The organism is Streptomyces marianii, from assembly GCF_005795905.1.
Classification (GTDB): domain Bacteria; phylum Actinomycetota; class Actinomycetes; order Streptomycetales; family Streptomycetaceae; genus Streptomyces; species Streptomyces marianii.
Map to the genome: position 1 here is coordinate 1,202,354 of NZ_VAWE01000001.1, position 115,343 is coordinate 1,317,696.

Sequence of the window (115,343 nt, forward strand, 5' to 3'; positions counted from 1 at the left end):
TGACCGCGGCAGTGCGGACGCGCCCCGCGACACCGTCCAGCCACCCGTCTCGGTGTGACCCACAGCCCGGTACCCGCGCTCCCAGGAGGCCCCATGACCAGCGCAGTCCACCCCCCGAGCACCACCGCCGACGACGTCCCGCTGACGGTCACCGCCTGGCGCGACTACGACCCGGACGCCTGTGCCCTGCCCGGTATGGCGCTCGGCAGCCACCGTCTCTCGGGCCCGATGAACGAGGAGACCGACCGACTGTGGGGCCTCGGGGCCCGGCGGGTCGTGGTGCCCCGCACCATCGACCTGACCCCCGCGGCCAACGCCGCGGCCACCGCCGCACGCCGCACGGTGCGGTCGCTGTGCCTGGTCCGGGACCTGACCGCACGCGCCGTGCTCGTCGAATGGCGGCTGCGGGCCGGGCCCGGCGACGAGGAGACGTGGAAGCTGCTCAGCCATCTCCAGCCGCCGCAGCGGCTGGAGGGCCCGGACCGGGCGGAGGAACAGCTGCTCGCCTGGCGGAGCAGCCACTACCTGTGCAAGTGCCTGTGGCGGCAGGGCCCCGGTTTCCTCCAGATCCGCGACCGCCGCTGGGGCGACCTGCGCCGCTTCACCTGCGACGAACAGCACTACCACGACGCCATCGCCCGGCTGGACCACGGCGCCCCGGCGGCCGACGTGCCCCCGGACGCGCTGGCCGACTTCACCGAGGAGCATCTCGTGCTGCGCGTCGGCGAGCTGGCCTGGTGGCTGCCGTACCGGGTGAAACGCTGGATCCAGGAGGCGATGGCGATCTGAGCCGGCGGCCGGGGGCACGGCGCGGCCGGGGTCGGCGGCGAGGTCGCGCCGTTTCGGACGTCGGCGTTCCCGCTCGCGCAGTGCGGGTACCGCCCGCTCGGTGAGGTCGCCCGGTACGAGGCGACTCTGGTGGGCGGCGGATCCGTTCCGTCGGCGGCAAGCAGCCCGACGTCCGGTGCTGTGCGACTTGCTGGGCGGTGTGTGGGACTGGCGCTGCTACGTCTGCGGCACGAGGTGCACGGCGCCCGTCGGGTGCTCCGTGGTGGTGGATGGGCCGACGAGCGCCGGAGCCACCGGGCGTGGGTGCGGCGGCGCAGCCATCCGGCCTTCCGGATCGCCGACGTGGGATTCCGCGTCGCGCGCTCCGTACCGCTGCCTCGGCCGCAGCAGCCGCACCTCGTGTATGCCCTAGCGGACGCGGGCGACGCCCGCGTAGCCCGGGATGGGGTCGTCGCCCGTGACGGCGACGGCCTCACCGAGCTCCGGGTGCCATTCGGCGGTCAGCGACACTCCGGGCTCGACGAGGTCGAGACCGTCGAAGAACCGGGTGAACTCCTCACGGGAGCGGGGGCGCAGGGTGAGTCCCCGCTCCTTGTACATCGCCCGGGCCAGGGCGGCCTTCTCGGGGTCGAAGTCGCCGGTGGTCTGGGACAGCACGAGGTAGCTGCCGGGGGCGAGCCGGCTCACGAGCCGGTTCACCAGTTCGTAGGCGCCGTCCTCGTCGTCCACGAAGTGCAGCAGGGCGAGCAGCGACAGGGCGATGGGGCGGTCGAAGTCGAGGACCTTGCCGGCCGCCTCCAGGATGGCCTCCGGCCGGCGGGCGTCGGCCTGGATGTACTCGGTCGCGCCTTCGGGGGTGCTGCGCAGCAGTGCCTCGGCGTGGGCGAGGACGATCGGGTCGTTGTCGCAGTAGACGACGCGGGACTCGGGGGCGACGTCCTGGGCTATCTGGTGGAGGTTGGGCTCGGTGGGGATACCGGTGCCGACGTCGAGGTACTGGCGGATGCCGTTGCCGCCGAGCCAGCGCGTGGCGCGGTGCATGAAGGCCCGGTTGACCCGGGCCATGTCGCGGCCGCGCGCGTCGAGCTTGAGGAGCTGCTTGGCCATCTCCTCGTCGACCGGGTAGTTGTCCTTGCCGCCGAGGAACCAGTCGTACATCCGGGCCGGGTGCGGCTTGCTGGTGTCGATGCGTACGGCGGCGGGGTCTTGCCCGGTCATCTGGCGCCTCCAGGTGGTCGAGGGTGTGGCGGTGGACGGACGAACTGCATGTACTGCGAACGCTGCTGACGCTGAGTCAGGTACCTGCCGGGGCGGGCCCGGGGTCCTCAGCCGATCATGTCAGGAGGAAGTCCGCCTGACCGGACTTGGCGCCCTGGATGAAGGCGGCGATCTCGCCGTGGGTGTAGATGAGCGCGGGGCCGTCGGGATCGGCGGACTGGCGTACCGCGACCCTGCCGTCGGCCAGTTTCATGGCCTCGATGCAGTTGCCGCCGTTGCCACCGCTCCACGGCTTGTACCAGCCCTCCGAGCCGAGTTCCCGGGCGGGCATGCCGTTGTATATGCGGTCCATTCACAGCTCCTTGCGGACGCTCCGGAGGAGGCCCTTCGTGCGTTGTGCGGTGGCGGCCTGGGCCGCCATGCGGTCCATGACCTCCAGGTGCGAGGCCACCTCGGGGCGAGCGTCGAGGTAGACCGCGCCGGTGAGGTACTCGCTGTAGACCATGTCGGGCAGTTCGGGCACGGCGAAGCGGAAGAGCACGAACGGCCCGTAGGTGCCGGCGTGGGGTCCGGTCGCGAACTCCGCGACCTGGAGGGTGATGTTGGGCCGCTCGGCCGCTTCGAGCAGCCGGTCGATCTGGGCCCGCATCACCTTCGGTCCGCCCACCGGGCGGCGCAGCGCCGTCTCGTCCATGATCACCCAGAATCTGGGTGCGTCGGACCTGCCGAGCAGCCCCTGACGCTCCATGCGCAGGGCGACGTGCCGCTCGATGTCCTCGGCACTGGTGGCGCCGAGGGCTCCGCTGTGCATGACACCGCGGGCGTAGTCCTCGGTCTGGAGGAGCCCGGGGACGAAGTGCGGTTCGTACGCGCGGATGAGGCTCGCCGCCCCCTCCAGGCTCACGTACATGCTGAACCAGCCGGGGAGCACATCGTGGAAACGCTGCCACCAGCCGGGCTTGTTGGCGTCCTCGGCGAGCTGGACGAAGCCCTCGGCCTCGTCCTCGGGGACGCCGTACGCCCCCAGGAGGAGCTGGACGTAGGGGATTTTGAGAGCGACTTCCGCCGTCTCCATCCGGCGGATGGTGGCGGGGGCCACGCGGAGGACCTTGGCGGCCTCCTCGCGTCTCAGGCCGGCTCGCTCCCGCAGATCCTGCAGTCGCTTGCCCAGTACGACCTGCCCCACCGTGGGGGCGGACCGCGGCTCGCTCACTACAGACCTCCCCAGCGCCCTGTTCTCGAATGTGCACGACCCGACGCCACGACTCGGTGTCACGACGAGTGTGCCATGCCACCCTGTCCCAGGACCCGGCACTCTGCAATTTTCAGAGTGCCTCTTGCCAAGTGTCGGCTTCGGAGGGAGAGTGACTCGGTGAACCAGTTCACGAGGCTGCCGCGCCTTGCCCGGGGAGAGGCATGTACGGCACTGCTTCCCCACCGTTAAGGATTGGTCGTGGCTCCTGGTAACACGCTCAGGCCCGTACTCGCGGTGCCGCGCCAGCCGGCTTCCTCAGTGCCGGCGGTCCGCCGCTTCGGGTTCGAGCTCCCCGGCCGGGCCGACTCGGTCGCACGCGCCAGGCACCTGATCCAGGAGCGCATGATGCGCTGGGGGGTCGACAGCAGCCACTTCGACACGGTCGTGCTGGTCGCCTCCGAACTGTTCACCAACGCCGTCGTGCACACCGCGAGCCAGCGCGTCCTGTGCGAACTGCACGACGTGCCGGGCCAGTTGCGCATAGCGGTGCAGGACGAGGGCTGCCCGCCGGGCGAGCCGCGACTGCGCCGGGTCTCCGCCGAGGAGGGCGGGCGCGGACTGCTGCTGGTGGACGCGGTCAGCAGCGCCTGGGGAGCGCACGACGCGCACCCCGGTCCGGGCCGGGTCGTCTGGGCCGAGCTCGCGCTGGGACGGCCGTGCTGAGGTCGATGGCCGGCCTGCTCTCCCGGGGGCGCGACGACACCCGGGGGCAGCTGCGCCTCGACGTGCCGCCGGGACTGCCGGCCACGCTCGGTCACGATGCGGTGGGCCTGCCCGTACGGCACGGCCGCCGACTGCTGTCCCGCCTCCCCCGCACGGGCTGTGTCTACTCGGACACGGACTGGATGTGGTGGATCGTTCCGGCCGGCTCCGACCAGGACCTGGCGTGGCCGCTGCCCGCGTACTACTCGCCCGGTGCGTACGTACCGGCCGAGGGGCCCCGGCTGATCCACTGGCCCGAGGACGCGAGCCCCTACACCCCGCCCATTCCGCTGTACCTCATGGTCTGCCAGATCACGGGCGTGGCGCCCGCATGGGCACGCTGCGGATCCAGGAGCACACAGGGGGTGTGAACGGCCCGGCCGGACCGCCGACCCGGCCGGCCACGACTCCCCGCCCCTTTCCGCCGCCCCGGCCTGCGGCGCCCCCGTGCGGCTCACGGGAGGGGCCGCAAACGGCACCGGGCCCGAGGCGTCACACCCGTCACACCCGTCACACCCGGGCCGAGTCCGTCACGGGCGGGATTCGAAACCTCGTACGATCCCCGCATGGCGACCCACTCCCCCGGCCCCGCTCCCGAGGAGCGGCCCGCACGCGCGTTCCCCGCACCCAACGGCCTGACCGGCGTCGGCATGATCGTCGTCGAGCCCGGCGGACGGATCCTGCTCGGCCTGGACCGCGGCGGCCGCTGGGAGCTTCCCGGCGGCAAGGTCGACCCCGGGGAGAGCTTCGAGCGCGCGGGCGCCAGGGAGCTCGTCGAGGAGACGGGGCTGCGGGTCCGCGAGGAGGACGTGGCCGTCGTCGCCGTGGTGGTGGACGGAAACCGCGGTTTGACCCGGATCTCGGCGGCCGGTCTCGTCACGGGAGTGGAGGGCGAGCCGGAGGTCACCGAACCCGACAAGATCGTGCGCTGGCAGTGGCACGATCCGGCTCACATTCCGGGCGAACTGTTCGAACCCTCCGCCGCGGTCCTGCGCGCCTGGCGTGCGGATCTAACACTCCCGGCTGTTTCTGCGTACTCCTATCCGATTTCTGTTATCGGGACGGAGGCAGGGCGTCTCCCAGGTGTCGGAGGAGACATGTCCCAGCCCAGGAAGAGAGTGGACACAGCGTGAGCAGCGAAAGCGAAGCCGCGGTGATCATGGCGGCGCAGGCCGGTGACCAGCACGCCCAGGACCGGCTCGTCGCCGGGTACCTCCCGCTGGTCTACAACATCGTGGGCCGTGCCATGAACGGCCACGCGGACGTGGACGACGTGGTGCAGGAGACCATGCTCCGCGTCCTGGGCGGCCTGGACGGACTGCACAGCCCGGACAGCTTCCGCAGCTGGCTGGTCGCCATCACCATGAACCAGATACGCGGCCACTGGCGGGAGCGCCGTGCGGGCGCGATACCCGGCGGCGGAGGGCTCGACGACGCGTACGACGTCGTCGACCCCGGCGCGGACTTCGTGGACCTGACCATCACCCGCCTCGGCCTCTCCGGTCAGCGGCGGGAGACGGCCGAGGCGACCCGCTGGCTGGACGAGGACGACCGCGCCCTGCTGTCGCTGTGGTGGCTGGAGGCCGCCGGGGAGTTGTCCCGGGAGGAGGTCGCCGCCGCGCTGGAGCTGTCCCCGCAGCACACGGCGGTACGGGTGCAGCGCATGAAGGCCCAGTTGGAGACGGCCCGCGTGGTGGTCCGCGCCCTGTCCGCCGAACCCGGCTGCGTGCTGCTGGAGCCGATCATCGCGAGCTGGGACGGTCTGCCCTCCGCCCTGTGGCGCAAGCGGATCGCCCGTCATGCCCGGGGCTGCACGCTCTGCTCGGGCCACTGGTCCGGGCTGGTGCCCGCCGAAGGACTGCTCGTCGGGCTGGCCTTGGTGCCGGTGGCCGCGTCGCTGGCGGCCTTCGCCCCGCAGGCCCCGGACATGGCGGCCACGGCGTCGTTCGGCGCACCGCCGCACGCGTCGCACGCCCCCGGCTCCGCCCGTACAGCAGGGGAGGATGACCCGTCCGGCTCCGGCGAGTCGGCCGCCGGGGGGGCGCGAACCCAGGCCCGTCTGGAGCGCGCAAGGCGGCGGCGCCGCACCACGGCCGTGGCAGCCGCAGTGGCCGCTCTGGTCGCCGCGGGCGGTGCGGCCCATCTCCTGCTCGGCCCGGAGGAGCCCGAGGAGCCCACCTCCACCGTGGCCGCCCCGGCCTCCCCCGAGCCGTCCTCCCCCTCGCAGTCCGCGTCCCCCTCTCCTTCGCTCTCCGCCTCCCCCTCCCCCTCTCCCAGTCCGAGCGTGAGCGCCAGCCCCAGCAAGACGGCGAAGCCGAAGCCCAAGCCGAGCACGGCCAGGCCGAAGCCCAAGCCGACGCCGACCCCCGAGGCGCCGGACCCGGAGCCCCCGCTGCCGAGCGGGGACGTCGCGCAGGTCGTCGCCCTGGTCAACACCGAGCGCGCCAAGGCGGGATGCGGTCCGGTGCGCAGCAACGACAAGCTCGAGACGGCCGCACGGCGCCACTCCGAGGACATGGCGGCCCGCGGCTACTTCGACCACACCAGCCCGGACGGCACCGACCCCGGAGACCGCATCACCGCAGCCGGCTACCGGTGGAGCACGTACGGGGAGAACATCGCGCGGGGCCAGCAGAGCCCGTCGTCGGTGATGGACTCGTGGATGAACAGCCCGGGCCACCGCGCCAACATCCTCAACTGCTCGTTCAAGGAGCTCGGTGTCGGCATCCACGACGCCTCCGGCGGGCCGTGGTGGACGCAGGCGTTCGGCACGTCTCTCTGACCTTCGTGGGCCGCCTCCTCCGCCTCCGGGGCGGCCCACCCCTCGCCGGCGCCGACGTCCCACGCACGCCCGTGCCGGCGCCCGGCGGCAGTGCCCCCGGCGGCCCGCACACCCCTCGCACCGACGGCCGGCACCCTTCCCCGCCGGCGGCCCGCGTCCCTTCACGCTGACCGGAACAGAGTCTTCCGCAAACCTGCACACCGAACACGCTACGGGCGCACGGCGATTGGCCTCCGCCCGGTGCGCCCCGCGAGGTTGACGGTGCACTGATCCATTGGGACCGGAGTGTCCGATTCCGCGACAGGCCGCCCTTTCACCCGGACGGAATCGGGCCGGTGAAACTTGTGAAGAAGTGGCCACCGCCGCGTGGACACGCCTGCACGTGAAACTGATTCCCAGACGGATCGGGCGCCTACCGGGCGCCCCGGGATTGGATGTCGGGTCCGTCTACGTGCTTTGATCCTGCGCACTGCGGGAGTTGCGCTCGGGTTCCCGGTTTCATGGACCCGCACGCCCGCCGTGACGCGGCCGGTACGTAATCCGGCGGGGCCGGCCGTGACCTTTAGGAATATCCACATGAAGGGAAGCTTCATCATGAACTTCACCCCCCAGGTCGAGACCGCTGAGATCTCCGACGCCGACCTCGACAACGTCTCCGGCGGTCTGCACAGCGCCGTTGCCGCCGGTGCGGTTTCCGGTCTGACCTCCACCGTTGACGGCATCGTCCCGGCTTCCGCTCTGGTGGGCTCCGTCGTCGGCACCGTCGAGGGTGCGACCGGCCTGAACACCGGTGCCGCCACCGGTCTCGTCGCCGGCCTCTGAGAGCACGCCCCGAGTGAGCCCCGGAACCTTCCCCGTTCCGGGGCTCACCCGCGCTTTTCACCCCCGGACCCGGACATACGCAGTCGAGGGAAGAGTTACGTGCAGTTCCGCCAAAAGGCCCTTTCCAAGCTGCAGTCGCCGGAAGAAATCGATCTGCCGGTCCGATTCGCCCGCCCGCAGGGCTGGCTCGTCCTCACCGTCACGGTGATCGTGATGGTGGCGGCCGCATTCTGGGCGATAAACGGTTCCATTTCGTCCACGGTGCGCGGACCGGGAATTCTCACGCACGCGCGGGGCAGTTACGTGCTGCAGAGTCCGGTCGCGGGTCAGGTGACCGAAGTGCTCGCCGCGGAGGGCGAGAACCTCCCTGCCGGCGCACCGCTGCTGCGGGTGAGCACCTCCGGTACCCGGGGCGAGGGCGACGGGGAGCCCACCGACGGCGACCGCTCGGACGGCACCGGATCGGGCTCCGGTGCGGACTCCGGCACCGGCGACGCGGTCGGAGACGGTGACAGCCGGGACGGCACCAGGAAGAAGGAAGGCGCCCTCGTCCGCGCCCTCGCAGCGGGCCGCGTCACGTCTCTCGTGGCCACCCTCGGCGCCGTCGTCGCCACCGGCGCCGATGTCGCCGTCCTGGAACGCGTGGACGGCCCCCGGTCCCCCCTGAGGGCGATGCTCTACCTCCCCGCCGACAACGGCTCGACCGTCCCCGTCGGCGCACGGGTCGACCTCACCGTCCAGTCGGTGCCCTCCCCGCGGTACGGAGTGCTGCGCGGCCGGGTGAAGGCCGTCGGCCGGAACTCGCAGAGCAGGCAGCAGATCGCGGGATTCCTCGGCGACGGCCAGCTCGCCGAGCAGTTCTCCCGGCAGGGCCGGCCCGTCGCCGTCCTGGTGGAACTCGACCGATCCTCCCGCACCGAGTCCGGGTACGTCTGGTCGTCCTCCGACGGACCGCCGTACGCCGTCGAGTCCATGACCCCGGCCGACGGCGCGATCCGCCTGGCCGACCAGCGTCCGATCGATTGGCTGCTCCCGTGACGGCTCCCTCCCCCACCACCGCCCGCACCGGCGGCCGCCGCGGCGGCGGTCCGCGGCGCGTGAACCCGCGACGGGCTGCCCGCAAGCCCGCCGCACCGGTCAGGCAGAGGAGCGTCCGCACCCCCACCGTGCTCCAGATGGAAGCCGTGGAGTGCGGTGCCGCGGCGCTCGCCATGGTGCTCGCCCACTACGGCCGGCACGTGCCCCTGGAGGAGCTGCGGATCGCCTGCGGTGTCTCCCGCGACGGCTCCCGCGCCAGCAACATCCTCAAGGCGGCCCGCAGTTACGGCCTCGAGGCCAAGGGCATGCAGATGGAGCCGGCCGCGCTCGCCGGGGTCCGGGCCCCGGCCGTCCTGTTCTGGGAGTTCAACCACTACGTCGTCTACGACGGCATGGGGCGCCGGCTCGGCCGCCGCGGCGTGCACATCAACGACCCGGACAAGGGACGCCGGTTCGTATCCACGGAGGACTTCGACACCAGTTTCACCGGCGTGGTGCTGGTCCTCGAGCCCGGTGACGGATTCCGCCGCGGCGGCCGCAAGCCCGGCGTGCTGCGCTCCGTGCCCGCCCGGCTGCGCGGCACCACCGGCACCATGGCCGCCGCGCTGCTCGCCAGCCTGCTGCTCGTCGCGGTCGGCGCGGCGCTGCCCGCGCTGAGCCGGACGTACATCGACAGGTACCTGGTAGGCCGTCAGACCTCGCTGCTGGGGGTCCTCTTCGCCTCGATGGCGGCGATGGTCGCGCTGACCGCCGTGCTGACCGGTCTCCAGCAGGCCAATCTGCTGCGCGGCCGCGTCATCTCGTCCACGCTGAGCAGCGCCCGGTTCCTCCGGCATCTGCTCAGACTGCCCGTGACGTTCTTCGGCCAGCGCAGTCCCGCCGACCTCGTCCAGCGTCTGCAGTCGAACGACGCGGTCGCCGAGACACTGGCCCGCGACCTGACCGCGTTCGGCGTCGACGGCATCGTCGTCGTCCTGTACGCGCTGCTGCTGTGGACCTACGATCCCCAGCTGACCGTCGTCGGCGTGCTCATCGCCCTGCTGAACGTGGTCGCGATGCGGGTCGTGGTGCGCCTGCGGGCGACGCGTCCCCAGAAGCTGCGCGCCGACAGCGCCCGGCTGACGAACACCTCGTACACCGGCATCCAGCTCATCGAGACGATGAAGGCGACCGGTGGCGAGAGCGGCTACTTCCGCCGCTGGGCCGGGCAGCACGCCATCACGCTGGAGGAACAGCAGCGGCTCGGTGTGCCGAGCGCCGTGCTCGCCGTCGTGGCACCGACCCTGGCCACGCTCAACAGCGCGCTGATCCTGTGGATCGGCGGTCTGCGGGCGGTCGAGGGCCATATCTCGATCGGTCTGCTCGTGGCCTTCCAGGCGCTCGTGACCCGGTTCACCGCGCCGATCACCCGGCTCAACGGCATGGCCTCCCGCATCCAGGACTTCGCCGCCGACGTGGCCCGGCTGAAGGACGTGGAGAACTTCCCGGCCGACGGGCTCTACACGCGGCCCGAGCCCCTCGCGGACACCCGCAGGCTGCGCGGCCACGTCACCGTGGAGAACGTCACCTTCGGCTACAGCCCGCTGGACAAGCCTCTGCTCACCGGCTTCTCGCTGTCGGTGGGCCCGGGCAGCCAGGTCGCGCTCGTCGGCGGCTCCGGCAGCGGCAAGTCCACCGTGTCCCGGCTGATCGCGGGCCTCTACGGCCCGTGGGAGGGCGTCATCCGCATCGACGGGCGGCGGCTGGACGAGATCCCGCGCGGCGCGCTCGCCGCCTCCGTCTCCTTCGTCGACCAGGACGTGTTCCTGTTCGAGGGCACGGTCCGCGACAACGTGGCCCTGTGGGACCCGTCGATCACCGACGAGGCCGTCGTCGACGCGCTGAAGGACGCGGAGCTGTACGACGTGGTCGCCCGGCGGCCCGGCGGCGTCCACGGCCGGGTCGAGCAGGACGGCCGCAACTTCTCCGGCGGGCAGCGGCAGCGGCTGGAGATCGCCCGGGCGCTGGTGCGCCGGCCCAGTGTGCTGGTGCTGGACGAGGTGACCAGCGCGCTGGACGCGGAGACCGAGCAGCTGATCATCGACAATCTGCGCCGCCGCGGCTGTGCGTGCGTGGTGATCGCCCACCGGCTGAGCACCGTGCGCGACAGCGACGAGATCGTGGTGCTCGACCACGGCACGGTCGTGGAGCGCGGACGGCACGAGGAACTGGTCGCGCGCGGGGGCGCGTACGCCGAACTGGTCAAGGAGCACTGAGGTGATCCCCGTACAGCCCGGTCACCACGCCGGGTCCGAGCACTCCGACGACGCGGTGCTCGCCGCGTTCGGCGGGCTCGGGCAGCATGTCGACTGCGCCGGGCTGCGCAGTGTGCCGCTGGAGGGCCCGCAGGTGCTGTGGCTGCTGGTCGACGGCGCGCTCGACCTGTTCGCGGTCGACGAAGCCCGGCAGGGGCACTGGCACTTCCTCGGACGGCTGGAGAAGGGCACGCTGCTGCTCGGCCCGGTGGAGGGTCCCCAGCACACGCTGGTCGGCAGGCCGTTGCAGGGGTGCGTGCTGCGCCGCATCCCGCTGCTGGAGCTCCACCGGCAGCAGCAGTCCGGTTACGGCGACGCCTGGTCGTACCAGAGCCCCTACCAGAGCGAGTACGACAGCCGGGACGGCACCCTGAGTCTGCTGGAGCACGCCTTCGCGCTCGGCGTGGGACGCGGCCAGCGGGTGCTGTTCGAGGCGCCTTTGGACGGACGGACGACGGACGACGCAGCGGTGGCGGACGACGACGTCCTGTGGCTGCCGGTCTTCCCCGGCTGCGTGCAGTACGGCGCCGCGTTCAGCGCCGAGACCGCCGCCGACCTGCTCGTCGACGGCGCGCTCTGGCAGCAGATGGTCAACCAGCAGTACCGGCTGCTGTCGGGACTCGACCGCTGGATCGAGCGGACGGAGCAGGCCCACGAGGACCGGGCGGCCGCCGGGATCAGGGCCGGAGAGGCGGTGCGCGCGGGTGCCGACCAGGCGCTGCTGGCGTCCATCGGCCACTCCCGCAGGGCCTCTTCGGCCCGCTCCCGGGGTGCCGTCTCCGACGACGCGGCGTACGCGGTGTGCCGGCTCGTCGCCTCGGCGGCCGGTATCGCGCTCGGCGAACTCGCGCAGGGCGGGCCGGTCGACGAACGGACCGGGCCGGTGGAGCGCATCGCCCGCGCCTCCCGGGTGCGCACCCGTGCCGTACGGCTCGACGGCCGCTGGTGGCGGGAGGACTGCGGTCCGCTGGTGGGTCAACGGGCCAGGTCCGGGGCTCCGGTGGCACTGCTGTGGCGGCGCGGCGGCTACCGGGCGGTGAACCCGGCCACGGGCAGCCGCATCCGCGTCGACGAGGAGAACGCCGAGGAGTTCGAGCAGCGGGCCGTGATGTTCTACCGGCCGCTGCCCGAGCGGCCGTTGGGCCTGTGGCGGCTGATGCGCTTCAGCCTCCGCGGCTCGCGCACGGACGTGCGGAACCTGGCCGTCGCGGGACTGGTCGCGGTCGTCCTGGGCGCACTCGTGCCGATCGCCACCGGCAAGGTGCTCGGGGTGTACGTACCGAACGCCCGGACGGACCTGATCGTCCAGGTGTCGGTGGCGGTGATGGTCGCGGGTGCCGTCTCGGCCGTGTTCATGCTGATGCAGAACCTCACCGTGCTCCGTATGGAGGGCCGGATCGAGAGCACGCTGCAGCCCGCGGTGTGGGACCGGCTGCTGCGTCTGCCGACGAGGTTCTTCGCGGAGCGCTCCACCGGCGAGCTGGCGAGCGCGGCGATGGGCGTCAGCGCCATCCGGCGGCTGCTGTCGGGCGTGGGGCCGGTCCTCGTCCAGGCGAGCACGGTCGGCGCGATGAACATGGTGCTGCTGCTGGTGTACAGCGTTCCGCTGGCGCTCGCGGCGATCGGCATCCTGATGGTGATCGCGGCGGTGTTCCTCGGCATGGGGCTGTGGCAGCTGCGCTGGCAGCGCCGGCTGGTGGAGCTGAACAACAAGCTGAACAACCAGGCGTTCCAGACCCTGCGGGGACTGCCCAAGCTGCGGGTGGCGGCGGCGGAGAGCTTCGCGTACGCGGCATGGGCGAAGCAGTTCGCGCGCAGCCGGGAGCTGCACCGGAGCGCGGGCCGGATCCGCAATCTGACGACGGTCCTCGACGCGGTCTATCTGCCGCTGAGCGCGCTGATCATGTTCATGCTGCTGGCCGGTCCGGCGAGCGGAAGTCTGACGGCGGGCGAGTTCCTGACGTTCCACACGGCCGTGACGATGATGCTGACGTCCGTGACCCAGCTGACCGGTGCGCTGGTCTCGGCCGCCGCCGTGCTACCCATGCTCGAACAGGTCAAGCCGGTCCTCGACGAGCCCCCGGAGGTACGGGGGACCAGCACCCGGCCGGGCGAGCTGTCAGGGGCGATCGAGGCCCGCAAGCTGTCCTTCCGCTACACCGATGACGGACCGCTCGTCCTCGACGCCGTGTCCCTGAACGTCCGGCCCGGGGAGTTCGTCGCGGTCGTCGGGCCCAGCGGCTGCGGCAAGTCGACGCTGCTGCGGATGCTCATCGGCTTCGACCGTCCCGCCTCCGGCAGCGTGCTGTACGACGGCCAGGACCTCGCGGCCCTGGACCAGGCTGCCGTACGCCGCCAGTGCGGTGTCGTCCTGCAGAACTCCCAGCCGTTCACCGGATCGATCCTGGACTGCATCCGGGGCGCGGAACCGTTCACGGAGGACGAGGCATGGGCGGCCGCCGAGATGGCGGGCCTCGCGGAGGACATCCGCCGGATGCCCATGGGCATGCAGACCGTGGTCTCCGGGGGCGGCGCCGTATCCGGGGGGCAGCGGCAGCGGCTGATGATCGCCCAGGCGCTGGTCCGCCGCCCGCGCGTACTGTTCTTCGACGAGGCGACGAGCGCCCTCGACAACGCGACCCAGCGGATCGTCACCGAGAGCACGCGCGCGCTGCACGCCACCCGGGTCGTCATCGCCCACCGGCTGTCGACGGTGATGGACGCCGACCGTGTGATCGTCATGTCCGAGGGCCGGGTGGTGCAGCAGGGTCCGCCGGCCCGGCTACTGGCGGACGTGGACGGCCGGCTGCACGAGCTGGTGCGGCGGCAGATGTTGTGACGGTGCGGCGGCGACCGGGTCGGACGGCGACGACGGTGCCCCCGGCCGGCGGGCACCGTGGACGCCTCGCGGCACTCGGAGCCGCCCCGGCCGAAGGCCGGGTCACCGGGACCGGAGCATGCCGCCGCAGAAGCCCGTGGCCGATGCGCGCCCCGGCCGGGTGCCCGATTGGGAGCCCGTCCGGGACGGCGTGCTCGACCGTACCCCTCCTGATCCCTCGTGTGCACGCGGAGTTGGGCCGGACCGCTCGGGCTCACTATGATCCGCCGATGATCATACGAAAGCGACTGGCGGCCGTCCTCTGCGGCGCGCTTCTGGTCACCGTCACCGGTGGGCTCCTCCCCTCCGCGGCCTTCGCCGACTCCGGCGGCACGGCCGAACGGGCGACCGGGAAGGAACCGCCCAAGGTCGAACTCGTCCTTGACGTCAGCGGTTCGATGCGGGCCCGCGACATCGACGGGCAGTCGCGGATGTCCGCGGCCAAGCAGGCGTTCAACGAGGTGCTGGAGGCGGTCCCGGAGGACGTAAGGCTCGGTATCCGCACCCTCGGCGCCGACTACCCCGGCAAGGACCGCAAGGAGGGCTGCAAGGACACCAAGCAGCTCTACCCGGTGGGCGAACTCGACCGGACCGAGGCGAAGACGGCGGTGGCGACGCTCGTCCCGACCGGCTGGACCCCGATCGGCCCCGCGCTGCTCGGCGCGGCCGACGACCTGGAGGGCGGGAACGCCACCCGGCGGATCGTGCTCATCACGGACGGCGAGGACACCTGCGCCCCGCTCGACCCGTGCGAGGTGGCGCGCGAGATCGCGGCCAAGGGCGTCGACATCACCATCGACACCCTCGGCCTCGTACCCAACGCCAGGATGCGCGCCCAGCTGATGTGCATCGCCGAGGCAACCGGCGGCACGTACACCTCCGTGCAGCACAAGGAGGAACTGTCCGACCGGGTGAGCCAGTTGGTCGACCGCGCCGCCGAGCCGGTCGTCACTCCGGTGGCCACCCAGGGCGGCGTACGCTGTGCCGACGCGCCGCGGCTGAAGGCCGGTCTCTACGCCGACCGCGAGACCTTCGGACAGCACCGCTGGTACCGCGTGGACCTGCTGCCCGGACAGGAGCTGCGCGCCTCGGTCAGCATCGCGGCCGACCGACCGGTCAACCGTGACCACGGTGTGCTGCTGCGCGCTTCGACCCTGGCCGGCCGAGAGATCGTTCGCGGCGAGTCGGCGGGCGACGGGCGGACCGACGTCGTCTCCACGGGCCTGCGCTACCCCAGGCCCGAGACCGACGACAGCGCCACGGACACCGGCACCGCAGACGACACCGATGGCGCGGGGACCGGCGACGGTGGTCCCGCCGCCGAGACCGTCTGCCTGCGGGTGAGCAACTCCTTCTCCGCCCCTGCCTCCGTCAAGACGGCCCCCGGCCTGCCCCTGGAGCTGACGATCGACATCACGGGCGGCCCCCGTGACGCCGGCGACGCGGCGTTCTTCGGCCTCGGCCACGGCTGGTGGCTGCTCGGCCTGCTGACCCTCGCCGGCTTCGCCGCGGGTGTGCTGTGGGGCTGGATCTCTCGCTGGCGCATCGCCGTCTGGAGGAGCAACTGATGCGTACCGTACGCATGTTCACGGCCGCTCTGCTGTCCGCCGCCGCACTGTTCACACTGCCGTTCCCGGGCGTCGCCGCAGCCGACTCGCCGTCGTCTGGCGTAAGCACGGATGACGAAGCCGCCGCGCCGACCGAGGCAGGCACGTCCTTCCGTACCGCCACCGTCGTACGCCCAGGACAGCGGGCCACGGCGCAGGGGTCGACCGGCGACTACCTGTACTGGCAGTTCCCGGCCGATGCCGGGCAGCGGGCCACCGTAAGGGCCAGGGTCGACCTGCCCCGCTCCGAAGCACGCCACGGCACCCACGTTTGGCGGCTCGACGTGTACGACGGGCTGAGGCGCCGCCAGGCGTGCCGCTACGGCAGCGACGCCCGGCCGGCCCCCGCCGAGGCCCGGTCGGTCGAGCTGAGTTGCGCGCTGCGCACGGTACGAGCCTGGTCCGAGCCATGGGCCGACGACCCGCTGCCCGGGACGTACTACGTACGCCTGACCGTCGTCGGAGCACCCGCCGAGGACTTGGGCGAGCCGGTCGACGCGTCCCTGGAGATCACGGCGGAGGACTCCGGCGGCGCCACGGCCGTCGACGGGCGGCTCGCCGCCCCGCTGGTCCCCGCTTCCGGCCGTGAGGTCGCACCGGACGGCGGCTGGTCGTCGGGCCGGTGGTCGTCCCGCATCCTCTGGACTGCCGGCGGCGCGGTCCTCGCCGCACTGGCCGGCATCTGCGGCTACCGCCTCACCCGCGGCAACGGCCGCCCCGCGCACCTACCGCCGGGAGCCTGACGGCGCGGGGAGCGTCGCCCGGCCGGGGTCTGCCGGCCCGGGCGCGGCGGCGCTCCCCGTCGCCGGGCAGTCCCTCGGCCCGTGCGCGCGACCGTCCCAGGTGTGGGAGCGGTGCCCGTCGTACGACTGCGCCGGCGCGCCGGGCAGTGTCCGCAGTCACGGCAAGAAGGCGCACGGCGCGCAAGGGTGAGGGTGAGAGGGGCACCGGCGTGAACGAGCAACCACCGAGTCGGCGACGGAGCCTGGAAACGGCCGTCCGGACCTACCGCGGCTGTGGGACACGCGACGCGCCCTGACCCCGCCCAGGGGCGACTGGACCGTCACACCCGCGTCGCCGTCCCCGCGTTGGCGATCAGCATGTCGAGAAGCGCGAGCAGCGCCGAGCGCACGTCCGTGCGGGTGCGGGCGTCGAGCATCAGGACGGGCGTGTCCGGGTCCCGGAGGTGCAGGGCCGACCTGATCTCCTCGGGAGTGTAGAGCTGTTCACCGTGGAAGCAGTTCGCGCCGACCACGAACGGGAGCCCGCGGCTCTCGAAGAAGTCGACCGCGGCGAAGCTGCGGTCGAGGCGCCGGGTGTCGACCAGCACGACCGCTCCGAGGGCGCCGTTGAGCAGGTCGTCCCACATGAACCAGAAGCGCTCCTGGCCTGGTGTCCCGAACAGGTAGAGGACGACGCCCGCGTCGGTGAGGGTGATGCGGCCGAAGTCCATCGCCACGGTGGTGACCGTCTTGGACTCGATCCCGTCCAGGTCGTCGACGCCGACGCCGGCGGCCGTCAGCCGCTCCTCCGTGCGCAGCGGCTCGATCTCGGAGATCGTCTCGACCAGAGTCGTCTTGCCGACGCCGAATCCTCCGGCCACGAGGATCTTGACGGGCGCGACTTCCTGGGCAGAGGTGTCATATGCGGGCAAGGTTGTCCCTGATTCTCCTGAGCAGGTGGACATTGCTGGTCTCGGCCTCCTCAAGGGGCGACCGGTGCCGTACCAGCCCGCGGTCCTCCAGTTCGCCGAGGAGGAGGATCACGGGCGTCAGACGCATGCGCATACGGGCTGCGATCTCCGCGACCGCCCGGCCGTTCGGAGGCATGCACAGGGACAGGACGGCCTGCCACTCGCTGGGCAGGCCGTCGTAGGCGTCCGGGGAGACCGCCGCCGTGACCGTGGTGTCCATGGTCAGCGAGGCCTGCGGAGCGGTCGTGCGCCCGTCGGTCAGGGCGTACAACCGCGTCCGGCGGCCGCCTCCTCGGCGCGGCGCGTCGGTCATTACGACGTCGGCGCCTGGGTGCGCTCGGGTGTGCTCAGCCACTCCCCGAGCGCCTGCGCGGTGCGTACGGCCTCGCCGCCCAGCTCGCCGAGCCGGGCCTTGCGGGACGTCACGACGATGAGGGTGCTGCCCTCACCGCATCCGACGATGCAGAGGTACCGGTCGTCCATCTCGACCAGCTGGCGGATGACCCGCCCGCCGTCGACCTCCCGGGAGATGGCCTTCATCGTGGACGCGATGCCGGAGGACGCCGCGGCCACACGCTCGCCCTGGGGGCGGTCCAGCAAGTAGGAGCTGAGCATGATCCCGTCGTTGGACAGCAGCACGGCGCCCTTGATGCCGGCGATCCTGCTCAGGTTGTTGTCCAGGACGCTGAAGATCATGTCGTTGGATGTCGTCGTCATCGCCGATCCTGTCGGAGCTCTTCTTCCACCATCTGGGTTCCCTGCTGGTAGTCGGCCCAGGCGTCGGCCACCTCCTCGGGGGTGTCCTGATCCCGCACGGCCGCCGCTTCCGTCGGTCGGCACGGCCCCAGGAGCTGTTCGGCCATGTGCGTCTGCGGGACCCGCTCGGGCAGCGCCGGGCGTCTGTCACGGGCCGGCTCGGCGGGGCGGGCGGGACGTGCAGACGCCTCCGGCGACTGCTGGTGCGAAGGCCGTTCGTGCGAGGCCCGGTCACGGGACGACCGGTCGAGCGGCGCCTGGTCACGCGGGGGCTCGTGGGACGGAGGCCGGTCGCGGGAGGGCTGGTCGCGGGACGTCTCCTCGTGCGGGCGCAGGTCCGACCACTGCTGCGCCCTGCGAACCGGCAGCCCGGCGCCCGTGTGCGGGCCCGTCTCCGGCTTGCCGCCGCCCGGGCCGCGCGGCGCGGGGACGGCGATCCCAAGGGGTGCGGCGTCCGTCCGCTCCGGTTCCACGGAGGCCGGTTCCATGTGCTCCGGCACCACGGGCGCCGACTCCACATGCTCCTGCTCCAGGGGGGCCGACTCCAGATGCTCCCGCACCACGGGCGCCGGCACCCTATGCGCGGTCTCCGGACCCCCCTGCGCCTCCCGGGCAGGCTCGACACGGCCGGTCTCGCCGTCGGCCCGGGCCGAACATGCCGACTGCTCCCACTCCTCACGAGCGGTCTCGACCAGGGAAGCCGCGACCGTGTGGGCCTCGCCCCGGGAGGGTCCGGTCCGCGCGGACTCGCTGTGCCTCGACGCCACCGGCGGCGCACCTCCCGTCTCGCCCTTCGTCGGTACGAGCAGCGCCTTGGGAAGGATCACCACGGCCGACGTCCCGCCGTACACCGACCTGCGCAGAACGACCGTGGCCCCGAGCCCGTCGGCGAGGTGGCCGACCACGAAGAGTCCCAGCCGATGGGCGTTCTCCGCCAGCACGGCGTACGGCGGTGCCGAGTGCAGGCGCCCGTTCATCTCCTCGTAGGTCGCGGGTGCCACCCGTGGTCCACGGTCCTCGATCTCCACCGAGATCCCGTCGGCGACGAGTTCGGCCCGGATGACGACCTTCGACCTCGGTGGGGAGAACCGCGTCGCGTTGTCCAGCAGCTCGGCCAGGAGATGGCTGACCTGGCTGATCACGGCTGCTTCGACACTGATCTCGTCCAGCGCCTGCCGCTCGATGCGGCGGAAGTCCTCGACCTCGGCCGCCGCTTCGCGCAGCAGGTCGGCGATGCGCATGGGTCCGGTGTGGGGGTCGGGGATCTCCCCGCCGGCCAGGATGAGCAGGTTCTCGATCTGCCGGCGCATTCCGACCGTCAGCTGGTCGGCGCGCATCAGCTCGGCGAGGAGCGCCTCGTCGTGCCCGAAGGTGTCCTGAAGTTCCTCCGTGAGGCTCAGCTGGCGGCTGACCAGGTTTCCGGTGCGGGAGGCGATGCCCGCGGCGAACTTCCCGAAGCCCAGGCGCTCGGCGGCGAGTTGCCGGTGGCCGCTCACGGAGACGGCGACCACCCGCGCGAACGAGTCGCTGATGCGACCCACTTCGTCCTGCTCTCCGCGGACCGCGGGCAGTGCGTCGGAGTCGACGGGCCGGCCGCTCTGCAACCGGTCCACGACGTCCGGCAGCGTGCTCTCGGCGACGGTCACCGTCCGGTCGTGCAGACGGCTCAGCCTGCGCAGCACCGACCGCGTCGTGAGGGCGACGACGGTCGCGACGGCCAGCAGTGCGGCCGCGCTGCCCGCGATCAGCCAGGCGACCTCGGTCTCGAGGTCCGTCGCCCGGGCGTCGGCGCGCGCCAGCAGGGCCCGGGACCGGTCGGCGTTCAGCGTGCTGAGCTGCGGCCCCCACTGTTCCTGCGCGGCCTTCCACCCCTTGACGTCACGGGGCAGCTTCACACCGTCGTCGGTGATCGACTGCTCGGCCAGGACGGCGCTCTCGATGCGGGTCTTGGTCTGCCACGCTCCCGAGCGGACCATCTGCGCGTAGAGGTCGTTCTGCGCGTCCGGCAGGTACGGCACGATCCACGCGTCGTACAGGTACCGCTGGGCACCGACGGCGTTCACGAAGTCGGCGAACCTGGAGGTGGTCAGCGTCCTCGACGGCCCTGCCTGCGCGAGGATCATGTCCTCCTGGGCCACCATCTCGGACGCCGCGAACATGGCGGTGACGACGCGGGTGTCCTCGCTGAGCCCGCCGTCCTCCGTGTGGGTCAGCTGGTCCTGGTAGAAGCGGATCATCTGGCCGATCACGCCGCTGTAGTAGACGAGTGTGCTGTCGGCGCTTCCGATGCCGCTGTCGGTGCGCTCGCGGTAGGACTTCAGGTCGTCCAGTTCCTGCGAGACCTCCAGCAGGCGGCGGTCCGCCACCTCGGACACCGCGCTGCCGGGCGCCCACGACCGGCGGAACCCAGTCGCGGCCTGGTCGGTGGCCGCGCGCCGCTCCCGCATGTCGTCCTCGGGCACCGTGGTGCCGGCCCAGCGCGCGGCGGTCAGCGTCCGCTCGGACTGCATCGCGACCATGAGCCGGTACAGGGGTACGCCCAGCCGTTCACCGGAGTCCACGTCGGCGCGCAGGTGTTCCGACTGCTCCAGCAACCGGTGCGCGGCCAGCGCCGATTGGACGCCCAGGGCCACGATGGGGACGACCGCGAGCCAGGTGAGCAGCGTACGCAGGCGCAGGGTGCGCCGCCGGCGCCTCGCCGACGGACCTCGTGATCCGATGGGTTGTATCGGTGACATCAGTCCTCGGGAACGGGGGACAGCGTGACGGACCGTCGACGGGTCGGGGTGCTGCCCCGGGACTGGGGAAACACCTTTCCGGCCCAGGTCGGGACCAGGATGAGGAGCCCGATCATAACCAGCCACACCCAGAAAAAAGAGAGGTTGCGTCAGAAATCAGTTCGATGTTAAAGGGCGGTCGCGAGGAGCCGAGGAGAGGGGTCGGGGGACGCGAGTCCGTGCCGGAGGGCACGCCGGGTGCCGCTCGTACACCGCCGGCTCCCATGGCGACCCGTTCGGCCGTGCCCAGTCCGCGGACGGCCCCACGCTCGTCGCGCACAACGCCGAAGTCGTCGCGGTCGAGCCCTCCGCCGACCGCCGACCACCGACCACCGACCACCGACCACCGACCACCGACCACCGACCGTAAGATCATCCTTCATGCCCTCCTTCCGTCTCCTCCCGGGCGCCGGCGACTCGCCCGTCGTGCTGCACGTCCCGCACTCCTCGCGTGAGATCCCGGAGTGGGTGCGTCGCGGCATCGAGTTGGACGACACCGCGCTGGCACTCGAACTCGACCACATCACCGACTCCCACACGGCCGCCATCGCCGCCGCCGGGGCGGACGCCGCCGCGGTCAGGCCGTGGCAGTTCGTCAACGGGCTCTCCCGGCTGGTGATCGACCCCGAGCGGTTCCCCGACGAGCGCGAGGAGATGCTCGCCGTCGGCATGGGCGCGGTCTACACCCGGACCACGCACCGCGAGCGCCTGCGACCGGCGGACAGGGACCCACGGCCGCTCGTCGAGCGCTACTTCCACCCGTACGCGCAGGGCATGACCGCTGCCGTGGCCGACCGTCTCGGAACCGTCGGACGTGCGGTGGTCATCGACGTCCACTCGTATCCCACCGAGCCGCTGCCCTACGAACTGCACGGCGACGGACCCCGGCCGCCGATCTGCCTGGGCACGGACCCCTTCCACACCCCGCCCGCCCTCCTCGCCGCCGCGGAGCGGGCGTTCGCGGGCTTCGGCGGCACCGGGTTCGACAGCCCCTTCGCTGGTGCGTACGTGCCCCTCGAGTTCCACGGCAAGGACCCCCGCGTCAGCGCCCTGATGATCGAGATCCGACGCGACGTCTACATGACCGAACCCGGAGGCCCGGCCGGTCCCGGTCTGGAGCTCCTGGGCGCGGCGCTGGCAGAGCTGACCGATTCGATCTGAGGGACGTCTACGGGGCCGTCGGCGGCTCCTCCGGCTGCCGGACCCGGAGCTCCGGGAACAGCGCGACGGGGTGCCCCGGGATGAGCGGGCGACGGCCGGCTGTCCCGGGCTCGGCATCCCGGCGTGAGTGGCCCTCCACAGTGGAACCGGACCGCCTGATGGCCACGTTCCCCGTCACGGCACGTCGGGGCGGTACGCGTGCGGTGGCGAAGGGCTCGCCGCTGCGTCGGACGTGCGCCATCCGCTCGCGCACCTCCCACAGGGTGCGCGGACGGAACCCGGGCCCGCTGCGGCAGCTCTGCGTAGGTCCCCCCTCAGCCGCCTGGGACTCGCAGTCACGCGCGCACGGACGGGCCTCGCGTGCGGCACGGGTGGGGCAGTTCTGGTTGCCGGACTCTGCCTCACGTGCCGCGGACGTCCGGCTCCAGTGACACGGCGACGAGCCGGTCGCTGAAGAGCTCCGGAGCTTCGGAAGGCACTCCGTCCGCTGCGTGGGTGCCCGCCCGAGCTGTGCGGTAGGCACGAACGGCCGGGTCTGACAAGGTCACGGCGACGACAGGGCAGTCCGCGGCGTCGTTCGTCGTCTCAGGGCTGCACTTGACCACATCGAGCATGCTGCGCCCCGGGCAGACCGCCCCCGCCGGCACGGCCACGTCGAGGAGCAGGTCCTTGCCGGGGGCCACCCGGAAGCGTCCCGACGGCGGCGCGGCGACGGGCCTGCCCTCGAAGCCGCCGTGGACGACGGTAGCCGTCAGCCCGCGGGCGCTGGCACGGCGGCCCTCCCCGTGCGGACCGAAGAGGTCGACCGTGACACTGCCCTGCGTCAACGGCGCTTCCAGGAGGAGGGGTTCGTCGTCGACATGGATCGCGAGGTGAATCGTGAAGGTGGGGTGGCCGGGTCCCTTCGGGCCCGGGTCCCGAACGTCCAAGGCGGTGAGGACCAATGTGGGGTCGTCGCCACGCTCACCCTCTCCTCGCGGCCGGGGCCGGGGGCCGTCGTCCACCGCGCACTTCGTCAACTGGGCTGTGCCCCCGCCGGGCAGAGGCGCGTCGTGCAAGGTCGCAACTGGCGCGAGGCGCTGCACCAGGGGACTCAGCGACATGTCCAAGGGAAGCATCAGCGACGCCGCGAGCAGCAGCAGCGTGGTCACGGGAGCGGCGAGAAGCAGCCAGGAGCGGAAGGATACTCGGGTCACGGTTATCCCAGCGGAGGGAAGGCCGAGATCGTCACTCGTGCGAGCGATCCCGTGTTTCGCGGCCGGCTGGAACAGGGCGCCGGGGAGGTGTTCGCGCCGCCCGCCCGGGTTGATCAGCGAGTGAACGGCGGACTGCACTGAGGGAGTTCACCGCTGTTCAGATCAACACCAGTCGCGCTGACACGCCCGGGATCCGGTGAATTGCCCGTCATATGCCGTCGGAATGCGGTGGGATCGGGGCCGTTGTTCCACCCCTCCCCAACGAGAGAGATCGAGCATGAGCAAGCGAACCGCGTCCGTCCTGACCGCCCTCACCCTGGCCGGCGCCGTCGCCGGCGTCGGCAGCGCCGTCGCGGACTCCGGCGCCCAGGGCGCGGCAGCGGGCAGCCCGGGCGTCCTGTCCGGCAACGCCCTGCAGGCCCCGGTGCACGTGCCGGCAGACGTCTGCGGCAACACGCTCGGGGTCGTCAGCCTGCTCAACCCGGCCGGCGGCAACGGCTGCGCCGCCGGCACGGCCGGCTGACGCCCCACCCAGCCCGCCCCGGCCCGCGCCACGCGACGCGCGGGCCGGGGCGCTTCGACGTCCCCGGCGGCGCGACGGTGCGACATGCGGTGTCCCCGCGCGGTGTCCCTCCGGCGTGCCGGAGGTCGACCGCCCCGGTGTACGAGACCGAAGGCCGGACGTCCGCCCTCGTCGTCGGACTCGGAACGCACATCGGTGGCTTCAGACCGGCATCAGCGCGACGCCCAGCGCCGGCAGGGTCATCGCCTTGACCGACTCGCAGGCGACGTAGACGAGGTGGGCGCGGGAGCGTGGGACGTCCTCCCCCGCCAGCACCCGGTCCGAGCGGCGGTTCAGCACGGGCCGGACAGCGGCGAGCTGCACGGCCAGCAGCGTCACGGCCGCGACCGTCAGGGCCACGACGGGTGCGGCGGGGCCTCCGGCGGCGACCGCCACGACCAGCACACCGGCCAGGACAGCTTCGGCGCGGTTGAGCGCGCGGAAGACCAGCCGGCCGATACCGAGACCGATCCGCAGGGTCACTCCGGGCGCCCGGAACTTCAGCGGTGCCTCCAGGAACGAGATGGCCAGCACCATTCCGAACCAGACGAAGGCGGCCGCGGCGGCCACTGCCGCCCAGGTGGGGTTCATACGCGGTGTACCTCTTCCTTCCACTCTCGCGCCCGGCTCCTTCTGCTCTCACGCCCGACGCGGACGATGCGACTCCTCGGACGCCGAGGCATCCCGGCGGCCGGCGACGGCTGCGGGGGCTTGCCGACGCCTCGTGACGCACGGCGCCTTCGGCGCCGGGCGGCCGTTCCCGATGGGGCACGGTCCTCACGCCGTCCTCGAGCCGGCCGGAGTACGCATCTCCGTGCGCGGTACGGCGAGGACGGCGCGGTACGGCAAGGCACGTGCGCAGTACGGCGAGTACCGTGCCGCCGACGTAGCGCGGTCCCGGAACACGGGCTCCACCGCTCGGCCTCTACCGGCCGAGCCAGAGGTCCGGACCGAAGACCTCGTAGTGGATCCTCTCGGCGGGAACTCCCCGGCGCAGCAACTCGCCGCGCACCGCGCGCATGAAGGGCAGCGGACCGCACAGATACGCGGTCAGGTCCTCCGGGAGTTCCAGGCCGGCCAGATCGGCCCGGCCGGCCGCGGCCTCCGGGGCTTCGTCGCCGGGCGACTCGTACCACAGGTGGAGCCGGCCGTCCGGCAGCGCTCGCGCCAGGGCGAGTTGCTCCTCGCGGTGCGCGTGGTCGGCGGGTGTGCGATCGGCGTGGACCGTGACGACCGGGCGGCCCGCCCTGGTGGACACCAGACGGTCGAGCACGGCCAGGACGGGGGTGTTCCCGATCCCGGCGGACGCCAGCAGCAGCGGCCCGTCGCCCTCCGGCAGCACGAGGTCGCCGAACGGCACCGACACGGTCAGGACGTCACCCGGCCGCGCGTGCTCGTGGAGCCAGGACGACACTTCCCCGTCCGGTCCGGCCTCGTCGCGGACCCGCTTGACGCTGATCCTCCAGTCACGCCGGCCCGGGGCGGAGGAGAGGCTGTACTGGCGGATCTGGTGGGCGCCGTCGGCGAGTTCGACCTGGACACTCACGTACTGGCCGGGCCGGAACGGCCCCGCGGGGCGGCCGTCGCGGGGACGGATGAGGAAGGAGACGACGTCGGGCGTCTCCTGGTGGCGCTCGGTGATCTCCATGCACCGCCAGACCTCGCCCTCGGCGACGCCCGCCTCCTGGTAGAGCCGCGCCTCCAGGGCGATCAGGGCGTTGGCCATCAGCCAGTACACCTCGTCCCAGGCGGCGGCGACCTCGTCCGTGAGCGCCTCCCCGAGCACGTCGGTCATCGCGGCGAAGAGGTGTCGATGGACGATCTTGTACTGGTCGGAGGTGATCCCGAGCGAGGCGTGCTTGTTCGCGATCCGCGCCAGCATCGCGTCGGGTCGGGCGTCCGGCTTCTCCAGCAGCATTCCGGCGAAGGCGGCGATCGAACCCGCCAGCGCCTTCCGCTGCTCCCCGTTGGCCTGGTTGCCGCGGTTGAACACGTCCCGCAGCAACTCGGGACGGGCGTCGAACAGCCTGCGGTAGAAGAGCTCGGCGATGTCGCCGATGGCGGCCCCGACCACCGGCAGCGTGGCGCGGACGACGGGCGTGGCCTGTTCCGAGAGCACAGATGACTCCTAAATAGGTAAACGATCTTCGTGTTTTAGAAGGCCCGCACCTCAGCCCGCGAGGTCGTGACGGGAGCCGGACCGGCGGAAGCGGCTACCGCGCCGGCGGTCCGGCAAGGGCGACGAGCACGGGCCCGGTCGGCGAGGTGACGAGATCCGCCACGGTCAGCGGGTCCAGCGTGGCGTAGAACGCCTCCTGTGCGTCACGCAGCGCCCGCCGCAGCCGACAGGCCCCCCGCAGCGGACAGGGCGGGTCTTCGCAGCTGACGACCTCCCCCTCCCCTTCGAGCTCCCGCACCAGCCAGCCCACCGAAGCCCGCCGGCCGAAGTCGGTCACGACGAGTCCGCCCCCACGACCCCGACGGGCCTCGATCACCCCCAGGCGCTGGAGGCGCGTGATCGCCTTCGCGGCATGCGCGTGCCGCACGTCCATCGCCTCGGCCACCTCTCGGGTGGTGAGCACCTCGTCGTCGGTGCACACCGCGAGGCGCATGACGGACCGGAGAGCCAGGTCGGTGAACTTGGTGAGTCGCACATCAAGGACGCTATCAAATACGCATTCAGGATTCGCATTAAAGAGGTCACTCGATCCCTGTGGTCTGCGTCACAGACCGCAGACCGCGAACTCGGCAGGGGTCTCGGACCGGGCAGCGGCGAGGGCGGCGGAAACGGCTCCGAGGAGGACTTCCCGAAGGACTCGGGACAGCGGCCCGGGCGGGCACCGTGACGGCCCGCTCGGACGCGGGCCGACCGGAGGGGTTACTACACCACGGCGGCAGCGCCGGTCTGCGGCTCGCCGGTTCCCGGTGCCGTCTCCGGTCCGGGTGCGGCCGCAGGTACCGGTTCCCGCTCCGGGGCCGGCTCCGGCTCGCTCAACTGCTCGCGGAGATAGTTCCAGACCACCGCGATCAGCGCGGCCACCGGTACGGCGAGCAGACTGCCCACGATGCCCGCCAGGCTGCCGCCCAGTGTCACCGCAAGCAGGATCACCGCGGCATGAAGGCCCAGGCCCCGGCTCTGGATCATCGGCTGGAACACGTTGCCCTCGAGCTGCTGCACCACGACGATGATCGCCAGCACGATCAGCGCGTCCGTCGGTCCGTTCGACACCAGCGCGATGAGCACCGCGACCAGACCGGCGAACAGGGCGCCCACGATCGGCACGAACGCGGACACGAAGGTCAGCACGGCGAGCGGGAGGACCAGTGGTACTCCCAGGATCCACAGACCGATACCGATGAAGACGGCGTCGATCAGGCCGACGAACGCCTGGGACCGCACGAACGCGCCCAGGGTGTTCCAACCGCGCGCGGCCACGACCGGGACGTGGGTGGCCAGTGAGCCGGGGAGTTGACGAGTGAGCCACGGCAGGAACCGGGGGCCGTCCTTGAGGAAGAAGAACATCAGGAAGAGTGCGAGGACCGCCGTGACGACACCGTTGACCACGGTGCCCACACCGGCCACGACGGCGGTGGCCATGCTGCCCGCGCTGTCCTGTATGCGTTGCACCGCGGAGTCGAAGGCGCCGGTGATCTGGTCGTCGCCGATGTTCAGCGGCGGTCCGGCGGCCCACTCACGCACCCTCTGTATGCCCTGGACGACGCCTTCCGACAGTTCGCCGGACTGGGCTGCCACCGGCACCGCGATCAGGGCCACGACGCCTGCGGCGACCAGAAGGAACAGCACGGTCACGGCCGACGCGGCGAGGGCCGGGGACCACCCGTACCTGCGCAGCAGCCGGGCCGAGGGCCAGGTGAGCGTGGTGAGGAGGAGGCCCACGACGAGAGGCCACACGATCGACCACATCCGGCCCAGCAGCCACAGGGCCACCGCCGACATCACGGAAACGAGCAGCAGCTCGACCGACACCCGTGCCGAAGTTCCGAGCGCGGCACGGGCCCTCGTGGGACTCAACCTGGCAGACATGGGAGCACCCTATGGGTACCGCGGCCGTGGGTATCCGGCCACAGGCCGTCCGGCCGCCGTGTCTCGGAGTGTCGTTCCTCCCGGCCGTCGTCCCCCGGCCGCGGTGAGCGGTGCCACGGGGAGGCCGGCCCCCGCCGGACGGCGGGACCGGGGCACGGAGGAGCCGGAGGCCGGGCGCCGGGGTACGAAGGTCGAACGCACGCCCGAAAGTCGCGGCCCGCCCCGGACTACCGTCGGGCGGCGTACACGGTCGTGCCGGCGAAGGCGGTGTCGTCGGCGGACGCCCGCTGTCGTGGGACCTCCGGGTCGCCGAGGCCCGCGTGCCACAGGCCGTCGCGCCTCGTCAGAGTGACCGCCGACCGATGCGGCAGGTCCAGATGCAGGAAGGCGCGGGCGGGTGCCGACAGCGCGTGGACCAGCGCCGCTCGGACGACGGACGCCTCGGTGATCGCCAGCACGCGCCCCACGTCGTCCGGTAGGGCCTCCAGCCAGGACGCGGTCCGGCGGCACAGCCTGCCGACGGACTCGCCGCCGTGCGGTGCGGCATCGGGGTCCGTCAGCCAGGTGGAGAGGCCGTGCGGGTCCTCCGCCCGGATGTCCGCGTGTGTGCGCCCGTTCCAGGTGCCGCGGTCGAGGTCCCGCAGGGCGTCCTCGGGCGCCGCCGCCACACCGAGGGCCTCGGCGGTCTGCGCGCAGCGGGCCGACGGTGCCCGGAGAGCCAGGGAGTAGGGCGGAAGGGCCGTCTTCGCGTTCGCGGCCGCACGCCGGGCACGCCCGTCCAGGGGGACGTCCCCGAACGCCGGGCCACGGGTTCCCTCCACGGAGGGCGCGCACAGGAACGTCAGGCGCAGACTCATGACTCCGGCCTCCTTCTCCGATCGGCACGGCACACGGCCGGCCCGGTCAGCCGATCCATCGGGCGGGCTTGGTGGCGTTGTACAGCAGGTACTCCAGCGGGCCCCGCCGGAAGACGCGGGTCCACAGGAAGGCCGTCGCTATGGCCACGACCGCGAACCCGACGAGCACCGGCAGGGCCGGCCAGTCGTCACCGTCGACCGTACCCAGCAGACGGATCGCGAAAATATGACCGACATAGGCCGTCAGGGAGATCGAGCCGACCGCGGCGAGCGGTGCGAGCAGCCGGACGCGGGGACCCGCGAACCGCACGGCGATGAAACAGCCGGCCAGGACGGCCAGCGCGACGCCGGTGTTGCCGACGACGGACCAGGTGGTCTGGCTGTGCGGGGAGGCCACCAGCAGCCAGGCCGGGTGCCCGGAGGCGAACTCCTCGCCGACGGCGTCGGACCACCACGCCGAGGCGGCGGGGCCTCCGTCCGTGGCCGCGCTCACAGCTGCCTGGGTGCCCGGAACCGCATGGAGGGCCAGCCACGACCCCCCGTAACCGATCACGGCCAGTGCCCCGCCGGTGCAGGCAAGGTTCGTGAGCACGTCGCGGCGCGAGAGGTCGAGCCTGGCCACCGCCATTCCGGCCACGATGAAGGGGAACCACGTCAGGGCCGGGTACTCGCCGGTGACGAAGAGTTCCAGGAAGCCGTCCGAGCCGGTGATCCGTGCGAGGGGGTCCAGACCGACGACTGCGTCGGACCAGTCCCCACCGTCGACCGCGGCTCTCAGCAGGTACAGCACCTGCGGCAGGACGAGGGCGGTCGAGGCCGCGATGAGCGCGAGCGCCCTCGCGCTCAGCCGGTACAGCGGCAGGGCGAGGACGAGGAGCAGACCGTAGAAGGACAGGATGACGTCGACGTCGGTGTCCAGCAGGACCAGTGCGTACCCCAGGGCCATCAGGAGGGCGGCACGGATCAGGACCCGGCCGATCGCCTGGCGGCCGCCGCGTCCCGCGCGCGGCCGGGGGCGGCCCGTCAGGAGGACCAGGGTGAAGCCGGCCAGCAGCGCGAACAGTGCGGACGACCGGCCCCGTGCCACCTCCATGACCCACCCCAGGGGACCGCCCACCGACGGATCGGGACCGACGTGCGCGGCGAACATGCCCAGGATCGCCAGTCCGCGCGCGAGATCGAGGCCGATCATCCGGCCCGTCGGCGGCGCGCGGAAAGGCGAGTCGTCCGCGGTCGTCGCGGACGGCACGGCCGGAGCGAATACGTGTCCCATTGGTCACCACAATTCGAGGAACATGCCGGTTCAACCATCCGGCAGTCGGCCGGAAATCCCCCGCCGACCGGGGGGTCCCCGGTACGGCCGCGGGAAATCCGCGGGAGCCGGGCGGCTCGGAATGCCACCAGTGAACGGAACGGGGATCCCCGCGTCATGCCACCGCAATTCGGGACTTGCCAGAGCCGTGCGCGGCCGGTAAGGGCTGTCCCGCAATCCCCGGGGGGACCGGCGCGCGGCGTCAGACGCGGTGCATCGCAAGCCGGAGAGTCGTTCCCATACTGGGTGCATTCGGGCGATGCGACAGCGTCGCGAGGCGCCGTGGCTGTCGTCGTGCGCCCGCCGGGGGCTGCGGGACAGCCCTTGGGGCAGCACGTCGTACAGGCCGGCGGTTCCGCAGCCCGGCAGACGGGGCCGCATATTCCGTCACTCCTGTCAAGCCACGAGCTCCAGTAGCAGGACAGAAATCGTTCGATCGTGCCTACTGGAATAAGAAGGCGATTGAAACCCGAAACGTGGCGCCTGCCACCACCGCCTCCGACAGGAATCCGACATGCGAGCCCCGAAGAAGGCAGAACGAGGGTCGCGCGACCGCAGGTGAACGACTCATGAATTCATGGATACACGACCGCCCGGCGACCGATGACCTTGGAACGTCCGGTTCGCAGGCATCCGCTCCCGTGCACGGCACGGACCGCCGCGCGGCGACGGCGCTCCTGGCCGGCGGCAGCCGCCGCATCCGGGAGGAACTGTCGTGACCTGCAACAGCTTCGAACGACCCGCCACCGCCGCCGGGATCGGCTCGACATCCCGGGCGGATGCACCGGCCGGCAACGGAGGCGGCGCGGAGAAGCCCGTCGAGGCACTGCTCGCCGAGGTGCTGGCAGGCGTCCTGCGCACCGAGCAGGTCCCCGCCGACGGCAACTTCTTCACCGACCTCGGCGCAGACTCCCTCGTCATGGCCCAGTTCTGCGCCCGCCTCCGCAAACGAAACGACCTCCCCACCGTGTCGATGAAGGACGTCTACCAACACCCCACGCTGGCGAGTCTGGCGGCCTCGCTGCCCCCCGCGGCACCGGCGGATGCACCGGCCGGCAACGGAGGCGGCGCGGAGAAGCCCGTCGAGGCACTGCTCGCCGAGGTGCTGGCAGGCGTCCTGCGCACCGAGCAGGTCCCCGCCGACGGCAACTTCTTCACCGACCTCGGCGCAGACTCCCTCGTCATGGCCCAGTTCTGCGCCCGCCTCCGCAAACGAAACGACCTCCCCACCGTGTCGATGAAGGACGTCTACCGCCACCCGACCGTCCGCGCCCTGGCCGCGGAACTCGACCTTCCGGAGGCCGGGCCCGGCGCCGCGGCCGGTCCCGGCAAGTCCGGTACCACCTCCGCCGGGGCGATGTCCGTGACGACGGCGGGAACGACGACCGGAACGGCGGCCGGAACGGCGGCCGGGACCGGCCCTGCGGAGGCACCCGCCAGGGCGCGCACGTGGCAGTACGTGCTGTGCGGCGCGCTGCAGCTCCTGTTCTTCCTCGGCATGTCCTTCGTCGTGGCGCTCGTCCTGGCGAGCGGATACGAGTGGATCCGGGACGGCTCGGGGGCCGTCGGCGTGTACCTGCGGTCGGCCGTCTTCGCGGGCGTGGGCTTCACCGCCCTGTGCGCACTCTCCGTCGTCGGCAAGTGGCTGCTGGTCGGGCGCTTCCGGCCCGGGCGGTTCCCCGTGTGGAGCCTCGGCTATCTGCGCTTCTGGTGCGTGAAAGCCCTGATCCGTACCAGCCCGATGCGCCTGTTCGTCGGCACCCCGCTGTACGTGCTGTACCTGCGGGCCCTGGGCGCGAGGATCGGGCGCAATGTGGCGATCTTCTCCCGCAACGTGCCGGTGTGCACCGACCTGCTCACGGTCGAGGAGGGTTCCGTCATCCGCAAGGACGTGTTCTTCTCCTGCTACCGGGCGCACGACGGCGTGATCGAGACCGGCCCCGTCACCCTCGGCCGCGACGCGACGGTCAGCGAGCAGACGGTCCTCGACATCGGTACGTCGATGGGCGACTCCGCCCAGCTGGGCCATGCCTCCTCGCTGCACAGCGGACAGCACGTGCCCGCGGGCGAGTCCTGGCACGGCTCCCCGGCCCAGCCCACCACCACGGACTTCCGCGCCGTCGGGGCCGCGCCGTGCGGCGGCCTGCGCAAGGTGCTCTACACGGCGGCGCAGCTCCTGCTGCTGCTGGGTGTGTACCTGCCTCTGGCGCTGGGCGGTCTCGGCCTGCTGTTCGCCGTACTGCCGCAGCTGGACGCCCTGCTGACTCCCGAGCCGACCTTCACCAGCCCCGGGTTCTACCTCGATGCGCTGATCGCCTCGTTCGTGGCCTTCTTCGGCGGGCTTCTGGTGGGCCTGGTCATCGTGAACGCCGTGCCCCGGCTGCTGCGCCTGGTGATCGAGCCGGGCAGGGTCTACCCCCTGTTCGGGGTCCACCACGGCCTCCAGCGGTCCCTCACGCGGATGACCAACGCCAGGTTCTTCGTCCTGCTGTTCGGCGACAGCTCGGCCATCGTCCACTACCTGCGCTGCCTCGGATACGACCTGGGCCGGGTCGAGCAGACGGGGTCCAACTTCGGCTCGCTGGTCAAGCACGACAGCCCGTACCTGAGCCGGGTCGGCACCGGCACGATGGTCGCCGACGGCCTCTCGGTCATCAACGCCGACTTCTCCAGCACGTCCTTCCGCTTCTCCCCCGCCTCCATCGGATCGAGCAGCTTCCTCGGCAACAACATCGTCTATCCCGCGCGCAGCCGCGCCGGGGACAACTGCCTGCTGGCGACCAAGGTCATGGTGCCCATCGACGGACCGGTCCGCGAGAACGTGGGCCTGCTGGGCTCGCCGAGCTTCGAGATCCCGCGCACGGTCATGCGGGACCGGCGGTTCGACCACCTCGCCGCCGGCGACGAACTGCGCCGCCGCCTGGGCGCGAAGAACAGGCACAACGCCTTCACGGCGACCCTGTACCTGCTGATGCGCTGGATCCACTTCTACGTCGTCGCCCTCATCGCGATGGCCGCGGTGGACCTCTACCACAGCCACGGTCTGCCGCCGATAGCGCTGGCGAGCCTGGTCACCCTGCTGTTCACCGTCGTCTACTACGCGCTGGTGGAACGGATCGTCACCCGCGTCCAGCCGCTGAAGCCGCTGTACTGCTCGATCTACGACCAGTCCTTCTGGCGTCACGAACGCTTCTGGAAACTGACGACCCACCGCTACATGCAGCTCTTCAACGGCACTCCGTTCAAGAACCTCGTCTGGCGGCTGCTGGGGGTCCGCATCGGCCGACGGGTCTTCGACGACGGCTGCTCGCTGATCGAACGGTCCCTCGTCACCATCGGCGACGAATGCACCCTCAACGCCGGCACCGTCATCCAGTGCCACTCCCAGGAGGACGGCGCCTTCAAGTCCGACCGGGCCACACTGGGCGCGGGCGTGACCCTCGGTGTCGGCGCCTTCGTCCACTACGGCACCACGGTCGGCGACCACGCCCGTCTCGCCGCCGACTCCTTCCTGATGAAGGGTGAGGAAGTGCCCGCGCGGGAGGGCTGGGGCGGCAACCCGGCCCGGGAGGGCGTTGCCGTGGCGACGGTGCCCGTCTGCCGCGAGCCGGCGGACGGCCGGCGAGGGGCGCTGCGGTGACGCGCGGGACACCCGCTTCGCTGGGGCACCACCCGTCACGGCCGGCGGCCGGACGACGGCCCGACCGCCGTACCGCGCACCGCGGTCCGTGCCTTCCTGACCCGTTCACGGAGACCCACGGCGTCCGGTCCCGGACGCCGTGGAGGCGGTCTCACGGAGAGCGGAGACCGGTGGGTCGGATGTCCGGCCGGGACTTGGCCGTACGCCCGTCGGGGATCCGGGAAGCCGGCCCGGACGCGCCGCCCACCTGCACGCTGCGGGACCTCGTGGCCGAGGGGGCCGGAGCGGTGATCGAGGCCGACCCGGCCGTGGCCCGGCTGAAGTCGTCCGTCGACATGGTCGGGGCCCAGGAGCTGACCGACGCGGAGTGGCAGATGCTGCTGCTCCGCTGCCCGTCCCGGCGCTTCACCATCGTCGGGGACCGCGCCCAGGCCCGGCACGGGTTCACGGAGTCGTGGCGGGAGCGCCTGGCGCGGATCGGGCTCGACCGGATCGAGGGGGCCTCCCTGACCATCAACTACCGGACGCCGGAGGAGGTCATGGCGGAGGCCGAGCCGGCCGTCCGGGCGGTGCTCCCGGACGCCAACGTCCCGACGGCCGTCCGCAGCGGTGGCGTCCCCCTACTCCACGGATCCGTCGCGGACCTGGACTCCGTGCTCGACGTCTGGCTCGCCGCCCACACCGACGGGATCGCCTGCGTCATCGGCGATCCCACGTTCCGCCCGACGTCCCGCGTACGGGCGCTGGACCCGGAGTTGCCGAAGGGGCTCGAGTTCGACCTCGTCGTCCTCGTCGACCCGGAGGCGTTCGGCACGGGTGTCGAAGGGGCGGTCGACCGCCATGTCGCGATGACACGGGCGACCCGGCAACTCGTCGTCCTCACGGCGTTCCTGACGCCCGCCGGAGTGGCGTGAGAACCGCCCACAGGGCGCCGCCGGCAGGGCCGGGCCCGTCAGCGCGACGGCAGCCCGGCCCGCTCGGCACCGGCCGCCCCGGGACGCCGGCCGTCCGGCAGCAAAGAGGCACCCGGGTGCGGCGCCTCGGTGTCCCCGGTCCGGCTCACGGGCCGTCGGCCGGCTGCTCGGGCCGGCGGCCGCCGGACGGAGTCAGGGCAGAACGCGGTCGAAGGCGACGGGCAGGTGCCGGGGCCCGCGCAGTACGGCACTGCTCCGGTAGGGCGGGGGGTCGGCGAGGAGGCGGGGGTTGTCAAGCCGCCGGACGAGTTGAGTGAGGGCGATCTGCGCCTCCAGACGGGCCAGCGGTGCGCCGAAGCAGCTGTGGACACCGCTGCCGAAGCCGAGGTGCTCGATGTCGGGGCGGTCGGGATCGAACTCGTCCGGGTCGGTGAAACGCTTCGGGTCCCGATTGCCCGACGCCAGGACCATGGCGACCACCGACCCCTCCGGGATCGTCACACCTCCGATCTCGATGTCCGCCAGAGCGCCTCGCTGCAGAATGATCTGCGCCGGCGGCTCGAACCGGAGCAGTTCCTCGACCAGCCGGGGCGCGATCTCCGGCTCCCGGCGCAGCCGCTCCCACTGGTCCGGCCGGCGCAGCAGGGTCAGCACGCCGTTGGCGATCAGGTTGACCGTGGTCTCGTGACCGGCGATGAGCAGCAGGATCGCGGTGACCACGAGTTCCACGCGGCTGAGCGGTCCGCCCTCCGCGTCGTGGTCCGCCGCGAGCCGGAAGAGCATGCCGCCGTCGGACCTGCCGGCGCCGTTCTCGATGAGGTCGTTGATGTAGAGGGCGAGTTCCCGTCGGGTCTCGGCGCCCTCGCGCAGCCGGACGGACGGGTCCTCGCCCGGCCGCGGGTCGATCGAGGCGACCAGTTCGTCGGCCCAGGTGCGGAATTTCGGCTCGTCCTCGTGCGGCACCCCCAGGAGCCGGCAGATGACGGTCACGGGGAACGGATAGGCGAACGCGTCCACCACATCGATCTCTCCCCCCGCGGGGAAGGCGTCGATCAGCTCCCTGATGGTGGCCTCCATCTCCCCGCGCATGTCGTGGATCCGGTGCGGCGAGTGCGGCGGGCCGAACTGACGCATCGCCAGACCGCGGACCCGGTCGTGCTCAGGGGGATCCATGCCGATGAAACTGGGCGGGAACTGTCCTCCGAACGCCTCCTCCCGGTCCTTGTGCGTGGAGGTGATGCGCGGATCGTGGAGCAGAGCCAGCAACTCGTGATACGTACTGACGGCGTAGCTGCCGTCCTCCTGCCGGGACACCGGCGTCCTGCGGAGCTCCGCGTACAGGGGATACGGATCAGCCCGGCTCCCGTAGTCGAGAATCTTCCGCATCAGGGTTTCGCCACCCATGCCGGTCTCTCCTCCCACTCACCACGCCCGACGTCGGACCATCCGGCATTCTGACCATGATCGCGAAACGTCCGGTCGTCCCTGGGCGAAACCCGCGCGGCACGTCCCCTGACCGGCTCACACGGAGTGCGGTCGCGTCCGGCGCCGCGGGCGCGCCGCCGTCGGCGCACCCGCGCCCGCACCGCCGTACGGGACGAGCGGCCGCGAACGGCGGGGACCGGGTCGCAGCACGGACGGCCCAGGCAGGTCGCTGCCGCAGGATCCACCGGACCGTGTGTCATCCTCGGGGGCAGGTCCGTGTCCCCCCGGCCTCCCGGCCGCGGACGGGCCGTCACACCCGCGCGGACAGTCGGCTGTTCGTGCGCCCGCGTAGGACGATGGCGGCGGAAGGCGGTGCCTGTGGCGTTCGGTGAGGTCGTGTTCTTCGCGGTGGTGATCGCCCTGTCGCCGTTCACCCTCATCCCCGCCCTCTTCATGCAGTTCACCCCGCAGCCCCGCGCCACCAGCAGCGCCTTCCTGACCGGCTGGGTCATCGGCATCGTCGTACCCGCGGTGGCGTGCGCCGCGCTGGCCTCCGTGGTCCAGCGTCCGGCGGAGGGGCACGGCTGGGTCGCCTGGGCCAGAGTCGCACTCGGCTCGCTCCTGATCCTCTTCGGCCTCCGCCAGTGGCTGACCAGACACGGCAGGCCCGCACCGGGCTGGATGCGGCTCCTCGCCGACGCGAGCCCGTCCAGGGCGTTCCGGCTCGGACTGCTGTTGTCGCTGGCCAACCCGAAGATCCTGCTGCTGTCCGCCGCCGCCGGTCTCACGGTCGGGGCAGCCGGGGCGGCCACCACGAGCGGCGTGACGGCCCTCGCGGTGTTCACCGTGTGCGCCGCCAGCACCGTGGCGCTGCCGGTGGTGCTCCATCTGCTCATGGGCGAACGGGTCCTCATCCCGTTGCTGAGGGTCAGACAGTGGCTGGAGAGCCAGGCGGCCGGAGTGATGGCGGTGGTGATCGCCGCCATCGGTGTTCTCGTCCTCTTCGAGGGAGTCGTCAGGCTCTGAACTCCGACGGGGCGTCAGGCTCCGGGCTCCGCCCGGCCGGCCGGCGGGTGGTCCGCGTCTCCCGTCCGGCACCAGCACGCCCCGCCGCCTCGTCGTCGATCGCCTCCGTCGACAACGGCGACTCGCCGTCGGCGGACCGCCGCCTCCCGGTAATGTCCCTTGCCGGCACCGACACCCGTATCCACGCGCGGCCGTACTGCTCCCGGACCGGCCCACGTTCCGAGGGAAGGCACTCATGACGACTGTGGCCGGCCGGTCCGCCGTGGGATCCATAGCGGCACGCCTCGAACGTCTGCCGCACTCCCGCTGGCACGTCAAGGTCCGTTTTCTGATCGGCGCCGTCACCTTCTTCGAGGCGTTCGACCAGCTGCTCGCCGCCTCCGCGCTCCCCGTCCTCATGGAGGAATGGCACCTGACGACCGGGCAGGCCACCCTGGCCGTGACGGCCGGCTCCGTCGGCATGCTGTTCGGCGCTCTGGTCGCCGGATGGACGGGGGACGCCATCGGCCGGGTCCGGACGGTCGCGGTGGGGGTCGCCGTCACGGCGCTCGCCGGGCTCGCCGTCGCCCTGTCCACGGGAATCGAGCTCTTCGCGCTCTTCCGCTTCGCCCAGGGCCTGGGCATCGGCGGTGTCGTCCCGGTCGCCGCCACCTACATCAACGAGATCGCGCGGTCGGACAAGCGGGGCCGGTTCGTGCTGCTCTACGAGATGATCTTCCCTGCCGGGCTCGCGGTCGCGACCCTGGTCGCCGTGTGGGTCGTGCCCAACCTCGGCTGGCGGGCGATGTTCCTGATCGGCGCTCTGCCCGTGCTGATCGCCGCCGTGCTGCCCCGCCACGTCGCCGAGTCACCGCGCTGGCTGCTGGCGCGCGGACGGACGGAGGAGGCCGAGCGGGTCATCGCGTCGATCGAGGCGGAGGTCGTCCGCTCCACCGGGGCGCCGCTGCCCGAACCCGCCACCGTGGAGAAGGGCGAGGAGAGCGCCCGGGGAAGGCTGAGAGAGCTGTTCACCGGGCGGTACCTGAGGCGCACGACGGTCGTGTCGGCCCTGTGGTTCGTCGCGTACTACGTCAACCACGGAATCTCCGTCTGGCTGCCGTCCCTCTACACCGGGAACTTCGGGCTCGGCCTGGCCACGGCCCTCGGCTACACCCTGCTCAGCAATGTGACCGGGCTGCTCGGCACCCTGCTCGTCGCCCTGCTGATCGACCGGGTCGGCCGCCGGCCGGCGCTGGTGACCGCACTCGGCGGCAGCGCGCTCGCGCTGACCACGCTCGCGGTGACCGGAGCGGCCTCCGGCGGACGGGTGGCACTCTTCGCGTCCTGTACGACGCTTTTCGTGTACGCCGTCAACTGCGGGCTCTACCTCTACTCCCCCGAGCTCTATCCGACGCGGAACCGCGCGAAGGGAGCGGCCTTCGGCGGGTTGTGGAACCGGCTGGGCGTCATCCTCGGCCCGATCGTCGTCGGCGCGATCCTGGGTGCCGGGGGCAGCCTGACACTCGTCTTCGCCCAGTTCGCGGCCGTGGCGGTGGTGGGCACGGTCATCGCCTGCTTCGCGGTCGAGACGAAGGGCATGACGCTGGAGGAGCTCAACACCTGACCGGGCACTCCCGGTCCACGCACCTGCTCCGGCGTGCGTCGCGGGTCACGCGTTCCCGAAAGCGATTCACATGCGCGCAAACACTTGCCGCAGAACAACAATGCATGAGCGGCAACCGACAGGGAAGGCGCCCGGAACCAGCCCAGTGCCTTCGGGGAGGAGTGCCAGCTCATGACGACGCCCGCCACCCACCTGGATCCCGCTTCTCCTGCCGGAGCGCCGGGCCCCGGTCCGAGGGGCAACGGCTTCGCCGGACTGCCCCGCATCGGCCGTGCCACCGAGGTCTCGCCCGAGGACGCTCGGCCACTGACCCTCCTGTTCCTCGAACGGCTGGGCGAGTTGGAGGAGGGCACGCGGGAGCACCAGTACGTCCGCAACACCCTGATCGAGATGAACCTCTCCCTGGTCAGGTTCGTGGCCAACCGCTTCCGCAACCGCGGCGAGGGGGAGATGGAGGACATCGTGCAGGTCGGGACGGTCGGGCTGATCAAGGCCATCGACCGGTTCGACCTCGGCCGGGAGGTCGCCTTCACCTCCTTCGCGGTCCCGTACGTCCAGGGCGAGATCATGAGGTACTTCCGCGACACCTCCTGGGCCGTGCACGTGCCGCGCCGCCTCCAGGAACTGCGCGTCGAACTCGCCAGGGCCAGGGAGCGGCTCGTCGGCGAACTGGACCGCGATCCCAGCGTGGAGGACCTCGCCGAACACCTCGGGCGCACGAAGGACGAGGTCGTCGAAGGCATGGTGGCCGCCGCCGGATACCGGGCCGGCTCGCTGGACACCCCGAACACCGACAGCGACGACGAGCACGCGGCCCTGGCCAGCGGCCGATCCCTGCCGGACCGGATCGGCATCGACGACCCCGGCATGCAACTCGTGGAGAACATCCGCGCCCTGGTGCCCCACATGGCCGAACTCGACGAGCGCGAGCGCACCATCCTCGAGCTCCGGTTCGGCAGTGAGATGACGCAGGCCCGGATAGGCACCGAGCTCGGCATCTCCCAGATGCACGTCTCACGGCTGCTGGCCGGCACCCTGGCCAAGCTGCGTGGGCACATGCTCGCCGACGGATGACCCGGGCTGCCGGGGCCCGCTTCGTTCCGCTCCGGCCCGTCCGGCCGGTCCGCCTCGGCCGGCGATCACTCCGCCGGTGTGCCCACCCGCAACCGGTTGCCGTCGGGATCGCGGAGCTCCACCTCGCGCGCCCATGGAGCGGTGGTCACCGGCACGCCGAACTCGTCCGCGACGGCGTCGACGTCGCATACCCGCAGATACACCAGCGTGCCGGGGCGGGCGTCGCCGGCGTGCTCGGAGAGGAACAGCTTCACCGGGCCCCTCGCGATCTCGACGAAGGCCGGGAGCCCCGGTTCGAACCGGTGCCCCCAGCGCTTCACGAACCCGAGCCGCCGGTACCAGGCGACCGCCGCGTCGGCATCGGCCACCCGAAGCACGGGGACCGCCTCTTCCTCCCCCTCCCCCGCCCTCCGCGCCGGGTCGGGCAAGGACGGCGTCCGGGCCGAGGACCGAGCCGCAGCCGCAGCCGCAGCCGCAGGACCGGGCGGACCGGAGCCGTCGTCCACCGCCCCGTCGACCGTGCGCAGGAGGTACGTGTCCATGATCCAGCCGTGCCGCGCACGAGCTTCGGCACGAAGCCGCTGGATGCGTCCGGCGACGTCCGGCAGACGGCCGGACACGAGGAGTTCGTCGGGCGTTCCGAGGTAGGCGCCCCAGTAGATCCACACGTCGTCGCCCTCGACCGCGGTGAACGCCTCCTGGGCGTCGAGCATCACGACGACGTCGCCGTCGTCGTCGAGACCCACCTCGGGCAGTCTGCGCGCGGGAGTGATGTGGACAGGTCGGCCGACCCGGTTGAGCGTGGTGCGGTGCCGCGCCGCCAGGGCGGACACGCTGCTGACCCCCGGGACGACCTCGGTGTCGAAGGCGACCGTGCCCCGCGCCTCGATCTCCGACAGGACGCCCAGGGTGCTGTCGTACAGGGCGGGATCGCCCCACACCAGGAAGGCCCCGGTCCGTCCCGGCGCCAACTCGTCCCGGATCAGGCGCTCATAGACGTCGGCGCGCCGGCCGCGCCAGTCGTGGACCGCCGCCGTGTACTCGCTCCGGCCTCCCGGCGTGCGGTCACGCCACGGGTCGTCCGCTTCGACGACGCGGTACGGCGCGCGGGCGTGCTCGTCGAGCATCCGACGCCGCAGATCGGTGAGCGAGGACTTCTCCGGCCCCTTCCCGAGGAGGAAGAACACATCGGCACGGCGCATGGCCTTCAGCGCCGCGAGCGTCAGATGGTCCGGGTCACCGGCGCCGATGCCGATGACGAGGAGGTGGCGGTGGTCCGTGCTCATGCGTACCGGCCTTCTGGGCGAGCTGGGGAGTGGACGGGCGGAGCGCGCGTCCGGGGCCGGCGCGCCGGTCGGCGGTGGGTGGACTCCGGTGGCCGCTGCTCCGTGCACGCGGTGACGCCTCCCGGGCTGCGGCGAACACCGCGTGGACCGGACGGTGTTGGAAGAGTACGCCTTCGGCGGTTGCCCGCAGCCGCGGCGCGCTCCGCCGTCGTCGCCCGTGCCGCACGGCCTCTCTCCCGCTTACGGTCGAAAGGGGCCAGGGGCAGTCAGGGCCGTGAGGTGGCGCCGTCCGCCTGGACCGCGTCGGCGACGGCCTCCGCCGCAGCCTCCGCCGCCCGCGCCGCATCGTCGGCGGCCCTCCGGTCAGCCGCCCCGTCGGGGGACTCCTCCCGGGTCGCCGGGGATCGGGGAAGCACCTCGCCGAACGCGCGGGACACCCCCTGGAGCGCGGAGGTGACCTCACCGGGGATGACCCAGAACGTGCTGCCGGGGCCCTGGGCGAGCTGGGGCAGCACCTGGAGGTACTGGTACGCGAGCAGTTTGGGGTCCGGGTCGTTGCGGTGCACGGCCTGGAAGACCTCGTCGATGGCCCGGGACTGGCCCTCGGCCTTCAGGATCTCGGCGGTCCGGTTGCCCTCCGCCCGGAGGACGGCGGACTGCTTCTCGCCCTCCGCGGTGAGGATCTGGGCCTGGCGCTGTCCTTCGGCCCCGAGGATCGCGGCCCGCTTGTCCCGCTCGGCCCGCATCTGCTTCTCCATCGCGTCCTTGATGGACTGCGGGGGATCGATGGCCTTGATCTCCACGCGATTGACCCTCAGCCCCCACTTCCCGGTTGCCTCGTCCAGCACACCGCGCAGCTGGTCGTTGATGGTGTCCCGCGACGTGAGGGTCTTCTCCAGGTCCATCGACCCCACGACGTTGCGCAGCGTGGTGACGGTGAGCTGCTCGACGGCCTGCAGATAGTTCGCGATCTCATAGGCGGCGGCACGCGGGTCGGTCACCTGGAAGTACACGACGGTGTCGATCTCCACGACCAGATTGTCCTCCGTGATGACGGGCTGCGGCTGGAAGGAGACGACCTGTTCGCGGAGGTCGATCACCGGGTAGACCCGGTCGACGTACGGAATGACGACATTGAGTCCCGGCTGCAGCGTGCGGTGGTAGCGGCCGAGCCGCTCGACGTTGCGCGCACGCGCCTGGGGGACGACGCGCACCGCGCGGACGACGGTGAAGACCGCCAGGAGCGCGACGATCACGCCGACGAGGAGGAGTGCCGTGCCTTCCATGATTCACTCCCGGGGGTAGACGACTGCGGTGGCGCCGCTGATCTCCATGACGTCCACGGCCGTTCCCGGAGGGATGACCAGCGACTCGTCGTACGCGCGGGCCGTCCACTCCTCGCCGCCGATGCGGACCCTGCCGCCCGTGCCCGTCACCTCGGAGACGACCTGGGCGGTGCTGCCGACCAGAGCGTCCACGCCGAACCGCTCGCGCCGCGGTGTGAGCGCGCGCCGCACACGGGGGCGCACGAACACCACACTGATCACGGAGACGACGGTGAAGACCAGGAACTGGAGGGGCAGCGGCAGTCCCGCCGCGGCGCATGCCGCGGTGATCAGCGCGGCTCCGCCCAGCATGCCCAGCGCGACGGTCAGCGTGACGATCTCCGCGGCGATCAGCACCGCAGCGATGATCAACCAGATCGCCCAGAGGTCCATCTCGCCCCTCCTGACTGACGCAGGTGCTCGGAGATCCCGGGCGATGTCCCGTCCTCCTCCCGCGAGGGCCCGGAGTGCACACCGGGCCGGGAGGTGACCGTTACCGGGTCACCCCTTACATCTCATATCTACCCATCCTAAAAACGTAGAAATCACCTATATTCCACCTTTCGTCGCGATCTGCCCGATCCCGGTGTCACGGCGCGCCCGGACCTCCGGCACCGGGCGCCGGACCTGGTGTGTGCCGGGTGGGACGTGCACCCGATGGCCCTGCATCCGGAAGGGTGCCGCCTCGGCGACCGGCTCCTCGAAGCCCGGCGCGAGGAGTCGCGTACGACGCCTCCCATCCGGCGGGGCGTCGGCCCGGAGTACGTCTCCGCTCTCGCGCGCACATCGCGTGCCGCACCGCCCCGGTACGCGAACCGCCCCATCCCCCCGGCCGGCGGCCGTCGTGCTCCCGGCCCGCGAACCGTCCCGTCGGCGCACGAGCCGCCGTCGGGGCCCTTCGGGCCGTCGGGGTGCGCAGTGCCGTGCGGGTCCGCGCAGTGCCCCGCCGTGCCCGGCACGCTCCGGCAGGGGCGCCGACCTGGGGCAGGACCTGCGGACGGTGGTCCATCTGGAGGGTGGTGTGGGTGGTGCCGAAGACGCGGCCCAGCAGGTCCTCGAGGTCCCGGCGTACGGCGTGACAGTCCCCGCCGGCCTCGACGAGCACGTGCGCGGACAGGGCCGCCTCCCGGGACGTGATCTCCTGCCGACCGGGACCGGAGGGGCCGGGCGACTGCCGACGGGGACCCGACGCGCCGTGCGCCTGCCGACCGGCCACACGATGGTTCATGATGGGCGGGCCATGCACTTGCCGCACGCGGACCCGCGTCCCCCACTGCCCGTCGTGCGGGCGACCGTGTTCGCCCTCGTGCGCGGCGTACTCGGGCTCACCGCCCGCCCTCTCGCGGCCCGAGAGCCCGCGGAGCGGGCGGCGGGCGCCGCGTCGGTGACCGCGCTCCTCGCCGTGGGGCTGGTGCACGGCCGCTGCGGCCGCGAACTCTTGGGCAGGCCATGGCCGTCAACTGCGCGGCCCCCCAGGCGGCGCTCATCCACCACGATCCGGAGACGCCATGACCCCCACCTCCACGAGCATCCGCCGGGCGTGCCTCTGCCTCGCCGCCGCTGCCGGTGCCGTACTGCTGGGCGCAAGCCCGGCGGCGGCGCACGTCGAGGTCGAGGCCGACAAGGCCCAGGCTCTCGCCGAGAACGTCACGCTCACCTTCAACGCCGAATCGGAGTCCGACAAGGCCGGGATCACATCCCTGCGCGTCGTCCTCCCCGAGGGGATCACCCCCTCCGACGTCACGTACGAGGACGGCCCCGAGGGCTGGACGTTCGGCACCGCGGCCGACGGCTACACGGTCAAGGGGCCCGCCGTCGCCGTCGGGGCCGACGCCGAGTACTCGGTGCGCGTCCGGCAGTTGCCCGACGTCGAGGAACTCGCCTTCAAGACGCTTCAGGGCTACGGCGACGGACGCGTCGACCGCTGGATCGAACTCGGCGCCACCAGCGGCCACGGCCACGGCAACTCCGCACCCGTGCTGAAGCTCGGGGCGGCCGCGCCCGGCGCCACCGTGAAGAGCCCCACGCCCGCCGCCTCGCCGACGCCCACTCCCAGCGCTCCGGCGCGCCCCGCCCCCGAGGCGTCCCCGGCGAGCACTCCGGCCGCGAGTGCGGCGGTGGAGAGCGGCGGTCTGTCGGCCGGCGGCTGGACAGCGATCGCCGGGGCCGTCGCGGCCGCGGTCGCCTCGCTGGTGTTCCTGCTCCGGCGGCGCTCCCGCGCGAACTGACGGACGGGGATCGCGGGTGTGGTCCGGGCCGGCCGGAGGCACCAGGCCGGAGGGGCCGGCTCCGGATCACCGGCCCGAAGGCACGCCTGCCGCAGCCGTGTCCTTCCCTCCCCGGACTGCACGCCCCTCACTCGCCCGAGCCCGCTCCCGGCCGCAGTTCGGGATGTTCCTCCGCCAACCGGTCCGGCGCCGCCTGCCTCCAGGAGTCGACGAGAATGTCACGTAGTTCGGCCAGGTCCTCCAGCGCGCAGAGCCGCACCCGGACCCAGGACGAACTCGCCTCGTGCGGTGGCACCCAGAACTTCTGCGGCTCCGCGGCGATCAGTTCGGTCCGCTCGTGCTTCGGGCAGCGCACGGCGAACGACGTCTGATCGTCGGGGATCGTGATGTACATCTTCCCGGCCACGCGGAACGTGGGCATGCTCCATGCTTCCTTCTCCACCGTTTCGGGGAGCGACAGAGCGATACGGCGGATGTCCTCGGCCTCGATCATGCGCCCCACCGTAGCCAGCGCCGCTGACACACCTCCGCGCGCGGACCGCGCCGGCGGCGTCACGGCACGCCGGGCGGCGAGAAGTCGGTGCCGCGGCGTTCGCCCCCGTCATACGCTCCACGACATGGATCCGCTCACCCCCGCCGCTGTGGCGCTGTCCGTCACCGTACCGCTGTACGGGCGTCTCGCTCTGCGCACACGGCAGTAGCTCGGGCGTTCGACGTGCGGACGCCGAATTCCCAGGGGAACGGGGATCGGGGGTGGCGACGGCCACCCCCGATCCCCATGCCGGGTGATCCCTCCTCCGCGGAATCACTCAGAATTCGAAGACGGCCGCGCCTTCGGCGTTCTTGACGCAGTCGTTGGCGAAGGTGTGCTCATAGCTCACCCGCGTGCCCTGCCAGACGCCCTGAGCCGTCACCGTGACGGGGTTGTACTCCCTGGTGCAGAAACGCGGCTGCCCGCGGCTGATCTCGGCGAGGCTGCCGAACTCGCCCTTCACCTGTGCGAGGGCGGCGCACGCGCCTTCCGAGTCCGGATGCGTACCGGTGGCGCCGGGCCCGCAGGTGAGGACGACCGCACGCTCCGGGCTCGTTGTGGTGCTCTCCCCGTGTGCCGTGGTCAGGACCAGCGCCGAGGGCGCGTACAGCGAGGCGGGCGCGCTGTACGCGACGCCGGCCGTCGACCCGAGCAGCGCAACGGCGAGGGTGGCACCGCCTGCTGTCCATCGAGCGGTCTTCCGCATGGTTCTCGTCCTTTCCTGGGTGGATTCTCCTGGGTGAACGATGAGTGCTGCAGCACCGGGTTGGCGTTCCCGAGTCTGCCGGTCCCCCGTGTGAACGGCACAACCACCCCGTTCGTTTCGGTAACTTCCCCTCTTCAGCCACTGGCCGGAAGCCCACGGAGAAGATGAGAAAGTACCCAGGCGGTCGCGACGACCCGCGTTCCGGCACCGTCGCCCGGGGCCGGATGGGACCGGTCGGCAAACGGCCGGATGGCTGTGTCACCCGGACCGGACCGCGCACCCGGCGTCGGCGCGCAGCGGCATGCGGCCGGGCCCTGCACCGACCCACCACCAGCGGCCGCGCCGAAGGGGGTCGAAGGGTCGGAGATCGGTACGGCGGCGCAACACTGTTGAGCGAGCCGTCAACCGCCTGAAACAGCCCCGGGCTGTTGCCATTGGCAACCAAGCCCCGCTGAGAGCTGTCCCGCAATCCCCGGCGGGCGTGCTTCGAAAGTCCCGTCTGGGCGGGGGCGGACGACGCTACTTCCGAAACACGCCCTGGAGGAGGCCGTTGCCTTCGGCCGTCTGCGAAACCGCGCTCGGCAGACCGGCTTCGTGGGCCGCTGCAGAGCCCTTCCCGGATCGCGGGTGCCACCGCTGGCTCGCGTCCGTATCGAGCGGGACCGTCAGACGCCCTGGCGGCGGCGGACGACCATGGGCACGCGAATGGGGTGTGCCATGGACGCGGTGGCCTCGGCCGGTGGCTTGCTGCCGGGAACGGAGCGGAGCCTCCAGCGGGGCAGGACGGTGGCCAGGATGATGGTTGCTTCGAGCCAGGCGAACTTGTCGCCGATGCACTTGCGGTTGCCGGCGCCGAAGGGAGCAACGTGGTGGCGCGGGCGGTCGGCTGACTGTTCGGGAAGCCAGCGGTCGGGGTCGAAGCGGTCGGGGTCCGGATACAGGTCCGGGTCGCGGTGCATGGCGTAGGGGCTGAAGAGGACCTCGGTGTCGGCGGGAAGGTCGTAGCCGCCGATGGTGACGGGCTCGATGGTGCGTCGCATGAGTGTGGTGACTCCGTGGAGCCGGATCACTTCGTTCAGGACGCGCGTGATGGCGGGCAGGTTCTGTACGTCGGCGAAGGTGACGGGCCGGTCGCCGACGGCGTTCTTGATCTCTGTGAGGAGTTCCTCTTCCACGTCGAGTCGCTGGCCGATGTGGTACATGGCCCAGGCGAGTGTGGAGGCGGTTGTCTCGCTCCCAGCGAAGAGCATGGTGGCGAGTTCGTCGCGGACTTCTTCGTCGGTCATGCCGGTGCCGGTCTCGTCGCGTGCGGAGAGCAGCAGGGAGAGCAGGTCCGTGCGGCTTTCGGGGTTGGAGGCGCGGGTGGTGGCGATGACCTCCTCGATCACGGCGCGCATCCGGGAGGCCGAGCGGTCGAAGGACCTCCAGATCGGGAGCCCGTCCAGGGCTTTGGGGGCGAGGGCCCGGCGCAGCATGACGCGGAGGATGACGGGCAGGTCTTCGCGGACGGATTCGACGGCGGGACGGCCGATGTCGGCGCTGAAGATGGTCGCGGCGAGGGTCTCGATGGTGAAGCTGCCCGCGACCTTGGCTGCGTCGATGGTCTGGCCGTCGCTCCAGGAGTCCGCCAGCATCTGGGAACGCTCGGCCATGACGTGGGCGTAGCCCTCGAGGCGCTCCTTGTAGAACATCGGCTGGATGAGGCGTCGGTTGCGGATGTGGGTCGCGCCTTCGGAGTTGCCGATGCCGTTGCCGACCAGCGGCTTCAGCCGGTCGAAGAGTCGGCCCTTCCTGAAGTGCTTGCCCTTCTTGACGAGGACTTCGGTGATCGTGTCGGGGGTGGTGACGACGACGACGGGCATGGTGCCGATGTCCAGGCGCAGGACGGGCCCTTCGGCGTGGAGGGCTCTGAGGACTCCGAGCGGGTCACGCAGCACGCGGGGTACGTGGCCGAGGCCGGGCACGCGGCCCTTCGCCCGGGGTATGGAATCCAGTGACACGTCTGGGTCCTCTCGCGACAGTCTCGCGCCGGTGCTGGGCTGCCCCGGCGTGACGGTGTGGGGGGATGGTCGGTTGCGCGCGATCAATCGGCCAGCCGGAACGATCCAGTCCGGCGCATACTATTCGCGCTTGATCGTTTTCAACAGGGCCTCCGAGGCAGCCGGTTCGCCTCAGAGCCGCACCCGGCCAGTTGCGCCCGGCCCCTCGTCCGGCGGTGCCCGCGGCCGGATGGGCGGACACGGGAACGCACAGGAAGAGAGAAACGGACCTCCCCTTTTGCGGGTCATGACCCTGTGACCTGCGCAAACCGGACGGTAGGGTGTTCGGGACGCCTCCGGCCCCGGTCCGTCGCGACGTCCCGGTACCGAGCGGAAGAGCTCGCCGCTGGCCCCGACGTCCCGGCCCGTTGCAGGAGTTGCTCCTCGCTCCGCGGAGCCGTACGCGCGGAACGGCCACGTCGTCGAACCGATCAGGCGGCTACCGAAGGCAGAGGGGGCCCCTGGACCGGAGTCCCACCCCCGCGGGCCGTTTTCATCTGCGCGACCCCAGGGAACGGGACGCTGAGCCGCCTTCCACCAGCAGGCTCTGCCCGGCTTGGACACCGACGATCGGTTGACGGCTTAACTATGTTGTCCTGAAAGGGCTTTGATGGCTTGTCGGGTGTTCTTGTGCGGAAGATATGCTGCCTCTGCGCTGCCGATCTTGCTCATCGGGGACCGGCGGCCGGGACCGCTGCCCGCGGTCCGCAAGGACGCTCATGAGTGCCCCGGCCGGCCTTCGTGACAGGGGTGCTCTCAATCACCGGAGGCCCCGTGACCACCCCATCCCCGATATCTGCCGACGGGCTCATGCCGCCGCCCGGGTGCCCCGCGCATGGCATGGCCAGGAACGGCCTCGTGCGGCTGCCGGAGGTCACCGACCCGGCCGCGACGTACGAGGGGCTCCGCAAGCAGCACGGTCCGGTCGCCCCGGTCCTCCTGCACGGCGACATCCCGGCCTGGATGGTCCTGGGGTACCGGGAGAACCTGGAGGTCATGCGCACGCCGAAGCTGTTCAGCCGGGACTCCCGGCTCTGGAACGCCTTCATCGAGAACCGTGTTCCGGCGGACTCGCCCCTCATGCCCATGGTGGCCTGGCAGCCTCTGTGCGTCTTCGCCGACGGCGACGAGCATGCCCGACTGCGCGGCGCCGTCGTGGACGGTCTCGCCCAGTTCAACCGCCGCGGTATGCGCAAGTACGTGACGCACTACACCCGCCAGCTCGTCGCCGGCTTCCGCAGGGACGGCACCGCCGACCTCGTGCGCGACTACGCCGAGCCGCTGCCCATGCTGGTCGTCAGCCGCCTGCTCGGCATGACGCCGGACAAGGGCCCCCTCCTGGTCGAGCCGACGCTGGACCTGGTGCGCGGCAGTGAGACCGCGGCCGCCAGCAATGCGGTGGTCACCCAGGTGCTGACGGACCTGGTCGCCTACAAGAAGACCACCCCGGGCGATGACCTGGCCTCGCGCCTCATCCTGCACGAGTCCCAGCTCACGGACACGGAGGTGGTCGAGCACCTGCGCATGATCCTCGTGGCCGCGCATCAGGGCACGGTCAATCTGATCGCCCACACCCTGCGGCTGATCCTCACGGACCGGCGGTTCCGCGGGAGCCTCTCCGGCGGACAGATGACCCTGCCCGACGCTCTGGAGCAGGTCATGTGGGACAACCCCAGCATTGCCACCATTCCCGGCCGGTGGGCGACGTCCGACACGATGATCGGCGGTCAGCACATCAGGAAGGGCGACCTGCTCATGCTGTGCATCGCCGCGGCCAACGTGGACCCCGAACAGCGCCCCGACCTGAGCGTGCCGATGCACGGCAACCGCTCACACCTCGCGCTCAGCGCCGGCCCGCACGAGTGCCCCGGCGGCGACATCGGCCGCGCCATCGCCGACACCGGCATCGACGAGCTCATGTCCCTCCTCCCCGACATGGCCCTGGCGATCCCGGAGACCGAGATCGGTGTCACCTCCAACTGGCTCACCAAGCGACCGGACGCGCTTCCCGTTCGGTTCACCTCGCCGCGCTCCCTGGGCGACCTCCATCCCGCACAGGGGGCCCCGGTCGCCGCTCAGCCGCTACCGGCGGCGTCGAACCCGCAGCAGCACTCCCGTCCTCCCGCAGCGGTGTCAAGCCAGCAGGGGTCCTGGTGGCGCTCGCTGCTCTCTCGGTAGCAGCCGTGCCCGGCACGCCTGAAACGTGATCACTTAATGTGGTCCGGGAAGGGAATGCCGAGCGGCACGGCCGCTGTTCTCGTCTCCAGCACCGTCTGCGCCGGCCTTGCTGCGCTCGGGCGTCCCCTGATGGAAGAGGCGATCGTGCCGCTCGTCGAGTTGCGGCTGATCACGCCACGCGTCACCCGCCGCAGGCAGGAGTGGAAGAGCAAGGGCCGCGAGCCCCGTCCAGGTCACCGAGCTGGACGGGGCGCTCGCTGTCGTCACCAGGCGCCCGGGACTTGTCCGGCCGGTCATGTGACTGCGCCGAGCCCGAGTCGTTCGATGTGGACACGGGGCGGGGTGATCTGAGTGATGCCGGGTGGGAACGGCTGCGGCCGTTCCTGCCGGTCGGAAACGGTCGTTGCGGCCGGTGGCGCGTTCTTGTCGAAGGCCTCGGCGCCATGACCGCGTTCCCCACGCCGTGATGCCCTGGTCACGCACGACCACGTTGAACGGCGCCTGCTCCGGCTCCGGCCCGGTCACCACCGTGAACTCCTCACCCGGACGCATCCAGTGATCAGTTCCCACGGCTCGACCCACGGGCGGACCATGCCGCTGGCCTCGTCGGCCCGGTCGTGCGATCCCGTGGCCGCGAAGGCAGTTGTGACAGGGTCCCGAGACCGATGGGGAAGGGCCCGGCCGTACGCGCTCAGCGCCGTACGCCCGGGCCCTCCGGTCTGCTCAGCCGCCCTATGCGGCGGCGTCATTCAACGGTGCGGTCCGGGAAGCGGGCACCAGGTCCCACCACCAGGAGATCGAAGGGATGTCGAGGGGTTCCCGGCTGGTGTCGGTCGGGCGGTCGGAGAACGACGGCGAAAGGGCGGCGGGGTCGTCCGGGGTGGTGTAGCGCAGCGAACTGACGCTCCAGTCCTGGGTCGCCCGGATGAAGGAGGCCAGGTTGCCGAGGTACTGCCGTACCTGGGGGCTGCCCTCGTCTTCGAGCTTCGCGCGCAGGCTCAGGAAGAGGCACATCACCCGGTCGCGCTGGGCTATCGCCCGGGTCAGGGCCTGGTTCGGGCTCAGCCCGTACTCGTGCTCGAGGACCCGGATGACGTTGAGGTAGTAATTGGCGCCCCGGCTCTCCTTGTGATGGGAGTAGATGTCGTTGTCCCACGTGGTGATGAAGGACGTCATCTCGCCGGCTGCCCGCACCGCCTTGCTCTCCCGCTCGTACGGCTGGAGTTCGTACCCGTGGCCCATCTCCAGGAACGGTGGCACGACGGAAGTCGCGCCGACGTAGAGACGCATCAGCGCGTAGTCGTTGAGGCCGGGGATCCGGCCCGCTGCCCGGTGCTCGGCCTCCCACACCACGGCGAAGAAGTACTCCCGCAGGGTGTCCACCCACCGTGCGGTCTGGAGGGCCGTTCCCCATCGCGACACCCGCAGCGTCAGGTCCCGCAGTCCTTCGGCGAGTGGATCCCCGGAGAGCATGGTCACTTCCGGGTTCTGCGCCACGCGCAGCAGCTGGCTGAGCGTGGCGGCGAGCTCGCCCGGCTTGATGCCGAGCTCGCCTTCCTCGCAGTAGCCGTCGTCCACCCCGAAGAGCCAGATGACGAAGTCGGACAGGACCGAGACGACCTCCTCCCGCCCTTCCGGGAGGATACGCGCGGCGAAGACGCCGATGTCCTGGGTGACAAGACGCCGTCGCCACTCGGGTGAACCGATGTTGAACCGGTCTGCCCAAGCGGCCGTCCGGGCGTCGATCGCCTTGTGGCTCGGGTGGACGGCGGGAGGGATAGGAGCGTAAATGGGGGGAACTGCCAGCGCAGGCCTCACTCTTGAGTCCCTTTCAGTCATAGTGCGCGAGGTCACTCCGGGGGGGATGCACAGACCATGGCCGGAACTGCACACAGAGTGATCACATACTACGCGGCATCGTAGTGACCGAAAGTCGTTGGTCCAAGAGGTTCCGGACGTTGAGGCGCGTCGGCCCGGTCAGGTGCTGATCGTCCAGGAGCGGAGTCGGGGGGCGATCCCCTGCGCGCCGGCGCCCCGCTCGGCGACCGCCGCGGCCGGGTGATCACGAACGACGCGGTGAGCGGCACGATTCGAGCGCGGCCTGACGGCCCGGCGGGTGCAGATAGCAGCGGCCGCCGATGCGTCGCAAGATGGACGGTGCCCCTGACAGGCCGGCCGAAGACGCCGGCGGGCCGATGCCCGCTGCCGTGGGCCCCGGACCGGCTGGGCCGCGACAGGACCGCGTGGCGCGATTCAGGGACGGACCGGCTCGCGAGTACGGGGACGGGGAGGAAGAGAGGTCTTCCTCGGCCCGGACGACCTTGCCGCCCGGAGTCGGGCGAACCCCGTCTGCGGGACGTCCGGGAGGCCAGGAAGAGACCGCGGTCGTTCCCGTCGACGGCAGGAGCGCTGCGCGGATGCGGGGCGCAGGCTGCCTCGTCCTCGAACACGATCCTCAGAGAGTGCTCCCCGGGCGGCCAGAAGCCCCTCCTCCCGCCAGGGGCGCGCGGCTGACCCGGATCTTCGACTGGCCGTGGGGGCGCTTCTCCCAGTCCTCCATGAAGCGTGCCTGCAGGCCGTGTCCGCGTGCCAGGGCGAGGAGCGTCTCGGTCCGGTAGTAGAAGTCCTCGCGCAGCACCTGGTGTTCGGCTCCCTCGGTGCGGTCGAAGGTGAAGTCGAAGAACCCGGTGTCCGTCAGCACTCGGCCGACGTGTGCGAGGCATTCCTCGATGACCTCCAGCGGCGAGTGGGAGAAGACGCTGTGCGCATGGACGACGTCGAAGTGGTCGCTGGGCAGGAAGTCCAGGGTGAGGTCGCCGACGAGGGTCAGATGGGGAAGCTTGTCCTGGAGCCGCCGCTCGGTCAGGGTCTTCTTGGCGGCGATCAGGATGTGGGGCGAGATGTCGATGCCGTAGTAGTTGCCGGTGCCGAGATGGTCGATGAAACGCCAGCCGGCGCGCAGATTGCCGCAGCCGATGTCGAGCATCCGGTGTTCGGGGCGCAGCCCGTGCTCGAGGAGGTAGTCGAACTGCATCTGCCCGAGCGCGAGCCAGCGCTCGTGGGTCTGGCTGCCGACCGCGGCCTCGGGGTTGCGGCGGGTGTCCGAGGCCATCACGGCCCGGTAGTAGCCGATGTGGTCGGGGTGCTTCAGGCGCAGCCGGAAGTCCCGGACGGCGCGGCGGAGGTACGGGATGACGCGGCCGGGGTGGCGCAGGGCGTACCCGACCTTGTGGGCGAGGGCGGCCCGGTTGTTGCGCAGCTTCTTCGGTGACGTGGCGTCGGCGGGCATGGTGGAGCGACCTCCGTGCAAAGGCGCCGTTCGGGGGTGCGGTTCGGGATGGCGGATGCCCTGCGCACCGGCACAACAGTACGCCGGTCGGACGCCACCGGGTGGGACCGGCGCCGTGTACGGCGAGGTCGGCGCCGCGGCCGACGCCCTCAGCGCAACGGGGCACTCCATGCCGCAGCACCGCGATGAGCGTGGATCAGCACGGTCACCGTGTCGGCGGTGCGGTCGGGATGGCTGCGGCCGTCGGGCTGATGTAGCTGCGCGGCCCGACGCGGGTGGCGGGTGCCGACGCCTCCGGGACCGCGAACGTTCCCGGCACTCTCCTCGAACGCGGCTCGGGGACGCCTGCTCAGTGAGTCCGTCGTCGGCCTGCCGTGGTACGGCGGGCGTCCGCCCTGCGGCGGGCACGGAAATCGCGGCGCGCATTCCGCTCCGCCAGGGCGACGGCAGCGGACCGGCACGCAGCGGGACGGCCCCTGTATCCGGCCGTACCGGAACCGCTCCCCGGAGGCACGGTGCCTACCGGGGAGCGTCGGGCGGGACTGCGCCGGACACCCCTGCACGGCGGCTCGCGGCCCTCGCACTGGTCGCCCTCAGGCGCCTGCCACGCGGTGGAGCACCGCCACGGCCGAGTCGCACACGCACACCGCACCGGCGCAACCACGGTCGCGGTTGCTGGTGATCATGGCGTGTCAGGGCCGACGGAGTCCGGGTTCGTGCCACGGTGACGGCATCGGCAACGCGAGGCTCACCCGCCCTGCGCGAATCGGAGGATTCATCGTGAAGACCCTGGTCCCGGCTGTGTCAGCCGCTCTGTCGGCCGCCCTCCTGTGGGGACCCGCCGTCCCCGCGCAGGCGGCTGACGCCCCGTCGCCCTCCCCGGCGGCGGAGAAGGAGGACACCGGGCAGTCGTACCACCCGAACGTCGACTGGATCGTGTGTGAGATCAACAAGGAACGCGCGGCCCAGGGCCTGCCCGGCCTGCGCGTCTCCGACCGGGCGAGCGAGGTGGGGCGTTCGCACGCCAAGGACATGGCGGCCATGGGGCGGCTCACCTCCGTGGGCAGCGACGGCCGCGACCTGCGGACCCGGATGTCCGACGCGGGCCTGTACTCCGGTCTGATCTCCGAGTCCATGGCCTACGGCTACACCCACGACGGGTACTTCGCGGACCGGGCGACGGACCCGGGCCCCGGGAACGCGCTGTACAAGGTCCTGATGAACCGCGGCATCGTGGCCGTCGGCATCGGATACGACCGCCGCTACTGGGACGTGAACCTTCTCGGCGCACACCGCAAGCTGGTGGCCAGGGCTCCAGCCGGCTGCGGGGTCGACCCGACGGCGCCGAGGTCACTGCCGGTGCCGGCCGCCTCCGAGGCAGCCGGATCGTGGAGCGGCCCGGTGCTCGCGCGGGGCGCTCGGTAACGCGTCCAAGGGCCCCCGTCCCAGCGCGGTCATCCGGGCTTCTCCCGTGCCGCACCCCGGGCGGCCGTCTGCAGAGCCCTGAGTGCGAGCACCAGGACACCGATGTCGTCGACGTACACGGGGTCGGGCAGCAGGTCGACGGGCGACACGGTGTAGAGCACGGCCGCCCAGAACAGGGCCTTGTCCCTGACCGGCATCCCGGCGTCGACGAGCGTTCTGCGGGCCCTGACCACACGGAGCAGCAGCCACCCCGCGCCGATGGCCGTGGCGAGGGTGATCGCACCGAGGACCCACCAGAGGGCGCTGCCGTCCATGACCTTCCTTCTACCCCGGTAGGCGGCGGTGAGTCGGCCCGGGTCCGAACGGCCTCCGGACGGACGGCTGCGGGTCCTGAGCACCGGCCCCGACCGGGGCGGACGCGTACCCGGCGAGCGGTCGGCCACTGCGGGGCGCGCAGCACAGCCGGTGCGCGGAACATCGTGCGGCAGCGCCCGTGGAGGGGCATCATGCCCAGGCCCGGCAGCCTCCTCGGGACGGCACCAAGGTTCTCGCACTGTGACTCCCGCCGACGTTGCCGCTCACCGGCAATCTTTACGTACCCTTGACACCCGGGGCCCGCTCCGTGCCGGCATCGCGCCGTCCGGCACCCGGACCTCCGCGGCGCACGACAGCGCCGGGAAACGCCGGAAGCCGGGGGGAACGGGAGAGCGCATGGCGGATCGGACAGCCCCCGAGCGCTACGTGGCGGGGTACGACGGGATCCTGATCGCGGCCTGCACCACGGGACGCAGGCTCACCCGCGACGAGCTCGAATCGCTCCGGCTCCAGGGCGAGCGAGCAGCCGAGGCGGGCGTCGGCCTGCGGGCACTGGTACGGGTCCTGCTCGGCGCCGCCCGAGCGGTCCGCTCGACGCTCGCGCCCGACGCCGCCGACCACCTCCTCGCCGCCGTCGAGCAGGCGGTCGACGCCTTCGGGGAGGGCCACGAGCGCGCGCAGCGGCTCGCCGTGCGCCAGGAGGAGGCGGCGCGGCGCGAGTTCATCGACGACCTGCTCTACGGGCGCAGCGACCTGGGGCGTCTGGCCGAGCGTGCGGAGCGCTTCGGGCTGCTCCTCTCCCATGCGCACGCCGTCGCCGCCGCGCAGGGCGCGGAACCGTTCGGCGACGGCTCGCCCGCGACCCGGCGGATCGAGGCCGCGCTGCTGGCCCGCTTCGGCGACCGCCGGATCCTGCTCACCACCAAGGACGGCCGGCTGATCTGCATCGCCCCGGGGGACCAGTCGGACGTCCTCGCCTTCTTCGCCAAACAGGCGTACGCGGCCGCGGAGGGCGGCCGCGTGGCCATCGGGCGCGCCCATCCGGGCGCGGGCGGAGTCGTCCACTCGTACGAGGAGGCGCTGAACGCCCTGGACCTGGCGGAGCGCATGAGCCTGGAGGATCCCGTACTCCGGGCCACGGACCTGCTGGTGTATCCCGTGCTCACTCGCGACCGGCAGGCCATGACCGACCTCGTGGAGAGCGTCCTCGGTCCGCTGCGGGAGGCCCGTGGCGGCGCCAGGCCGCTGATCGGGACGCTCGCTGCCTACTTCGACAGCGGCTGTGTCGCGGCCGAGGCGGCGCGCCGGCTGTCGCTCAGCGTTCGGGCCATGACGTACCGGCTCGACCGCATCCACAAACTCACGGGCGCCGATCCGGCGGACCCCGTGCACCGATACACGCTCCAGACGGCCGTCATCGGTGCGCGTTTCCTCGACTGGCCCGAGCAGGAGGCGTGAGCTGCCGCGGAACGCGGCGTCGCCGGCCGGGGCAAGGGTTCCGGTTCCGGGCCGGCGGTCCGGCCGGGAAGGACCGGTCCGCCGGGCGGGCCGGACCGCCGTATACGGCATGGGAACTCAGCGCGGGACACCCGGCGCGCGGATTTTGCCGCCCCTTTCCCCGTCCGTCACTGCTTGGAACCGGCAACCTCCACGGCGGAACACTGCCGGGAGCAGGCATCGAATGCACTCCGGGGCGGCATCCGGCGTGCTCAGGGCCTCCCCGCAACGGGCCGGCGGCCGCACAGCGCACACTTTCCGCAGGTCAACGCCTCAGCACCAGGACCCGGCGAGCACACACAGCCAGCCTTCGTGGACGTTCGGTGAACGGGGACACGCTTCCGGATAACGGTCTCGTCACGCTCGCAGGCAATTCCCTTGGTTACTCGCCGTTATGTGATTCCGATCACCCAGTGATGCACAAAAACCGTGTTAGAACTGCGCAACTCCGCAGATGGCCTCGTGCCGTGACGCGGAGCGCGCCGGTTCCCCGCCGGCGCGGCACGACCAGGGCGATCAGGTTCGAGTCCGCGGACCGACGCGCCCCGGGTCGCCGAACGGACAACGGCGTTCGCTCCAAGACCGCACACCCTCCGGCGCAGCCTTCCCTGCGCCGGTCCTGCGCCATGAGGTAGCCACTGTGTCACTCGACTCCATGACCGAATCCGTCGACAAGGCAGTCAGCGGATTCTTCGAACCCATCGCCAGCTGGCTCGGAGAAGTCGTCTTCTACTCCGTCCCCGTCGCCGGGACGGAACTCCCCCTCATCGTCGCCTGGCTCGTCGTCGCCGGCCTCGTCTTCTCCACCTGGTTCGGGCTGGTCCAGATCCGGAAGTTCCGCCTCGCCGTCGACGTGGTGCGCGGAAAGTACGACGAGAAGGGGTCGGCCGGTGAGGTCAACCACTTCCAGGCCCTGACCGCGGCCGTCTCCGGCACCGTCGGCCTCGGCAACATCGCGGGTGTCGCGGTCGCCGTCTCCATCGGTGGCCCCGGTGCGACCTTCTGGATGATCCTCTGCGGTCTGCTGGGCATGGCCACGAAGTTCGTCGAGGTCACCCTCGGCGTGAAGTACCGCGAGGTCCACGCGGACGGCACCGTCTCCGGCGGCCCGATGCACTACCTCCCCAAGGGCATGGCCGACCGCTTCGGCAAGAACGGCAAGACCTTCGGCAAGGTGCTCGCCGTCCTGGCCTCCTTCATGGTCCTGTTCTTCGGCCTCTTCGGCGGCAACCTCTTCCAGGTCAACCAGAGCTACGCGCAGCTCGTCTCCGTCGCCGGCGGCGAGAACGGTGCTCTCGGCTCCTCCGCGGGCGCCCTGTTCTTCGGCATCCTCATCGCCGCGCTCGTCGGCATCGTGCTGCTCGGCGGCATCCGCTCCATCGCCAACGTCACCAGCAAGCTGGTGCCGTCGATGGCGGCCATCTACATCGCCGCCTGTCTGATCGTCATCCTCGTGAACGTCACGGCCGTGCCCGACGCGGTCGTCACGATCGTCGAGGGCGCCTTCAACCCCGAGGGCGTCGCCGGTGGTGTCCTCGGCGCGCTGATCATCGGCTTCAAGCGCGCGGCGTTCTCCAACGAGGCCGGTCTCGGCTCCGCCCCGATCGCGCACTCCGCGGTGAAGACCAAGCACCCCGCGAGCGAGGGCCTGGTCGCTCTGCTGGAGCCGTTCATCGACACGGTCATCATCTGCACCATGACGGCCCTCACCATCGTGATCGCCAACCCGGCGAGCTGGGCCGAGGCGCGTGCGGGCGAGTCGATCGGCGGCGTCACCATCACCTCGGACGCCTTCGGCACGGTGCTGCCCTGGTTCCCGTACATCCTCACCATCGCGGTGCTGCTCTTCGCCATCTCGACGGTGCTGACGTGGGGCTACTACTGCCTCAAGGCCTGGACGCACCTCTTCGGCCGCAGCAAGGCCAGCGAGATCACCTTCAAGGTGCTCTACACGCTGTTCGCCGTCGCGGGCTCGCTGCTCACCCTGCAGACCCTGATCGACATGGCCGACGCCGTCCTCTTCATGCTGGCGGTCATCAACATCATCGGTCTCTACCTGCTCGCCCCGGTCGTCAAGCGGGAGCTGAACACCTTCCTGGAGTACGTCCGGGCCCGCAAGGCGGGCGAGAAGGACGACTCCGACGACGACCAGGAGCCGGTGAAGACCACCGCCTGACCGCCCTCGCGGTCCGGCTCCCGAAGGGGCCGCATGCGCCCGCGCCTTGCGCATGCGGCCCCTTCCTGCACGTTCCCGCAGGTGGGGTGCTGTCTGGTGACAGCACCCGCCTTCTGGTTAGGGTGTTAAGAACGCGTCAACGCGACGCGAGGTGTGCCGGGAAGTCTGGTCGGCGGCAATGGGCGCAGTGTGCCCGCAACATCGACGGCCCGGAGGCCCCCCTCATGTCAGACGCTCCGCGTCAGCGCACCACCTTCCTCGGCCTGCTGCCGCTGCCCGAGCGCAACGCCGTGGCCCAGGCGCTGCGTACGGAGACCGTCGGCGGACTCGTCCTGCTCGCCGCGGCGGTGGTCGCGCTCGTATGGGCGAACAGCCCGTGGAGCGGCGTCTACGAGCGGATACGCGACTTCCACTTCGGTGTCCCCGCCCTCGGCCTCGACCTCTCCGTCGGCCACTGGACCGCCGACGGTCTCCTCGCCGTCTTCTTCCTGGTCGCCGGAATCGAGCTCAAGCGAGAGCTCGTCGTCGGCGAACTCCGCAACCCCGCCACCGCCGCCCTGCCGGTCATCGCGGCGGTCTGCGGCATGGTCGTGCCCGCCGCGCTCTACATCGCCGTCGCCATGCCCGCGGGCGGCTCACCGAGTGGCTGGGCCGTACCGATGGCCACCGACATCGCCTTCGCGCTCGCGGTCCTCGCCGTCCTCAGCACCCATCTGCCCGCCGCTCTCCGCGCGTTCCTGCTCACGCTCGCAGTCGTCGACGACCTCGGCGCGATCCTGATCATCGCGGTGTTCTTCACCAGCGACCTGAACTTCGCGGCACTCGGCGGGGCCTTCGCCGGACTGGTCCTCTTCTACGTCCTCCAGCGCCTGCGGGTCAGGGGCTGGTGGTGGTACGTGCCGCTCGGCCTCGCCATCTGGGCACTGATGTACAACGGCGGGGTCCACGCCACGGTCGCGGGCGTCGCCATGGGCCTGATCCTGCGCACCACCCGCGACAAGGGCGAGGACGCGTCCCCCGCCGAGCGCACCTCGCACCTGCTGCACCCGGTCTCGGCCGGCGTGGCGGTGCCGCTGTTCGCCCTGTTCGCCGCAGGTGTCGGCGTCTCCGGAGCCGCCCTGTCCGAGGTCTTCACCCGTCCCGAACCGCTCGGGGTCGTCCTCGGCCTCGTCGTCGGCAAGACGGTCGGCATCTTCGCCGGCACCTATCTCGCCGCTCGCTACACCCGTGCCCGGCTCAACCCGGATCTCGAGTGGGCGGACGTCTTCTCCCTCGCGGTCCTGGCGGGCATCGGCTTCACCGTCGCCCTCCTCATCGGGGAGCTCGCCTTCCGCGACCCGTCCCAGACCGAGCAGATCAAGGCGGCGGTCCTGGTCGGATCGCTGATCGCGGCGGGCCTCGCCGCCCTGCTGATCAAACGCCGCAACGCCGTCTACCGCCGCCTCTACGAGGAGGAGACGCGCGACGACAACGCGGACGGGATCCCCGACATCTACCAGCGGGCGGACTCGGCCCCCGCGGCACCCGACACCGCCCGGTGACGGAGCCCGACCCGATCTCGTACGGAGGGACCGCCCCGTGCTCCCGTCCCCCGGCGGCCGACCCGTCCCCGGGGTGAGGTGAGGCCCGGGTGACGGGCACCCTCCGGCGGGAGCGGAGGTCGCCGCGGCTCCGCGACGCCCCGGCACCCGGCACCCGACCCCGGCACCGGCACCGGCACCGCTGATGATCGGCGCCGGCTCTGCGCCGCGTGGACGTGCCCCGTGGCGGCCGGCACCCGGAGGGCCGAACTTCGTTCCTACCGCGTTCCCGGGGCGAGCCGCTTTTCGAACCAGTGGTGGGCGTAGGGTTCGTCGTTGAAGGCGGGGACCTCGGTGTAACCGCTGTCGCGGTAGAGACGCGTGGCCGCCTCCAGGGCCTTGTTGGTGTCGAGCCGCACCAGTTCGCAGCCGTGCCGGGCCGCGCGTTCCTCGAGTTCGGACAGGAGGCGCCGGGCGAGGCCGAGGCCTCGGGCATCGGGACGGACCCACAGCCGCTTGATCTCGGCGGGTGCTCCGGCCGCCAGCTTGAGCCCGGCGCAGCCCACCGGCTCCCCGTGCAGCCGGGCCACGAGGAACAGTCCGCGCGGTGCGCGCAGTTCGCCCGGGTCGGGCAGCAGACTGTTCGCGGGGTCGAAGCCGCCGTCGAAGAGCTCCCCCAGTTCTGCGGCGTAGGACCGCAGGCAGTGCGCGGCGTCCGGGTGGTCGGGGTCGAGCGCGGCCAGGGTGACCGTCGAAGCGGTCAGCAGTCGCTCGACCTCCGCCATGGCCGAAGTCAGCCGGTCCCGTTGCCGGGCGTTGAGCGGGGCGAGGAGCGATGCGGCGAGTGCGTCACTGCGGCCGTCGAGAAGAGCGCGCTCCTGCCGCCCGGCCTCGGTCAGCCGTACGGTGCGGACCCGCCGGTCGCGGGGGTGGGGCCCGACGGCGACGAGGCCGTCCCGCTCGAGCGCGCGCAGCAGCCGGCTCACATAGCCGGAGTCGAGGCCGAGCCGGTCCCGTACGCCGCGGACGTCGTGCGTGTCGCCGTCGCCGATCTGCCAGAGCAGCCGAGCCTGCCCGTACGGGCGTGCGCCGCCCAGATAGTGGTCGTGCAGCACTCCCACTCGCTCGGCGACCGTCCGGTTGAAGCGCCGTACCCGGTCCACCTGTTCCTCGATCATCCTCTGACCTTAGTCAGAGGAAAACGGCCCGGCAAGCCGGCCGGGGAGCCCGGCGTGGTGGTACCCGGCGAGAGCGGCGCCGGTCCCGCTCCCCGGCCGGTACACCGGACGGGGGCGTGCGGGGAACCGCACCACGAGGACATGAATCGCGGTTGGCGGGCATGTGCGAGACGCTGGACTGCAGAGCGCGCCCCGCAAGGGCGACGAGCCGCGGGGAGGCGCGCCGACAGCGGCGACGCACGTCGGGCTTGACACCCGCACCCGAGCGAGGAAGGCGGGCTGTGATGAGCTATCCGGGGACGGGCCCCGCCGGGCCGAGCGACGGCGAGACGGCCCCACTCTCGGCGATACGGCTGAACGTCAACGATCACATGTGGCGGCTCGAGGTGGATCCGCGGACCTCGCTGCTCGACGCGCTGCGCGAGCACCTTCGCCTGAGCGGGACGAAGAAAGGGTGCGACCACGGTCAGTGCGGCGCCTGCACGGTGCTGGTCAACGGCCGGCGCGTCAACTCCTGTCTGTCGCTGGCCGTCATGCACGAGGACGACGAGATCGTCACGATCGAGGGCCTCGGCGATCCCGACCACCTGCACCCCGTGCAGCGCGCCTTCGTCGAGAAGGACGGCTTCCAGTGCGGTTACTGCACACCGGGGCAGATCTGTTCGGCCGTCGGCATGCTCGCCGAGGTGGAGGCGGGCTGGCCCAGTCACGCCACCGCCGACGTGGCCTCGCCGCACATCGCCCTGACGGACGCGGAGATCCGCGAGCGGATGAGCGGCAACATCTGCCGGTGCGCCGCCTATCCGAACATCGTCGCGGCCATCCGCGGCACGGCGGAAGGCGGCACGGCATGAGGTCCTTCACCTACGAGCGGGCAACGGACCCTCAGGCCGCCGTCGCCGCGGTGTCCAGGAACGGTGCCAAGTTCATCAGCGGCGGCACCAACCTGCTGGACCTGATGAAGCTGGACATCGAGAAGCCGAGCCATCTGGTCGACATCAGCCGGCTCCCGCTGCGCGCCATCGAGGAACTCCCGGACGGCGGGCTGCGTGTGGGCGCCCAGGCGCCGAACTCCGACGTGGCCGCCGACGCCCTGGTCCGCACCCGTTATCCGGTGCTGTCGGAGGCGCTGCTGTCCGGCGCCTCGGGCCAGCTGCGCAACAAGGCGTCCACGGGGGGAAACCTGCTGCAGCGCACCCGGTGCCCCTACTTCTACGACACCGCCGCGGGCTGCAACAAGCGCGAGCCCGGAAGCGGGTGTTCGGCCATCGGCGGGTTCAACCGCATACACGCGATCCTCGGCGCGAGTGGATCCTGCATCGCCACCCACCCCTCGGACATGGCGGTGGCCCTGACGGTGCTGGACGCGGAGATCGAACTACTCGACGCCGAAGGGGCGGTGCGCCGCGTCGCCATCACCGACTTCTACCGGCTGCCCGGCGACACACCGCACATCGAGACCGTGCTGCGGCCCGGCGAGATGATCACGAGCGTCGTCCTGCCGCCGCCCCCGCCCGGCCGGCAGAGGTACCGCAAGGTACGCGACCGGGCGTCGTACGAGTTCGCGCTGGTCTCCGTGGCGGCCGTCGTGTCGACGACCGACGCGGGAAGCGTCCGTGAGGCCCGGGTGGCGTTCGGCGGTGTGGCGCACAAGCCGTGGCGGTCCGCCGAGGCGGAGGCCGCGCTGACCGGCCGCCCCGCCGAGATGGCCACGTATCGCGCCGCGGCCGAGGCGGCCATGCGCGACGCCGCCGGACAGGGGCACAACGACTTCAAGATCGAGCTGGCCGGGCGCACCCTGTGCCGCACGCTGGCACAGGTGGCCGGGACCGGCTGAGTCCCGCCAGGAGGCCGGGACCGACCGGGACCGGGAGCCGACCGGGACCGGGAGCCGACCGGGACCGGGAGCCGACCGGGACCGGGAGCCGACCGGCGGGCAAGCCGGCTCCGCAGGAGGAGGCGAGATGATCGGGCACGCTGTGGACCGCGTCGACGGGCCGCTCAAGGCGACCGGGCGAGCAGCCTACGCGTACGAGCACTGGGAGGCCGGCCCGCCGCTCTACGGTTTCATCGTCGGGGCGACGATCGGCAAAGGCCGCATCACCCGGATCGACACCGAGGAGGCCGAGCGGGCACCCGGTGTGCATCTGGTGATGACCCATCTCAACGCCCCGGCGCAGGGCCCCCGCGACGAGTCCGTTCCCTTCGAGTACTGGCGTGCCCAGCCGGAGCTCACCGGCCCCGAGATCCACTACTACGGCGAACCGGTGGCGCTCGTCGTCGCCGGGACCCTCGAGCAGGCCCGGGCCGCGGCCGACCTCGTCGAGGTCGAGTACGGCACCGGGCGGGGGCGTTTCGACTTCGCCGAGTTCGAGGACGACGTCTACATCCCGAAGGTGGTCAACGCCGGTATCCCCACCGACACCGAGGTGGGCGACTTCGACGCCGGATTCGACGACGCGGAGGTCAAGGTCGACCAGCAGTACACGACGCCCTACGAGTTCTCGCTGCCGATAGAGCCGAACGCGTGTCTGGCGGAACCGCGCGGCGAGGACCTGGTCCTCTACGTCAGCTCCCAGATCGTCAACGCGGCGCAGGTCTCGGTCGCCACGACGCTCCTGATGGACCCCGAGCGGGTCCACGCCGTCGCCCCCTTCGTCGGCGGGGGGTTCGGCTCGAAACTGGGCATCCACTCGGAGACGATCCTGGCGGCGCTCGCCGCCCGCACGCTGAGCCGACCGGTGAAGGTCGCGATGACCCGCCAGCAGGTCTTCCAACTCGTCGGCATGCGCCCCACATCGCGCCAGCGGGTCCGGCTGGGCGCGGAGCGCGACGGGCGGCTGACGGCGATCGCCCACGACGTCACGATGCACACCAACCCCGACGTCGAGTACGCCGAGCAGACCGCCGCCACCACCCGCAGCCTGTATGCCGCGCCCCACCGGTTGACCAGCCACCGGCTGGCGGCGCTCGACCTGCCGCGCGGGACGGACGTTCGCGCGCCGGGCGAGGCGCCGGGCATGCTGGCGGTCGAGTCGGCGATGGACGAGCTGGCGCACTCGCTCGGCCTGGACCCGGTCGAGCTGCGGATCCGCAACGAGCCCACCGTCGACCCCGAGCGGAACGTGCCGTACAGCGAACGGCGGCTGGTCGACTGCCTGCGCGAAGGCGCCCACCGGTTCGGGTGGGAGCACCGCCCGGTCACGCCTGCGAGTCTGCGCGACGGACGGTGGCTGGTCGGGTACGGCATGTCGGCGGCCATCCGCGGGCACTTCCAGGGGCCGACGACGGTGCGCGTGCGGCTGGAGGCGGACGGCACCGCCGTCGTCCGGACGGACATGACCGACATCGGCACGGGCACGTACACCATCCTCACCCAGGTCGCGGCCGAGGGACTCGGACTCCCGCTCGAACGGGTGCGGATCGAGCTCGGGCTCTCCGACTTCCCCACCAGTTGGGGCTCCGGAGGCTCGTGGGGCGCCGCCAACTCGTGCACCGCGACCCACCGGGCGTGCCTGGCCCTGCGCGCGAAGTTGCTGGAAGCGGCCTGTGGCGACGCACGCTCTCCGCTGCACGGACTGGACCCGGCAGACGCGGTCTTCTCCGACGGAAGCGTCGGCATCGGCGGCGCGTCCGAGACCCTGGAAGGGATCGTCGCGCGCAGCCTTCCCGGCGGTGTGGAGGCCGAGGGCCAGGTCCGCTACATGGGCGATGAACCGAACTACTCCGACTACTCGATCAACACCTACGGGGCCCATTTCGCGGAGGTGGGCGTCGACGCGGACACGGCCGAGATCCGTCTGCGGCGGATGCTCGGTGTGTTCTCCGTGGGGCGGGTGCTCAACCCGAAGACGACCCGCTCGCAGCTGATCGGCGGCATGATCTGGGGTGTCGGCGCGGCCCTCCAGGAGGAAGCTGTCATCGACCGGCGATCCGGCGCCTTCGTCAACCGGGATTTCGCGGGCTACCTGGTTCCGGTGCACGCCGACATCACCGACGTCGACGCCGTCGTCCTGGACGGCTACGACGACAAGGCCAACGTCCTGGGCGCGAAGGGCGTCGGTGAGCTGGGCATCTGCGGTGCCGGTGCGTCCGTCGCGAACGCGGTGTTCAACGCCACCGGTGTGCGGGTGCGCGACTTCCCCGTCACCATCGAGAAGGTGCTGCCCGGGCTGCCGCCGATGGCAGCCTGAAGGGGTTCCCCCGTCGCCGGGCGGTGAACGGCGCCCCGCGGACCGGTCCGTCAGCGCCGGGTGGTCCCCCATGCCGACCTTGTGTCGGGCCGTGGCCGCCGGCTCTCGTATCTCCCGCCTGCCGGCCGGAGAAGAGGCGGCCGCCGGGGAAGGTGCCCGGCCCGGCCGTCGCCCCGGCCGCCCTCTCCTCGCCCGTCTCCCCCACGCTCCGCGCGGGCGACCGCAGGTCAGTCCCTCAGCCCGGTCGTCGCCGCGGCGGCAAGGGCGATCACCGCACTTCGCGTCCAGGAGTACTGGGCCCTGCGGCGTGCCGTCCGGTCGTCGAAGGCCGGATAGCCGAAGGCTCCGCCGGTGTTCTGCTGGGCGATCAGGAAGGACAGGGCGTCCCGGGTGATGCGGTGGTGGCCCCAGCCCTCCTGGATGAGGGTGCGGAGCGTCCCCGCCATCTGCCCCAGGTGGTAGGTCTCCCGGGCTTCGCACAGGGAGACGGCGGCGTGGAGAGGATAGAGGTGCCGTTCTCGGCGCGTGGTCTGCCGGGGAATCGACGAGGCGGCGGACCGGCTGAGGACGCCGAGGCTGATCAGCCGGTGCACTCCGCCGGCGGTGTCGGCGGGGATGCTCTCGAGGGAGGCGATCGCGTCGGCGGTGGCTTTGAGGTGTTCGTCCAGGGAGGGGCAGTGGACCTCCGCCTGCCGGAGCGCCAGGGCGAACGCTCCTGCGATCTCCATCCCCTGCTCCTGCCAGAAGGCCGGGGCGGCGTCCGCGAGGTGCGCCGCGTAGCACTCGAGTGAGGGTCGGGCGAGGTCGTGTTCCCGGATCGCGGACGCGCCGACGGCCGCGGCGGTGACCCCGGCGAGGCCGGAGCGGTGGTCCTGCTCCGGAACCGCGTCGCACAGCCACATCACCGCGCGCCTCAGGGGTGTCCGCAGGCAGACGTCCTCGGCAGGCGGAGTCGGGGGCGGCTGGCTGCGGCGCCGCGGACTGCGCTCGAGCAGACCGGCCAGCGCGGCGACGATGGTGGTGTGGTACCCCTCGGCCCAGTGCCGGAAGTCGCCGTCCCCGGCGTCGGCTCCGGGGTGGAGCACGCCTTCGGGGCCGTTCACGCGACCGTTCCCGTCCTGGACCGACTCCAGGAAGGCCCAGGCGCGGTCCGCCGCGTAGGAGTCGGTGACGCCGAGGCAGTACAGGCAGCACAACAGCTCCCCGACCAGGTCGGCGTTGGCGCGTGCCTCGGCCAGGACGAGGAGGGCTTCGAGGAGTTCGACGCCCTCACCGGGCCGGAACCCGCGAGGCCATGCCGGGTCGCGCAGGCCGAAGTCGGTGACGTAGAAGATGGTGTGGGTGATGGCGTAGACGTCTCGATCGGCCAGCTTCAGCACGTTCGGGCGCCGGCACAGGAGCGAGAACGGCAGAACATCGTCCATCGGGGACAGGTCGTGCTCGATTCCGCACAGGTACAGGGTGTGGAGCAGGTCCAGCTGCCGATACGGAACTCGCTCGAAAGCCGCCGCGTACCCGCCTTCCACGGCCTGCCGGATGATGCGCTCGAACTCCGGGGCGTCGCGGCCGCACAGCCGCAGCGCCGCGTACGTGCCGGCGTACAGCAGCAGGGCGCTCTCGTCCCGCGCGATCATCTCCCGATAGGAGGGCTCCCGGGCCACGTCCTCGACCTGCTCGAGAATGGACGCGTAGTCGTCCGTGAGCGGCGAGTCGTCGAGCCGGGCTCGCAGTCCCGCCAGAAACGCCGTCTCGATCAGCGCCTTGCGGGTGAAGAGCACACTGTCAGGCCGGGCGCTGCGCGGGTCCAGCAGGGCCCGGCGCGCAGCGAGCCAGGCGACCGCCCGGTCCTCCACCGCGCGCCTTCGAGACGACCGGACGCCGGGCTGTTCTGCTCTCACCGTGGTCCTCCCGGCAGTCATCTTGCGTGGTTCGATCAGCTGTCAGTGGGCGCCGCGGCGTCCGCTACTTCGTTGGCGACGACCAGGACGTAGCGTTCCCAGGCCAGTACATAGCCCGCGACATCGTCCAGCTGGCTGACCTGGCCGACCACACGCTCCAGCGGAACGCTGAGATCGACCAGTCCACTGGTCCTGAGGAAATCCAGCGCTTTGCGCGCATCGACCGACGGTGGACAGGACATGACGCACCTCCCTTTCGGAGTCCAGCATTTCCCGTCCACTATCTGCCCAACGGGCATGGCAGCGGAATATGCGTACGGTAACTCATACAGTCATATCTCCCCAATTGCGCGGACGGATCGGGAGTTTGACGGCACCTCGACGCGTCACCGCGCCAAGCGACCATGACTTCGTACGCCGGCTCCCCGCACACCACCGCGTCGCCGTGTGATCTTCCCGCGGGACCGGGTAGTCGGGCCCGATGTTCAAGCATCGACGTGTACGGGTTGCGGCTGTCCTTCTGAGCGCCTGGGTGGTGCTGGCAGCAGTGGAGAGGTGGACGGAGAAGGCGTCGTGGTCCTCCGCGGTGTCGGCCGGGCTGCTGTGGTCGGGCGTGGTGGCGGGTGCCTGGTGGTTCGCCGAGTGGACGCAGGCCGGACGGTTCCGCCCGGGCGCCGCGGGCACCTCCGGCGGACACCGGAGGGAAGAGGAGCGGCAGTTGCCCGCGGACCGGACGCGCCGGAGCCGCTGACATTGGGGGAACCCGGGCTCACGGGGCGTGGCCGCCGTGGGCGCGGGTGCGCGACGCACCAGAGATGGAACGGGGAGCGGATCCGACGGTCCGGCTCCCACGGCACCTCCCGGACGGCCGATGCATGGTGCGGACCCGGGCACCCTCCTCGCGCGCCTCGAGCGGTGCCGCCGGCCCCGCGGTCGTGTCGGGACCGTCCGAAGGAACACGGAACGGTGCGGGTCGCCGGCGGGGATCCAGGGCGGCCGGTCGCACGTCAGCGGTGGACGGCGAGGGTCGGCCGAACCGTCCTTCGCCGCCTCGGCGTCGGGCCGCCGTGGCAGCAGCGGCCGCGCGCCCGCCCTGCCGGCCGGAGAACGGCCGGCCGCCGAGGAAGCCGCCTTCCGGGGAGCGGTCGCCGCGGGCTCCGCCGTCCTACGGCCCGCGACCTCCGCGCCGCGAACGGACCGGGAATCGGGCTGCCGGAGGTGTCGGGGCCGCGCCCCGGCGGCGGTCGGAACGGCGAACGGGTGATCTTCAGGGCGGGCGGTCTGCCTCGCGGGGGCAGCGGTTACGCGTGGCGACATGAACGAATCGCTGCATGCTCTCCGTCTGCGTTCCGCCCTGCCAGCATGTCTCATGGTCTGCTCCGCCCTGCTCGTGACCGGCTGCGGCAGCGACGCGGGCACCAAGGGTCCGGCGGCCGTCGCCACCCCGGCGGCTCCGACCGGCGTCGGCCCCACCGGTTCACCGGACCCCACGGACACCGGGGCCCGTCTCACCGACGACCAGGTCGCGCGCATGTCGCTGGTGCAGGCGGCCAAGGTCCCGTGGGACGGGGCAGCCGACACAGCCGTCGGCACCGTCGCCGGGAGCAAGCTGGTCGGGATCGAGCTGCGGCGTTACAAGGGCGGCGCCACCGCCTCACCCGTACCGAGCCCCGGCAGCCCCGAGTGGACCGCCGAGGTGGCCGGCCAGAACGGCATGGTCCACCGGGTCCTCGTGGACGGCGTTTCCGGCACGGTGCTGCGGTCCCGGCCGGAGACCGATCAGGACGCGGACGACATGCGTGAGCTCACCGACCGCCTGACCAGGGCTCAGGTGTCGCCGGAGCAGGCGGTGAAGACGGCCACGGAGAGGAAGCAGGGAACCGTCACCGAAGTCCACCTGGGCGACGAGGACCACACGCTCGTGTGGTCGGTGGACGTCGTCAAACGGCAGGACTGGAGCAAGACGGCCTTCGACATCGACGCCGCCACCGGCGAGGTCCTGCGCGAGCAGGTGTACAAGGGCTGACCCTCCCCGCGGGCCGGGGCACTCGGCGTCCGATCGGCTCCGGGCGGGGTGATCACCGGAGCCGGTCGCGCCCGCCCGGCGCCGATCCGGACCGCGCCGCCCGGAGCCGGTCGAACGCCCCCGGCGCCGATCCGGACCGCGCCGGGCGCACCGCCGCACGGGGCGATAAACCGGCTGCGCCGAGAGGTCCGGAACGTCCAGACTGTTCGGACGCATCGAACAGTCCGGGCGCACCGGACCTCGCCTCGTCCCAGGAGTCCTCAGCGTGCAGGCAGCCGTCACCGTCACGCCCGCCCGTGTCCCCGAGCTGCTGCTCGGCCTCGCCACGGTGCGCCCCGTCTTCCTGTGGGGTGCCCCCGGCATCGGCAAGTCGTCCCTCGTGCGGAACTTCGCCGAGTCCCTCGGCCTCGAGTGCGTCAGCCTCCTCGGCACCCAGCTCGCGCCCGAGGACCTCATCGGCGTCCCGCAGATCCGCGACGGGAGGTCCGTCTTCTGCCCGCCGGAAGCCATCGCGCGGGACGAACCGTACTGCCTGTTCCTCGACGAGCTGAACGCCGCGACCCCCGATGTGCAGAAGGCCTTCTACTCCCTGATCCTCGACCGGCGCATCGGAACCTACGAACTCCCCGAGGGCTCCGTCGTCATCGGCGCCGGCAACCGCGCCACCGACAACGCGCTGGCCCGGCCCGTCGCCTCCGCCCTGGTCAACCGCCTCACTCATGTCCATCTGCGCGCCTCCGCCACGGACTGGCTCGTATGGGCGGGCGAGAACGGGATCCACCCGTGGGTCGTCGACTACGTCAGCGACCGGCCCGACCACCTCTGGTCGCAGCCGCCGAAGACGGAGGAGCCCTTCTCCACCCCCCGCTCGTGGCACATGCTCTCCGACGCCCTGCACTCCTTCGGTCCGACGCTCGACGAGGAGACGCTCAGGATCGTCGCGCACGGCACACTCACCCCCGCGCACGCCGTGTCCTTCTGCGGCTACGCGAAGATCGTGCGGCACGCGTACGGCATCGACGCCATCGTCAAGGGCGACGCGTCCTGGCCGAACCGCATCGAGGACCGCGACCTGCTCTACTACCTCGCCGACGCCTTCCGGGGCCGGCTGGTCAAGGAACTCCCCGCCGCCAAGGACCAGATCCCGCCCGCTCTGCGGCAGACCGCGCACCGCGCCAAGGCGCTGCTCGTCCAGCTCGCCGAGATCTCCGTCGAGGTCGCCCAGACCGTCATCCGGGACGACGAGGACGGCCAGCCCGTGCTGCCCGCCTGGTTCCTCGTCGAGGCCGCCCGCGACATGCCGCGGCTGGTCGAGGCCCGCCGGTGAGCCGGACGTCGCGCGCGAAGAAGGCCAGGACCGACGCGGCCACCGAGTCCTTCCTCGCCGGCCTGGCCGCCGTCAAGCACAACCCGGCCCTCGCCTCGCTGGACGCCGGCCTCTGCCGCAGCCGCGACTGCGCCCTCGGCCCGCGCCACGGCCTGGCCGCCGTCGACTCCAACGGCACGGTCCACGTCCACCCCGACCGCCGCGCCGAGCCGGCCGAGTGGGCGTGGGCCATCGCCCACTGCCTCATCCATCTCGGCTTCGGCCACGTCCCCGCGGACAAGGGCCCCCGCGCCCAGCCCGACCGGGCCGACCTCGCCGCCCGCTGCGCCGTCGTCAACCGCTTCCTGCTCAGCTACCCCGTCGGCCGTGCCCCCGAGCACCTCCCTGCCTCCTACCCCGACGGCGACGAGGAGCAGCTCGCGAGGCGCTGGCGCCGCGACGGCATCCCCACCGCGTACGAGGGCTGCGGTACGGGCGGTGACTCCCCCGACCAGATCCTGGTGCCGTGGTCGCGGTGGCACACCCCGGCCGACTGGCAACTGGCCTTCGCACACGCCCTCACGCGCACCGTGTCCGCCGCCATGGACCTGGCGGGCGGCCGCCGCGACACGCTCACCGGCGAACGGCTCCCCACACGGCCCTGGGAACGCGCCCTCAGCTGGTTCGTCTCCTCGTACCCGCTTCTCGGCGGCATCGCGTCCGGCATGACCGTCGTCGCCGACGCCGAACTCTCCCGCGCGCACGGCATCGCCGTCGCCGCCGTGGACGCCACGGCCGGCGAGATCTACGTCAACCCGCTGCGGCAGTACGACGACGAGGAGTGGCGCTTCGTCCTCGCCCACGAGATGCTGCACGCCGCACTGCGCCACGGTGACCGGCGCGGCAGTCGCGACCCGTATCTGTTCAACGTCGCCGCCGACTACGTGGTCAACGGCTGGCTCGTCGGGATGGGCGTCGGCACGATGCCCGAAGGGCTGCTGTACGACCCGGCGTTGAAGGACCTCTCCGCGGAGGAGGTGTACGACCGGATCGTCACCGACGCCCGCCGCGCCAGACGGCTGGCCACCCTCCGGGGCAAGGGCGTCGGGGACATCCTCGGCGAACCGCTCGGCGGACGTCCCCGTGACTGGGCGGACCTCGACGAGTTCTACCGGCGCGGCCTGGTCCAGGGACTCGATCTGCACACCGGCGGCGGGCGAGGGCTGCTGCCCTCCGGACTGGTCGAAGAGATCCGGGCGCTCGCCCACCCGCCGGTTCCGTGGGACGCCCGGCTCGCGCGCTGGTTCGACGAGTTCGTGCCCCGCCCCGAGGCCGTACGCAGTTACGCCCGGCCCGCCCGCCGTCAGGCGTCGACCCCCGACATCCCGCGCGCCGGACGGTACTTCCCGCCCGAGGAGGTCGCCCGGTGCACCTTCGGCGTCGTCCTGGACACCTCCGGCTCCATGGGCACCCGGCTGCTCGGCAAGGCACTCGGCGCCGTCGCCTCGTACGCCGAGGCGCGGGACGTACCGGCCGCCCGGGTGGTCTTCTGCGACGCCGCCGCGTACGACGCGGGCTATCTGCCGCCGGCGGAGATCGCGGGCCGGGTCCGGGTGCGCGGGCGCGGCGGCACGGTCCTCCAGCCGGGGGTCGACCTCCTGCGGCGCGCGGAGGACTTCCCGGCGACGGCGCCCGTGCTCGTCATCACGGACGGCTACTGCGATGTGCTGCGCGTACGGCCCGAGCACGCCTATCTCGTCCCGGAGGGTGCCTCGCTCCCCTTCACGCCCCGCGGGCCGGTGTTCCGCCTCAGCTGAGGCCGACCGCGGCGCCCCGCTTGAAAAGGCCGCCCGGCTGTTCTCCGCGGTGTCGCAACTTCCCGTTCGCATGCGGCCGTTGTGACGCGGGGTGTCCCTCGACCTGCGTGGGCAGTATCCGCTCGGCCGGACCGTGACCTCGTGGGGCGTGTCCTCGTGCACGTCCGAACTCGGCGTGGCCAAGGCGTTCCTCGGCAGCCGCGGCAAGCGGACGCTGTTCGAGGTGGTCCCCGCCCGGGCCGTGGGCATCCGCGACTTCTCCGCGTTCACCGGGGAGGACGAGTTCATCCTGCTGCCGGGCACCCGGCTGAAGGTGACGGACGTCAGGGTCGAACGCGGCGGCCTGTGCACCGTACGGCTGACGGAACTGGACGAGCCGCCTCTGGAGTCCTGAACGCGCACCGGGCGGGTACGTCGCTGCCCGGGAGGGAGGGCGGGCGGAAGGACGCCAGAGGCGGCCCTTCGCAACATGTTCAACCGATGCCCTGGCGGTCGGGCCGCAGTGCGAACGCGCGCTCGGCCGCCTCGGGCAGCGTCCGATCCAGAGCCTGCACCAGAAGCGCCCGGTGCCGTACCAGCGGGGCACGCCGTTCCTCCGGCACGAGCCGCAACAGATCGTCGATGCCGGCCAGCATCCGCCGGGAGACTTGCGGGCTCGCCGTGGCGCACCCGCGGATCTCGGTGAGCCCGAGATCGACCAGATCGGTCCAGCCGGGGACGTTCTGCACCAGCCGCACGACCCCTTTGCGGTCCCGGTGGTGCACCGCGCCCAGGGGGCGTACGGCGACCGCCGCGAGGAACACCACGATCCGGTCGAGGCACTGCACGGCGGTGGTCGGATCGTTCACGGCGGGCGACAAGGCCCGCAACGCGATGTCGGACAGCTGCCGCAGTCCGAAGCCCAGGTCCTGGTGGAAGGTGCGCTCGACCCCGACCGACACGCTGTGCCGGAGCGCCGACCGGGCGGGCACGCGCGGCCCGTGCACCGCGAGCACGGGCGTGCCGGGCACCATGTGGTCCCCGATCCGGGGGATGAGCCGCAGCACCACCCCGTTCCGCCGTGCGACGCGCACCAGCCGCGCGATGTGCACGTCCCGCAGTACGCCGGCACGCCCCTGGTGGCTCATGCGCGCGATCTCGGGCGCCAGGGGCGCCCCGTCGGGCCCTTGCACGGGCATTCTCGCCACCTCCCCGAGCGACTCCTTGTTGATCCGCTCGACGACGGGCCCGACCTTCATCAGCTGCAGGGTCTGGGTGACGTACGCGATGAACAGCACCAGGCTGAGCACGACCATGACGACGGTCAGGGCGCTCTGCACCACCGGCACGGTCATGACGTCCCGCGGGTCGGCCTCGCTCTCGTACGAGGTGAGGACCAGCAGCGACAGCAGGAACGTCGCCAGGAACACCGCGAAGGTGAGCTTGCTGATCCTGCTCCGGATGAAGATCCGCACGATGCGGGGCGTGAAGTTCCCGGCGGCCATCTGGACGGCGACCAGCGAGATGCTGAAGACGACGCCGATGAAGGTCATCATCGCCGCGCTGACGGTGGTGACGATGATCCGGGCGTCCTCGGCGATGGCCATCAGGCGGCGGATTCCCTCGAGGTCCCCGTCCTCCCTCAGGGCGTCCACGATCGCGGCATCGAGGGTGTCGGCGACGCCCCAGAGCAGGAAGACGAGTGTCAGGGCCGTGGTGGGCGCGAACCAGAAGGTGTCGCGCAGATGCTCCCGAAGCGGCGACAGTGCACGCGGCCTGCGATGACGAAGTTCACGGCTCACGCCGTGAGGCTAGACGACACTATACGCCCTGTACGCATTCAGTCACTTTCCGTGCGTCGACTGCGAGTGGGCACGAGGGGCAGGCCGACGGCGCAGGCCCTCCGCCACCCCACCCCACTGACCACGGGAAATGCAGTTCAGAGGCGCCTCGAACCCCTGGTAGAGTTGTCCATGTCGCCACGGGGAACGCCCCGAGGTCGACCTGACACCTGGTCCGGGTGGCGGAATGGCAGACGCGCTAGCTTGAGGTGCTAGTGCCCTTTATCGGGCGTGGGGGTTCAAGTCCCCCCTCGGACACTTGCCGTAGCAGTACGGATACGAGGGCCTCGACCCAAGGGTCGCGGCCCTTGTTGCGTGTTCGTGGGTGCCGGTGATGTCGATGGCCTCGCAGGGCGGGCCCTACTTGTCGGTGCCGGTTGCCTGGATGCGTTGTGCGATGTTTCCGGCGCCGTCCGTGATCCATCGGATGCGCGACTCCTTCCGCCGGTGCGGGTTCGCGGGCGGCCGACCGGGCCACGCACCTTGATGCCCTCCAGCACCGAAACGAAGCGGGGACTGCCGTCCTTCTCACGATAGGCGGAACCGCCGTTCGCCTGCTTCCATCCGCCCTGGTCCGATATCGCCCCTTGGAAGATGTCCTTCATGTCCCCGAGGTTGAGGTCGGAGTTGAACAGCCCCTTCTTGTCGGTGACCATGCTTCCGCCCTCGAAGTGATAGTCGCGCAGGTTCCTCAGCGCGAGCGTGTCGAGGGCTACCTCGTATCCGCCTTCAGGCAGGTTCTGGCCGGTGGGAATGAACTCGCAGTCGCTCCAGCCGTCCCATCCGTCCCAGCCGTCAAAACCTCCCCCTCCGGAGGCAGACGCAGCCGTGAACGCTCTCGGGGTGGATTTGGACCTGGGCTTGGGCTTGGTGGGGCAGAGCACGGCCTTGGCCCGGTCGATGACCTTCTGACCCTTGTCGACGAGCTCCCTCGCCTTGGCGGCCTTGTCGAGGAAGTCCTTGATGCCCAAGATGGCCTTGCCGAGCTTCGGGAGCTTGGTGACGAGGGAGGCTGCCTTCGTCCAGGGCAGGTTGTTGACGATCGCCCAGAGGCAGGTCGGGATGTCGGGGTCGTCCCAGCATTCCTTGATCTCCTCGGCGGCGAGTTCGACGAGCAGCTCGGCGCCGTTCTCCTTGAGGTAGTCGAGGAGGTTCTTCTGGGCCAGTGCCTTGGCCGCCTCGAACTCCGCCACACTGATACCCGCGGCTTCGAGGGTCTTGCGCTCCGCCTCCATCAGGTCACCGCCGGAGACCTCCTTCCCGGACCTGGCGGCCTCCTCGCGCTCCTTGCGCTCCAGCTCGCGCTGGTACTCCTCGGCGCGCTTGGCCGCCTCGTCGGCCTCCTTGGCGTAGGTGCCGGCCTCCTTGGCGTAGGTGCCGGCGTTCTTGGCCGCGGTCTCGGCCGATGCGGCGTGTTTCTCGGCGGAGGTGGCGAGCTTCCCGGCGTCCTCGGCGTCCTTCTCGGCCTGGGTGGCGGCGCCGCTTGCGGCTGCTGCGTGGTTCTCCGCTTCGGCGGCGGCGCCGCGTGCCCGTGCGGCCTCGGCCTCGGCTTGTGCGGCGGCGTTGCGTGCTGCTGCCGCGTCGGCGAATGCCTGTCTGGCGGCCTGGCGGGCGAGTTTCGCGTCGGCCTGGGCCTGGGCGTCGGCCTCGTTGGCCCGTGCCGCTGCGGCTCGGGCCTTCGCGCCGTCCTCGGCGGCCTGGGCCGCGGACTTCATTGCGGCCACCGAGGAGCGTGCGGCGTCCGCGGAGGAACGCGCCGCTGCTGCCGCCGCCTTGAAGGCGGGGGCCACTTGGGCGTTGGCGCGTGCGGCGGCGGCTTCGGCCGCTGCGGCGGCCTTGGCCGCCTCGGTCGCCCTGGCCTCGGCCTTGGTGACCTCGTCTTGGCCCATAGCCAGGGCGGCCTGGGCTACTTGGCCAGCGAAGTCGGCGTCGACGTCGGTGCCGGTGAACGGCGCGGTGAGCAGGATGGCGGTGTTCGCGGGGTCGGCGATGCCTGCGGCGGTGGTACGGGCCGATGTGGCGGCCTGGACCGCGATGCCCGCCTGCAGACGGGCCATCGCCGCTTCTCGCGTGGCGCCGTCGGCCTCCTCGCGGGTGCGGTTGGCCGCTTGGAGGGCGTGGTCGGCCTCGATCGAGGCCAGTCCGGCCAGCCGGGCCGCTTCGTGGGCGGCGATGCCGGCACGGGCTTCCTGCGCGGTCGCTTCGGCCGCCTTGGCGTTGGCTCGCTGGGCCGCGGCGCGGGTGGCCGCCGACTCGGATTCGGCCCTGTTCGCCGCCGCGTTCGCCGCGCGGGCCGCGGCTTCGGCCTTGAAGGCCGCGGCGTCGGCCCGGGCCGCGTGCGCGGCCGCCGCCCGTGCCCGCGCTGCGGCGTCTGCTGCCTCGATGGCCGCGGACCGCGAACGCACCGCCGCCGCGGATGCATTCCCCACCCCTGCATCGGCAGATCCGACCGCGGAACTTCGGCCCAGCGAGACAACAGGCGCGACCTGGGACAGCAGGACGCCTCACACACGTAGACACAGGGGAACGCAACCGCACGCGACCAAACCGCTCGAGCACGCCGGCCATGAACAGGATCACCAGCGTTCCCGACGGGTCGGCTATTCCGGGATGAGCCTGCACTCAGAACGGTCGATCGGCTAACCCCTCCTGAACAACGGCAAACAGGACGGTTGAAGTAGGTACTCACAGAATGCGCACTGCATCCGTTCTGCGTCTGCATCGGGAAGAGTGTGCAGGGTGACATCGACGAATCAGACCCGGCGGTAAGGACGACCCATGGTGCAGGCCCCTTCATTGAGGCGCTCAGCCGGCCCGGTGGCCGCCTGGCGCTCGGTGATGCTGGTCCTCGCGCTGGGGCAGGTGGTGAGCTCCGTCCTCAGCCGGCTCTACGGCGGTGAGTTCACGAAAGCCGACCGTCCGGGTGAGCCCCCCATCGTTCCGGTCGGCTGGGCATTCTCGATCTGGACGCCGGTGGAACTCCTCTGCGTCGCCTACGCGCTGTGGGCACTGCCCGAGCGTCGCCCGGATCCCGAGGTTCGAAACCGCTTGGCCGTCCCGCTCTCGGTGGTCTTCGCCGGATTCAGCTGCTGGCTTGTGGTGGCGGAGGTCGCACCGGTATGGGGAACGGTCGCGGTGTTCGCCGTCATGATCTGCGGTCTCGCACATGCCATGTCAGTGGCACTGCAGCACCGCTTCGCCATCGCCACCTGGCGGCCCGTGCCCAGAGGGCTCTTGTGGTGGATGCTCGGTATTTACGCTGGGTGGTCGACCATCGCGGTCTGGGTGAACCTCACTACCGCGGTGGCAGGTTCCGGTGCCCCCGTCAGCGGCAGAGCGGGCGTCGCGGGGCAATTGGCGGTGCTGGCCGGCGCTACGGCGACTGCCGCGGTCATCGTGCGCTGGACTCGAGGTCTGCTCCCCTACGCGCTCGCCGCGGGCTGGGGTCTGCTGACCGCCATGCTGGGAGCTGCGAGCGCCGGGCAGCCCGTCCTGGCGGGCGCCGCAGGCGCCGGACTCGCCCTCGTGACCGGGGTCACCGCCGTCACACGACGGGAGCGAGCAGCACGCGCACCGGGGCCCGAGCCATGAGACCGGGGAAGCGAAGCACGGTGCTCGTCACCGGAGGCGCACGCCTCGGCACATGACGGGACTGTCCGGCATCGACTGCGGAGCCGTCGTGCACTCCGCCAGGACGAAGACGGGCGAATCCGGGTGGCGAAGCGAATCCCGCAGTCAGGCTGTCGAGATCCGGCCCGAACACCCAGGGACCCCCGGGCACCCGCGATCGGCACGACCGCGCGCGTCGGCAGGGGTCGATCACGCGTCGGCCGTGCCGACGGGCGCTGCCCCGGACCGGCCGGACAACCGTGGAGCGGGTCCGGAACCGTCCGGTCGCGCTCCCCTCTGCGCCGGGAGCCGCTCCTACTGTCAGTGTCAGATGATTGACTCTGCGCATGGGTAGAACAGTCGGCGACGGCGCCTGATTCTCGGGGCACAGAGGGGGCAGCGCATGACCACGGGGGATCCTCGGAACCGCATTCCGGCCTATCCCGGTGTCGATCGTTTCGTCGACGCCTTCGACAAACTCGTGGTACAGCCGCGGCGCAGCCGCAGCAGAGTTCCGGTCGTACTGCTCCACGAGCCGGGCGGCGGCGACGCGGGGCGCCGGATCGTCGCGGGGCTCCGCTCACGGATGCGCGGCCGCAGCGAGGTCCTCGCCCCGCACGCGCACATCCCGCAGATTCCGGACGGGGCCGACCCGCCGCCGCTCCACCTCTTCGAGCTGATCACGAACCAGCTCAGGGAGACGATGCCGCCGGGCACCGGTGAACTGCACCTGCACAGCTACCGATTACTGCGTTCCGTCGTCACCGCCCCCGCGCTCGACGGGCTCATGGAGCGCCGCCACACCGAACTGCGCAACCACTGCTACGCACAGCATCGCCAGTGGTCGCCCATGGCCCAGGCACTGTGGTGGCTCGGCGGACGTGACCAGGCCAACGGCGGCACGCTCCTGGAGCTGCTGTGGAACTTCGTGGCGGGCCCGCTCTTCCAGCGGCTGCCGCGCGCCCTCTACGGGCGGCGAGCGAACCGTCGCATGCTCGGGAAGGCTCGCAGCCCTCGCTGGTACGCGCGCTGGGTGCGCCAGCAGCAGGGCAGTCCACCCACCGACTTCTTCCGCTCCGCTCTCGACCTCGTCCAGGGCGAGCTGGTCAACGAGCCCGAGCGCATGGACCGGGTGCTCATGCAGGCCGTGCTCTCCGATCTCGACCGTGCCTGCCGGACCCGTCTCCTCGACCCCTGGCGCCGCCGCCGCACCAGCCGCTTCGTGCTGCTCTTCGACGAGGCGGGGCACGAGGACTCACGCGTCCAGCGATTCCTGCGCGAGTTGCGCTCCGCCGTTGACGACCTGCGCTGCACCTCGGTGTTCGCGGTGGCGGGCGGCGTACGTTCGCTGGCCGCGCGCATCCCCGACATCCACGCAACGGGTCTCGCCCAGGCGGGCGCCGAGCTGATCAACATCGAGCGTCGTGGGATGCCGCCGGACCAGCCGACCGGGCTTGTCGTACCGGTCGCCGAGGGTCCCGAGGACGATCAGGCCGCGGTGTACTGGCTCGGCCGCTGGCCGACGTTGGTGACACCGTCGCCGCGCTGGGGTCCCGGTGCCGAGATGGCCGGGGCGCTGGGCGCGGCGACGCTCGCCCTCGCGGTCGCCGGAGCCCTCGTCCTCGTACCGGACACGTGGAACCGCGCGAAGGACGATCCCTGCCAGGGCTCCACCTTCCTCGGCACCGACGGACACTGCGTCGGGGTCGGCGAAGGCTCCGCGGGCTTCGGCAAGGGACCCAGCGAGCAGGCCGTGCGGGCCGTGCTGGAGCAGATCGAGCGGCAGAACGAGGAAGTCGACGGGGAACTCGCCGGACGTCCCGCCGGCGACCCGCGCCCCGGACGCCGCACCGTCGTCTACTTCGGCCCGCTCACGGGAGGCAAGGACGCCGAGGACCCGGTCCGCGGGGGCACGTTCGCCGAACTGCGGGGCATCGCGGTGGCACAGCGGCACATCAACGCACAGGCTCTGCGCTCCGGCGAGCGGGTTCCGCTGCGGGTCCTCGCCGCCAACGCCGGGGACCGGTTCAAGGACGCGCCCGCCGTCGCGGAGCGGATCGTGGAACTCGCGGCGAGCGACCCGACCATCGCGGGTGTCGTCGGTTTCGGCCAGAGTCGCCGCAAGACGTACGAGGCGATGCGCATCCTCGACGAGGCAGGCATCCCGATGGTCGGCACGTCCGGCACGGCCGACGAACTCCTGCAGCAGGGCACGCACTACTACCAGACGGCGGCGACCGACGCGCGGGCAGCCGAGCTGATGGCCGCGTTCACCTCCGGCGCCAAGATCACCGCGGGCGGGCGGCCGGTGCACCGGGTGAGCCTGGTCGCCGACACGACCGACGCCTACAGCAACAGCCTGGCCGCCTCCTTCCGTGCCTCGTACGGGCCGGGGCGCACGGACGTCCTCCTCTACACGCCCACCGACGCGCCGGAGCCGGAACCGGTACCCGGCGCCCTCGGCGGGCGGCCGGTCCCGACCGTGGAGGACCTGGCCCGTGAGATCTGCCGTGCGGTGAGCGCGGAACCGCGGACGGCGGTGGTGTGGTCGGCACGGGCCAGCCAGTTCCAGCTTTTCCTGGCCGAGATCTCCCGCATGTCCGGCGACTGCCCGAAGCTCAGTGTGCTCGCGGGTGACGACGTCACCAACGCGCTCATGGAGGACCAGCGTCCCTGGGACCATTTCAAGGGCCTGTCCCTCTTCTACGTCTCGCACGGATTCGCGCCCACGCTGGCGGCGAGGAGCCCGGAGGCGGCGGCCTTCCTCGCCGCGTACGACCGCGCGTACGGCGGTGACCGCAGTGCCAGGAGCAAGGCGATGCGTGAGGACGGCCATGTCGCCCTCGCCTGGGACGCGTTGCGCTACCTCGCCGAAGGCATCGACCAGGCCTGGCGCACCACCGGTGGACACGACAGCCGTCTGGACCGTGGACTCGTGCAGGGCGTGCTCTACCAGGGTCTGGGGGGAGGCGGCTTCGACGGCGCCACGGGCCGCATCGACGCGCACGGTGCGGCGAGCGGCGGACGGCTGACGGAGAACAAGCTCCTCGCGGTACTGCGGGGCACTGACAGCGGGCCCGTGACGGAGCTGCTGTGCGGCGTGGTGACTCGCGGCGACGAACGCACCACGTGGGGCCCGGAGAAGGGGAGGAAGCTTCCCTGCCCTTGAGAACTCACACGAAGTCCCGCTGCCCGTAGTGGTCGTTGGCGCTGCTGCCGCATCCGCCGGGTCGCCCGCGGGCCCGCCGTGCCGGAGCGGACCCGCAGCCGGTGCGGTGGGGATGCGGTGGAGCGGTCCCAGTCCTGGCGCCTGCTCCGGCGAGCCAGATGCTCCACCCGCCGCATCGGCACCATCGTCCAAGCCATCCACACGCTGCTGACCTGCAGCCATTCAGGATGAAAAGGGTTCAGTGGGGTGTGGTTCAGTGAAGTCCTGCGAGTGAGAGCAGCAGGGATTTCACGTCGGTGGCCGCGACGCGGCCGGTCAGGGCGCGGGGGGTGGAGCACAGGATGAGCGGACCGTTGTCGGTGTCGCCGCTCGTGGGGAGGCGGCCGTGGCTCCCGCGAATAGGGGTGGGGTCCAGGGGGACGACGGCCATGCGGTAGCGCATGCCGAGCTTCTTGCGGGCGAGGGCTGTGGCGGCTTTGACGCGGACGTAGGGGTCCTGGGGATCCATGAACAGTTCGACGGGGTCGTAGCCGGGTTTGCGGTGGATCTCGACGAGCTGGGCGAAGTCGGGGGCGTGTGCGTCGTCGAGCCAGTAGTAGTAGGTGAACCAGGCGTCGGGGTCGGCGACGGCGACGAGTTCCCCTGAGCGCGGGTGGTCGAGGCCATGGCTCTTCTTGCCCTCGTCATCGAGGAGTTCGGCGACGCCGCTGAGGCCCTGGAGGGCTTCGCGGGTGGCGTCGAGGTCTTCGGGGCGGCGTACGTAGACGTGGGCGATCTGGTGGTCGGCGACGGCGAACGCGCGGGAGACCGTGGGGTCGAGGTACTCCATGCCGTCCTGGATGTGGACTTCGAGGAGTCCGGCGCGGCGCAGTTCGCGGTTGATGTCGACGGGCCGGGTGACGGAGGTGATGCCGTATTCGGAGAGGGCGACGACGGTGCGGCCCTCGGCGTGTGCGTCGTCGAGGAGGGGTGCCATGGCCGTGTCGAGGTCGGTGGCGGCCCGGTGGGAGCGGGGGTCGTCGGGGCCGTGGCGCTGGAGGTCGTAGTCGAGGTGGGGGAGGTAGCAGAGGGTGAGGTCGGGGGTGCGGGTGCGGAGGATGTGGCGGGTGGCGTCGATGATCCAGCGGCTGGAGACGATGTCGGCGCCGGGTCCCCAGAAGTGGAAGAGGGGGAAGGTGCCGAGCCGGTCGGTGAGTTCGTCGTGGAGGCCGGGAGGCCGGGTGTAGCAGTCGGGTTCCTTGCGGCCGTCGGCGTAGTAGACGGGGCGGGGGGTGACGGTGATGTCGGTGTCGGCGCCCATGGCGTACCACCAGCAGATGTTGGCGACGGTATAGCCGGGGTGGGCGCGGCGGGCGGCGTCCCAGAGTTTGTCGCCTGCGACGAGGCCGTTGTGCTGGCGCCAGAGGAGGATGTCGCCGAGTTCGCGGAAGTACCAGCCGTTGCCGACGATTCCGTGTTCGGCGGGGAGGGTTCCCGTGAGGAACGTGGACTGGGCGGTGCAGGTGACGGCGGGCATGACGGTGCCGAGAGGGGCGTGGGAGCCGGTGCCGGCGAGGCGTTTCAGGTGGGGCATGTGGTCGAGGAGGCGTGGGGTGAGGCCGACGACGTCGAGGACGAGGAGCGGGGTGGGGCGGGTGGTGTTGTCGGGAGTGGTGTCACTCATGGGAGTTCCTTGAGGCCGAGGTCGGTGAGCAGGTCGCGGGCGAGGGTGAGTTCGGCGGCGATGCCGTCGGCGAGCTGGGCGCGGCTGCGGGGCCTCAGTGCGTCGGGTAGGGCCTGCCAGGTGTAGGTCTCGACCTCGAGGTGGCGGGTGAGCGGGGTGGGGCCGCCGACGAGCCGGGCGAGGGCGTCGCGGAGCACGGGCAGGGTGGAGGTGAGCGGCGGGGCGGGGGGCGCGTGGAGGGGGACGTGGAAGTGGGCTCGCCAGGGTGCGGCGTCGGGGAGGGCGTCGGCCGCGAGGGCTTCCGGGAGGTCGTCGGTGCCGCGGAGTCCGGCGGCGAAAGGCCTCTCGCCTGCTCGAAGAGCTCGGGGAAGGGTGCGGGTCTGGTGGAGGAAGCGGGGTTCGGCGAACACGGCGAGCGCTTCGCGTACCTCGGGAAGGTGGGGGTGTTGGGCGTGGAGGGCGGCGGAGAGCTGGGCTTTGGGGATGGGGACGCCGGCTTTGGCGAGGGCGTCGAGGGCGGGGCCGGGTTGTTCGAAGGAGGTGGCGAGGTGGCAGGTGTCGACGCAGATGCCGATGCGGGGGTGGGCGATGTCGGTGAGGGGGCCGATGGCGTCGGCGGTGGTTTCGACGATGCAGCCGGGTTCGGGTTCGAGGGCGATGCGAATGGACTTGCCGGTGAGTTCCTCGATGGCGTCGAGGCGTCCGGCGAGGGTGGTGAGTGCGGTGTGTGCCGTGGTGGCGGTGTGGTCGTCCCAGCGGGTGCGCCAGGCGAGCGGGAGCGTGGAGACGGATCCTTCGGTGACGTCGTCGGGGAGGAGTGTGGCGAGGAGACGGGCGAGGTCGGTGGTGTGGGTGAGGCGTTCGGGTTCGGCCCAGTCGGGCCGGTAGACGCGGTGTTTGACCTCGCCGGTGCCGAAGCCCCGGTAGGGGAAACCGTTGAGGGTGACGACCTCCAGCCCGCGCCGGTCGAGTTCGGCGCGAAGGCCGCGCAGCGCCGCGGGGTCGGTGGTGAGGGCGCGGGCGGCGTCGTGGGCCAGCCACAGTCCGATGCCGAGCCGGTCGCGTCCGAGGCGTCTGCGGACGGGCTCGCAGTGGTCCCGGAGCTGGGCGAGGACGCCGTCGAGGGTTTCGGCGGGGTGGACGTTGGTGCAGTAGGAGAGGTGGACGGTGGTGCCGTCGGGGTGGCGGAAGCGCATGGGGGCCGCCTCCTCATTCCCCGCCGCGGAGGATGGAGTTGCCCTCGTGCAGGGCCTGGGGCGGGGGCACGTCGAGCTGGAGGCGGCCGCTCTGGCCGTAGAAGGCGACGGGGTTGCGCCAGAGCACCCGGTCGACGTCGTCCTCGGTGAATCCGGCGGCGAGCATCGCGTCGGCGGTCTTCCGGGTCTTGAGGGGGTCGCTTCTGCCCCAGTCGGCTGCGGAGTTGACGAGGACGCGTTCGGTGCCGTGGTCCCTGAGGACGGCGACCATGCGGTCCTCGTCCATCTTGGTGTCGGGGTAGATGGAGAAGCCGAGCCAGCAGCCGCTGTCGGCGGCGGCCGCGACGGTGGTCTCGTTGAGGTGGTCGAGCAGGATCCGTTCGGGGGCGAGGGCGGATTCGCGGACGGCGTCGATGGTGCGGTGCAGGCCGGCGAGTTTGTCGCGGTGGGGGGTGTGGACGAGGGCGGGCAGTCCGTGGTCTGCGGCGAGCTGGAGCTGGGCGGCGAGGGCGGTGTCCTCCTCGGGGGTCATGGAGTCGTAGCCGATCTCGCCGACGGCGACGACGTTGTCCTTTTCGAGGTAGCGGGGAAGTGCGTCGAGGACCGGGCGGCAGCGGGAGTCGTTGGCCTCCTTGGGGTTGAGGGCGATGGTGCAGTGGTGGGCGATGCCGTACTGGGCGGCACGGAAGGGTTCCCAGCCGAGGAGGGAGTCGAAGTAGTCGAAGAAGGAGGCGGGTGAGGTGCGGGGCTGGCCGAGCCAGAAGGACGGTTCGACGAGGGCGCGGACACCGGCGTCGTACATGGCCCGGTAGTCGTCCGTGGTGCGGGAGGTCATGTGGATGTGCGGGTCGAAGATGCGCATCAGGACTCCTCCGTGGGGGACGTCAGGGCGAGGACGCGATCGAGGTCGGCGGGGACGGGCCGGCCGGCGGCGGTGCGTTCGGCCGCGTAGTCGGTGAGCATGCGGGCGAGTTCGGTGTCGCCGTGGGCGCGGAGCGCGAGGCCGTCGGCGGTGTCGACGGGCACCCCGGTGAAGAGGCACTTGAGGAGGGCGTGGCGCCAGGAGTGCGGGGGGAGGTGGCGGGACGCGTAGGGGCCGACGGCGGCGGCGACGAGGCGCGTGTCGTGGGTGCGCAGTGCGTCCTCGACGAGGGGGATGCCGTCGGCAGGGTCGGGGGCGAGGTGGTGGAGGGCGAGGAGGACCGCGCGGCGTTCGGCGGCGGTGCCCTGCTGGTAGAGGCGGGTGAGGGTGGTGGCGTCGGCGCGGGCCGCGTGGAGGAGGTGGGTGCGGACGGAGTCGGCGTGTTCGCTTCCGCAGCGGCGGCCGGCGGAGGCGAAGCGGGTCTCCCATGCGGGAACGGCGTGGGGAGTGGTGGGGTCCTGGGAGGCGGCCGCGGACCGGGCGGCTTCGGCGAGGGCTGCGTGGAGCCAGGCCCGGGCGGCGCCGTCGAGGCGGGTGTCGAGTTCCTCGAGGGTCACGATCGCCATGTCGGCGCTCCTTCGGTGGGAATGCGGGGGCGGAGGAACTCGATGGATCGGCGGGCGAGTTCAGGCCCCGCGTGGGAGTGGCGGGGCAGTTCGACGACGGCCAGTCCCCGGTAGCCGGTGGCGGCGAGTGCGTCCAGGACGGGAGGGAAGTCGATCTCGCCGTCCCCGAAGGGGAGGTGTTCGTGGACGCCGCGGCGCATGTCCTCGATCTGCACGTGCCGCAGCCAGGGTGCGGCCTGTGCGACGCAGTCGGCGGGCGGGGCGGGTTCCAGGCACTGGCAGTGGCCGATGTCGAGGGTGAGGCCGAGGGGTTCGGGGTCGCCGAGGCGGGCACGGAGGTGGTGGAAGTCGGCCAGGGTGGCGAGGAGGTGGCCGGGTTCGGGTTCGATCGCGAGGGGGACGCGGACGCCGGCTGCGGCCTCCAGTACGGGGGTGAGGGCGGTTACCAGGCGTCGCCACGCGGTGTCGGGCGAAGTGCCGCGGGGTGTGGTGCCGCTGAAGCAGTGCACGGCGTGGGCGCCGAGGTCGGCGGCGACCTGCACGGCCCGGAGGAGGAGGCCGACGCGGGCGGTGCGGGCGCCGATGTCCGGGTCGAGGAGGGACGGTCCGTGTTTGTGGCGCGGGTCGAGTACGTAGCGGGCGCCGGTCTCGACGGTGACCTCGAGCCCGAGATCGGCGAGGCGGCGGGCGAGGCGGCGGGTGCGTGCGCCGAGGTCGGGGGCGAGGGGGTCGAGGTGCATGTGGTCGAGGGTGAGGCCGACGCCGTCGTACCCGAGGTCGGCGAGGAGGACGAGGGCGTCGTCGAGGCGCAGGTCGGTGAGGCCGTTGGTTCCGTAGCCGAGGCGCAGGCTCATGTGGGGCTCACCTTCCGGGCGAGTCGGCGGGCGAGGGGGCCGAGACCGAGGAGGGCGAGTCCGGCGGCGGGTGCTCCGGCGCGGGCGGTCAGGGCGGCCTGCAGCGGGATCATGGCGCGGATGCCGGCGCCGACGGCGCGCTGGGTGAGGGCCGGGGACGGGTTGAGGGCGGCGTGGAGGAGCGTGGCGAGGGTGGTTCGGCCGTAGACGAGGCCGGCGAGTGCGACGGGCAGCCGCCCTGCGGGGGGCCGGCCACGGGCGGCGGCCGTGTGCGGCGTGTGTCGGACGGTGGTGGCCGTGATGGTGAGGGTGGTCGCGAGTGCGGCGAGGGGCGCGGTGGTGGAGCCTCCCCGGGTCTCGTGGCGGGACACGGTGGTGACGGCGTACGTGTGGGCCGCGAGGAGTCCGGCGTGCGGGAGTGCGGCGCGCAGGGCGGGGGTGCTGCCGGGGCGGCCGGCCGCCGCGCCGAGAAGGAGGTCCAGGGCGCGGGCGGAGGCCATGGCGGCGGGGCCGGCGGTCGTGTGCTTGAGACGCAGGTCGTAGGCCCAGACCGTGGTGGCGAGGGTGGTGGCGACGGTGAACGGGGCACGGCCCGCGCGGGCGGCGAGCACGAGTCCGGCGGCGGTCAGGGCGCCTGCGGCGGTCAGGGCGGCGGCGGGGCTGATGCGGCCCGACGGGATGGGCCGGTGGGGGCGGTCGACGGCGTCCTCGTCCCGGTCGCTCCAGTCGTTGAGAGCCATGCCCGCTTCGTAGAGGCAGAGGGAGGTGGCGATGGCGAGTAGAGTGCGGCGCCCGGGGCGCGCGCCGGTGGCCGCGGCGCCGGCGAGAGCGTCGCCGGGGACGGTGAAGAGGGCGGACACGCGCAGCAGTTCGGCCCAGGCGGCGAGCCGCCCGGCAGGCGCGGTGTGCGGACCGTCGGTGTGCGGGCGGTCGGCGGGCGTTGAGCCGGAGTGCGAGCCGTCGACGGACGACGAACCGGTACGCGGACCACCGGAGTGCGAGCCGTCGACGGACGACGAACCGGTACGCGGACCACCGGTGGCTCCCGGTGCCGGGGGGACGGCCGGGGAGCGGCGAGGCGTCATCGGGTGGTTCCGAGGCGGTCGGCGAAGGCGAGGAGGGTCGCGTACTGGTCGGCGAGGGCCGAGGGGGCGGTGGGGTCGGGGTCCTTGAAGTAGAAGGCGAGTTGAGGGAGGGGTCCGGAGAGGCCGGCTTCGTGGGCGCGGGCGGCGAGGCGGGCGAGGTCGAGGACGAGCGGGGCGGCGAGTGCGGAGTCGCAGCCCTGCCAGGTGGTCTGGAGGACCATGCGGGTGCCGAGGAAGCCGTCGAAGGCGATGTGGTCCCAGGCGGTCTTCCAGTCGCCGAGGGCGGAGACGTCGTCGATGTGGACCTCGCCCTCGGGGATGGCGCCGAGGGTGTCGGTGAGGACGCGTTCCTTGCCCGCGTTCTTCGCGGCGGCGGCCGCGGGATCGGCGAGGGCCGCTCCGTCGCCGCCGCCGAGCAGGTTGGTGCCCGACCATGCCCGTACGGTCAGGGCTCGCTGGACGAACATGGGGGCGAGCACGGAGCGGAGGAGCGTCTGGCCGGTCTTGCCGTCGCGGCCGGCGTGGGGAAGTCCGGCGCTGCGGGCGGCGTCCTCGAGGGGCCCGGTGCGCAGCCCGGTGGAGGGGGTGAAGTTGACGTAGGGGCTTCCGGCCTGGATGGCTGCGGCGGCGTAGAGGGAGCTGGCGGGCAGGCGTGCGGAGCCGGGCGCGGGGGCCGGTTCGGTGGAGGCGACGTTGACGACGACGGCGCGGTCGAGGTCGTGGCGCCGGACGAAGGCGGTGATGTCGGCGGCGAAGGCGGTGACGAGTTCGGCGTCGGTGCGGGTGTCGCCGGGGAGGGGACCGCCGGTACGGATCTCCTCGTCGGCGGCGGTGAGTTCGGCCCGCAGGGCGACGGGCAGTCCGTGGGGCAGGACGCCGCCGCCGGCGAGCTGCTCGGCGCGTTTGGGCAGGGGGCAGGCGGTGGTGTCGTGGCCGCCGAAGACGAGGGATGACAACGATGGCAGACCAGCCGCGGCGAACGGCGGCGTTTCCGTCACCATGCCGGTGGCCGGGTGGAGTCCGGCGGTCACGGCCGCGCATCCGGTGATCGCTGTGGTGGCGACGGAGCCGCGGGCTCCGACCAACCAGACCCCGGTGCGGCGTTCGTCGGTGTTCGTCACGGGCTGCCTCCCTGCGTGCTGTGGCGGGGCGGCGGGCGGGGGTACGGCGTCTCCCCGCCCGCCGCCGGCTTGTGGGTCCGGCAGGTGCCGCCCTACGACGACGAGGGCAGTTCCTTGAGCCGGATGTTGCGGAAGGACACCTGGTCGTCGGCTCCGTGGTTCTGGATGCCGATGTGGCCGTCCCTCAGGCTGCGTGCCGGGTCGGTGTTGGTGAAGTCGTTGATCTTCGCTCCGTTGAGGAAGACCGGGAGCCGTTCACCCTGGACCTTGATCTCGTAGCTGTTCCACTGGCCGGGGGGCCGCAACACCCGGTCGCGGGCCCTGAGGTCGGCCGACCTGAACCCGTAGACGGCCCCGGTGGTGCGGTCGGGGGCGTCGGTGGCGTCGATCTGGATCTCGTAGCCGTTGTTCACGGCCGACCAGGGGTCGTCGGAGGCGGGGAAGCCGACGAAGACCCCGGAGTTGTCGTCGCCGTCGAGTTTCCAGTCGAGCTTGAGGGAGTAGGACTTCAGCTCCTTGGCCTGGTACCAGAGCATGCCCATGCCGTCCACGGTGCGCAGTTCGCCGTCGACGACGCCGAACGTGCCGGGTCCGGCCTGCTTCCAGCCTTCGAGGGTGTGGCCGTTGAACAGGTCGCGGTAGCCGGTGGCGGGCTTGCAGTCGGCGTCGGCCTGGCCGGAGGCGTAGCGCAGTCCGCCGAGGAGATGCTGCCGGAAGGCGGGCTCGGCGTAGGACTCCTCGGTGTGTCCGCCGCCGGTGTAGAAGGCGCGGCCGCCCCGGTAGGTCTGGCACCAGGCGATCGGGTGGTCGCCCTTCATGTTGCCGCCCTGGTAGGTGGTCTCGTCCAGGGTGGCGAGGATGCGGGCCCGGCCGCGCGGGTTGGTGCGGTAGTTGTACCACTCGTCGGTGCGTTCCCATGCCTCGTCGAGGTGGGAGGTGGCCGGGTGGTCGTGGTCCTCGACGCGGACGGTGGCCTTCTGGATCTGCGGGTGGGAGTGGAAGCGGGCGCCGACGAGCCCGCCGTAGAACGTCCAGTCGTACTCGGTGTCGGCGGCAGCGTGGACGCCCATGTAGCCGCCGCCGGTGGCGATGTAGTTTTCGAAGGCCTTCTGCTGGTCGGCGTCCAGGACGTCGCCGGTGGTGGAGAGGAACACGACGGCGTCGTAGCGGGCGAGGTTGGCGGTGGTGAACTGGCCGGCATCCTCGGTGGCGTCGACGGTGATGTTGTCGGCGGTGCCGAGTTCCTTCAGTGCGGCGATGCCGGACGGGATGGAGTCGTGGCGGAAGCCGGCGGTCCTGGAGAAGACGAGGACGCGTTCGGCGGTGCGGTCGACGGGGCTGCTGGAGAGTTCGAAGTCGTCGACGTCGTAGAGGGCTCCGGCTCCGCCCTTGAAGACGAGGAACAGTTCGGTGGTCTTCCCGGGTACGGCGCGCAGCGCCACGTCGATGTCCTGGAAGGTCTCCCAGCCGCCGGTGACCGGTACGGGGGCTGAGCCGAGGAGGGTACCGCCTGCGGAGCCGGTGCGGACCTCGAGGAAGCCGCCGGCGCCGCCGGAGGAGACACGGGCGGTGAGCTTAGTGGTGCCGGTGAGGTTGTAGGGCTTGAAGGAGATCCAGTCGCCGTCGTGGACGTCGCCGACGGTCCTGCCGCCGTTGGCGGGAGCCTTGTCGATGACGCTGATGCCCCACTGGGCGGTGAAGTGCTCGGCCTGGCGGTGGCGGGGCTGGAGCTGTGCCTGGTCGTGGCCGGTGAGGGCGGCCTGGCCGCCGCCTCCGCCGTCGGTGTACTCGGCGTCGAGGACGCCGAAGATGTTGGCGTTGGGGTCGTGTCCGCCGTCGGCGGAGGTCTTGATGGAGCCGGTACAGCCGTTGGCGGAGGTCACGGGATGGCCGTGGCTGTCGTGGCCGAGGATGTAGGTGACCTTGACCTTGCCGCAGTCGACGGTGCCGTCCTCCGGGTCGGTGACGTTCACCTCGAAGGGGATCTCGTCGCCGAAGCCGAACAGGGCTCCCTCCGCGGGGACCTCGAGAGTGACCTTGGGTACGGTGTTGCCGACGACGACCTGGACGCCGGCGGAACCGGTGCGCCCGGTGGGATCCTTGGCGGTGACGGTGGCGGTGTAGGTGCCGTTCTTGCGATAGGTGTGGGTGGGGTCGGTGGCGGTGGAGGTGCCGCCGTCGCCGAAGTCCCAGCTGTACGTGAGGGGGTCGCCATCGGCGTCGGTGGTGCCGGCCGAGGAGAACGCGACGCGGAGGGGGGCCTTGCCGGAGGTCTGGCCGGCGGTGGCCTCGGCGACGGGTGAGCGGCCGCCCGTGGCGTTCTCGATGCGGTAGAGGGCGGAGTGCTCGTCGCCGCCGAACCAGGCGGTGCCGTAGTCCAGGACGTAGAGCGCGCCGTCCGGGCCGAAGCTCATGTCCATGATCTGCGTCCCGGTCCAGGGGACGGGGCTGATGGACCGGACGGCGCCGTCGGCGCCGTGCTCGATGCGCTTGATCCAGCGCCGCCCGAACTCGCCGGCGAAGAAGTCGCCGTCGTAGGCCTCGGGGAACTTCACCGGGGAGTCGAGGTCCGGGTCGTAGTGGTAGACGGGTCCGCCCATGGGGGATTCGGAGCCGGTGCCGAACTCGGGGACCGAGCCGCCGTCGTAGGGGATCCATGCGGGTTCGGCGGGCGGGAGATCGACCAGGCCGGTGTTGTGCGGCGAGTCGTTCCTGGGGGCGGCGCAGTCGTACGTCGCGCCGGACGCCTTGGTGGCGAAGTCGTAGTCGACGTAGGGGTCGTTGTCGCCGGTGCAGAACGGCCAGCCGAAGTTGCCGGGTTCGGTGATGCGGGCGAACTCGACCTGTCCGGCCGGTCCGCGCCCGGGGTCGGCGGCTCCGGCGTCGGGCCCGTACTCGCCGACGTAGGCGACGCCGGTCCTCCTGTCGACGCTGAAGCGGAACGGGTTGCGGAAACCCATCGCGTAGATCTCGGGCCGGGTCCTGGCGGTGCCCGGGGCGAAGAGGTTGCCGTCGGGGACGGTGTAGGTGCCGTCGTCGGCGACCTTGATGCGGAGGATCTTTCCGCGGAGGTCGTTGGTGTTGCCGGAGGTGCGGCGGGCGTCGTAGGCCGGGTTGCGGTCGGGGCGTTCGTCGATGGGGGTGTAGCCGTCGGAGGCGAACGGGTTGGAGTCGTCGCCGGTCGACAGGTACAGGTTGCCCTGGGCGTCGAAGTCGATGTCACCGCCGACGTGGCAGCAGATGCCGCGGGTGGCGGGGATGTCGATGACCTTCTTCTCGCTGGCGTTGTCGAGCGTGCCGTCGACCTTGAGTACGAAGCGGGAGAGCCGGTTGACGCCTTCGTACGCGGCGAAGTCGGCGGCGGTGCCCTCGTCGGGGGCGTCGCCGGCGGGGGTGTCCAGCGGGGGCGCGTAGTAGAGGTAGATCGCCCGGTTCCGGGCGAAGCCCGGGTCTACGCCGACGCCCTGGAGGCCTTCCTCGTCGTGCGCGTAGACGGGGACGGTGCCGATGACGCGGGTGCTGCCGGCGGCGTCGGTCATGCGCAGCTCGCCGTCGCGGGAGGTGTGCAGGACGCCGCGGTCGGGTAGTACGGCGAGCGACATGGGCTCGCCGACCTCGGGTTCGCCCTTGGCAAGGGTCACCTGCTGGAACTCCTCGGCCGCGGCGGGTGCCGCGGCGTTCGCGGGCGCGAGGGCGCCGACGGGGGCGGCGAGGGTGAGGGAGGTCGCGGCGAGCAGGCCGCCGGTGAGGAGCGCGAGGCCCTTTCTGACACGGGTTCGTCGCGCTCCGGGCCGTTGTGTGTGCACGTGTGTCCTCCGGAATGAACGGTCGGACGGGCGGGTGGTGCTGCCGTGCGGAAGGTCCGGGGACCGGCGTGCGCCGTCACGCTGGTCGTGTCACTCGTTCGGGATGCGGGCCGCACCTCAGGACTGTGTCCTGTACACCTCAGGGACGGTAGCGGTGTTCGTCCAGCACCGTAAGCCCTTGCGTGACAGGGAAGTTGAACTTCTTCCCGCATCAGGACAAAGCCGTTGCCGGGCAGGCCGGACCGCCCGGTGGCGGATGCCGCCACCGGGCTCCGACCTGCGCTAACGAGCTAGTCGCTACCTCCGAAGGCCGCATCGAAGGACGCCGACGGCGGGTCGAAGTCGTACCGCTTCAAGCTGGCAAGCGCTTCCGGCGCGCCCGTCAGCCGGTCCATTCCGGCGTCCTCCCACTCGACGGACACCGGCCCTTCGTAGCCGATGGAGCGGAGCATCCGGAACACGTCCTCCCAGGGCACGTCGCCGTGGCCGGCGGACACGAAGTCCCAGCCGCGCCGCGGGTCGCCCCAGGGGAGGTGGGAGCCGAGGCGGCCGTTGCGGCCGTCGAGGCGGGTGCGGGCCTCCTTGCAGTCCACGTGGTAGATCCGGTCGCGGAAGTCGTAGAGAAAGCCGACCGGGTCGAGGTCCTGCCAGACGAAGTGGCTGGGGTCGAAGTTCAGCCCGAACGCCGGACGTCGGGCCACGGCCTCCAGCGCGCGGTGCGTGGTCCAGTAGTCGTAGGCGATCTCGCTCGGATGGACCTCGTGGGCGAAGCGCACCCCTTCGGCGTCGAAGACGTCGAGGATCGGGTTCCAGCGTGCGGCGAAGTCCTCGTAGCCGCGTTCGACCATCCGCTCGGGCACCGGGGGGAACATGGCGACCAGATGCCAGATCGACGAGCCGGTGAAGCCGACGACGGTGCGGACGCCGAAGGCGGCCGCGGCCCGTGCGGTGTCCTGCAGTTCGCGGGCCGCACGGCGCCGGACCCCTTCGGGCTCGCCGTCGCCCCAGATCCGGGCGGGCACGATCGCCTGGTGCCGCTCGTCGATCGGGTCGTCGCAGACGGCCTGGCCGACGAGGTGGTTGGAGATCGCCCAGCACTTCAGCCCGTACTTGTCGAGCAGCGCCCGCCGCCCGTCCAGGTACGAGGGATCGGCGAGGGCCTTGTCGACCTCGAAGTGGGCTCCCCAGCAGGCGAGTTCGAGACCCTCATAGCCGAAGTCGCGGGCGAGCCGGCAGACCTCCTCCAGGGGCAGGTCGGCCCACTGGCCGGTGAACAGGGTGAAGGGACGGGGCACGGCGAGGACCTCCTCGGACGGCGACCCGCGGACCGGCGGTCCGCGGACCGGGCACACCGGCGGGGAGCACCCCCCGGGCTCCCCGCCGGTGTGCGGGCTGGGCGGGGCGTCAGACGGCGGACGCCGGGACGGGGGTGTAGACGGCGTTCCTCGCGGCGCTCTCCTCCACGGCGGCGAGCACCCGCTGCACCCGGAGTCCGTCGGCGAACGACGGTGCCGGTGCGGTGTTCCCGGCGGCGACGGCGTGCACGACGTCGCGCGCCTGGTGCACGAAGGTGTGCTCGTAGCCGAGGGCGTGGCCGGGCGGCCACCACGCCTCCAGGTAGGGGTGACCGGGTTCGGTGACGAGGATCCGTCGGAAGCCGGCCGACGCGGCGGGTTCGGTGTGGTCGTGGAAGGACAGTTCGTTGAGGCGCTCGAGGTCGAAGGCGAGGGAGCCGCGTTCGCCGTTGATCTCCAGCCGCAGCGCGTTCTTGCGGCCGGCGGCCATCCGGGTCGCCTCGAAGGAGGCCAGCGCCCCGGAGGCGAGCCGCCCGGTGAACAGGGCGGCGTCGTCGACGGTGACCGGGCCGCGCCGGTCGGCGCCGGTGGCGGACGGTCCCGTGGAGGCAGCGGCGAGCAGCGGCCGTTCACGGACGAAGGTCTCGGTGAGCGCGGACACCCCGACCAGAGGCTCGCCCGCCAGGTACTGCGCGAGGTCCACGGCGTGCGCGCCGAGGTCGCCGAGCGCCCCGGAGCCCGCGTGCTCGCGCTCCAGCCGCCAGGTCAGCGGGAAGTCGGGGTCGACGAGCCAGTCCTGGAGGTACGTGACCCGCACATGACGGAGCGCGCCGAGCCGGTCGTCGGCGATCAGCCGGCGGGCGTACGCGACGGCGGGCACCCGCCGGTAGTTGAAGCCGACCATGGCCACCTGGCCGCGCGCGGCGGCCGCTTCGGCGGCGGCCACCATCGTCTCGGCCTCGGCGACCGAGTTGGCCAGCGGCTTCTCGCACAGGACGTGCTTGCCCGCCGCCAGGGCGGCGACGGCGATCTCCGCATGGCTGTCACCCGGGGTGCAGACGTCGACCAACTGCACGTCGTCCCGGGTCACCAGGGCCCGCCAGTCGGTCTCCGCCGCCGCCCAGCCGTGCTTGGCGGCGGCGGCCCGGACGGCGACCGCGTCACGGCCTCCGATCGCGGCGAGGACCGGCCGCAGCGGCAGGTCGAAGACGCGCCCCGCGGTGCGCCAGCCCTGTGAGTGGGCGGCGCCCATGAACGCGTATCCGACCATGCCGACGCCGAGTGCCGGCGGTGCGGCCTCGCCGTCGCTGTCCCTCTGTACCTTGCCGGCCATACGGGTTCCTCCTCGTCGGTTGCTCGGTGGGGGCGGCGGAACGTCAGTTGAAGCCCGTGGGCAGGTACTGGTCGACGTTGTCCTTGGTGACGACGGCCGAGTAGAGGGTGACGGAGGCGGGGATCTCCAGTTCGGCCATGCCGCCGACGCCCATGCCCTGGCCGAGGGCGCGGGCGAGGTCGATGGCGGAGGCGGCCATCGTCGGCGGGTAGAGGACGGTCGCCTTCAGCACGCCGTTGCCGGCCTTGATGGCGTCCATGGCGGACTTGGCGCCGGCGCCGCCGACCATCAGGAAGTCGTCCCGGCCTGCCTGCTGGACGGCCCGCAGGGCGCCCACGCCCTGGTCGTCGTCGTGGTTCCACAGCGCGTCGAACTGCTTCTGCGCCTGGAGCAGCTGGGCCATCTTGGCCTGGCCTGACTCGACGGTGAACTCGGCGGCCTGGCGGGCGACCTTGCGGATGTTGGGGTAGTTCCTGAGGGCGTCGTCGAAGCCCTGGGTGCGCTGCTTGGTGAGTTCCAGGTTGTCCATCCCGGCGAGCTCGACGACCTTGGCGTCGGGCTTGTCCTTGAGCTGTTCGCCGATGAAGCGGCCCGCGTTGAGGCCCATGCCGTAGTTGTCGCCGCCGATCCAGCAGCGGTAGGCCTGTGGTGAGGCGAAGACGCGGTCCAGGTTGACGACGGGGATGCCGGCCTTCATGGCCTGCAGTCCGACCTGGGTGAGGGCCTTGCCGTCGGCCGGCAGGATCACCAGGACGTCGACCTTCTTGTTGATGAGGGTCTGGATCTGGCCGATCTGGGCGGCGGTGTCGTTGGAGCCCTCGGTGATCTCCAGGGTGACGTCCGCGTACTTCCCGGCGCGCTGCCTGGCGTTGGCGTTGATGGCCGCGAGCCAGCCGTGGTCGGCCTGCGGGCCGGCGAAACCGATGGTGACCGGCGCGCCGGGCGTGGCGTCGGCGGCGGGGGCGTTGCCGGTGGCCGTGCCGGCGTTCTTCGGCTCGTTGCTGGTGCAGGCGGTGAGGAGGGCGCCCGCGGAGACGGCGGCGGTGCCGAAGAGCAGTCCTCTGCGGCTGGTGGCGGGGATTTCAGGCATGGCGGTTCAACCCCTCTGGGATCGGGCGTGCGGGTGGGCCGGGAGGTGCCGGGCGGAGGTGGGGCGGGAGTGGGGAGGTCAGCGGCGCGGTGTCACGCCTCGCCGTCGCGCAGGGTGCCGCGCTGGACCAGGACGGCGGCCACGATGATCGCTCCCTTGGCGATCTGCTGGACGGCGCTCTCCAGGTTGTTGAGGGCGAAGATGTTGGTGATGGTGGTGAACACGAGGACGCCGAGGACGGAGCCGACGATGGTGCCGCGGCCACCGCTGAGCAGGGTGCCGCCGATGATCGCCGCGGCGATGGCGTCGAGTTCGTAGAGGTTGCCGTTGGTGTTCTGGCCGGATCCGGAGAGGACGACCAGCAGGAAGGCCGCGATGCCGCAGCACAGTCCGGACAGCAGGTAGAGGTGGAGCCGCTGGCGGCGTACGTCGATGCCGGCGAGCCGGGCCGCCTCGGCGTTGCCGCCGACGGCGACGGTGCGCCGTCCGAAGGTCGTCCGGTTGAGCAGCAGCCAGCCGAGGACGGTGACGGCGGCGAAGACCAGTACCAGCGGCGGGAGGCCGAGGAGGTAGGAGTCGGGGACGCCGAGGTCCAGCACCGGCTGGACGGTCACGATCTGCGTCCTGCCGTCGGTGATCTGCAGGGCGAGACCGCGGGCCGAGGCGAGCATGGCGAGGGTCGCGATGAACGGCACCATCCCGCCGTAGGCGATGAGCAGGCCGTTGACCAGTCCGCAGGCGACGCCGACGACGATCGCCGTGAACAGGACGCCCGCGAAGCCGTACTCCTGGGTGGCGAGGGTGGTCGCCCACACGGACGCGAGGGCGACGATCGCGCCGACGGACAGGTCGATGCCGCCGCTGGTGATGACGAAGGTCATGCCCACGGTGACGACGCCGATGACGGACGCCTGGGTGAGCACCAGTTGGAGGTTGGAGGTGTCCAGGAAGGTGTCGGGCCTGGTGATGCCGCCGACCGCGACGAGCACGGCGAGGACGCCGAGGAGCGAGAGGTTGCGGACGTCGGCGCGCAGCCCCAGAGCGGGCCGGGCGCTCTTGGCGGCCGGGGGCGTGACCGCGGGCGGCGGCGGGGCCTCGGAGGCGGGCTGCGTCATGAGCTCGGGCTCCCTTCCATGACGAGGTCGAGTACGCGGTACTCGTCCAGCTCCCCGGCGGGCGCCGTGTGGACGACGCGGCCTTCCCGGAGCACCAGCACCCGGTCGGCGAGGCCCAGCACTTCGGGGATCTCGCTGGAGACGAGGAGGACGGCGAGTCCCTCGTCGGCGAGCCCGCGGATGACGGCGTAGAGCTCGGCGCGGGCGCCGACGTCGACGCCGCGGGTGGGTTCGTCGAGGAGCAGGACGCGGCAGCCGCGCAGCAGCCAGCGGGCGAGGACGGCCTTCTGCTGGTTGCCGCCGGACAGGGTGCGGATCCGGGCGTCGGGGTTGTCGGGCCGCAGCGACAGCTCCCGGGTGGCCCGCCGGGCGTCGCGGCGTTCGGCGCCGCGGTCGAGCCAGCCGCCCCGGGAGAAGCGGGAGAGGGAGGACACCGACACGTTGCGGGTGACGGACTCGAGCATCAGCAGGCCCTGGGCCTTGCGTTCCTCGGGGGCGAGGCCGAGGCCGGCGCGTACGGCGGAGCGTACGCTGCCGGGTTTGAGGGGGCGGCCGCCGACGGTGACGCGGCCGGTGGTGGGCTTGCGGGCCCCGTAGACGGTCTCCAGGATCTCGGAGCGTCCGGAACCGACGAGTCCCGCGAGGCCGAGGATCTCCCCCGGGCGCAGTTCGAGGTCGACGGGTGCGAACTCGCCGTCGCGGCTGAGGCCTTCGACGCGGAGCACGGGGTCCGCCCGGGGCGGGGCCGCGGGGCGGCCGGGGAAGGCGTACGCGACGTTACGGCCGGTCATCATGGCAACGATGTCGCGCGTGGGGGTGTCCTTGGCGGGCAGTCCCCCGGCGACGGCGCGGCCGTCCTTGAGGACGGTGACCCGGTCGCCGATGCGGCGTATCTCCTCCAGGCGGTGGGAGATGTGGACGACGGCGACACCGTCGGCGGTGAGGTCGGCGACGATGCGGAAGAGGTTGCCGGTCTCGTCGGGGTCGAGGGCCGCGGAGGGTTCGTCCATGACGATGAGGCGTACGTCGTGGGAGAGGGCGCGGGCCATGGAGACGATCTGCCGCTGGGCGGCGGAGAGGCTGCCGACGCGGCGGCCGGGATCGATCTCGGGGTGGCCGAGGCGGCGCAGCAGCGCGGTGGCGGCGCGGCGGGCCTCGCGGCCACGGACGACGAACCCGGCGGCGGTGGGTTCATGGCCGAGGAAGACGTTCTCGGCGACCGACAGGCCCTCCACCAGGTCGAGTTCCTGGTAGATGGTGGCGATGCCGAGGCGCATGGCGGCGATGGGCGACTTGAGCGCGACGGGTTCGCCGCGCCAGGTGATCCGTCCGTCGTCTGGCTGGTGGGCTCCGGCGAGGACCTTGATGAGGGTGGACTTGCCGGCGCCGTTCTGGCCGAGGAGGCAGTGGACCTCGCCGGCCTGGACGTCGAGGTCGACGCCGTCGAGGGCGCGGACGCCGGGGAACGACTTGGTGATGCCGGACATCGTGAGCAGCGGCGGTACGGACGGGTCCTGAGGTGCGGGCGGTGCGGGTGGTTCTGGTGCCATGGCGTGTCCCCTCGGCGGGTGCGGCCGGTGAGCGGGCAGGGTGGAACCAGGTGCGTGGTGCCGTGGTGCCTTGCGGGACCGACCGGTCCGGGCGGATCAGGCCGGGGAGAACAGGTGGTCGCTGATGAGCCGGGCCGCGCCGATCACTCCGGCGGTGGGGCCCAGTTCGCCCAGCACGATGGGGAGGTTTCCGGTGGCCAGCGGCAGGGACTGCCGGTAGACCTGGGTGCGGACGCTGGCGAGCAGGGTGTGGCCGAGACCGGTGACACCGCCGCCGATCACGACCAGCCCGGGGTTGAAGAAGCTGACGAGCCCGGCGATGACCTGGCCGAGGCGGTTGCCGCCCTCGCGGATCAGGTCGAGTGCGGTGGGGTCGCCCGCGGCGGCCGCGGCGGCGACGTCGGCGGCAGTGAGGCGGCTCGCGGTCTCCAGCCGCGCGGCGAGTTCGGGCGACTGTCCGGTGCGGGCCGCCTCCTCGGCGTCGCGGGCGAGTGCCGCGCCGCTGAAGTGGGCTTCCAGACAGCCCCTGTTGCCGCAGGCGCAGGCCCGTCCGCCGGCCTCGACCCGGATGTGGCCGATGTCGCCGGCGCTGCCTGTGGTGCCGCGGTGGACCTCGCCGCCGACGACGATGCCGCAGCCGATGCCGGTGCCGATCTTGATGCAGAGGAAGTCGCCGACTGAGCGGGCGACGCCGGCGTGCTGCTCCCCCATGGCCATCAGGTTCACGTCGTTGTCGACCATGACGGGGCAGCCGAGTTCCTGGCTGAGGGCCTCTCGGACCGGGAAGCCGTCCCAGCCCGGCATGATCGGCGGTGCGACGGGGACGCCTTCGGGGTAGCGGACCGGTCCGGGTACGCCGATGCCGGCGCCGTCGAAGCCTTCGGCGAGGCCGGAGACCTTCAGTTTGGCGGCCATCGCGAGGACCTGCTCGAAGACGGCGACCGGGCCCTCGCGGACGTCCATCGGCTGGTTGAGGTGGCCGAGGACCTCCAGTTCGGCGTTGGTGACGGCGACGTCGACGGAGGTGGCGCCGATGTCGACGCCGAGGAAGCGCAGACTCGGGGCGAGACGGATGTTGTGGGAGCGGCGGCCGCCCCGGGAGGCGGCGAGGCCGTCGGCGACGACCAGTCCGGTCTCCAGCAGCCGGTCGATCTCGACGGCGAGCTTGGAGCGGGAGAGCTCGACCCGGTCGCCCAGCTGGGCGCGGGAGTTGGGGCCGCCGTCGCGCAACAGCCTGAGCAGTCGCGCCTGATGCGCGTTGGCGGGTCGAGCCGTCATGCGTCTCACGCGCCCCTCCCCTCCCCTGGCCGTCGGCACGGGGGATCCCGGTCAGCCGTTTCGTCGGGCTTTCGAGGGGAAAGTAGCAGCGCTTTCCCCAGGGGGGAAGAAGTTGGGCAGCAATCCACCACACCTTTCTCCACACCCAGGACAAAGCCCGGGACGGATGGGCGAACGGGGCGCGGTCCGCGCGGCGCCGTCAGGGTTTGAGGTGGCTGAAGCCGACTTCGTAGCGGTCGACGGAGACGATCCGCTGGCCCTCCCTGCGGGCCGTGTCCACGCGGAGGCGGTCGGCCTTCTCCTCACTGGCCAGCATGGTCTCCTCGTCCTCCCACAGGGTCAGCGAGACGGACTTCCCCGTGGCCCGGTCGACGAACCAGTACACGCCGAGGAAACCGGGAAGCCCCCGGACCTGCTGGACGACCGTTTCCGCGTGTGCGGACAGGTCGCCCCCGGGGGGCACGGGCGACCCCTCGTACCTGCTCAGTCTGGCGAACATCGCAGCTCCCCTTCCCCGCGGCGGTGGCCGGGCGGTCGGCAGCCCCAGGACCAGCGTGCCCCGTCCTCCGGCCGCCCGCACGCCGCGGTGCCGGATCCCCGTGGGCGCCTGTGGCGCGCGGCCACGGGTCCGCTCGGGCCGCGGGGACGGAGGTCCGTCGCGGGTGGCGGCCCCGGGAACCGGTGGCCGGACTTGCCGACGGACCCCCGGCTCTGTGCGGAGCGGGGTGTACGGTCCTCGGCCGGACGCTGTGGATGAGCACCGTCACGGCCGTCCCGGGCCGCCGAGGGTGCGGTCCGTCTCCCGCTGCGACCAGCGGGCGGTGAGCAGCAGTGCGATGTCGTCCGGGCGGTCCGTGGCCTGGCGCGCCTCCCGGATCAGCCGGTCGGCGGTGTCGGCGATCGTGATCCGGCTGACCCGGCTGAGGGTGGCGCGCAGCCGCTCGACCCCGGCGTCGATGTCGGTGCCCGCCTCCTCGATCAGCCCGTCGGTGAAGAGGGCCAGCACCGCCCCCGGCTCCAGGGTGAGTTCGGAGACCGGGTAGTGCTCCTCCGCGTCGACGCCGAGGATGAGCCCGCCGGGCAGGTCGAGCACCTCGGTCGTACCGTCGGGCCCGCGCAGCAGCGGCTGGGGGTGCCCGGCGCGAACGGCCTGCGCGGTCCCGGTCGCCGGGTCGAGGAGCACGTAGCAGCACGTGGCGAACTGCGCCGGGTCCAGGTCGATGAGGAGCCGGTTGGTCCCGCTCATCACCTCGTCGGGTTCCCGGTCGGCGAGGGCGAACGCCCGTACCGCGCTGCGCAGCTGGCCCATGATGGCGGCGGCGGGGACGCCGTGGCCCTGGACGTCGCCGATGACGAGCGCGAGGCCGCGGTCCGTGTCGATGACGTCGTACCAGTCCCCGCCGACGTCCATGCCCTGCGTACCCGGGAGGTAGCGGCCGACGGTCTCCACGTCCTTGATGACGGGCAGCCGGTGCGGCAGCAGGGCGTCCTGGAGTCCGCGGGCCAGCGCGGACTCGCTGTCGTAGCGCTGGGCGCGTTCGAGGGCCTGCGCGATCAGTCCGGCGAGGGCGGTGAGGACGGTGCGTTCCTCGGGGGCGAAGCCGCGCGGGTGGTCGAATCCCAGGATGCAGGAACCGACGGGCCGGCCGGAGGCGATCAGCGGCAGGAAGGCACGTGCGCCGACGGAGGCGTCGATCGCGAGCCCGGGATAGGCCGCGGCCAGCTTGTCCATGGACTCGAAGAAGATGGGGCGGCCTGTGGTGAGGGTTTCCACACCGGGGATGCGGGCGTCGAGCCCGACCCCGTCGAAGGGCGCGAGGAAACCGGCCGGGAAGCCGGTCTCCCAGGCCAGGTAGAGATGGCGCTCGTGGAGGACGTAGATGGCCAGCTGCCGGCCGCCGAACGCGGGGAGCAGTTCCTCCGTGACGACCGCCGAGACCTGGCGCGCGGTGACGGCCTCGGTGAGGGCGATCGCGAGGGCGACCGGCCGGTACAGGGCGCTGGCGCGGTCGGCGGGCGAGGCGAAGGTACCCAGGCCCGCGCCGGGGAAACTGACGGAACCCGGTGTGTAGTCGGGGCGATCGGCGGCGGCGACGGTACCGGTCACCCCTTCGCGGCCGGGGAAGAGGGAGACGGTGATCCAGTCGTCCTCCTCGCGGCCGGCGCGGAACTGGACGGGCGTGTTCGCGAGCAGCACCGCCCGGTAGTGGTCCCAGTAGCCCGGGCGGTCGAGCCACGGCACGGCCTCCCACAGCACCCGGCCGACGAGCTGGTCGCGGGGCATCCCGATGAGGTCCTCGGCGCTGTGGTTGGCGTAGGTGATGCGGCAGGAGCGGTCGAGGGAGAACAGCCCGTCCGGGAGCCGGTCGCCGGCCTCTCCGGAGACCACTCCGGTGCCGAGGTCGATGAGGGACCCGGTGACACGGCGCGAGCCGATGCCGGGGGACGCCTGGACCGGGCGGCCGGTCAGTTCCACCAGGGACGGCGGGGCGTCGTCACGGCAGATCCGGATCCGGCGCACCACGGGGCGGCCGGTTTGGGCGGCCTCGCGGGCCACCGCCCACAGCTGGTAGGCGTCCTCCGGCGTGACGTGGGCGGTGAGCCCGCCGATGGTGCCGGTGAAGCCGGCGGGATCGACTCCGAGGATCGCGCAGAGCTCCTCGTCCGCGGTGAGCGCTCCGCTGCCGAGGTCCCAGTCGAACGTACCCATGCGCACGGGACGGGCCGTGGAGTCCGGTGCCTGGACGACGAAGGGCTCACCGTCCCAGCGGACGGGGGTGCCGTCGTGGTGGAGTTCGCCGAGAGCGGCGCCCAGCCGGGTCCCCGCGTCGGCGAAGCGCCGCCTGTCGGCCTCGGGGACCGGTTCCCCGGCGGTGGCGGGGCCCAGGGCCACCAGGACGCCGAAGCGCTCGTCGCCGCTTCTGACCGGCGCGTAGAGGGAGCTGAACGGGAACGGCAGACCCGCCATGAGCTGCGGGAAACGCCGCATGGCCTCTTCGCCGTCGGCGAGGTGGATGAGTTGGGAGCGGCGGTGGCACTCGGCCACGGGGAAGGGCCTGTTCACGTGCATGCGCCACCATGGGCGCATCAGGTCCCCGGGGAGTCCCACCACCACGGCGAGGCGCAGCAGACCGGGCGTCCGGCTGCGCAGATACACACCGCCGGCATGGCCCCCCACCGCGCCGATCGAGTGGACCGCGGCCTCGGCGAGCACCAGTCCGAGCTCGTCCAGGGGGTGGACCGCGCCGCTGCTCGTCTCGCGCTGCGGCCCGCGCTCCGTGCGCGCGCCGGGCCTGGCCGCGCCGTACCGGGTCACATAGAAAGGATGCGCCAGGGCCACAGGGGCGCGCACCTCAGGCCGCGGGCGGAGCGGACGCGTGGAATCCGGCCTCGTGCGCGTGGGCCGACCGCCGGCCTCGGACTGCTCCCCCGCGGATCGAGCGCCGGGCGCCGGTCCTCACCCTCGCGGACAGATCTCCGGGCTTCGGGGCTCGCGCTCGTGGCGGGTACGGCGGGTGCGTTCCGCGTGGCCGCGCATGGCCTCGGTCGCCCGGCGCTCTTCGCGTGCCGAGACGGCCGCGATCAGTTCGCGGTGCTCGATCCACGACTGCCTCGTACACCCGCTCGCGCAGCGGGCCCGGCCACTCCAGCCTGGGCACGGCTCCCCGCGGCAGTCCTGCGGGCGACATCGGCCTCCCCTCGGCCCCCGGCGCTGCGGGACGGCGATGGGCCGTCGTCCGCAGTCCACCGGGCGCGTCTCTCAGGGGCACGCGTCTCTCAGGGGCAGCGGACGACCTGGCCCGCGTACGACAGGTTTCCGCCGAACCCGAAGAGGAGCGCGGGCGCTCCCGACGGGATGTCGCCGCGTTCGAGCAGTCGGGCCAGGGCCATGGGGATCGAGGCGGCCGAGGTGTTGCCCGACTCGACGACGTCACGGGCCACGACGGCGTTCACCGCGCCGATCCGCTCGGCGACGGGCTCGATGATCCGCAGGTTGGCCTGGTGCAGTACGACGGCGGCGAGGTCCTCGGGCGCCACCGAGGCCCGTTCGCAGACCCGGCGGGCGATCGGTGGGAGCTGGGTGGTGGCCCAGCGGTAGACGGACTGGCCCTCCTGCGCGAAGCGGGGCGGAGTGCCCTCGATCCGCACCGCGTGCCCCATCTCCGGGACCGAGCCCCACAGCACGGGACCGATGCCCGCGTCGCGCTCGTCGCAGGCCTCCACCACCGCGGCGCCGGCCCCGTCGCCGACGAGGACGCAGGTGGTGCGGTCGGTCCAGTCGGTGACGGCGGACATCTTGTCGGCGCCGATGACGAGGGCCCGGACGGCGGAGCCGGCCCGGATCGCGTGGTCGGCGGTGGCCAGGGCGTGGGTGAACCCGGCGCAGACGACGTTGAGGTCCATGACCGCCGGGGAACCCATCCCGAGCCTGGCGGCGACGCGGGCCGCGGTGTTCGGGGAGCGGTCGGTCGCGGTCGAGGTGGCGACGAGGACGAGGTCGATGTCGGCGGGAGCGAGCCCGGCGGCGGCGAGGGCCTTCGCGGCGGCATGGGCGGCGAGTTCGTCCACCGGCTCTTCGGGGCCCGCGATGTGGCGCGTCCTGATGCCGACCCTGCTGGTGATCCATTCGTCGCTGGTGTCGACCGTCCGCGCCAGGTCCTCGTTGGTGAGTACCCGGGCGGGCCGGTGGTGCCCGAGCGCGGCGATACGAGTGCCGGTCATGCCCGGGCACCCCCTTTGTGTCGAGGTCAGGAGCCATCCAGTCTCGTCAGCGACCGGCGGGTAGGGGGGCGGGCGAACCGACAGGATTCACCCGCGCGGGTTGGAGGCTCCGCCCAGTCGGCGGCGCCCCGCGGCCGACTGGGCGGAGCCCGTGCCACGGGCTCAGAGCCCGGGCGGTTCGTGGATCCCGAAGGGCGAGCCCTGGTCGTCGCGGCAGAACCGGAAGCGGCCGAACCGCGTGACGCTGTCCTCCGCCTCGGCGTCGGGGCCCTCGACCGTGCCACCCAGTTCGACGATGCGTTCGAGCGCCGACGCCAGGTCGTCGACCTTGAAGAAGACGTACGGCACGGCTTCGGCGTCGGCCCCGTGCACCCCGCCGGGGACGGTGGGCGTGGTGACCGCGAAGCCGGTGCCGCCCGGCACGTCCTCGAAGGTCCAGCCGAAGAGGCCGCCGTAGAAGGTGCGGGCCTTCGTGGGGTCCTCGACGCCGAGTTCGAAGAACGAGATCTCCCCGGCCATCACTGACTCCTGTCGTCGGACGAGGGATGTCGCCGTCCACACTGCCGCACGCCTCGGCGAGGCGACGGCATGCGTCCGGCACGGCTGCCACCGCCCGTGCCGGACGCGGACGACCGTGCATGGACAATGAGATCGCCGCCGAACGCCTCGCGCACCCGCACGAGGCCGCGCGGCGCACCGCGCACGCTCCATCGCACAGAGTCGGGACTGATCACCATGGGACGGGTCACCGAGCGCCGCCGCACCATCCGGATCAGGAACGGGGCGGTGACCGCCCGGCCGGACACCCTCGTCGCCGAGGAACCACTGGAGATCCGGCTGAACGGCCGCCAGCTGGCGATCACCATGCGCACCCCGGGCGACGACTTCGCCCTCGCGGCCGGCTTCCTGGTCAGCGAGGGCGTGATCGGCTCCGCCTCGGAACTGCGGTCGATCGTGTACTGCGCCGGCGCCGGGGACGACGGCACCAACACCTACAACGTCGTCGACGTACAGCTCGCGCCCGGCGTCCCCGTCCCCGACATCACGCTCGAACGCAACGTCTACACCACGTCCTCGTGCGGACTGTGCGGCAAGGCCAGTCTCGACGCGGTGCGCACCATCGCCCGGTTCCCCGTCGCCGACACTCCCCCCGTCCGGATCGAGCCCGGACTGCTTTCCGTCCTCCCCGACCGGCTGCGAGCGGCGCAACGCGTCTTCGACCGGACCGGGGGCCTGCACGCCGCCGCGCTCTTCTCCGAGGAGGGCGAACTGCTCGACGTCCGCGAGGACGTCGGCCGGCACAACGCCGTGGACAAGCTGATCGGCCGCGCGGTGCGGGAGGACCTGCTGCCGTTGTCGCGAGTGATCCTGCTGGTGTCGGGCAGGGCGTCGTTCGAGCTGGCGCAGAAGGCGGTCATGGCGGGGATTCCGGTGCTCGCGGCGGTCTCCGCGCCGTCCTCGCTGGCCGTCGACCTGGCGACGGAGACCGGGCTGACCCTGGTCGGCTTCCTGCGAGGGCCGGACATGAACGTGTACGCGGGCGAGGAACGCATCGCCCTTCACTCGGGGGTGTGACGGAACCGGCCCGCGGGGAGCGCCCCACGCGCCGGCCGGGTGCTTGCCCGCGGGACGGGGCTCAGCGCGCGGAGACCCGGGCCGGGCCGGACCCGGTCGCGGCCCCCGCCGGCCGCGGGTCCGCCGCCCGCCGCCGGGCGATGACCGCGCAGACCATCAACTGCAGCTGGTGGAACAGCATCAGCGGCAGCACGGCCAGGCTCGCCTGTGCGCCGAAGAGGACGCTCGCCATCGGAAGCCCCGCGGCCAGGCTCTTCTCGGAGCCGGCGAACTGGATGGCGACCCGGTCCGCGCGGCCGAAGCCGAGGCGCTTCGGCCCGTACCAGGTGAGTGTGAGCATCACCGCGAGGAGCACCGCCTCGACGAGCAGCAGCGCGCCCAGCCGCACCGGGGTGACCTGGTGCTGGATGCCGGAGACCATGCCCTGGCTGAACGCGGTGTAGACGACCAGCAGGATCGAGCCGCGGTCGACGATGCCCAGGAGCCGGCGCCGGCGCGCGAGGAAGCCCGCGATCCGGCGGCGCAGCAACTGCCCCGCCAGGAACGGCACCAGCAGCTGGAGCACGGTCCTCAGCAGCCCGTCCGCCGAGAGGCCGCCGGCACCGCTGCCGAGCAGCAGGGCGGCCAGCAGCGGGGTGAGCACGATCCCGGCCAGGCTGGAGAAGGACCCCGCACAGATCGCCGCGGGGACGTTGCCCCGGGCCATCGAGGTGAAGGCGATCGAGGACTGGATCGTCGACGGCACCAGGCACAGGAAGAGCAGCCCGTCGTGGAGCGACGGGGTCAGCACGGCGGGGACGAGACCACCCGCGGCGAGGCCCAGCAGCGGGAAGACGACGAAGGTGGCGGCCAGCACCGTCGCGTGGAGCCGCCAGTGCCGCAGCCCTTCCAGGGCCTCCCTGGCCGACAGCCGGGCTCCGTAGAGGAAGAAGAGCAGGGCGACGGCCCCGGTGGAGGCCCCGCCCGCGACGGTGGCCGCGGTTCCGGAGGCGGGGAGCAGCGCCGCGAGGAGCACGGTGCCGAGCAGCGTGAGCACGTACGGATCGACCGGCAGCCGGAACGGCGCCCGGAGGGAGGTGCGGCGGCTCATGTGCTCCACTTGCTCTCGGTACGGATCACGCCCTCTCCATGGTCCACACCCACCGGGTGATCGGGAATCCCGTACACCGCTCTGACTGTCATCATGTTTCGCGATGAGCGGCTAGCATGGGGGCGTGTACGATCCCGGCCTGCTGCGGACGTTCCTCGCCGTGGCGCAGACCCTGAGCTTCACCCGGGCGGCGAGCCGGCTGGGCGTGCGGCAGTCGACCGTCAGCCAGCACGTGCGTCGGCTCGAGGAGGCGGCGGGGCGGCAGCTGTTCACCCGGGACACCCACAGCGTGGAGCTCACCGAGGACGGCGAGGCGATGCTGGGCTTCGCCCGGACCATCCTGGAGGCGCACGAACGGGCGGCCGCCTTCTTCACGGGCACCCGGCTGTGGGGCCGGCTCCGCTTCGGCGCCTCCGAGGACTTCGTGTTGACCCGCCTCCCCGAGATCCTGGAGTCGTTCCGCCGCGACCATCCCGAGGTCGACCTGGAACTGACCGTCGAGCTGTCCGGCACGCTGCACGAGCAGCTGGGGGCGGGCCGGCTGGACCTCGTCCTCGCCAAGCGCCGCACGGGCGGCACCCACGGCGACCTGGTATGGCAGGACGCGCTGACCTGGATCGGCGCGCCTCAGCTGCGGCTGGACCCGGAGCGTCCGGTGCCGCTGATCGTGTTCCCACCGCCCGGCATCACCCGGGCCCGGGCGCTGGAGGTGCTGGAGGCGCACGGCCGGGCGTGGCGCATCGCCTGCACGAGCGGGAGCCTGAGCGGCCTGGTCGCGGCGGCGCGTGCGGGGCTGGGCGTGATGGCCCATACGCGCGGGCTGATCCCGCCCGGTCTGGCCCCGGTCCCGGCCCGTGCGGGGCTGCCGGAGCTGGGGGGCGTGGACTTCGTCCTGCTGCACGGCCACCGGGCCGGCGCGCGCCACGGAACCCGGGAGGCGGCGGACGCGCTCGCCGCCGCGATCCTCGCCGGCGTCGACCGGCTGCACCACCCGGCGGACGGCACGCGCTGACCCGGAACCCTGACGGCGGGCAGGCGCAGGACGGCCGGCAGCCACCACCGGCGCCCGGCGCCGGAAGCAAAGGAGCCCGGTGCCGGGCGGGAACCTCCGAACTCATCCGCGGACACCCAAACCGGACACAGAAGGCAGACCGGGGCGTGTTCACCGCGTACAGATTCGGTGCAGATTCGTGCGAGTGTCGCTTACTCTTCAGTCAGAACACCGTCCGGCCACAACGAGGTTGGCCGAATCCACGCGGTTGACCAGCGTCGATGCGGAATGTACCGAGTTGCTGAAGGCTCTCCCGCACGAACGCCCGGTGGGGTACCGTCACCGGCGCTGTGCGGAGCGCCACAAGGAGCAGGTCATTGCGTGAGTTCACGGTTCCCCCCTTGGCGACGGCACCCCCTGTCGGCGGGCTGGCGGATGCCGTGTTCGACCACGCCCGGACCGACCCAGGCCGGGTGGCCCTCGGCCGCAAGGACGACGACGGCGCGTGGCACGACGTGACGTCCGCCGACTTCCGTGACGAGGTGCTCGCGCTCGCCAAGGGGCTGCTCGCCCAGGGGGTGAGGTTCGGCGACCGCGTCGCGATCATGTGCCGCACCCGGTACGAGTGGACGCTGTTCGACTTCGCGTTGTGGGCGGTGGGCGCCCAGTCCGTACCGGTCTACCCCACCTCGTCCGCCGAGCAGGTCCTGTGGATGATGCACGACGCCGAGGTCTCGGCCTGCATGGTCGAGCACGAGGACCACGCCATGACGGTCGGCTCGGTCATCGACCGGCTGCCGCACCTCAAGCGGCTGTGGCAGCTCGACCAGGGGGCCGTCGACGAACTCTTCGCGGCGGGCGCGCACATCGACGACGACGTGGTGCACCGGCACCGCAGAGCCGTGACCCCGGAGTCCATCGCCACGGTGATCTACACCTCGGGCACCACCGGCCGGCCCAAGGGATGCGTACTCACGCACGCCAACTTCATGTACGAGACCGAGACTCTCGTCGGCCGCTGGGAGCCCGTGTTCCACTCCGAGCCGGGAGACGAGGCCGCGACGCTCCTCTTCCTTCCGCTCGCACACGTCTTCGGCCGGATGGTGGAGGTCGCGGCGATCCTGGGGCGGGTCAAGCTGGGCCACCAGCCGGTGCTCCAGGCCACCGCCCTGATCGCCGACCTCGCCTCGTTCCGGCCGACGTTCATCCTGGCCGTCCCGTACATCTTCGAGAAGGTCTTCAACGCCGCGCGGCGCAGGGCGGAGGCAGCGGGCAGGGCCGGGCCGTTCGACAAGGCCGTCGACGTGGCGGTGCGGTACGCGGAGGCCGTGGAGCACCGCGCGTTCGGCCTCGGCCCCGGCCCGTCGGCGAGCCTGCGCCTGCAGCACCAGTTCTTCGAGAAGGTCGTCTACGCCAAGGTCCGGGAGGCCATGGGCGGCCGGGTGCGGCACGCGATGTCCGGCGGTTCGGCCATGGACCGCGGCCTCGGGCTGTTCTTCGCGGGCGCCGGAGTCACCGTCTTCGAGGGTTTCGGCCTGACGGAGTCCTCCGCCGCGGCCACCGCGAACCCCCCGGAGCGCACCAAGTACGGCACGGTCGGGCAGCCGATCCCCGGCACGACGGTGCACATCGCCGAGGACGGCGAGGTGTGGTTGCACGGACCGCAGGTCTTCTCCGGCTATCTCAACGACCCCAAGGCCACGGACGCAGTCCTCAAGGACGGCTGGCTGGCCACCGGGGATCTCGGGGCCCTGGACGAGGACGGCTATCTGACGATCACCGGGCGGAAGAAGGAGATCCTGGTGACGTCCGGCGGCAAGAGCGTGTCGCCGATCGGCCTGGAGGAGCGGGTGCGGGCACACCCGCTGGTGGCCCAGTGCATCGTCGTCGGCAACGACCGCCCCTACATCGCGGCGCTGGTCACCGTGGACCACGAGGCCGTCGAGCACTGGCTGGCGATGCGCGGCCGGCCGCCGATGAAACCGGCGGAGCTGGTACGCGACCCGGACCTGGAAACGGAGATCCGGCGGGCGGTGGTGGCGGCCAACACGCTCGTGTCGCAGGCCGAGTCCATCCGCACCTTCCGGATACTGGCGCATCCGTTCAGCGAGGAGCACGGGCTGCTGACGCCGTCGCTGAAGCTGAAGCGCAAGGCGATCGAGACCGCGTACGCGACCGAGGTGGACGCGCTGTACCGCTGAGACGCGCCGGGAACGGGGACGTCCGTGGCGGGGAGCAGGGTCTGTGGCGGGACGGCTGCTCGGGGGCGCCCGACGGCGCCTGCCCCGGGTCACAAGGGGACGGACCGAACCCGGCGTTCACATTCATGCACCAAGTTCAACAATGTGCATTAGGGTCGCGGCAGGCGGACCGCCGGTCGATGGTTTGGACCGATCCCGCTGCGGGGGGCTGCCCGGAACGCCGGAGGTCCCTCGGGAATGCGTCCGCCCGAATGATCGTTGACCATGGCAGCAAGACACCGACCGACGTAAGGATCGACCGCTCGTGAGCAAGGTCCCCTCCATCACCCTCAACAACGGCGTCGCCATGCCACAGCTCGGCTACGGCGTGTGGCAGGTGCCGGACGACGAGGCGGCGAAGGCCGTCGGAGCGGCCCTGGAGGCCGGTTACCGCAGCATCGACACGGCTGCCGTCTACGAGAACGAGAAGGGTACCGGCAAGGCCGTCGCGGCCTCCGGGATCCCCCGCGAGGAGCTGTTCGTCACCACCAAGCTCTGGAACGCCGACCAGGGCCGCGACTCGACGCTTCGCGCCTTCGACGCCTCCCTCTCCCGGCTCGGCCTCGACTACGTGGACCTGTACCTGATCCACTGGCCGGTGCCGTCCAAGAACGCGTACGTGGAAACGTACAAGGCGTTCGAGACCATCCTCGCCGAGGGCCGGGCCCGGGCCGTCGGCGTCTCCAACTTCCGTCCCGAGCACCAGGAACGGCTGCTCGGCGAGACCTCGGTCGTCCCGGCCGTGAACCAGATCGAGCTGCACCCGCAGTTCCAGCAGGCCGAGTCACGGGCCTTCCACGCCAAGCACGCCATCGCCACCGAGGCGTGGTCGCCGCTGGGCTCGGGCCGCGGACTGCTGGAGGTCCCGACGATCGTCGCGGTCGCCCAGAAGCACGGGAAGACCCCGGCGCAGGTCGTGCTCCGCTGGCATCTGCAGCTCGGGAACGTCGTGATCCCCAAGTCCGTGACACCGTCGCGGATCCGGGAGAACATCGACGTCTTCGGCTTCGAGCTGGACGCCGACGACCTCGCGGCGTTCGCCGCCCTCGACGAGGGCCGACGCCTCGGTCCCGACCCGGCGACGTTCAGCATGGGCGCCTGACTCACCGGCGCACACCGGAGCCGGCGCGGCCGCCGCGGAGGGGGCCGCGCCCACCCCTCCGACGGCACGGCAACGACCGTTCAAGCGCGGGGTGGCCGTCCCGGTGCCGTGGGAATGCCCGTCCGGCGCGTCCCGTTCGCCCACGGCATGGACGCGTGCCCACCCCGCGGGCCCGAACCCGCCACGGACGACCGGCATTTCGCCGCCTGCGGCCACCCAAAATCTGCTTATGCTTCTGCCGTGTTCGATTCCCGGTACATCAGGACTTTCCATGAGGTGGTCAGGACCGGCTCCTACTCGGCAGCTGCCCGTTCGCTCGGTTACACCCAGCCCGCGGTCAGCCAGCAGATGAAGGCGCTGGAGCGGGATATCGGCACCCCCCTGTTCACGCGGGTCGGGCGCGGCATCAGGCTCACCGAGGCCGGAGAGGCGCTGACCCGGCACGCCGGGACGATCCTCGACAGCCTCTCGGCGGCACAGCTTCAGATCGACGCCATCGCCCGACTGCGCTCGGGACGCGTGCGGGTGTGCGCGTTCCCCAGCGCCTGTGCGACCCTCATCCCTGAGACCATGGCCGCCATCGCGGCCGAACACCCGGGCATCCGCATCGAGTTGACCGAGAGCGAGCCTCCCGAGTCCCTGCGGCTGGTGGCGCGAGGCGACTGCGACATCGCCCTGGCCTTCAGCTATCCCGGCCACACCGCCGAGGTCCCCGAGGAGCTGGCCGAAGTGCCGCTGCTGGAGGACCCTCTGACGGTTCTGCTGCCCACCGGCCACCCACTGGCCAGGCGGCGGGCCGTACGGCTGGCGGACCTCGCCCGCGAACGGTGGATAGCGGGCTGCCTGCGCTGTCGCGCCAACTTCCTGCACGCCTGCGCCGAGGAGGGGTTCGCACCCGACATCGCCTGCACAACGGACGACAACCTGGTGATGCAGAGCCTCGTGGCGTCGGGTGTGGGCATCGCCGTGGTCCCGCAGCTCGTGCTCTCGTTCCTGTGCCACTCCAAGGTGACGGGGAGGATCGTGGAACCGCACACCCGCCGCAGGGTCGGCGCGTACGCGCTGCGGGAGCAACTGCGCATCCCCGCGACCGCGCTGGTGCTGGACCGCCTCGTCGCGGTGGCCGAGCGCAGGACCGGCTGCTGAGCCTCCGGGACGCCGCCCGGTGCCCGCCCCGCGGCCGGACGCTCCCAGCTGCGCGGCCGGGACCCTTCTCCCCATCCATAAGCGGACGTTGAGGACCCTGCAAGCGATCGCTCCTGGACGTCTCCGGACGGCGGGACGGACGCTGCGGACATGACGACTGCGAACCCGGCCACCGTCACCCCTCCCGCCACGACCGCCCGGCTCCGCTCTCTGGTGACGGAGATACGGGAGACCGTGAACCGCGGTCTTCCTCCCGAACCCACGGCCTACATGGTGGCGGAGAGGCTGCTGCCGCACCTCGGCCGGCCCGACCTGCTCACGGCGGAGCAGTGCGAGGGCGACCCGCGGAACTACCGCCAGCACGTGCTGCACGCCGAGCGCGACGGCAGCTTCTCCGTGGTCGCCCTGGTCTGGCTGCCCGGACAGTGCACGCCAGTCCACGACCATGTGTCGTGGTGCGTGACGGGGGTCCACCGGGGCGAGGAGCACGAGCGGCGCTACCGGCTGGTTCCGCACGGCACGAGCGCCCGGCTCGTCGCCACCGGTGACGTGGTGAACCCGGCCGGGACGGTCGCCGCGTTCGCCCCGCCCGGCGACATCCATCTCGTCCGCAACTCCGGGACGGGTCCGGCTCTTTCCCTGCACGTGTACGGCGCCGACATCGCCCGCCTCGGCACCAGCATCCGGCGCGTCTACGACCTGCCAGCCGACCGGTGACGGCCCTCACGGGCCCCCGGTCCCGGCGCGTCACCCCCCGGGAGCGGCCCCCCGGGCCGGTGCCGGGGCTGGCGCTCGCCGCCGCCGGAGTGGTGGCGGCATGGCTGGCGCACCGGGCCGTGCCCGCTCTGCCGATGCTCACCGCGGCCGTCGTCCTGGGCGCCGCAGCCGCACACACCCCGTGGCTGGCCACGCGGGTCCGGGGCCGCTGCCGCGGGGGCCTGACACTGGCCGCGAAGCGCCTGATGCGCGCCGGAATCGTCCTGCTCGGGCTCAAGCTGGGCCTGGCGGACGTGCTGGGGCTGGGATGGGCGACGGTGGCGATGGTGCCGGCCGTGGTGGCTGCCAGCTTCTGCGGCACGTGGTGGCTCGGGCGGCGAATGGGGCTGCCGGGCGACCAGCCGCTGCTGATCGCCGCGGGCTACTCCATCTGCGGGGCCTCCGCGATCGGGGCGGTGGGCTCCGTGCACGACAGCGACGACGAGGACATGGTCACGTCCGTCGCGCTCGTGACGCTCTGCGGCACCCTCGCCATCGCCGTCCTGCCCCTGCTGCACGGACCGCTGGGACTCACCGACGCCGAGTTCGGGCGGTGGGTGGGTGCCGGCGTCCACGACGTGGGCCAGGTGGTGGCCACCGCCGGGACGGCCGGGCCGGCGGCGCTGAGCGAGGCCGTCCTGGTGAAACTCCTGCGAGTGGCGCTGCTGGCCCCGCTGGTCGCCGTGCTCGTCGTCGCGGCCCGCCGCCGGGGGCGGGGCGGCCCCGGATCCGGGAGGCCGCCGCTCGTCCCGCTGTTCGTCGTGGGATTCCTCGCCATGGTGGCCCTGCGCAGCACCGGCCTGCTGCCCGCGCAGGTCCTGTCCGCGGCCGCTGCGCTCCAGGAACTGCTGCTGGCCGCCGCGCTGTTCGGTCTCGGCACCGCGGTGCATCTGCCGTCCCTGTCCCGCACCGGCCCGAGGGTCGCCCTGCTCGGGCTGACCGCCTGGGTGCTGATCGCGACGGCGGCGTACGCGGGGGTGCTGCTCACCGCCTGATGGAAGCTGCCGGGTCGGAGAGACCAGTGCCGCGTCAGGCGAGGTTCGCCCGTCAAGGAGCGGCGTCCGGTGCATGGGGTCTCCGTAAGTTGTTAGGTGGCCCGGGAGGGCCGGATGTGGCTTACGGGGGCTTCCCTTCAATGGCTCCTGGGGAGTGGCCGTCCGGCTCTCCGGGGCGCCCTGGCTGCTGATTGAGATGTGCGCGCCGTGTGCGGTCGCTGACTACGGAGATGACAGCGGAGTGTCCCTCGGGCCGACGGCAGCCCTCCGGCCGAGGGGGTGGGGCCTCCCCAGGCCCCCGGGCCGAGGGAGTGGGGCCTCCCCAGGCCCCCGGGCCGAGGGAGTGGGGCCTCCCCAGGCCCTCCGGCCGAGGGGGTGAGGCCTCCCCAGGCCCTCCGGCCGAGGGAGTGGGGCCTCCCCAGGCCCTCCGGCCGAGGGAGTGGGGCCTCCCCAGGCCCTCCGGCCGAGGGAGTGGGGCCTCCCCAGGCCCCCGGGCCGAGGGAGTGGGGCCTCCCCAGGCCCCCGGGCCGAGGGAGTGGGGCCTCCCCAGGCCCCCGGGCCGAGGGAGTGGGGCCTCCCCAGGCCCTCCGGCCGAGGGGAAGAACGCAAGGCCCCGGATCGACCTCGTAGTGGGCCTACTCGGTTGATCCGGCAACGCCGCGAGTCGCCGTGCCGGGCGCCGCGACGGGGCGAACGTCGCCTGATGCGGCACTAGGTGCCGTAGCCGCCGGCAGGTGGGCACTCACGCTGCCGGAAGCAGTCGACGTCTGAGGTCAGACCGTGCCCAGCCGGCACCCCACGCCGCTTGACACCGAACGGCATGGGGTGTCCGACCTCCTGGCCGCTCCCGGAACGCCGCCGCGCGGCCCCCGCCCCGGCCGGCGGCTCCGTGCG

Annotated in this window: 90 protein-coding genes, 1 tRNA gene and 3 pseudogenes (1 of these 94 cut by a window edge); 45 read left to right on the forward strand and 49 right to left on the reverse strand. The window is 72.0% G+C overall.

Annotated elements, in window-relative coordinates:
• Positions 1–58, forward strand: partial view of a RiPP maturation radical SAM C-methyltransferase gene (locus tag FEF34_RS05490; RefSeq protein ID WP_138052105.1) — the 3' portion only. It extends 1,949 nt beyond the left edge of the window; the window shows 58 of its 2,007 coding nt (coding positions 1,950–2,007); its start codon lies beyond the left edge, outside the window; it ends in the stop codon at positions 56–58.
• A gap of 35 nt (positions 59–93) precedes the next feature.
• The gene (locus FEF34_RS05495; RefSeq protein ID WP_138052106.1) at positions 94–789 is read left to right on the forward strand and encodes a DUF5825 family protein; all 696 of its coding nucleotides are present in this window, start codon (positions 94–96) and stop codon (positions 787–789) included.
• Between the two features lie 408 nt (positions 790–1,197).
• Here the strand turns inward: FEF34_RS05495 and FEF34_RS05505 are convergent, their stop codons facing one another.
• The 3 genes from FEF34_RS05505 to FEF34_RS05515 all read right to left on the reverse strand — a co-directional run bounded on the left by FEF34_RS05505 (position 1,198) and on the right by FEF34_RS05515 (position 3,220).
• Complete coding sequence (locus FEF34_RS05505; protein ID WP_138052107.1) at positions 1,198–2,007, reverse strand: SAM-dependent methyltransferase; 810 nt, start codon at positions 2,005–2,007, stop codon at positions 1,198–1,200.
• Positions 2,008–2,122: 115 nt separating this feature from the next.
• Positions 2,123–2,359: a DUF397 domain-containing protein gene (locus FEF34_RS05510; RefSeq protein WP_138052108.1), complete on the reverse strand. Its 237-nt coding sequence runs from the start codon at positions 2,357–2,359 to the stop codon at positions 2,123–2,125.
• Positions 2,360–3,220, reverse strand: a complete 861-nt coding sequence (locus tag FEF34_RS05515) for a helix-turn-helix domain-containing protein (RefSeq protein WP_138052109.1) — start codon at positions 3,218–3,220, stop codon at positions 2,360–2,362. It lies immediately after the preceding gene.
• 240 nt (positions 3,221–3,460) lie between these two features.
• Between FEF34_RS05515 and FEF34_RS05520 the strand changes: the two genes are divergently transcribed.
• The 10 genes from FEF34_RS05520 (at position 3,461) to FEF34_RS05565 (ending at position 16,128) form a co-directional block, all read left to right on the forward strand.
• Positions 3,461–3,925: an ATP-binding protein gene (locus tag FEF34_RS05520; protein ID WP_234042284.1), complete on the forward strand. Its 465-nt coding sequence runs from the start codon at positions 3,461–3,463 to the stop codon at positions 3,923–3,925.
• Between the two features lie 5 nt (positions 3,926–3,930).
• Positions 3,931–4,335, forward strand: coding sequence for a hypothetical protein (locus tag FEF34_RS05525; protein ID WP_138052110.1), 405 nt, complete (start codon positions 3,931–3,933; stop codon positions 4,333–4,335).
• A gap of 195 nt (positions 4,336–4,530) precedes the next feature.
• Positions 4,531–5,097, forward strand: coding sequence for a nucleotide triphosphate diphosphatase NUDT15 (locus FEF34_RS05530; RefSeq protein ID WP_138052111.1), 567 nt, complete (start codon positions 4,531–4,533; stop codon positions 5,095–5,097).
• The gene (locus tag FEF34_RS05535; protein WP_234042285.1) at positions 5,094–6,746 is read left to right on the forward strand and encodes a sigma-70 family RNA polymerase sigma factor; all 1,653 of its coding nucleotides are present in this window, start codon (positions 5,094–5,096) and stop codon (positions 6,744–6,746) included. The genes FEF34_RS05530 and FEF34_RS05535 overlap by 4 nt, the downstream gene beginning before the upstream one ends.
• A 594-nt stretch (positions 6,747–7,340) precedes the next feature.
• On the forward strand, positions 7,341–7,568 hold the full coding sequence (locus FEF34_RS05540) for a type A2 lantipeptide (protein ID WP_138057302.1): 228 nt from the start codon (positions 7,341–7,343) through the stop codon (positions 7,566–7,568).
• A gap of 99 nt (positions 7,569–7,667) precedes the next feature.
• Complete coding sequence (locus FEF34_RS05545) at positions 7,668–8,606, forward strand: HlyD family efflux transporter periplasmic adaptor subunit (RefSeq protein WP_138052112.1); 939 nt, start codon at positions 7,668–7,670, stop codon at positions 8,604–8,606.
• Complete coding sequence (locus FEF34_RS05550; RefSeq protein WP_407698257.1) at positions 8,591–10,861, forward strand: NHLP family bacteriocin export ABC transporter peptidase/permease/ATPase subunit; 2,271 nt, start codon at positions 8,591–8,593, stop codon at positions 10,859–10,861. The genes FEF34_RS05545 and FEF34_RS05550 overlap by 16 nt, the downstream gene beginning before the upstream one ends.
• A gap of 1 nt (position 10,862) precedes the next feature.
• The gene (locus FEF34_RS05555) at positions 10,863–13,739 is read left to right on the forward strand and encodes an NHLP bacteriocin export ABC transporter permease/ATPase subunit (protein ID WP_138052113.1); all 2,877 of its coding nucleotides are present in this window, start codon (positions 10,863–10,865) and stop codon (positions 13,737–13,739) included.
• Between the two features lie 269 nt (positions 13,740–14,008).
• Complete coding sequence (locus FEF34_RS05560) at positions 14,009–15,346, forward strand: VWA domain-containing protein (protein ID WP_138052114.1); 1,338 nt, start codon at positions 14,009–14,011, stop codon at positions 15,344–15,346.
• Positions 15,346–16,128 (forward strand): hypothetical protein, encoded by a 783-nt coding sequence (locus FEF34_RS05565; RefSeq protein ID WP_138052115.1) that lies wholly within the window; start codon positions 15,346–15,348, stop codon positions 16,126–16,128. The genes FEF34_RS05560 and FEF34_RS05565 overlap by 1 nt, the downstream gene beginning before the upstream one ends.
• Positions 16,129–16,448: 320 nt before the next feature.
• Here the strand turns inward: FEF34_RS05565 and FEF34_RS05570 are convergent, their stop codons facing one another.
• The 4 genes from FEF34_RS05570 to FEF34_RS05585 are packed head-to-tail and all read right to left on the reverse strand — an operon-like array spanning position 16,449 to position 20,572.
• A complete protein-coding gene (locus FEF34_RS05570; protein WP_138052116.1) occupies positions 16,449–17,039 on the reverse strand; it encodes a GTP-binding protein in 591 nt (196 codons plus the stop codon).
• Complete coding sequence (locus tag FEF34_RS05575) at positions 17,026–17,391, reverse strand: DUF742 domain-containing protein (protein ID WP_138052117.1); 366 nt, start codon at positions 17,389–17,391, stop codon at positions 17,026–17,028. The genes FEF34_RS05570 and FEF34_RS05575 overlap by 14 nt, the downstream gene beginning before the upstream one ends.
• On the reverse strand, positions 17,391–17,795 hold the full coding sequence (locus FEF34_RS05580) for a roadblock/LC7 domain-containing protein (RefSeq protein WP_138052118.1): 405 nt from the start codon (positions 17,793–17,795) through the stop codon (positions 17,391–17,393). The genes FEF34_RS05575 and FEF34_RS05580 overlap by 1 nt, the downstream gene beginning before the upstream one ends.
• A complete protein-coding gene (locus FEF34_RS05585; protein ID WP_138052119.1) occupies positions 17,792–20,572 on the reverse strand; it encodes a sensor histidine kinase in 2,781 nt (926 codons plus the stop codon). Before FEF34_RS05585 ends, FEF34_RS05580 begins: the two co-directional genes overlap by 4 nt.
• Before the next feature lie 420 nt (positions 20,573–20,992).
• On the opposite strand from FEF34_RS05585, the gene FEF34_RS05590 reads away from it, so the two are divergent.
• Positions 20,993–21,772: an N-formylglutamate amidohydrolase gene (locus tag FEF34_RS05590; protein ID WP_138052120.1), complete on the forward strand. Its 780-nt coding sequence runs from the start codon at positions 20,993–20,995 to the stop codon at positions 21,770–21,772.
• Between the two features lie 401 nt (positions 21,773–22,173).
• On the opposite strand, the gene FEF34_RS05600 is transcribed toward FEF34_RS05590, so the two are convergent.
• On the reverse strand, positions 22,174–22,968 hold the full coding sequence (locus FEF34_RS05600; RefSeq protein ID WP_138052121.1) for a hypothetical protein: 795 nt from the start codon (positions 22,966–22,968) through the stop codon (positions 22,174–22,176).
• Positions 22,969–23,245: 277 nt separating this feature from the next.
• On the opposite strand from FEF34_RS05600, the gene FEF34_RS05605 reads away from it, so the two are divergent.
• Positions 23,246–23,491 carry a chaplin gene (locus FEF34_RS05605; RefSeq protein ID WP_138052122.1) on the forward strand — a complete coding sequence of 82 codons (246 nt, stop codon included), beginning with the start codon at positions 23,246–23,248 and terminating at the stop codon, positions 23,489–23,491.
• A gap of 201 nt (positions 23,492–23,692) precedes the next feature.
• On the opposite strand, the gene FEF34_RS05610 is transcribed toward FEF34_RS05605, so the two are convergent.
• From FEF34_RS05610 to FEF34_RS05635, 6 genes are all read right to left on the reverse strand, one after another.
• Complete coding sequence (locus FEF34_RS05610; protein ID WP_138052123.1) at positions 23,693–24,121, reverse strand: hypothetical protein; 429 nt, start codon at positions 24,119–24,121, stop codon at positions 23,693–23,695.
• Between the two features lie 334 nt (positions 24,122–24,455).
• A complete protein-coding gene (locus FEF34_RS05615; protein WP_138052124.1) occupies positions 24,456–25,649 on the reverse strand; it encodes a globin domain-containing protein in 1,194 nt (397 codons plus the stop codon).
• 94 nt (positions 25,650–25,743) lie between these two features.
• On the reverse strand, positions 25,744–26,184 hold the full coding sequence (locus tag FEF34_RS05620; protein ID WP_138052125.1) for an RrF2 family transcriptional regulator: 441 nt from the start codon (positions 26,182–26,184) through the stop codon (positions 25,744–25,746).
• A gap of 227 nt (positions 26,185–26,411) precedes the next feature.
• Complete coding sequence (locus FEF34_RS05625; RefSeq protein ID WP_138052126.1) at positions 26,412–27,575, reverse strand: AI-2E family transporter; 1,164 nt, start codon at positions 27,573–27,575, stop codon at positions 26,412–26,414.
• A gap of 227 nt (positions 27,576–27,802) precedes the next feature.
• Positions 27,803–28,432, reverse strand: a complete 630-nt coding sequence (locus FEF34_RS05630; RefSeq protein ID WP_138052127.1) for a histidine phosphatase family protein — start codon at positions 28,430–28,432, stop codon at positions 27,803–27,805.
• Positions 28,433–28,478: 46 nt separating this feature from the next.
• Positions 28,479–29,705, reverse strand: coding sequence for an acyltransferase family protein (locus tag FEF34_RS05635; RefSeq protein ID WP_138052128.1), 1,227 nt, complete (start codon positions 29,703–29,705; stop codon positions 28,479–28,481).
• Positions 29,706–30,313: 608 nt separating this feature from the next.
• On the opposite strand from FEF34_RS05635, the gene FEF34_RS41060 reads away from it, so the two are divergent.
• The 3 genes and pseudogenes from FEF34_RS41060 to FEF34_RS05645 all read left to right on the forward strand — a co-directional run.
• Positions 30,314–30,463, forward strand: coding sequence for a hypothetical protein (locus tag FEF34_RS41060; protein WP_171052837.1), 150 nt, complete (start codon positions 30,314–30,316; stop codon positions 30,461–30,463).
• Positions 30,464–30,582: 119 nt separating this feature from the next.
• Entirely contained in the window at positions 30,583–33,384 is a 2,802-nt protein-coding gene (locus FEF34_RS05640; RefSeq protein ID WP_407698343.1) for a Pls/PosA family non-ribosomal peptide synthetase, read from the forward strand.
• A 344-nt stretch (positions 33,385–33,728) separates the two neighbouring features.
• A pseudogene (locus FEF34_RS05645) lies at positions 33,729–34,298 on the forward strand (AAA family ATPase); the annotation flags it as partial.
• A 192-nt stretch (positions 34,299–34,490) separates the two neighbouring features.
• Here the strand turns inward: FEF34_RS05645 and FEF34_RS05650 are convergent.
• Positions 34,491–35,702, reverse strand: a complete 1,212-nt coding sequence (locus tag FEF34_RS05650) for a cytochrome P450 (RefSeq protein ID WP_138052130.1) — start codon at positions 35,700–35,702, stop codon at positions 34,491–34,493.
• 399 nt (positions 35,703–36,101) lie between these two features.
• Between FEF34_RS05650 and FEF34_RS05655 the strand changes: the two genes are divergently transcribed.
• The 3 genes from FEF34_RS05655 (at position 36,102) to FEF34_RS05665 (ending at position 39,426) form a co-directional block, all read left to right on the forward strand.
• Positions 36,102–36,749 carry a GAP family protein gene (locus FEF34_RS05655; protein WP_234042287.1) on the forward strand — a complete coding sequence of 216 codons (648 nt, stop codon included), beginning with the start codon at positions 36,102–36,104 and terminating at the stop codon, positions 36,747–36,749.
• Positions 36,750–36,984: 235 nt separating this feature from the next.
• Positions 36,985–38,352: an MFS transporter gene (locus FEF34_RS05660; protein ID WP_138052132.1), complete on the forward strand. Its 1,368-nt coding sequence runs from the start codon at positions 36,985–36,987 to the stop codon at positions 38,350–38,352.
• 171 nt (positions 38,353–38,523) lie between these two features.
• A complete protein-coding gene (locus tag FEF34_RS05665; RefSeq protein ID WP_138052133.1) occupies positions 38,524–39,426 on the forward strand; it encodes a SigB/SigF/SigG family RNA polymerase sigma factor in 903 nt (300 codons plus the stop codon).
• 65 nt (positions 39,427–39,491) lie between these two features.
• Here the strand turns inward: FEF34_RS05665 and cobF are convergent, their stop codons facing one another.
• The 3 genes from cobF to FEF34_RS05680 all read right to left on the reverse strand — a co-directional run bounded on the left by cobF (position 39,492) and on the right by FEF34_RS05680 (position 42,430).
• Positions 39,492–40,712, reverse strand: coding sequence for a precorrin-6A synthase (deacetylating) (gene cobF / locus FEF34_RS44165; protein ID WP_407698258.1), 1,221 nt, complete (start codon positions 40,710–40,712; stop codon positions 39,492–39,494).
• 266 nt (positions 40,713–40,978) lie between these two features.
• Complete coding sequence (locus FEF34_RS05675) at positions 40,979–41,998, reverse strand: SPFH domain-containing protein (RefSeq protein WP_138052134.1); 1,020 nt, start codon at positions 41,996–41,998, stop codon at positions 40,979–40,981.
• Between the two features lie 3 nt (positions 41,999–42,001).
• Entirely contained in the window at positions 42,002–42,430 is a 429-nt protein-coding gene (locus tag FEF34_RS05680) for an NfeD family protein (RefSeq protein WP_138052135.1), read from the reverse strand.
• Positions 42,431–43,545: 1,115 nt separating this feature from the next.
• Between FEF34_RS05680 and FEF34_RS05690 the strand changes: the two genes are divergently transcribed.
• Positions 43,546–44,265, forward strand: coding sequence for a DUF1775 domain-containing protein (locus FEF34_RS05690; protein WP_138052136.1), 720 nt, complete (start codon positions 43,546–43,548; stop codon positions 44,263–44,265).
• A 127-nt stretch (positions 44,266–44,392) separates the two neighbouring features.
• On the opposite strand, the gene FEF34_RS05695 is transcribed toward FEF34_RS05690, so the two are convergent.
• From FEF34_RS05695 to FEF34_RS05705, 3 genes are all read right to left on the reverse strand, one after another.
• Positions 44,393–44,758 (reverse strand): MmcQ/YjbR family DNA-binding protein, encoded by a 366-nt coding sequence (locus FEF34_RS05695; protein ID WP_138052137.1) that lies wholly within the window; start codon positions 44,756–44,758, stop codon positions 44,393–44,395.
• 316 nt (positions 44,759–45,074) lie between these two features.
• A complete protein-coding gene (locus tag FEF34_RS05700; protein WP_138052138.1) occupies positions 45,075–45,503 on the reverse strand; it encodes a subtilase-type protease inhibitor in 429 nt (142 codons plus the stop codon).
• Positions 45,504–46,168: 665 nt separating this feature from the next.
• Positions 46,169–47,503, reverse strand: coding sequence for a cytochrome P450 (locus FEF34_RS05705; RefSeq protein WP_171052838.1), 1,335 nt, complete (start codon positions 47,501–47,503; stop codon positions 46,169–46,171).
• 813 nt (positions 47,504–48,316) lie between these two features.
• Here FEF34_RS05705 and FEF34_RS05710 point away from each other — a divergent pair.
• A complete protein-coding gene (locus tag FEF34_RS05710; RefSeq protein ID WP_407698259.1) occupies positions 48,317–49,720 on the forward strand; it encodes a cytochrome P450 in 1,404 nt (467 codons plus the stop codon).
• A gap of 732 nt (positions 49,721–50,452) precedes the next feature.
• Here the strand turns inward: FEF34_RS05710 and FEF34_RS05715 are convergent.
• Together FEF34_RS05715 and FEF34_RS05720 are read right to left on the reverse strand one after the other, a co-directional pair.
• Complete coding sequence (locus tag FEF34_RS05715) at positions 50,453–51,538, reverse strand: selina-4(15),7(11)-diene synthase (protein WP_171052839.1); 1,086 nt, start codon at positions 51,536–51,538, stop codon at positions 50,453–50,455.
• 637 nt (positions 51,539–52,175) lie between these two features.
• Positions 52,176–53,009 (reverse strand): class I SAM-dependent methyltransferase, encoded by an 834-nt coding sequence (locus FEF34_RS05720; protein ID WP_138052140.1) that lies wholly within the window; start codon positions 53,007–53,009, stop codon positions 52,176–52,178.
• Positions 53,010–53,789: 780 nt separating this feature from the next.
• Between FEF34_RS05720 and FEF34_RS05725 the strand changes: the two genes are divergently transcribed.
• On the forward strand, positions 53,790–54,434 hold the full coding sequence (locus FEF34_RS05725; RefSeq protein ID WP_138052141.1) for a CAP domain-containing protein: 645 nt from the start codon (positions 53,790–53,792) through the stop codon (positions 54,432–54,434).
• Between the two features lie 29 nt (positions 54,435–54,463).
• Here FEF34_RS05725 and FEF34_RS05730 read toward each other — a convergent pair whose 3' ends face one another.
• Positions 54,464–54,748, reverse strand: a complete 285-nt coding sequence (locus tag FEF34_RS05730; protein WP_138052142.1) for a YkvA family protein — start codon at positions 54,746–54,748, stop codon at positions 54,464–54,466.
• Positions 54,749–55,145: 397 nt separating this feature from the next.
• On the opposite strand from FEF34_RS05730, the gene FEF34_RS05735 reads away from it, so the two are divergent.
• The 3 genes from FEF34_RS05735 to nhaA all read left to right on the forward strand — a co-directional run bounded on the left by FEF34_RS05735 (position 55,146) and on the right by nhaA (position 59,963).
• On the forward strand, positions 55,146–56,207 hold the full coding sequence (locus tag FEF34_RS05735; protein WP_138052143.1) for a PucR family transcriptional regulator: 1,062 nt from the start codon (positions 55,146–55,148) through the stop codon (positions 56,205–56,207).
• A gap of 679 nt (positions 56,208–56,886) precedes the next feature.
• Entirely contained in the window at positions 56,887–58,422 is a 1,536-nt protein-coding gene (locus FEF34_RS05740) for an alanine/glycine:cation symporter family protein (protein ID WP_138052144.1), read from the forward strand.
• A gap of 224 nt (positions 58,423–58,646) precedes the next feature.
• On the forward strand, positions 58,647–59,963 hold the full coding sequence (gene nhaA / locus FEF34_RS05745) for a Na+/H+ antiporter NhaA (RefSeq protein ID WP_138052145.1): 1,317 nt from the start codon (positions 58,647–58,649) through the stop codon (positions 59,961–59,963).
• 257 nt (positions 59,964–60,220) lie between these two features.
• On the opposite strand, the gene FEF34_RS05750 is transcribed toward nhaA, so the two are convergent.
• Positions 60,221–61,120 (reverse strand): bifunctional helix-turn-helix transcriptional regulator/GNAT family N-acetyltransferase, encoded by a 900-nt coding sequence (locus FEF34_RS05750; RefSeq protein WP_138052146.1) that lies wholly within the window; start codon positions 61,118–61,120, stop codon positions 60,221–60,223.
• Between the two features lie 284 nt (positions 61,121–61,404).
• On the opposite strand from FEF34_RS05750, the gene FEF34_RS05755 reads away from it, so the two are divergent.
• The 3 genes from FEF34_RS05755 (at position 61,405) to FEF34_RS05765 (ending at position 65,313) form a co-directional block, all read left to right on the forward strand.
• Positions 61,405–61,974, forward strand: a complete 570-nt coding sequence (locus FEF34_RS05755) for a 2Fe-2S iron-sulfur cluster-binding protein (RefSeq protein WP_138052147.1) — start codon at positions 61,405–61,407, stop codon at positions 61,972–61,974.
• Positions 61,971–62,957, forward strand: coding sequence for an FAD binding domain-containing protein (locus FEF34_RS05760; RefSeq protein ID WP_138052148.1), 987 nt, complete (start codon positions 61,971–61,973; stop codon positions 62,955–62,957). The genes FEF34_RS05755 and FEF34_RS05760 overlap by 4 nt, the downstream gene beginning before the upstream one ends.
• Positions 62,958–63,084: 127 nt before the next feature.
• The gene (locus FEF34_RS05765; protein WP_138052149.1) at positions 63,085–65,313 is read left to right on the forward strand and encodes a xanthine dehydrogenase family protein molybdopterin-binding subunit; all 2,229 of its coding nucleotides are present in this window, start codon (positions 63,085–63,087) and stop codon (positions 65,311–65,313) included.
• Between the two features lie 227 nt (positions 65,314–65,540).
• On the opposite strand, the gene FEF34_RS05770 is transcribed toward FEF34_RS05765, so the two are convergent.
• The gene (locus tag FEF34_RS05770; RefSeq protein ID WP_234042289.1) at positions 65,541–67,211 is read right to left on the reverse strand and encodes a DUF6895 family protein; all 1,671 of its coding nucleotides are present in this window, start codon (positions 67,209–67,211) and stop codon (positions 65,541–65,543) included.
• Positions 67,212–67,246: 35 nt separating this feature from the next.
• Entirely contained in the window at positions 67,247–67,453 is a 207-nt protein-coding gene (locus tag FEF34_RS05775; protein ID WP_138052150.1) for a hypothetical protein, read from the reverse strand.
• 239 nt (positions 67,454–67,692) lie between these two features.
• On the opposite strand from FEF34_RS05775, the gene FEF34_RS05780 reads away from it, so the two are divergent.
• The 5 genes from FEF34_RS05780 to FEF34_RS05800 all read left to right on the forward strand — a co-directional run bounded on the left by FEF34_RS05780 (position 67,693) and on the right by FEF34_RS05800 (position 72,754).
• On the forward strand, positions 67,693–67,962 hold the full coding sequence (locus tag FEF34_RS05780) for a hypothetical protein (protein ID WP_138052151.1): 270 nt from the start codon (positions 67,693–67,695) through the stop codon (positions 67,960–67,962).
• A 564-nt stretch (positions 67,963–68,526) separates the two neighbouring features.
• Positions 68,527–69,237, forward strand: coding sequence for a PepSY domain-containing protein (locus tag FEF34_RS05785; RefSeq protein ID WP_138052152.1), 711 nt, complete (start codon positions 68,527–68,529; stop codon positions 69,235–69,237).
• Between the two features lie 265 nt (positions 69,238–69,502).
• Entirely contained in the window at positions 69,503–70,564 is a 1,062-nt protein-coding gene (locus tag FEF34_RS05790) for an ATP-binding protein (protein ID WP_138052153.1), read from the forward strand.
• Positions 70,561–72,360, forward strand: a complete 1,800-nt coding sequence (locus FEF34_RS05795) for a vWA domain-containing protein (RefSeq protein WP_138052154.1) — start codon at positions 70,561–70,563, stop codon at positions 72,358–72,360. The genes FEF34_RS05790 and FEF34_RS05795 overlap by 4 nt, the downstream gene beginning before the upstream one ends.
• A gap of 148 nt (positions 72,361–72,508) precedes the next feature.
• Positions 72,509–72,754: an ADP-ribosyltransferase family protein gene (locus tag FEF34_RS05800; RefSeq protein ID WP_234042290.1), complete on the forward strand. Its 246-nt coding sequence runs from the start codon at positions 72,509–72,511 to the stop codon at positions 72,752–72,754.
• 79 nt (positions 72,755–72,833) lie between these two features.
• Here FEF34_RS05800 and FEF34_RS05805 read toward each other — a convergent pair whose 3' ends face one another.
• Positions 72,834–74,141 carry a DUF2254 domain-containing protein gene (locus tag FEF34_RS05805; RefSeq protein ID WP_138052155.1) on the reverse strand — a complete coding sequence of 436 codons (1,308 nt, stop codon included), beginning with the start codon at positions 74,139–74,141 and terminating at the stop codon, positions 72,834–72,836.
• Positions 74,142–74,353: 212 nt separating this feature from the next.
• Here FEF34_RS05805 and FEF34_RS05810 point away from each other — a divergent pair.
• Positions 74,354–74,438: transfer RNA gene (locus tag FEF34_RS05810), tRNA-Leu, on the forward strand.
• On the opposite strand, the gene FEF34_RS05815 is transcribed toward FEF34_RS05810, so the two are convergent.
• The gene (locus FEF34_RS05815; protein WP_199800643.1) at positions 74,420–76,609 is read right to left on the reverse strand and encodes a hypothetical protein; all 2,190 of its coding nucleotides are present in this window, start codon (positions 76,607–76,609) and stop codon (positions 74,420–74,422) included. The two genes, FEF34_RS05810 and FEF34_RS05815, sit on opposite strands and share 19 nt — an antisense overlap.
• 349 nt (positions 76,610–76,958) lie before the next feature.
• Between FEF34_RS05815 and FEF34_RS05820 the strand changes: the two genes are divergently transcribed.
• From FEF34_RS05820 to FEF34_RS05830, 3 genes and pseudogenes are all read left to right on the forward strand, one after another.
• Entirely contained in the window at positions 76,959–77,771 is an 813-nt protein-coding gene (locus FEF34_RS05820) for a hypothetical protein (protein ID WP_138052156.1), read from the forward strand.
• 421 nt (positions 77,772–78,192) lie between these two features.
• On the forward strand, positions 78,193–80,958 hold the full coding sequence (locus FEF34_RS05825) for a type 1 periplasmic-binding domain-containing protein (RefSeq protein WP_234042291.1): 2,766 nt from the start codon (positions 78,193–78,195) through the stop codon (positions 80,956–80,958).
• 129 nt (positions 80,959–81,087) lie between these two features.
• Positions 81,088–81,189, forward strand: a pseudogene (locus tag FEF34_RS05830) (IS5/IS1182 family transposase); the annotation flags it as partial.
• 22 nt (positions 81,190–81,211) lie between these two features.
• On the opposite strand, the gene FEF34_RS05835 reads toward FEF34_RS05830, so the two are convergent.
• The 19 genes and pseudogenes from FEF34_RS05835 to FEF34_RS05925 form a co-directional block, all read right to left on the reverse strand.
• Positions 81,212–82,621: a nucleotide pyrophosphatase/phosphodiesterase family protein gene (locus tag FEF34_RS05835; protein WP_138052157.1), complete on the reverse strand. Its 1,410-nt coding sequence runs from the start codon at positions 82,619–82,621 to the stop codon at positions 81,212–81,214.
• Complete coding sequence (gene eboE, locus FEF34_RS05840; RefSeq protein WP_138052158.1) at positions 82,618–83,817, reverse strand: metabolite traffic protein EboE; 1,200 nt, start codon at positions 83,815–83,817, stop codon at positions 82,618–82,620. Before eboE ends, FEF34_RS05835 begins: the two co-directional genes overlap by 4 nt.
• Positions 83,818–83,830: 13 nt before the next feature.
• Positions 83,831–84,679 (reverse strand): TatD family hydrolase, encoded by an 849-nt coding sequence (locus tag FEF34_RS05845; protein WP_138052159.1) that lies wholly within the window; start codon positions 84,677–84,679, stop codon positions 83,831–83,833.
• On the reverse strand, positions 84,679–85,305 hold the full coding sequence (locus FEF34_RS05850; RefSeq protein ID WP_138052160.1) for an EboA domain-containing protein: 627 nt from the start codon (positions 85,303–85,305) through the stop codon (positions 84,679–84,681). Before FEF34_RS05850 ends, FEF34_RS05845 begins: the two co-directional genes overlap by 1 nt.
• A complete protein-coding gene (locus FEF34_RS05855) occupies positions 85,293–86,159 on the reverse strand; it encodes a sugar phosphate isomerase/epimerase family protein (protein ID WP_138052161.1) in 867 nt (288 codons plus the stop codon). The genes FEF34_RS05850 and FEF34_RS05855 overlap by 13 nt, the downstream gene beginning before the upstream one ends.
• Positions 86,156–87,244, reverse strand: coding sequence for an SCO3242 family prenyltransferase (locus tag FEF34_RS05860; RefSeq protein WP_138052162.1), 1,089 nt, complete (start codon positions 87,242–87,244; stop codon positions 86,156–86,158). Before FEF34_RS05860 ends, FEF34_RS05855 begins: the two co-directional genes overlap by 4 nt.
• Entirely contained in the window at positions 87,241–88,365 is a 1,125-nt protein-coding gene (locus FEF34_RS05865; RefSeq protein ID WP_138052163.1) for an inositol-3-phosphate synthase, read from the reverse strand. The genes FEF34_RS05860 and FEF34_RS05865 overlap by 4 nt, the downstream gene beginning before the upstream one ends.
• A gap of 92 nt (positions 88,366–88,457) precedes the next feature.
• Positions 88,458–92,171, reverse strand: a complete 3,714-nt coding sequence (locus FEF34_RS05870; protein WP_138052164.1) for a ThuA domain-containing protein — start codon at positions 92,169–92,171, stop codon at positions 88,458–88,460.
• Positions 92,172–92,461: 290 nt separating this feature from the next.
• Positions 92,462–93,466: a sugar phosphate isomerase/epimerase family protein gene (locus FEF34_RS05875; protein WP_138052165.1), complete on the reverse strand. Its 1,005-nt coding sequence runs from the start codon at positions 93,464–93,466 to the stop codon at positions 92,462–92,464.
• 109 nt (positions 93,467–93,575) lie between these two features.
• Complete coding sequence (locus tag FEF34_RS05880; RefSeq protein ID WP_138052166.1) at positions 93,576–94,799, reverse strand: Gfo/Idh/MocA family protein; 1,224 nt, start codon at positions 94,797–94,799, stop codon at positions 93,576–93,578.
• 43 nt (positions 94,800–94,842) lie between these two features.
• A complete protein-coding gene (locus FEF34_RS05885) occupies positions 94,843–95,889 on the reverse strand; it encodes a substrate-binding domain-containing protein (protein ID WP_138052167.1) in 1,047 nt (348 codons plus the stop codon).
• A gap of 92 nt (positions 95,890–95,981) precedes the next feature.
• Complete coding sequence (locus FEF34_RS05890; protein ID WP_138052168.1) at positions 95,982–97,004, reverse strand: ABC transporter permease; 1,023 nt, start codon at positions 97,002–97,004, stop codon at positions 95,982–95,984.
• A complete protein-coding gene (locus tag FEF34_RS05895; protein ID WP_138057308.1) occupies positions 97,001–98,491 on the reverse strand; it encodes a sugar ABC transporter ATP-binding protein in 1,491 nt (496 codons plus the stop codon). The genes FEF34_RS05890 and FEF34_RS05895 overlap by 4 nt, the downstream gene beginning before the upstream one ends.
• 159 nt (positions 98,492–98,650) lie before the next feature.
• Positions 98,651–99,832, reverse strand: a complete 1,182-nt coding sequence (locus tag FEF34_RS05900) for an ROK family transcriptional regulator (protein WP_138052169.1) — start codon at positions 99,830–99,832, stop codon at positions 98,651–98,653.
• A 199-nt stretch (positions 99,833–100,031) separates the two neighbouring features.
• Positions 100,032–100,331, reverse strand: a complete 300-nt coding sequence (locus tag FEF34_RS05905; protein ID WP_138052170.1) for a hypothetical protein — start codon at positions 100,329–100,331, stop codon at positions 100,032–100,034.
• 264 nt (positions 100,332–100,595) lie between these two features.
• Positions 100,596–103,184, reverse strand: coding sequence for a SpoIIE family protein phosphatase (locus tag FEF34_RS05910; RefSeq protein ID WP_138052171.1), 2,589 nt, complete (start codon positions 103,182–103,184; stop codon positions 100,596–100,598).
• A 252-nt stretch (positions 103,185–103,436) separates the two neighbouring features.
• Positions 103,437–103,521, reverse strand: a pseudogene (locus FEF34_RS44170) (GntR family transcriptional regulator); the annotation flags it as partial.
• A gap of 88 nt (positions 103,522–103,609) precedes the next feature.
• Positions 103,610–104,554, reverse strand: a complete 945-nt coding sequence (locus FEF34_RS05920; protein WP_138052172.1) for a beta-ketoacyl-ACP synthase III — start codon at positions 104,552–104,554, stop codon at positions 103,610–103,612.
• Positions 104,555–104,716: 162 nt separating this feature from the next.
• Positions 104,717–105,073 (reverse strand): VOC family protein, encoded by a 357-nt coding sequence (locus FEF34_RS05925; protein ID WP_138052173.1) that lies wholly within the window; start codon positions 105,071–105,073, stop codon positions 104,717–104,719.
• A 216-nt stretch (positions 105,074–105,289) separates the two neighbouring features.
• Between FEF34_RS05925 and fdhD the strand changes: the two genes are divergently transcribed.
• Positions 105,290–106,129 (forward strand): formate dehydrogenase accessory sulfurtransferase FdhD, encoded by an 840-nt coding sequence (gene fdhD / locus FEF34_RS05930; RefSeq protein ID WP_138052174.1) that lies wholly within the window; start codon positions 105,290–105,292, stop codon positions 106,127–106,129.
• A gap of 61 nt (positions 106,130–106,190) precedes the next feature.
• On the opposite strand, the gene FEF34_RS05935 is transcribed toward fdhD, so the two are convergent.
• Positions 106,191–107,219, reverse strand: coding sequence for a bile acid:sodium symporter family protein (locus FEF34_RS05935; RefSeq protein ID WP_138052175.1), 1,029 nt, complete (start codon positions 107,217–107,219; stop codon positions 106,191–106,193).
• Positions 107,220–107,343: 124 nt separating this feature from the next.
• On the opposite strand from FEF34_RS05935, the gene FEF34_RS05940 reads away from it, so the two are divergent.
• The 6 genes from FEF34_RS05940 to FEF34_RS05965 all read left to right on the forward strand — a co-directional run bounded on the left by FEF34_RS05940 (position 107,344) and on the right by FEF34_RS05965 (position 114,449).
• Complete coding sequence (locus FEF34_RS05940; protein ID WP_138052176.1) at positions 107,344–108,231, forward strand: LysR substrate-binding domain-containing protein; 888 nt, start codon at positions 107,344–107,346, stop codon at positions 108,229–108,231.
• 380 nt (positions 108,232–108,611) lie between these two features.
• The gene (locus tag FEF34_RS05945) at positions 108,612–110,411 is read left to right on the forward strand and encodes an AMP-dependent synthetase/ligase (protein ID WP_138052177.1); all 1,800 of its coding nucleotides are present in this window, start codon (positions 108,612–108,614) and stop codon (positions 110,409–110,411) included.
• A 304-nt stretch (positions 110,412–110,715) separates the two neighbouring features.
• The gene (locus FEF34_RS05950; protein ID WP_138052178.1) at positions 110,716–111,552 is read left to right on the forward strand and encodes an aldo/keto reductase; all 837 of its coding nucleotides are present in this window, start codon (positions 110,716–110,718) and stop codon (positions 111,550–111,552) included.
• Between the two features lie 240 nt (positions 111,553–111,792).
• Positions 111,793–112,698 (forward strand): LysR family transcriptional regulator, encoded by a 906-nt coding sequence (locus FEF34_RS05955; RefSeq protein ID WP_138052179.1) that lies wholly within the window; start codon positions 111,793–111,795, stop codon positions 112,696–112,698.
• A 150-nt stretch (positions 112,699–112,848) separates the two neighbouring features.
• Positions 112,849–113,415, forward strand: coding sequence for a cysteine dioxygenase family protein (locus FEF34_RS05960; RefSeq protein WP_138052180.1), 567 nt, complete (start codon positions 112,849–112,851; stop codon positions 113,413–113,415).
• On the forward strand, positions 113,412–114,449 hold the full coding sequence (locus FEF34_RS05965) for a YeiH family protein (protein ID WP_138052181.1): 1,038 nt from the start codon (positions 113,412–113,414) through the stop codon (positions 114,447–114,449). The genes FEF34_RS05960 and FEF34_RS05965 overlap by 4 nt, the downstream gene beginning before the upstream one ends.
• Positions 114,450–115,343: the final 894 nt, after the last annotated feature.

Excerpts from the sequence above, each read along its gene's own strand:
- FEF34_RS05495 (WP_138052106.1), top strand. The coding sequence starts at position 94 with ATGACCAGCGCAGTCCACCCCCCGAGCACCACCGCCGACGACGTCCCG.
- FEF34_RS05505 (WP_138052107.1), bottom strand. The coding sequence starts at position 2,007 with ATGACCGGGCAAGACCCCGCCGCCGTACGCATCGACACCAGCAAGCCG.
- FEF34_RS05510 (WP_138052108.1), bottom strand. The coding sequence starts at position 2,359 with ATGGACCGCATATACAACGGCATGCCCGCCCGGGAACTCGGCTCGGAG.
- FEF34_RS05525 (WP_138052110.1), top strand. The coding sequence starts at position 3,931 with ATGGCCGGCCTGCTCTCCCGGGGGCGCGACGACACCCGGGGGCAGCTG.
- FEF34_RS05530 (WP_138052111.1), top strand. The coding sequence starts at position 4,531 with ATGGCGACCCACTCCCCCGGCCCCGCTCCCGAGGAGCGGCCCGCACGC.
- FEF34_RS05540 (WP_138057302.1), top strand. The coding sequence starts at position 7,341 with ATGAACTTCACCCCCCAGGTCGAGACCGCTGAGATCTCCGACGCCGAC.
- FEF34_RS05560 (WP_138052114.1), top strand. The coding sequence starts at position 14,009 with ATGATCATACGAAAGCGACTGGCGGCCGTCCTCTGCGGCGCGCTTCTG.
- FEF34_RS05565 (WP_138052115.1), top strand. The coding sequence starts at position 15,346 with ATGCGTACCGTACGCATGTTCACGGCCGCTCTGCTGTCCGCCGCCGCA.
- FEF34_RS05575 (WP_138052117.1), bottom strand. The coding sequence starts at position 17,391 with ATGACCGACGCGCCGCGCCGAGGAGGCGGCCGCCGGACGCGGTTGTAC.
- FEF34_RS05580 (WP_138052118.1), bottom strand. The coding sequence starts at position 17,795 with ATGACGACGACATCCAACGACATGATCTTCAGCGTCCTGGACAACAAC.
- FEF34_RS05585 (WP_138052119.1), bottom strand. The coding sequence starts at position 20,572 with ATGTCACCGATACAACCCATCGGATCACGAGGTCCGTCGGCGAGGCGC.
- FEF34_RS05590 (WP_138052120.1), top strand. The coding sequence starts at position 20,993 with ATGCCCTCCTTCCGTCTCCTCCCGGGCGCCGGCGACTCGCCCGTCGTG.
- FEF34_RS05605 (WP_138052122.1), top strand. The coding sequence starts at position 23,246 with ATGAGCAAGCGAACCGCGTCCGTCCTGACCGCCCTCACCCTGGCCGGC.
- FEF34_RS05610 (WP_138052123.1), bottom strand. The coding sequence starts at position 24,121 with ATGAACCCCACCTGGGCGGCAGTGGCCGCCGCGGCCGCCTTCGTCTGG.
- FEF34_RS05625 (WP_138052126.1), bottom strand. The coding sequence starts at position 27,575 with ATGTCTGCCAGGTTGAGTCCCACGAGGGCCCGTGCCGCGCTCGGAACT.
- FEF34_RS05630 (WP_138052127.1), bottom strand. The coding sequence starts at position 28,432 with ATGAGTCTGCGCCTGACGTTCCTGTGCGCGCCCTCCGTGGAGGGAACC.
- FEF34_RS05635 (WP_138052128.1), bottom strand. The coding sequence starts at position 29,705 with ATGGGACACGTATTCGCTCCGGCCGTGCCGTCCGCGACGACCGCGGAC.
- FEF34_RS41060 (WP_171052837.1), top strand. The coding sequence starts at position 30,314 with ATGAATTCATGGATACACGACCGCCCGGCGACCGATGACCTTGGAACG.
- FEF34_RS05650 (WP_138052130.1), bottom strand. The coding sequence starts at position 35,702 with ATGGGTGGCGAAACCCTGATGCGGAAGATTCTCGACTACGGGAGCCGG.
- FEF34_RS05660 (WP_138052132.1), top strand. The coding sequence starts at position 36,985 with ATGACGACTGTGGCCGGCCGGTCCGCCGTGGGATCCATAGCGGCACGC.
- FEF34_RS05665 (WP_138052133.1), top strand. The coding sequence starts at position 38,524 with ATGACGACGCCCGCCACCCACCTGGATCCCGCTTCTCCTGCCGGAGCG.
- cobF (WP_407698258.1), bottom strand. The coding sequence starts at position 40,712 with ATGAGCACGGACCACCGCCACCTCCTCGTCATCGGCATCGGCGCCGGT.
- FEF34_RS05675 (WP_138052134.1), bottom strand. The coding sequence starts at position 41,998 with ATGGAAGGCACGGCACTCCTCCTCGTCGGCGTGATCGTCGCGCTCCTG.
- FEF34_RS05680 (WP_138052135.1), bottom strand. The coding sequence starts at position 42,430 with ATGGACCTCTGGGCGATCTGGTTGATCATCGCTGCGGTGCTGATCGCC.
- FEF34_RS05690 (WP_138052136.1), top strand. The coding sequence starts at position 43,546 with ATGACCCCCACCTCCACGAGCATCCGCCGGGCGTGCCTCTGCCTCGCC.
- FEF34_RS05695 (WP_138052137.1), bottom strand. The coding sequence starts at position 44,758 with ATGATCGAGGCCGAGGACATCCGCCGTATCGCTCTGTCGCTCCCCGAA.
- FEF34_RS05700 (WP_138052138.1), bottom strand. The coding sequence starts at position 45,503 with ATGCGGAAGACCGCTCGATGGACAGCAGGCGGTGCCACCCTCGCCGTT.
- FEF34_RS05720 (WP_138052140.1), bottom strand. The coding sequence starts at position 53,009 with ATGCCCGCCGACGCCACGTCACCGAAGAAGCTGCGCAACAACCGGGCC.
- FEF34_RS05730 (WP_138052142.1), bottom strand. The coding sequence starts at position 54,748 with ATGGACGGCAGCGCCCTCTGGTGGGTCCTCGGTGCGATCACCCTCGCC.
- FEF34_RS05735 (WP_138052143.1), top strand. The coding sequence starts at position 55,146 with ATGGCGGATCGGACAGCCCCCGAGCGCTACGTGGCGGGGTACGACGGG.
- nhaA (WP_138052145.1), top strand. The coding sequence starts at position 58,647 with ATGTCAGACGCTCCGCGTCAGCGCACCACCTTCCTCGGCCTGCTGCCG.
- FEF34_RS05750 (WP_138052146.1), bottom strand. The coding sequence starts at position 61,120 with ATGATCGAGGAACAGGTGGACCGGGTACGGCGCTTCAACCGGACGGTC.
- FEF34_RS05755 (WP_138052147.1), top strand. The coding sequence starts at position 61,405 with ATGAGCTATCCGGGGACGGGCCCCGCCGGGCCGAGCGACGGCGAGACG.
- FEF34_RS05760 (WP_138052148.1), top strand. The coding sequence starts at position 61,971 with ATGAGGTCCTTCACCTACGAGCGGGCAACGGACCCTCAGGCCGCCGTC.
- FEF34_RS05765 (WP_138052149.1), top strand. The coding sequence starts at position 63,085 with ATGATCGGGCACGCTGTGGACCGCGTCGACGGGCCGCTCAAGGCGACC.
- FEF34_RS05775 (WP_138052150.1), bottom strand. The coding sequence starts at position 67,453 with ATGTCCTGTCCACCGTCGGTCGATGCGCGCAAAGCGCTGGATTTCCTC.
- FEF34_RS05780 (WP_138052151.1), top strand. The coding sequence starts at position 67,693 with ATGTTCAAGCATCGACGTGTACGGGTTGCGGCTGTCCTTCTGAGCGCC.
- FEF34_RS05785 (WP_138052152.1), top strand. The coding sequence starts at position 68,527 with ATGAACGAATCGCTGCATGCTCTCCGTCTGCGTTCCGCCCTGCCAGCA.
- FEF34_RS05820 (WP_138052156.1), top strand. The coding sequence starts at position 76,959 with ATGGTGCAGGCCCCTTCATTGAGGCGCTCAGCCGGCCCGGTGGCCGCC.
- FEF34_RS05825 (WP_234042291.1), top strand. The coding sequence starts at position 78,193 with ATGACCACGGGGGATCCTCGGAACCGCATTCCGGCCTATCCCGGTGTC.
- FEF34_RS05835 (WP_138052157.1), bottom strand. The coding sequence starts at position 82,621 with ATGAGTGACACCACTCCCGACAACACCACCCGCCCCACCCCGCTCCTC.
- eboE (WP_138052158.1), bottom strand. The coding sequence starts at position 83,817 with ATGCGCTTCCGCCACCCCGACGGCACCACCGTCCACCTCTCCTACTGC.
- FEF34_RS05845 (WP_138052159.1), bottom strand. The coding sequence starts at position 84,679 with ATGCGCATCTTCGACCCGCACATCCACATGACCTCCCGCACCACGGAC.
- FEF34_RS05850 (WP_138052160.1), bottom strand. The coding sequence starts at position 85,305 with ATGGCGATCGTGACCCTCGAGGAACTCGACACCCGCCTCGACGGCGCC.
- FEF34_RS05855 (WP_138052161.1), bottom strand. The coding sequence starts at position 86,159 with ATGAGCCTGCGCCTCGGCTACGGAACCAACGGCCTCACCGACCTGCGC.
- FEF34_RS05860 (WP_138052162.1), bottom strand. The coding sequence starts at position 87,244 with ATGACGCCTCGCCGCTCCCCGGCCGTCCCCCCGGCACCGGGAGCCACC.
- FEF34_RS05880 (WP_138052166.1), bottom strand. The coding sequence starts at position 94,799 with ATGGCCGGCAAGGTACAGAGGGACAGCGACGGCGAGGCCGCACCGCCG.
- FEF34_RS05885 (WP_138052167.1), bottom strand. The coding sequence starts at position 95,889 with ATGCCTGAAATCCCCGCCACCAGCCGCAGAGGACTGCTCTTCGGCACC.
- FEF34_RS05890 (WP_138052168.1), bottom strand. The coding sequence starts at position 97,004 with ATGACGCAGCCCGCCTCCGAGGCCCCGCCGCCGCCCGCGGTCACGCCC.
- FEF34_RS05895 (WP_138057308.1), bottom strand. The coding sequence starts at position 98,491 with ATGTCCGGCATCACCAAGTCGTTCCCCGGCGTCCGCGCCCTCGACGGC.
- FEF34_RS05900 (WP_138052169.1), bottom strand. The coding sequence starts at position 99,832 with ATGACGGCTCGACCCGCCAACGCGCATCAGGCGCGACTGCTCAGGCTG.
- FEF34_RS05905 (WP_138052170.1), bottom strand. The coding sequence starts at position 100,331 with ATGTTCGCCAGACTGAGCAGGTACGAGGGGTCGCCCGTGCCCCCCGGG.
- FEF34_RS05920 (WP_138052172.1), bottom strand. The coding sequence starts at position 104,554 with ATGACCGGCACTCGTATCGCCGCGCTCGGGCACCACCGGCCCGCCCGG.
- FEF34_RS05925 (WP_138052173.1), bottom strand. The coding sequence starts at position 105,073 with ATGGCCGGGGAGATCTCGTTCTTCGAACTCGGCGTCGAGGACCCCACG.
- fdhD (WP_138052174.1), top strand. The coding sequence starts at position 105,290 with ATGGGACGGGTCACCGAGCGCCGCCGCACCATCCGGATCAGGAACGGG.
- FEF34_RS05935 (WP_138052175.1), bottom strand. The coding sequence starts at position 107,219 with ATGAGCCGCCGCACCTCCCTCCGGGCGCCGTTCCGGCTGCCGGTCGAT.
- FEF34_RS05960 (WP_138052180.1), top strand. The coding sequence starts at position 112,849 with ATGACGACTGCGAACCCGGCCACCGTCACCCCTCCCGCCACGACCGCC.